The sequence below is a fragment of the Enterococcus sp. AZ194 genome (assembly GCF_051713825.1).
GTDB lineage: Bacteria > Bacillota > Bacilli > Lactobacillales > Enterococcaceae > Enterococcus_K.
Genome location: NZ_JBIOQR010000001.1, coordinates 1,642,231 through 1,757,573, shown reverse-complemented (window position 1 = coordinate 1,757,573; position 115,343 = coordinate 1,642,231). Strand labels below are relative to the sequence as shown.

The window sequence follows — 115,343 nt, the reverse complement described above, 5'->3', positions numbered from 1 at the left end:
CGGCACCTAAAACGATTGGTACCTCAGAAGTTGTTGTTGCTAATGACTGAGCTGCAGGTGTTGCAATTCCAATCAAAACATCCGCCTTTTTTTGTACCAATTGTTGACTCATAGTTGTTAATTTACTTTGGTCTGCTTGCCCATTTTGAAAGACGATTTCGATGCGGTCTTTGGTATACCCTTCATCTTCCAATCCTTGCTGAATGCCTTTATAAATCTCATCTAGTGCTGGGTGACTGACAAATTGTAAAACTCCAACAATTTTTTTGTCTACTTTGGCTGTTTCTGTTTGTTTATTTTGTAAAAAGAAAGAACCTACCAAGACTAAAACTACCGCGCTAACTGCAAAAATCAATCGTTTGTTTTTCATTATAATTCCTCCAAATGTTTGTTATTTTTATGGTTGATATTTTTTGATAAAAAAAGACAACTACCTCAAGTTGTGGTAGTTGTCGCAAAACAAAAGACCACATAGATAATTTATCTATGCGGTCGAATAAGCATTTCCTTAGCATAGATACAATTTTTAGAACATACTCTAAAAGCTGTATCCATGAATGACTTCATCAATACAACTACCTACGCCAGCTTTGCCATACGTTATTCACTTGTACAAATTTGATAGATAGATTCATGATGGCCACTCCCTTTTTCTTATAATTGAGATTAGTTTACATGATGGATTTCCATTCGTCAATATAAAAATGAAAAAAAGATGAGAATTTTTTTAGAGAGCTAGCCATTAAACAGGAAACCGGAGAGAATTAGAGAAACTCTCCGGTTAATAAACGGTGGGTACAGAAGCAACTCCATCTGCACGTTGTTCCGCTCTCAACAACTTCTACGCATGGGACATGCTAGAGTTGAAGGTCTTCACTCCGTAAAACCACTTCGATCTCATCAATCTCTAAAGGTGAAACACCTTAAGAATTGAAGGACGTTGTTCCGCTCTCAACAACTTCTACGCATGAGATATGCTAGAGTTGAAGGTTCTTATTGCTGTAAAACACAACGAAGCATGAGTTGATGTTGCACAGTACCTAATCGGTGCTGTAAAACACAACGAAGCATGAGTTGATGTTGCACAGTACCTACCCGGTTCTCGGAGCTAAACACTTCTTATCCCAGCCTCTTTTAAACGCGGTCTCCTCTATCTTCAAAAAGATGAAGGGCTTGCGTGATATATTTTTTCATTAGATTTGAAACTTCACAACGTTTTTAATCATTTAGAAGAATCAGTGATTGAGTTAGATGTCGATGAATTTGTGGCAGATGAATCAGTCGTTGGTTGATTATCAGTGATGTTCCACATTGGCAAACGATTGAGCTTTGGAATAAATTCATTAGAAAAGTCTTTTAAGTTTTCAACAGCAAATCGGTTTTTCTCCACCCCGTTTTCGTAAAAAACAAAGGTGACTTGATTGCTATCAATTGAATACGTTTCTTCTAATTGATGAGATTTATAGACAATCGGATAAAAATAGACTGTGCGATTTAAGTCTTGAATGGCTTTAGAATCATTTAAAACTTTTAATACTTTGTCATAAGTCAATCCATCAGGCTTACTATACATGACAGAAATTGCTTTACTTTCTTTAATAACTTTATCAGGATCCTTATCTTCAAATAATTTCACTTTGCTAGATTGAATATCAGGATACACCAAACTTTCAATCTCTTGTTTGCGAATTCCTGGTTGAAGAAGAATCATAACAATCGTAGCAAGTGTGACAAATACCAAAATAGAGCCTGCATAGATTAAACTACGTTTTTGATTGGCACTAGCTAGGTCAACAAAATCGTACCAACCGTCTACCAACTTGTTTTTTAGTTTATTAAACCATTTTTCCATGCAACAGCCTCCTAATTTTTCTCTGTCTATTATACCTTTTTCAGATAAAAATAACTATCTTTTCAAAAAAATAAATTCCCAATAGCGTAAAATTCGTTACTATTCACAGTCATTTGAATAGTTTTATAGGTATTATAACCTACTGAGCAAAAATAGCGCACAGTATCATTCTTTGTTTCTCATCGTAGAATTTACGAATAAAAAAGAAGATGGCATCCATAACTTTTTGGTGGAAGGAATTTTGGATGCGATTCTTCATTTTTGTTAAGGGAAAATCTAATAGACGCGTGTCGTTTCCTTAATTCAGCCGTGAATAGTAACGAAATTTCAAAAAAGTTCTGGAGAAATCGTCTGTAAGAGCCAATATTTCTCCTTGTTTATTGGAGTTATTCCTTTTTTTCGTTATAATGGAAGTATTCTAAAAAAGAAATGAGGGATATTTATGTCCTTTGATGGTGTGTTTACACATGCAATAGTCCAAGAGTTGCAAATGGAATTAGTATCAGGTCGTATTTCTAAAATTCACCAACCTTACGAAAATGAGGTTGTTTTAGTCATTCGTGCACGAGGAAAAAATCATCGGCTTTTATTATCTGCCCACCCAAGCTATTCGCGGGTTCAATTAACGGAGATTGCCTATGGAAATCCAGAAACACCGCCCAATTTTGTGATGATGTTGAGAAAGTATTTGGAAGGCGCGATTCTTGAGTCAATTCATCAAATAGACAACGATCGAGTGATTCATTTCTCATTTAGCAAACGAAATGAGTTAGGTGATTTACAGAATATTGTCTTAATCGTTGAGCTAATGGGGCGTCACAGTACCATTGTTTTATTAAATAATGAAACAGGAAAAATACTTGATACGATTAAACATATCGGAAGTTCGCAGAACACCTATCGGTCATTGCTTCCAGGGGCCGAGTATATCGCTCCCCCACTACAAACGCAAAAAAATCCGTTCAAAGCGACAAAAGAAACCGTCTTTCACCTACTCTCGCAAACAGATGAGCTTTCTGGAACGTATTTGCAACAACAGTTTCAAGGGTTTGGTCGAGATACGGCGGATGAGCTTTCTTATCGTTTGAAGATGCGCCCCAATGAAAAAATGGCTGTCTGGGCAGAGTTTATGGCGTCAATAAACCAAGTTACTCCAACACTAACAACAGTTGGACAAAAAGAATTTTTTACCCCCTTTGAGTACCAAAGCTTGAGCCAAAAAGAAGGTGCTACAGTTGCGCATTTTGACTCACTCAGCCAACTATTAGATGCTTATTATGGCGATAAAGCTGAAAAAGACCGTGTGAAACAACAGGGTGGCGAATTATTGAGGAAAATGGAAAATGAGCTAAAAAGAAATCAATCCAAACTGAAAAAGCGTGAAAAAACATTAACAGATTCTGAAAATGCAGAAGAGTATCGCCGAGATGGGGAGTTATTGACGACGTTTATGGTACAGGTTCCTAGAGGAGCTTCTCAGGTTGAATTAGAAAATTATTATGAAGAGAACCAGTTGATTACCATCAAACTGAACCCAGCGCTCTCCCCCAATCAAAATGCACAAAAATATTTTCAAAAATATCAAAAACTGAAAAATGCAGTGAAGTTGATTGGGAAACAAATCAAAGAAACAAAAGATGAGATTGCCTATTTGGAGTCTGTTCTTGCACAACTAGAGATTGCGGGCCCCATGGACTTAACGGTAATTAAAGAAGAGTTAACCGAACAAGGTTATATTCGTAAACGGGCTAGTAAAAAACAGAAGAAAGAAAAAAAATCACGACCAGAACATTTTGTATCTGCGGATGGCACACAACTATTGGTTGGCAAAAATAACCTACAAAACGACCAACTAACCTTAAAAACTGCTAGAAAAACGGATTATTGGCTTCACGCCAAAGATATTCCAGGGTCACATGTGATTATTAAAAGTGAGAATCCTTCTGAAGACACAATTATGGCTGCCGCTGAGTTAGCTGCCTTTTATTCAAAATATCGACATTCCGCGCAGGTTCCTGTAGATGTTGTTCAAGTCAAACATATCCGCAAACCGAACGGGGCTAAACCAGGTTACGTGATTTATGAAAATCAAAAAACAGTTTTTGTAACACCGGAAGAAGCCGTGGTCGAGTCGTTACGAGAAAAAGACTAAACAATCGAAGTTGGGACAACCCCCCTTGAGGATGATCATCCTCAGGGGGGGTGTCCCAACTTCTTATTTACAGCAGATTCTTGACTTCTTTTATAAAGGCTTCAACAATTGGGGTTGGTTTTCTTCGTTTTGGATAGATAATACAGAATTTATTGTTGGGTCCATCAATTAATGGAATCAAACAAATTTGGCTACGACTACCACCAACGACAATTCCTGAGCCGGATGCATATGCTTGCGTTTCAAGAAGTAAATTCATTAAGGTTCCTCGATCACTTGTATAAAAGACCGTTTCTTGTTCTGGCATTTCAATCAAATCCTCGTAAAAATAAGCAAAATTTTGCCCATCTTGTGTAAATCGAACTTGCGGAAATTGCGCTAGCTCATTGAGATAAATGCCCTCTTTTTTTGCTAAAGGATGTTGAGGTCCTAAAAAGATATGGGTTTGGAACGTCCCTAGCAGTTCATAATCCAAATTCGCCTGTTCGAGATAACGATAGATACTTGTTTGGTTGTGTTCGTTTAAATAGAGGAGCCCAACTTCACTTCCTAGCTGTTGCACATCCTCTATCACCTTAGCAGTCGTAGTTTCAAAAATCCGAAATTGTTTGTATTGTGGCTGAAACTGTTTCATTAATTTAGCGACAATCGGTCCTAGAAAATCATAGTGTTGAGAAGCGACAGAAAAACGCTCCTGCTGCTCGGATTTTTGATAGCGCGTTTCTAAATAATCCATTTGTGCAAGAATTTTTTCTGCGTGCTCTAAAAAGTCTTTACCCTCATCAGTTAGATAAGCCCCTTTGTTAGTTCTGGTAAATAAGGTCAGACCAATCTCATTTTCCAATTCTTTGATGCCATTAGAAAGACTTGGTTGAGTAATAAACATCTTTTTGGCTGCTTCACGAAAACTCCCGTTATTCGCCACAGCAACGACATATTTCAGCTGTTGAACATTCATTCTTTTTTCACTCCAGTAAAGTAGGTAATGGTTCGATCTTTTGTTGGTTGAAGCGGTCGATTATTATTTTCAGCGACTTCTTCTCTAAACTGATGGATAAAACGGCGATTCATTGGTCGAATAGTATCAAAAACAAACCAATTAATCGGGCCTTTTGTAGGAGGTGTCGTTAATGAGCCTACATAATAAAAATGACTTTTGTTCTGTGGTAAAAAGATTTTTGGATTGAACCACTCTGCATGGTTGTCATAATCCCAAACAACTTCTTCTTGATCCTGCAAAATCAATCCACCTTCATCAGAAAGCGTGAATAGGATACCCAACACCAAGTTTTCCCCCTGCTCATTCATATGAACTAAATGAAACTCGAGTTCCTCTTGTTGCTCGTCAATTATATGCTCACTGGGCATATGGAAATGAATATCCGTCAGTACATACTTCTCTTCATGGAATAACACATAACTTTTTGTATCATAGGGGACAAAATGTAAGGTGTTTTTAAATTCCTTTTCAGTAAAGTGTTCTTGTACGTAATAAAAGGCAAGTTCATTCAGAGATAAATTAGTTGAGGCAGTCTTTGTAACAGTTGATCCATCTGTTTGATGATGTAAAGCAATTGGTGATTGATAAGGATAGGACGCCCCCTCCTTATACCAATCACACAATTCATGCCAATGCTCAGGACCACGTTCCCCCGAGTAGCCCCATTCAACGTCCATATTTTTAATTTTTTTCATCTATAGTTCCTCCATTTTCAGAAATTCTATCCATAAGGTAAGGTCATGTCCGTATATAGAAATAAAAACACGCTGGAGTCAGCGAATAGGTTTATTTTGACGGAAGTATAGAGAATTGTCATTTACATTGCTCATAAAGTTTACACAATATATTGTCAAAAAGAAAGAGACTGAAGAATAAAGAAAGACAAGTTTCGCTGAGATACAGCCATCTTGATTCCACTTTATTTTCAGTCTTTTAAAAATTTTCTTGTTCGTAAGTTTCAAAAGACTAGTTTAACCAATTTTCGGGATCTGTTTTCCAGTCTTTTAAAAGTTTTAATTCATTTTCGTTAATATAGTTTGATTCCAAGGCGACTTCAATCAGTGTCGAATAATTGGTTAAGGTAATAAGAGGTGTTTTGTGTGCTTCGAAGTTTGTGATACCTTTTGCCAGTTCATAGGTGAAAATTGCGGCAACTCCTAAGACATCAGCACCTTCTCGTTTGGCAGCTTCAACGGCTTCTAGAACACTGCCGCCTGTTGAGATTAAATCTTCAATCACAACCATCTTTTGTCCTTCCGAAATTCGTCCTTCGATTTGATTGCCTTTCCCATGATCTTTTGCTTTACTTCTGATGTAGACCATAGGCAAATCCAAGATTTCAGCAACCCAAGCTGCATGAGGAATTCCAGCAGTTGCCGTTCCAGCGATAACTTCTACTTCGGGAAAAGTCTCTTTGATTTTTTCAGCAAGTCCGTTAGCGATATCTTTTCGGACCTTAGGATAGCTCATCGTGATTCGGTTGTCACAATAAATGGGACTTTTAATCCCACTAGCCCAAGTAAAAGGATTTTTTGGATTTAAAAATACTGCCTTTATCTCTAATAAATCTTTCGCAATTGTCTTCACTAGGTTATTAGTCATTCCCCTCACCGTTCCATTCTTTTTTTATTTGTAGATAACTTTCATAGGGTGTTTCTGATTTGGTGATAGGCCGTCCGACCACGATAAAGTTAGCTCCCATTTCACGTGCTTTTCCTGGAGTAACGACTCGTTTTTGATCACCTATCTCACTTCCTGTGGGACGAATCCCTGGAGTTAAGGAAACAAACTCTGGATGTGTAGACTCTTTTATTTGAGAAGCTTCCCAAGCAGATGAAACGACGCCATCTAGACCGGCTTTTGCCGCACATTTGGCATAATGAATAACACTTTCCTCCAATGTGACAGGAATCAATTGATCGACCTGCATTTGTTTTTCACTCGTTGATGTTAGTTGGGTAATGGCTAACAGGAGAGGGCGTTTTTTGCCTTTTGATGTCCCCTCTTTTAGGCCATTCAATGCAGCCTCCATCATTTGAACACCACCTGCTGCATGAACACAGGTTAAATCAACGCCTAGAGCTGCTAAGCGGCGCATCGCCATTTCAACTGTATTCGGAATATCGTATAATTTCAAATCGAGGAAGACATCGTGTCCAAGGCCTTTTAACCAGCGAACGATTGCGGGACCTTCTTCATAAAATAGTTCCATTCCAACTTTTACAAATAAAGATTCTTCAGATGGAAAATGAGTTAAAAAACCTTCAAGTTGACGTTTATTCGGGAAATCTAGCGCGATGATTGGTCGAGTATTCATTTTTTTCTGGCCTCTCTTACCTCTTTAATTAGTTGTTCCAATGAATCAATTCCTAGCTCAGTCATGCGCTGAGGCAAGGCGTCAATTAACTTCGGACAAATGTAAGGATCAGTGAAATTCGCCGTTCCGATTGCAACAGCACTAGCACCAGCCATATACATTTCTAAGACATCATCAACTGTCTGTACACCGCCCATGCCGATGATTGGTAAGCTAGAGACATTAGCGACTTGATTGATTAGACGAATCGCGACGGGCTTAATGGCCGGGCCTGATAAGCCCCCTGTTTGATTAGCCAAAATAGGTCTGCGTGTTTTTAAATCAATTCTCATACCCAATAAAGTATTAATCATTGTAAACCCATCTGCGCCGCCTGCTTCAATAGCTTTGGCAATTGGCACAATATCGGTCACATTAGGAGAAAGTTTGACGTAAATCGGCACCTCTGAAACTTTTTTTACAGCTTTGGTTAATTCGAAGGCTACGTCTGGATCCGTTCCAAAAGCAATTCCCCCATGTTTGACATTTGGGCATGAAATGTTTAACTCAATCGCATGGACATTTTTAGCCTGACTGATTTTTTCGCAAACGAGAACATAATCTTCTTCGCAAGCTCCTGCAACATTCGCGATGATTGGTAAGTCCTTATAAGCTTCTAAGCTAGGTAAAATTTCATTTAAAACAACATCTAAACCAGGATTTTGCAATCCAATCGCATTGAGCATGCCACATGGTGTTTCTGCGACACGAGGTGTTTCATTACCAAAGCGTTCTTCAGGAGTGGTCGCCTTAATCATTATTGAACCTAATTGATTCAAATCGTAATATTTGCCGTATTCTTTACCAAATCCAAAACACCCACTGGCTGGCATAATTGGATTTTTTAAATTTAAGCCAGGTAATTGAACTGCTAATCGATTTTTCATATGATAACCTCCCCAGCTTTAAAGATTGGCCCCTCATCACAGACCTTACGACTTTTGTTCCCTGTTTCATCGCCTTTCACATGACAGACGCAAGCGTAACAAGCGCCTATTCCACAAGCCATTCTTGATTCTAGTGATAATTGAACATTCGGGTGTTCCTCAAACTGCGCTTCCACCGCTTTTAGTAAGCCGTTTGCACCACAAGCAAAAACAGCGTCTGGTGTGATAGTTTGAACGGCTTCTTTTAATAAATGACCAACATGGCCTTTTTGGGCAAAACTCCCATCATCTGTAGCAAATCGCGTTTCAGAAAGAGCTTCGAATTCTTTTGTGTAATACATGACTTCTTTTGAGGCAAAGCCAAGAAAATGAATAGGTGTAACCCCTTTTTGTTTCAACTGCTTTGACAGTTCATATAAAGGTGGAATACCAATCCCTCCGCCAACAATAAAGGCCGTTTCACCTGCTTTTAGTTCACTAATATCAAAGCCATTTCCTAACGGACCCAACACATCTAATAAGTCACCAGGTTGGCACAAGGAGAATTCTTTGGTACCATCCCCCTCTACCCGATAAATGATGGTGCAGGTTTTCTTTTCAGAATTGATTTGATTGATACTGATAGGACGGCGTAACAATAAATCTGCTCGGGGAACACGAATATGAATAAATTGACCAGCTGTCACCATTTCTTTGACTAACTCACCTGTTAGCGTTAGTTCGAAAATTCTTGGGGCTAGTTGTCTTTGACTAACAATTCTCATCATTTCTTGTTTCATTCTCTTGCTCCTTTTCAACGTGATTGTCGGCTTACAAAAAGTGTTTCATTCTTTAGAAAAACGAGAAGTCAGTTGAGTGTGTCATGAATGAACACTCAAAAAGGTCTCTGAATGTCAGGTTTTAACCTAGGTTTTCACGACTTCTCGAATGAATTTATTGATTGGATCTATAAAGCTTGTGTAGAAAAGGCTCGTGATTCGAGCACTCGTAAAATTGCATCGGCGGTATCTAGTGAAGTGAACAGCGGAACACCATGTTCCACCGCTTCTCGGCGAATGGTGTAGCCGTCTTTTGATGCGTGAGTTCGATCTTTATCCATCGTATTGACGACAACTTGTGCTGCTCCTTTTCTGATAAGATCTACGACGTTTCGTTTATCCGTCTCTTCAGAAATTTTAGCGACCGTTAACACATCTAGACCTTGTTCTCTAAAATACGTAGCTGTTCCTTTCGTTGCGAGTAAGCTATAACCAACTTCATAAAAACGTTTGGCAAGATTTAAAGCTTCTTCTTTTGTTTCATCTGCGATGGTGAATAAGACCGCCCCATAACTTGGTAAATGTAAACCAGAAGCCTCAAATGCTTTATAGAGAGCTTTTTCTAAGCTGATATCAGAACCCATTACCTCACCTGTTGACTTCATCTCAGGGCCTAAATAAGTGTCCACTTTTTGCAACTTTGTGAATGAAAAGACTGGCGCTTTAATATGGACCAGCTGGCTTTCTGGATAGAGACCATTTTCATAACCCATCTCTTTTAAGGAGTTGCCAAGAATGGCTTTTGTTGCTACTTGAGCCATTGGGATACCAGTAATCTTACTTAAAAACGGCACTGTTCGACTTGCTCGTGGGTTGACCTCTATCACATAGACTTTTTCTTCATGAATGACAAACTGGATATTCATCATGCCGATACAATTTAATCCAAGTGCTAATTTTTCTGTATAGGTCGCAATTGTTTCTTGAATCTCTTTTGATAAAGTTTGTGGCGGGTAAACTGCCATTGAGTCACCTGAATGGACACCAGCACGTTCAATATGTTCCATGATCCCTGGGATAAGGACCGTTTCACCGTCACAAATGGCATCTACCTCACACTCACGCCCTAACAAGTAACTATCCACTAAGACAGGATGTTCAGGTGAGGCTTTCACTGCGTTGACCATATAATCCTCTAAATCTTGTTGGTTCTCAACAATTTCCATCGCCCGTCCACCTAAGACATAACTTGGACGAACAAGTACCGGATAACCAATTCGGTTGGCAATCACGACCGCTTCTTCCTTGCTAGTTGCGGTGTCTCCTGGCGGCTGTGGAATCTCTAACTCTTTTAAGGCTTGTTCAAACAAATCGCGGTTTTCCGCGCGGTCTAAATCCTCGATACTTGTGCCTAAGATTTTTACGCCTTTTTTGACTAACGGCTCTGCCAGATTAATGGCTGTTTGCCCACCGAATTGAACGATGACGCCTTTAGGTTGTTCCAAATCAATCACGTTCATGACATCTTCTAGCGTCAGTGGTTCGAAATATAATTTATCTGAGATGGAAAAGTCAGTCGAGACCGTTTCAGGGTTACTGTTCATAATGATGGCTTCGTAACCAGCCGCTTGAATGGCTTTCACCGAATGAACGGTTGCATAATCAAATTCAACCCCCTGCCCGATTCGGATAGGCCCGGAACCAAGCACTAGAACAGAAGGTTTTTCTGAAACATGACTTTCGTTTTCGACTTCATACGTACTATAAAAATAGGGCGTTTGTGATTCAAATTCCGCAGCACAGGTATCCACCATCTTATAGACGGGTGTGAGTGAATGAGCTTTTCTAAAAGCGGTCACTTCCACTTCTGTTGTTTGCCATAAATCAGCAATTTTACGGTCAGTAAAGCCGTTTTGTTTGGCTTCTTTCAGAATTTCTAAGTCATTTGGCGCTTCTTCTAAAGCCGTTTCTAACTCAATGATATGGAGGAGCTTGTCCAAAAAGAACAAGTCGATTTTTGTTAAATCACTTAATTCTTGGATGGTGAAGCCTCGCCGAATAGCCTCTGCTAAATAGAAGAGACGGTCATCTTGTGCTTTTACAATTTTTTCAATTAAATCATCGTCTTCCACTTGTTGGAACTCGTTGATTTCTACGTGATACGTACCAATTTCTAGTGAGCGAACGGCTTTTAACAAGGACTCTTCAATGTTTCGTCCAATTGCCATGACTTCACCAGTGGCTTTCATTTGCGTGCCTAAACGACGTTCTCCTTTTTCAAATTTATCAAAAGGCCAACGAGGAATTTTTGCAACCACATAATCTAAAGCTGGCTCAAATTCCGCATAAGTTGTTTGCGTCACAGGATTTTTCATCTCATCCAAGGTTAAACCAACCGCAATTTTTGCTGCAAGCTTGGCAATTGGATATCCAGTTGCTTTACTTGCCAATGCTGAAGAGCGAGATACACGAGGGTTCACTTCAATGACATAATAGTTAAAGCTATGGGGATCTAGTGCTAGCTGAACATTACAGCCCCCCTCTATTTTGAGTGCCCGGATAATAGAAAGTGAAGCATCTCTAAGTAATTGATACTCATGATCTGCGAGCGTTTGACTAGGGGCAAAAACAATCGAATCACCTGTGTGAACACCAACAGGGTCAAAATTTTCCATGTTACAGACAACAATTGCATTGTCTGCTGAATCGCGCATTACTTCATACTCAATTTCTTTGAAACCCGCGATACTACGTTCAATCAGACATTGTGTTGCCGGCGAAAGCTTCAAGCCGTTTTCGGCGATTTGACGGAGCTCCTCTTCATTATCACACATGCCACCACCTGTTCCTCCTAAAGTGAAGGCTGGACGAACGATGACTGGATAACCAATTGTTTCTGCAAAAGCTAGTGCTTCGTCGACTGTATTGACAATCTCAGATTCCGGAATCGGTTGTTCTAAGTCTTCCATCAATTGTTTGAATAAATCACGGTCCTCCGCTTGGTCAATCGCTGAAAGCTTAGTCCCTAATAATTCGACTTGTAGTTCATCTAAAATTCCAGAAGAAGCGAGTTCCATAGCCATGTTTAACCCTGTTTGCCCACCTAAAGTTGGGAGTAAAGCATCAGGTTTTTCTTTTCTCAAAATCCGAGAAACAAATTCCAACGTGATGGGTTCGATATAAACTTTATCTGCAATTTCTTTATCTGTCATAATTGTTGCTGGATTTGAGTTGACTAAAACAACCTCATAACCTTCTTCTCTCAATGCCAGACAAGCTTGTGTTCCTGCATAATCAAATTCAGCTGCTTGACCGATAATAATTGGCCCTGAGCCAATCACCATAATTTTCTTGATATCCGTACGTTTTGGCATCTTAGTCTTGCTCCTTTCCGGCATCCATCATTTCCATAAATTCGTCAAACAAGTGAAGCGCATCATGCGGTCCAGGTGCGGCATCTGGGTGAAACTGAACACTAAAGGCTGGATAACGACGATGACGAATCCCTTCAATAGTTCCGTCATTGACTTCTGTGTGTGTCACCATCAGTGTTTCTGGATCGATCGTTTTTTCATCAACCGCAAACCCATGATTTTGTGAAGTGAAATCAATTCTTCCTGTCGCAATCTCTCTTACTGGGTGGTTCAGGCCACGATGACCAAATTTCATTTTGTAGGTATCAGCACCATTAGCTAATGCGAACAGCTGATGACCTAAGCAGATGCCAAAAATAGGAACTTTTCCTTGAATTTCTTTAATCATTTGAATAGCTTCTGGGACATCTTTGGGATCTCCCGGACCGTTTGTTAACATGACTCCATCTGGACATAAGTCAAGAATGGCTTGTGCAGAGGTGTTGTGAGGCATTACTGTTAAGTTGCATTGACGTTTCGATAATTCGCGTAAAATACTGTGTTTTAAACCAAAGTCAATCACCACAACATTGCGTCCAATGCCTGGGCTAGGGTAAGGTTTAGTTGTTGATACTTGAGCGACTTGATTGGTAGGCAGAACAGTCGCTTTTAGTTGATCGAAGATATGGTTAAATTCATCTCCAGCATCTACCATGCTAGCTTTCATTGTTCCTACCTCACGAATTTTTCGTGTCAGTGCTCTAGTATCTATTCCTGAGATACCAGGAATTCCTTTGTGTTTTAAGAATTCATCTAATGTCATTTGTTTTCGCCAATTACTTGCTAGACGAGCGTGTTCTTTAACGACAACGCCCTTACAGGTTGGCGCGATTGATTCGTAATCATCCCGATTGACGCCATAATTTCCTACCATTGGATAAGTAAATGTGATTATTTGACCATTGAAGCTTTGGTCTGTAATGGTTTCTTGATACCCAGTCATACTTGTTGTAAAGACGATTTCTCCAAAAACGTTGGCTTGTCCACCAAAAGCTTTACCAGAAAAGACAGTCCCATCTTCTAAAATCAATAGTCGTTTCATTTACTTTTCCTCCTTCTTCCAGACAATCTTTCCATTAACGAGGGTGCAGATGGTTTCTCCATGAATTTCCCACCCAACAAATGGGGTATTCACTCCCAATGACTCAAATTCTGTTTCATCAATGGTCGTCTTTGTTTGTAGATCAAATAGTGCAATGTCTGCGGCTTGGCCAACGCGTAGTGTGCCAGCTTTTAGGCCAAAGATTTCAGCTGGTTTTGTGGCCATCCAGTCAATGACTTGTTCTAAAGTAAAGACGCCTGTTTTGACAAAGTATGTGTAGATTAATTGGAAGGCCGTCTCGCTGCCAACAATGCCAAACGGTGCTTTCAAGAAACTCTGCCTTTTTTCCTCTAAGCCGTGTGGTGCATGGTCCGTAGCGATGCAATCAATGGTTCCATCTAGTAAGCCTTCAATCAAAGCTGCGCGATCTTCTTCTCCTCGTAAAGGAGGATTCATTTTCCAAAAACCATTGTCCTCAGGAATATCTTCATCAATCAGAATTAAATGATGAGGTGAAACCTCTGCTGTTACATGAACGCCAGCCTTTTTTGCATCACGAATGACTCGAACACTTTCTTTGGTGGAAACATGGCAAACATGATAGTGAGCGCCAGTTTCTCCTGCTAAGACAACATCTCGTGCAATTTGTGACGCTTCTGTTGAGCTAAGAATTCCTGGTAAGCCTAACTTTTTAGAGATTTGACCTTCATGCATGACACCGCCAAACAAGAGCGATTCATCTTCTGTGTGAGCCACTAAAGCCATTCCTTGTTTCTTCGCTTCCTTCATTGCAAGATACATGGTTCCAGCTGTTTGAACTCCAACGCCATCATTGGTGAAAGCAAAGGCGCCAGCTTCTTTTAGAGCTGCTTGATCAGTTAAAACTTCACTTCTTAACTCTTCGGTAATGGGTGCATATTGGAGAACGTTTATGACAGCATCTTTTTTGATGGTTTCATAGATTGCTGAAAGCTTCTCAGCGGTATCTGGCACAGGATTTAAGTTAGGCATCGCACAAACTGTGGTAAAGCCTCCATGAGCGGCTGCCAAACTTCCTGCTTTGATCGTTTCTTTATAAGTAAAGCCTGGTTCACGTAAATGAACATGAACATCGACCAATCCAGGAGAGATTAATTGTCCTTTTGCATCGATGACTTGATCAAACTCAAGGTCAGAAAAATCTGTTCCAATCGCTTTGATAAGCCCCTCTTCTATCCAAATTTCTACAGGCTCTAGTTGGTTATTCTTTACTACAATCTGACCATTTCTAATTACTGTCTTCATCTTTTTTCCTCCTACGCCTTTCCATTTAATATTGCTTCTAAAATTGCCATTCGTGTAAATACACCGTTACTCATCTGTTGAACAATTCGAGATTGGAGTCCTTCAACTAACGAATCCGCTAATTCAACATCTCGGTTGACGGGAGCTGGATGCATGATAATTGTGTGTGCTTGTAATCTTTTCGCGCGCTCTACCGTCAAACCATATTCTTGGTGATAGCCTTCTTTTGAAAAGCTTTCTTTGCCGTCATGTCGTTCATGCTGCACGCGGAGCATCATCATTACGTCGACTTGGTCAAGCAGTTCATCCAAAGGGAGATAGTGTCCGTAAACTTCAAACTCCTTGTCGTACCACTCTTTAGGCCCAGAGAAGAACACCTTTGCTCCTAAACGCTTGAGCATTTGCATATTTGATTTGGCGACACGAGAATGCGTAATGTCGCCGACAATTGCAACCTTTAGATTTTCAAAATAACCAAATTCCTCATAGATAGTCATCAAGTCAAGTAAGCACTGACTTGGATGCTGTCCACTCCCATCCCCACCATTTATGATGGAGCATTGAATGGTCTTGCTTTGGATCAGTTCTTCATAATAATGTTCTGCTCCATGGCGAATGACGGCGATGTCAACACCAAGTGCGGACATCGTTAATACCGTATCGTACAAGGTCTCGCCCTTTTGAACAGAACTCGTTGTGGCTTCAAATTCAATGACATCCAATCCTAATTTTTTTTCAGCTACTTCAAAACTTTTGTGCGTTCGCGTACTATTTTCAAAAAATAAATTTGTTGCAAAGTATTGTCTTCTTTGCGGCGTCCACTGGGCACCATTTTTGAACTCCTGCGCTCGCCGAATTAAGCCCATTACTTCTTGATCGGTCAACGCTTCAATGGTTAAAAGATGTTTTAAGCTGATTCTTTCTGATTGGATAATCATGAATATTTCCTCCTCTTAGTCTTCTTCGCTACGTGAAGTTTCAGGTAAGATTAAATTTAAGACGATGCCCATTACTGTTGCTAAAGCCATTGCTGATAAGGTAAAGGTACCTACTTGGAAAATCAACCCGCCAATGCCGACTACTAAGATGACTGAGACAATTAGAAGGTTTTTCTTCTTATCAAAGTTGACTTGGTTTTCAATCAAGATTTTTAACCCACTTGTAGCAATTACTCCGAATAAGACAAAGCTAATTCCTGAAATAACCGGACTTGGAATGCTTAAGATTAAAGCACTCAACTTTCCAACAAAACCTAGGCAGATAGCTAAGACCCCTGCACCGCCGATAACGAAGACACTGTGCACACGAGTAATGGCTAGAACGCCAATATTTTCACCGTAACTTGTTACAGGAGGCCCCCCAACAAAACCGGCAACAATTTGTGCGAGTCCATCACCCATTAAGGTTTTGTGTAAACCAGGATCTTCAAAGTAGTTGCGTTTTGTTAGTTTGTTTAAGACCATTAAGTGACCAAAATGCTCAGTCATTGTGACAAAAGCGATGGGTGCCATGGTTGTGATAGCCCCAAGATAAAGTTTCGGTTCATAGTGAACAAAAGGAACTTCAAAATTTGGTAAGGCAAACCAAGGGGCGTTTTTAATTAAATCGACATCAACAATACCAAACAATAGAGCAACCAAGTAGCCACTTACAATTCCCAACAAGATAGGTAGCAATCCTAAGAAACCTTTTAAGTACATGTTGAAGAAAATCGTCAATGCTAGGGTAATCAAGGCAACAGCAACGTATTTGAAGTCATAAACTTGATTAGCGACATCGCTGTACATGGCATTGTTTGCCGCATTAGCAGCTAGTCCTAAGCCGATAACCATAATGACAGGTCCGACTACAATCGGTGGCAAAATTTTATCTAACCAAGCGGAGCCAATTTTTTTGATAATAAGTGCAACAATTAGGTAAACAAGTCCCGTTGTCATGGCTCCTTGTGCGATGGCTGGATAACCATCTGTTTGCATGAGCATCTTCATGGCCGCGATAAAAGCGAAGCTACTTCCTAAGTAAGCTGGAATCTTTCCTTTTGTAACGGTTAAGTAAACTAATGTTCCCAGCCCTGAACTGACTAAGGCAATCCCTGGATCAATTCCGACCATAATAGGAACAAGAACAGTGGCTCCAAACATGGTGAATAAGTGTTGTAAACTAAGTCCTAACCACTGAGCGGGCTTTGGGACATCGTGAATATCTAATACAGCATCTGAGTTTTTGAATGGTTTTTTATCTGACATGGGTACACTCCTATTTGTTTTATTTCGCAATCAAGACTCTATCTTGACCATCTAATTCTTCCATTTCAACAATAATTTCTTCACTTAATGATGTAGGGACATTTTTTCCAACATAGTCTGCTCGGATAGGTAATTCGCGATGCCCTCTATCCACTAAAACAGCCAGTGAAATTTTGTTTGGTCGGCCAAAATCCATGATGGCATCCATTGCTGCTCGAATTGTTCGACCTGTAAAAAGCACATCATCCACTAAAATGACTTCTTTTCCTTCAAGCGAAAAAGGAATATCTGATGAGTGAAGTTCAGGCTCGGCTTGTGGTTCCTCTTTTTTATCGTCTCGATATAAGGTGATATCAAGTTCTCCCACCGGTACGTCGACTTGCTCTAACTGTTTCAGACGTTCAGCAATTCGTTGGGCGATGTAGATGCCTCTTGTCTTTATGCCGATTAAGACAATATCTTGTACGCCACGATTCCTTTCAATAATTTCGTAAGTGATTCGTGTTAGTGCTCGTTTCATTGTGATTGTATCGACAACTTCTTTTCCTTGCATACTGTTTCCCTCCAATAATTAATTGTGGCGAAGACTCGCATAATGAGGACAAGCTATCTCATTATATTTGAGTGCCTCACGCCTAGCATCCCTGCTAATAGTCCCTAAAATAAGTAGGACTACACAAAAAAACTCCTACCTGTGAAGGTAGGAGGATGGTTTCAGACTTTTTGTGTGTACACGTCTATAGAATAAGTCATCGTCTTGGCGCACCAAGGTTTGTACTTACTCGCTTCCTTCTTAGCCTCACGGGACTACTCTTAAAGGATTACTTATTTAATTTTTCTCTAGAAGTACTATAACGTTGTTAAGAAAAAAAATCAATGATTTTCTCTTAATTTTTCTAAAGTTTTTTCAAATAGTTCGGGAAGTGGTGCTTCAAAGACCAAATTCTCACCTGTTGTTGGATGCGTAAAGCCTAAAAGTTTTGCATGTAAAAACTGGCCATTTCCCTCTAATGTTTTTTTGGGCCCGTATAAAGGATCTCCTGCCACAGGAAAGCCGATATATTGCATGTGCACACGAATTTGGTGTGTACGCCCCGTTTCTAATTTCAGTTCAATAAGGGTGAAACCTTCAAAACGCTCAAGGACTTGAAAATGTGTGGTAGCAGGCTTGCCGTCTTCTATCACTGCTTGTTTCTTGCGATTGATCTTTGAACGGCCGATAGGAGCTTCAATCGTTCCTTTTTCATGCGAAATTTCTCCATGTACTAAAGCCACGTATTTGCGTAAAGAAGTTTTGTCTTTTAGTTGTTTTGCTAAAGATTCATGTGCTTGATCATTTTTAGCAACCATCAATAGGCCGGATGTATCCTTGTCGATTCGATGGACAATGCCTGGACGTACCACATCATTAATCGTTGAAAGATCTTTGATGTGAAACAGTAAAGCATTGACCAAGGTACCGTTTTTATGTCCGGCAGAAGGATGAACAACCATTCCTTGTGGTTTATTGATTACGGCTAAATCTGTATCCTGGTAGACGATTTCTAAAGGAATATCCTCAGCAATTAAGTCTAATACTTCTGGCTCAGGTATTGTAATGATGATTTTATCCTGTGCTTTAACCTTATAGTTTGCTTTAGCTGTATCTCCATTAACCGTGACGCCGTTTTCTTTAAGCCATTGTTGAATTTGTGAACGAGTATAGTTTTTTAAGGTTTCTGATAAAACCTTATCAATTCGCCCTGTTTGTTGCTGAATAATTACTTCAATTTGTTGTTTCATTAGCTCCCCTTTTCTCTTTCATCTAAAATAATATAAATGAAGATACATACTACCCCAATTACTAAAGACATATCTGCCACGTTAAAAATCGGGAAATTAATAAAGTCTGTCTGGAACATATCCACGACATAACCCAAACGAATACGGTCAATAAAGTTTCCAAGAGCACCAGCTAAAACAAGACTTAGCCCAATCGTAAACCATTTGTTTCCATGCAAATTTTTCACCAAGAAATAAAGGACTGCTATTACAGCAATTGTTGTAACAACTGTGAAAAACCACATCTTTCCTTCCAATAAACTCCAAGCGGCTCCGGTATTACGAATATAGGTCAAAGAAAGAATATTTTCAATGACTGATTGGCTCTCGCCTAACTTAAAATTTGAGACAGTCCAGAGCTTCACCCATTGGTCAATGCCAATCACGGCAGCACTCAATAACAAATAAATAAAAATCACAGGCGTCAATCCTTTTCTGTAGAATATATATCTCGCGGACGAATAATCCCCATTAAATTGCCATTGGGATTACCATCCTTGGTTATTAAAACGGCTTCGAGTGTTGCTTTGTCACGAAACAAAGCTTCTACTTCAAAGACATGTGTATCTTCCGAAATAAATTGATAGTTTGTTTCTTTTCCATCTGAAACAATCAGATCCTTGGCTTGTAGCTTTTCTAAATGTAAGTCACCCTGTTGACTTCGTTTGGCAAACCAAAAACCTAATGCACGAAGCGTAATCAACCCTTCAAACACGCCATTACGATAAAGCGGAAACTGAGAATAGCGCTTTTCAGCAACGATTTTCAAAATTTCTAGTAGTGGTAGCTCCCAATCAAACCCAGTGACTTTTTTTGAAAATCTGGGACAAACCATTTCTGGTTGAGTCAAATCAAGTTCAATTTGTTTGATGCGTTGTAGAATCCATTCATTAGGTTCAGCAATCACAAAGTCCTCAGAAATTCGGTCATGAACAATAGCGTTTCTCAGCTGAGCAATCTGTAATAAATCATCCGCATGAGCTCCGACTTGCAGATCTTTTCTTCGCGCCAAGCGTCGGACCATTTCACTAAACCCCATACTACTCGGGTTATTCATTTCTTCACGTAGCCATTTTTCAATACGATTAAAACTTATTAAAAACTCCTCAGACGGTTTCGGCATGTGTGTTCTCCTTTAGAAGATAGGCCTTTGAAGCCATGTTTTTTAAGAAAAAAACAAATAGAACAAGAAGGATCAGCATTAGCCATAAGCTCCTTAGAAATAGCGGAATACAAAGCATACTAACAAACAAAATCAAATAAATTTGAATGAGTTTTGGATTCATCACAACAGTATAACTTTTTATCGGGCTAGGCTGAATGGTATAGATTGGACTTCGTAACAAAAAAGAAAATTTTATTTGGAGCGTCAGTGGTTTATTAGGTAAGTCTAGCTCTTTGGTTTGTTGGTGTTGCAAGACAGTTTTTTTCTCGCCGTTTACCAATAAATCAATGGGACTCCCCATACCATAAAAACCCGTTTGTCGTGTTACAAAAAGTTTCATCTAAAAGCACTCCTTATTATGCTTTAGTATAACGTAAAAAACAAGTCGAGTGAAGCCGATTGTTCGATTAAATCTGAGCACAGTGAAGATTTGTAATCAATCCTTCCTTTCGACTCTAATGGTGTGAAGAGAGGAAAAAACTCAAGCATCTATCTAAATAGGCTTGAGTTTTTGTCTACTATTCTTTTTTAGAATAAACCAATCGCTGTTCCATCTGCTAAAACATCCATTTTTAGCGCAGCAGGTTCTTTTGGCAATCCGGGCATTGTCATAACATCTCCAGTTAAGGCAACGATAAAACCGGCACCGATTTTTGGAACGAGTTCGCGAATGGTTACAGTAAAGTCTAAAGGTGCACCCAAAGCTTTTGGATTGTCAGATAGCGAATATTGCGTTTTTGCCATACAAACAGGCAGACGATCCCAGCCATAATTCTCAAAAATCTTCATTTGATTGAGGGCTTTTTGACTAAAGGTAACCCCTGAGCCACCATAAATTTTGGTGACAATGGTTTGGATTTTTTCTTCAAGAGAGGCGCCTATTGGATAAATTGAATGATAATTAGCCGTTTCTTTTTCGATGACAGAGACCACCGTCTTAGCCAAAGCTAGACCTCCTTGTGCGCCATGTTCCCAAACGCTAGCTGTCTCGACAATCACCCCTTGTTCTTGGCAAAGCGCAACAAGTTCAGCGAGTTCCTGTTTTGTATCAGTAACAAATTCATTGATAGCGACAACAACAGGTATACCATAACTTTTCATATTCTCAATATGTTTTCTTAAATTACTGTAGCCACTTCTAACTGCTTCAACATTTTCTTCATTAAGCTGAGCTTTTTCAACGCCACCATGCATCTTTAAGGCCCGAATAGTTGCGACAATCACAATCACATCTGGCGCTTTTTTCAAATTAGGCACTTTGATATCTAAGAACTTCTCTGCACCTAGATCTGCACCAAAGCCGGCTTCAGTCACGACATAATCACCGAGTCTTAAGGCTGTTTTGGTGGCAAGTACGCTATTACAGCCGTGTGCAATATTGGCAAAAGGGCCACCATGAACAAACGCGGGCGTTCCATAGATTGTTTGGACAAGATTCGGTTTAATCGCCTCTTTTAAAATCAAAGCAAGAGCGCCTTCAATTTGTAAATCGCCCACAGTAACAGGTGTTTTTTCATACGTATAAGCCACAACAATATTTGAAAGTCGGCTTTTCAGATTTTCGATATCTGTAGCCAAACAAAGAATGGCCATAATTTCACTTGCAACAGTAATATCAAAGCCATCTTCTCTAGGAACGCCTTGAAGAGGTCCACCCAAACCAACGATCACTTGGCGAAGAGCTCGGTCATTTAAATCAACCACGCGTTTCCAAATGATACGGCGTGTATCAATGTTTAGTTGATTGCCTTGTTGAATATGGTTATCTAATAACGCAGAAAGAGCATTATTAGCTGTTGTAATCGCATGCATGTCCCCTGTGAAATGCAAATTAATATCTTCCATGGGTAAAACCTGCGCGTAGCCTCCGCCTGTAGCCCCTCCTTTGATCCCCATAACTGGGCCAAGAGATGGTTCACGAAGTGCGATGACTGTCTTTTTGCCAATAGAATTTAAGGCATCGCCCAAGCCAATAGTCACTGTAGATTTCCCTTCTCCAGCAGGTGTTGGATTAATGGAAGTCACTAAAATCAGTTGCCCTTCTTGATTCTTTTGTGCATCTTGAATCGCTGAAATGTTGAGTTTTGCCTTATAATTTCCATATAACTCAATATCGTCTTCTGTTAACCCAAGATTTTCAGCAATCTCTTTAATCGGTTTCAATGTTATTGATTGAGAGATTTCTATATCTGTTTTCATAAGACCCTCCAAAAAATTACGAACTTTTTTATTAAATATATATGATTTCGTTAAGAATATTCTTATTATACTTGTTTTTAATATGGAAATCACTAAAAAATTCGGGAAATTCAAATAAATTTGACGTGTTTCAAATTCATGATTATAATTAGGCTAGTTTCATAAGTAATCAGAAAGGTCGTGAGTGATTTGGCCAAAGGAATCGTGAAATGGTTTGATAGTAAAAAGGGATATGGTTTTATCCTATATAATGAGGTGGAGGAAATTTTTGTTCACTTTACTGCTATTGAAGAAGAAGGTTTCAAGAACTTGGAAGATAATCAACCTGTCGAATTTGACATTGTTGAGGGAAACAGAGGAACCCAAGCTGCTCATGTCCGAAAATTAATTGAAGAAGTAGAAGAATTATAGTTCAACAATTTTCGAGTTATCTTATAATTACGTAAAGATAGATACCAGTTAGGGCTAAGCTTTGGCTGGTTTTTTATTTGAAAGAAATTATTGTATCTATCCTGTTAGGAGCAACATCGGTAATTTTTTGATAAGAAAGTTTCTTATCAAAAAATTAGCTTAATCTGGTTCAAAGTATATCGGAATAAACGTTTCTGTTTCATAAATACTGAGAGTTAAAAAATCGTAAAAGAGCCTTGGATATAACTTCCCAAAAGTTAGGTCCAAGGCTCTTAGTATCTTCTACACAGATCACAGGCTAGAGTTGAAGGTGCTGAACTCAGAAGTTACCACCTCTGTCTCTGTCCCAATCTCTTTTGCTGATTGTGGTTTTTTGTAATAAATACTCAAGTACAAAATTGACTTAGTCTTTGGACATCTTTAAGGAGTCATCATAAAAGAATTTTGCGTCAATTTGTTGATTTGTTAAGTTTTTTATAAATTTCTTTTTCGTTTTCTTTCTCATATTAAATAGGTGTGGTTCGGTGGCTCTTTTTGTTTTGACTTCTATTCCTTTTGGCCCTTCTTTTACCCACTCTATCTCGTCATACAAAAGTTTAGTTACTCGCCAAAAAGTAGCGTACCTAATTTCTAAACGAGTATCACAAAGAGTAATAGAGCGACGTAATCCAAGATAAACAAAGAAGAAAAAAATAACGAGAACAGTATTGCTAAGCCAGTATGGCCGAGTATATTCTAATGAAAGAATTAAGCTAAAAAAGAAAATCATCATGGTGCCAGACCAATAAATCATAGTCGTGGACAGCTCTGGTTGCCAATGATAATAGGTACGTTTCATAGATGTATCCTTTCTAGTTAATAAAACTACTTGTTAATGTTATACTTATCTTACCATATTTTTTTATTTAGAAAAGGAGAAATGGATGATCAAAGTATTTATTGATGCCTCGACAAAAGGAAATCCTGGACCCAGTGGTGGCGGATTAATGATAACAAGTGAAATAATATACAAACAAAAATCATATGCATTTTCTGAGATGACCAATCATCAAGCAGAGTTTGAAATATTGTTAACTGCATTAGAATTTTTGTTAGAGGAAAAGTGGCAACATGAAACGATCACTATTTATTCTGATAGTAAAGTTGTTGTTCAAACTATTGACAAAGACTTTACTAATAATCCCCTTTTTCTCCCCTATTTAGAAAAATTCAGACTGTTGCAAGAAGAGTTCTCTTTGTTAATTTTACAATGGATTCCAGAGAGTAAAAATAAAGGTGCGGACAATCTCGCACGCCAAGGACTACAAAAGGCGTTAAAGCAGACTCAAAAAAAAGGCAAAACGTAACTAAAAAACTACGAACCTTCCACTTTGGAAAATGGTTCGTAGTTTTTGGTTTATTCAAGCTCACAATAAATAATTATGATCAAAAGTAATATCTAAGGTATACTCTCCTGCTTGTTGACTCAAATTCGATTGAATTAGCTGAGTCAGCTCTTCATCGCTATAGGTTGGTTTAGTAGGAATTGCCAAATCAAACTGAAGGATTTTTTTCCCCTCTTGTGTTTCAATTCGAAAATCATGCATTCGAATGCCGTCATCTAATTTCCCGAGAATTTCTTTGAGAATTAAGGACAGACGTGTATAGTTTCTATCATGAAGCGCAACTGGATCCAAATGACAGACTAAATCAACGCCTAAAGTTGTTTTAAACTCTTTTTCTATAGTATCAATAATTGCATGAGCTTCATTTAAATCCCACGACTCATCCACCTCAATATGAACAGAAGCAAAGCGTTTATTGGGTCCGTAGCTATGAATTAGTAAGTCATGGTAACCTAAAATTGAATGATTAGAAGAAAGGTGCTGTTTCATCGCTTCGATTTCTTCTATAGTCGGCCGACTCCCCAATAAGTCGTCAACAAAGCCTTTCACCATCAGAAAGCCACTATAGAGGATATATAAGGCAATCAGAAAACCGACATACCCATCAATTCGCCAGCCTGTTACCCATTCGATGAGCGCTGAAGCTAGGACTGCAATCGTAGTATAGACATCGTTTAAGCTATCTTGAGCTGTCGCTTTTAGTGTATTTGATTGAATCGATTGGCCAATCGTTTTATACATGCTCCCTTGCCAAATTTTAATCACAATAGATAAGACTAAAACGATAAAAACGATTGGCGACAAAGTGATACTCTCAGGATGCAGAATCTTTTGAAAAGAAGTATCTAAAAACTGAAAGCCTACATAAATCACAATAATAGAGACAAATAGTCCGCTGATATATTCAAAACGTTCATGCCCGTATGGATGTTCTCTATCGGCAGGTTTCGCTGAGATATGAAAGCCCACCAATGTCAAAATTGAGGACGCTGTATCTGACAAGCTGTTGATGGCATCAGCCATAATAGAGACACTCCCAGATACTAATCCGATTGTTATTTTACTAGTAAATAATAGTCCGTTAGAAATCAAGCCTAGTATACCAGCTAAAATCCCTGCTTTTGTTCTTTTTTTGGAAGAACTTAACGTAGATTGTTGAGTAAATTTTTGTAATAGGTAATGAACCATGATAAAAACACCTTTCAATTGTCAATTCATCCATTATAATAGCTAAAAATCAAACAGACAAGCTTTAAGGGAAGCCAAAATTCTAAACTTATAGTCGTTTAAATTAATGAATAGTCGAACAAAAAAGATTAGCTATGGGAAAAATAAAAATAGGCAATGGCGCGTTTTAAATAAAAAAGTGGTTGTGACAGATGGGAGTGTTTCTGTGTTGACTATTTATTCGGATGCTGTGAGCCCAGAACATAACTTCAAAAAGTTACGTCCCAGGCTCATCGCTAGAAACTATTTTACGCGGATCTAAAAGGATTGGCACTCATTTTAATCAGCAGGTTGTTATTTTATTAAGACTATATCTATTTTGGTGTAAGAGGTGTTGCATGAAACAGAGCTTTAGCTAGAAGTGGTGTAATGATTGCTGCACCAATTGCTTCTGGAATACCATTTGCGATGGCTACTCCAACTAGCGTTTTAAATAATAGTGAAGAATCAACTCCGTAAGCCCCTGCAGTTGCATTTGTATAAAATAAGCCCATAAATCCTAGGACAAGGACAGTGTTTGTTAATGAACCTAAAATTCCAGCAGTAATTGCCCCGCCAGTAATGGACTGCGTTCGTTTGTAGATAAGATGAAAGATGTACCCTGCAACTGCCCCGACTAAGACACGGGGAATGACCGAAATCACAGGATTTGTAAATACTAATGTATCAAAAGGTGTGGTAGGCATCGCAAATGCTCGAATCATCGTCGCTAGTCCCCAAAATAGGCCAATAATCATACCATCTTTAGGACCCAATACGACAGCTGCAATGATGACTGTTACATGAATAATCGTTAAGCTGACAAAACCTAATGGAATAAACCCTAACCAAGGGACCATTGCTTGAACAATAATAATCGCTAATAAGATCGCTCGTAAAACTAATCGAAATGTTTTATTTGTGCTTTTCATTTTCTTCCTCCTACTTTTAGTAAGTATGAGCTTTATCATAAAAATAAATTCTGTTTTCGTCAACTTATATTACTTTTTTCTAATCAAAAACGAATAAATCTGCTATTTTCTTTTATTCGGTTTATGATTTGTATAGAAAAACTAGGGAGAAGTGTGCCAGTCAAGAGTTCTGAATAGTGCACCTTTTCCCTAGTATAAAAACAAGAAAGTGTTATTTACTTAGCCAAACGCTAACTTCTGCTAGTGCATCCGGAATTCCTGCTGGGTTTTTCCCACCAGCTTGAGCCATATCTGGACGTCCACCACCGCCACCGCCTACAAGAGGAGCGATTGCTTTAATTAAGTCACCAGCCTTCAAACCTTTTTCATTAGCTGTCTTATTCATGGCAGCTAATAAACTTACTTTGCCATCTTGGCCGTTTGCTAAAACTAAAACATCTGATAACTCTTTTTGTTTCCATTGATCGGCCAATTGACGTAATTGATTCATGTCTTTGACTTGCACTTCTGCTGCAATCACACGAACACCGTTAATTTCTTGGCTATTTTGGAAAACATCAGCAGCTTGTTGGTTTGCTAATTTCCCAGCCAGTTTTTCATTTTCTTTTAAGGCTTCTTTTAGCTGTTGTTGCAATTGTTCTGTCTTACTTACGACTTCTTTTAATTGAGGTGATTTAACAATAGCCGCCACTTCTTTTAGTTGCTGCTCTTCATTATAAAGTAACTCGTATGCTTCTTTACTTGTTACTGCTTCAATCCGTCGTACGCCTGCCCCAATTCCTGATTCAGCGACGATTTTGAAAATACCAATATCTTCAGTATTTTGGACATGAATTCCTCCACACAGCTCAATTGACCAATCTCCAACATTTACCACACGAACGTCATGTCCGTATTTTTCACCGAATAGAGCCATAGCGCCCATATTTTTAGCGGTATCGATATCTGTTTCAACTGTTACGACAGGAATAGCTTCCCAAATTTTTTCGTTGACGATTCGTTCCATCTGACTTAATTCCTCAGCGGTTACTTGACCAAAATGAGTAAAGTCGAAACGTAAATGTCCCGGAGCTACGAGTGAACCTGCTTGATTTGCATGGCTGCCGAGCACTTCTTTTAGCGCTTTGTGTAATAAATGAGTTGCTGTATGATTTTTAGTGATACGATTGCGTTTTGATTTATCAACAAGTAATTTGTAAATCGTACCTTCTTTTAATGGAAGAAGTACTTCAACCGTATGCATAAATTGGCCGTTTGGTGCTTTTTTCACATCAAGAACATTGGCTACAACTTCTTCAGCCTCATTCATAATGATTCCTTGGTCGGCTACCTGCCCACCCATTTCTGCATAGAAAGGTGTTTCAGAAAAGATGACTTGCGCGCGTCCTTCAGAGACTGTATCCAAAATAGCTTCTTCTTGAATGATGACTAAAAGTGAGCTATCGTGTTCTGTTTTAGAGTAACCTACAAAGGTACTTTCCACTTTAATATCCGTTAATAAGGCAGATTGAACACCCATTGATAATTCAGTGTTTCGAGCGGCACGTGCCCGTTCTCTTTGGGCTTGCATTTCTTTTTCAAAGCCTTCATGGTCGACTTTTAATCCTTCATCTTCAGCAACCTCTTCAGTTAACTCTACTGGAAAACCATACGTGTCATATAATTTGAAAATATCTTTCCCGTTCAATGTTGATTCATTCGCAGCTTTCACTTTTGTGATAACTTCATTTAAAATAGCTAAACCTTCATTGATGGTTTCATGGAAACGTTCTTCTTCTGTACGAACCACTTTTTCAATAAATTCTCGTTGTCCTAAAACTTCTGGATAATAGCTTTCCATAATTTTGCCAACAACAGGAACTAATTTGTAAAGGAAAGCTTCGTCAACCCCTAATTTTTTCCCATGCATAACTGCACGACGTAATAAACGACGTAAAACGTACCCGCGACCTTCATTTGATGGCAATGCCCCATCGCCAATAGCGAATGATAATGCACGAATATGGTCAGCAATAACTTTAAAAGAACTATTTGTTAAAGGTGATTGTCCATAGGTTACTTTCCCACTAAGCTGTTCTACTTCATGGATAATTGGCATAAATAAATCTGTTTCAAAATTGGTTGGTGCATTTTGAATGATAGAGACCATCCGTTCTAGCCCCATACCTGTATCAATGTTTTTATGTGGTAAGGGTTCGTATGAGCCGTCAGCTTGGTGGTTAAACTCTGAAAAGACAAGATTCCAAATTTCTAGGTAACGTTCATTTTCGCCACCAGGATAGTTTTCTGGATCATCTTCTGCTACATCATTAAATTCTTCCCCACGGTCGTAAAAAATTTCAGAATCGGGTCCACAAGGTCCAGCACCAATATCCCAGAAGTTGTCTTCAATATCAATAATATGTTCCATTGTCAGACCAATTTCTTCATGCCAAATTCGTTTTGCTTCTGTATCTTTTGGATAAACGGTAACATAAAGCTTTTCAGGGTCAAAGGCTATCCATTCAGGTGAGGTTAAAAACTCCCATGCCCAATGAATCGCTTCTTTCTTGAAGTAGTCTCCAATTGAGAAATTCCCTAACATCTCAAACATTGTGTGGTGACGAGCTGTTTTTCCAACGTTTTCAATATCGTTTGTCCGAATAGATTTTTGCGCATTCGTAATCCGAGGATTTTCTGGAACCACTGAACCATCAAAATATTTCTTTAATGTGGCAACCCCAGAGTTAATCCATAATAAAGTTGGATCATTGACTGGTACGAGCGATGCGCTTGGTTCGACACTGTGTCCTTTTGACTTAAAAAAATCAAGATACATTTGACGAACTTGACTACTTGTTAATTCTTTCATTTTCTTTTCCTACTTTCTTCTAACAATTGGGTGCGACTAAAAAAATCGCAAAAAAACACCATCACAGTCAAGGACGATTGATTCGCGGTACCACCTTGATTGCAATGATGTTTGTCATTACCTCTTAAACTCGTTAACGCTGAGTTGCGTTGATATTTCTATCAAATTCAAAAAGGAGCAGTTTTAATGAAGCAGTGTCTCTTTCTCAGCTACAAGAAACTTTCTGTTAATGCTGTCTAATTAAAACTATGGCTTTTTGTTTACTTTCAAAGTATAAAGAATTCTTGCATAAATGTCAATTTTTACTGAACCATTTCAATAGGGATGACTTTTCGATAGAGAAATTCTTCTGGAGCAAGCTTGTAATCCCCTTGAATCATGACACCTGACTGATAGTAAGTGGATAAAGGTAGACTGTCAATAATTGGTGAGCCAGAGTTCTCAATAATATCAAACTTAAGAACAGTCGGATTTTGAGTCATTTCAAAACGTGTCTTAGAGGTGTCGAGAAACAACCCAAACATGTTTTGGCCTTCGTGTTGCGCTCTGATTGATCTTTCCTGTGGTGTTGTCTCAGTATCTAATTCGTTACCCCAGCGAAACAGCTGTCGACTTCCGACACCAACTACATATTCCCATTGATCTTCTGTCAACAAATCGAATCCTTTTGAATGAACCTCTTTTAACAGCTGTCGGTGCGTTTGGCCAGTGTGCTGATAAATAGAATACGTATCTTCTTGTGTTGATTGTTCCAAGTAGTAGGCATCCTCTTTTCCAAAAGAACGAGGAAATTCCCACGTTAAACTTTCAGTAAAACTAAGTTGGGGACTTAATTGTTGTTTGATTTCAGACAAGAAAGGAGCTACTGCCTGTTCATCACCCACAAACTGGCCAGTCATGGTCTGATAATTCCCTAGAAAGTGAGTGCCAATCGGACAAGGCTGTTTTTGGACCAGCATGGGAGCTACCGCAACCGTTCTTACAGGTGTGGTAAAATCATTCACGTAATCATTAAAATCCTCCAAAGTTTCGAAACCATAGATTTGTTTAAATTGAAAATAGACAGCCGAATGTTCAGCTGACCGATGTCTATAAAGAACGTCTTGTTCAGATAATTCCTGAATCCCTAATTCCCAACCTAACACAGCTTTTTTATTTCCTGGAATAAAGACAAAGGCCTCTTCATCTAGTTTGCATTCAAAACTTGTGCAGGTGATACCTTCAAATTCATAGGTCACGAGCTGAACATCAGAGACTTTTACAAGTGGGCTGACATAGTACATGAGTATTTGACGAAATAAGAGTTGTTTATCTTCTTGGGTTAATTTTCCCCATTGATGCCATTGCAACTGTTCAAAAAAATTCACTAGTTTTCCCCATCCTAACTAATTTTTGGTATGCTTGAAGTATAGCACGGAATTTAAATAAAGCGGGTGAAAATAATGAATTTATTCATTGGAAATGAAGAATGGCTAAAAGCAGCTGCCTTTTATATCAGGTATCAAGTATTTGTTCTTGAACAGAAGATCTCTCCTGAAGAAGAGTTTGATGCGCTCGACTATTCTGGAGATGTCCTCTATCTTGTATGTTTTGAAGAAGATAAACCGATTGCGACGCTTCGTTATCAAAAACTAGAACCTCATGTACTCAATCCAGATCGTTTCTGCGTTAGCCTGCAATATAGAGGACAAGGCATCGGCAGAAAATTATTACTAAAAGCAGAAGCACAGGCAAAGAAAGAAGGCTGTAACACATCAGTTTTATCTGCTGAAGAGCATGCCTACGCTTTTTATCAAAAACTAGGTTATCAAGTATGTTTAGCGCCCTACATTGAAGATGGGGTATCCTGTGTTAAAATGGTAAAACAATTATTGTAAACAATCATGTTCTTGCAAATGTCCTTGATGAAAATCGACAACGGCAACTTCTGTTCAACTGCAACTTCTGTTAATGAAGAGCCAAAAAAACCGTAAAATTTAAGCGAATTACTTTACAAAAGCCAACTTAAAAGTTAGCTTTTGTAAGGTTCAGCATAAATTCTGACGGGTTTTTTTATGAAAAATTATTGATTGGAATTCTTTTTATTTTTACGGACAGAACGAGTTTGTTGACGGCGTTCGACTTTTCTTTTCTGTTTGTTACTATCAGAAATGGCCCATTCAATCCGTTTTTTATAGCCTGGTTTAATCTTTTTCTTCTTTTTCTTGACCAAACCAATTAAGGTTGGATCCAAGACATCTTTTGAGCGCTCGCGTTTTTTCCGACGGTTTCGATCGTACGTATCGACAATTTCGCCCTCTTTAATTTCTTTTGGTTTAAAGGTGACACCCAGTTTTTCAATTGCCATAATTGCCTCATCATCACTTGGCTCATAGAGGGTAATCGCGGTTCCAGAAAGTTTATTTCGACCCGTTCGCCCTACTCGGTGAATGAAGAAGTCAAGCTCTTCAGGCACTTCTGCGTTAATTACATGAGAGACTCCTTCAATATCGATTCCACGAGCGGCTAAATCGGTCGCAACTACATATTGAAATTCTAAGTTTTGAACTTGCCGCATCACTCGTTTTCGTTCACGAGGTGTAATATCTCCATGGATTTTCGCTACTTTTAGTCCTTGATTTTTCAGATATTCAGTAATCTCATCCACCCGTTGTTTCGTATTCGCAAATACAATGGCTAAATACGGATGTCCGACAGTTAATAGCTGATAAATCAGCCGATTCTTGTCTTTCCCCTTTGTTGAAATCAACCAGTTATCAATGGTTTCTGAAATCACCGCTTTAGGGCGAATTTCTTCAATAATAGGATTTTCCATATATTTTTTTAAGAAAGGACGTAATTTTTCTGGAATTGTTGCAGAGAAGACCAGCATCTGTAGCTTCTCGGGTAAACGGCTGGCAATTTGGTCAACTTCTTCTAAGAAGCCCATATCAAGTGTCATATCTGCTTCATCCACGATAAACGCAGAAGCCGTATGAACTTTTAAGGCTTGTTCATTCATCAAGTCTAAGATTCGACCAGGTGTACCAATAACTACATGTGGGTGTTGATGTTTTAGACGATTTAGTTGTCGTTGTTTGTCTGTTCCTCCAACAAAATTCGTCACTCGAATCTCAGGAGTTGAAAATTTAGCAATTTGACTAGCGGCCTGAAAAATTTGTGTAGCTAGCTCACGGCTTGGCGCAGTAATGACAATCTGTGTTTCATCTTTTTCAGCGTCAATTTTATCCATTAAAGGTAATAAGAAGGTATGAGTTTTGCCTGAACCAGTCTGTGATTGCCCTACCACACTTTTCCCTTTTTGAATTAAAGGAATTAATTTTTCTTGCACTTCTGTGGGTGTCTCAAAGCTTTTATCTTTTAGCGCTTCATTTATAAATGGGTTAAAGTGAAATTGTTTAAATGTATTCACTTGACCACCTCTTTTCATTTTATACTTAGTCCTTGCGCATTATACCATAAAAAAACAGTGAAAAGCACGGATATTCGGAAATCTTCTTATTTCATCATGATTCATAGTATGACACACTTAGCTGGAATTAATTTTTCAAAACAAAGAAATTTGCTTCTATTTATTTATAGATATCAGTCAATTATTTATTCATCCAATCGTTTAAAAAAATTTTTTTGCATTTTTTTGGATTGATAGTCCAACGCTTCATAAAATTGGTGAGCACCTACGCGCTTCTCACCAGAGTTAACGCGAATGCCACTTGCTTTTTGTTCTTTTGCCCATTGTTCGGCTGCCTGTATGAGTGTTGTTCCAATTTTTTTCCCTTGATACTGACTCAAAACAGCTAGTCCCATCACATTTTTTAAAGAAGAAAAATAGAGGGTTTGATAATCACTCAAATGAACATAACCTAGCACATGTCCAAAATTTTCAGCCACCAAAATAAGCTGTGTTTGATCGGCGAGAATTTTTCCCAATTGTTGTTTTAGTTGATTTTCAGAAACGGGATAACCTAGCTCTTTGGTACATAAATAATGGAGCGCTTGCCAATCTGTTATTCTAGCTTTTCTAACCTCTAACGTCATAAGAATCACCTCGGCATCAGTATAGAACTTTTTTTGAAAAAGTGCGATATGGACAACTATTCTTAGTAGATTTATAACAAATAGAGGGGGGAGTCCGTAAAAAAAATCAAGTGGTCGTAGTTTCCAAAACATGAAATATGAAGTATCATTAACAAAAAAGGAGGGGCCATTATGTTAAATCCTTATTTTTCTTTTGGGGTGCCATTATTTCTTTTCATCTTATATATCGTTTTTTCTATTTTAAGAAAAAAATCAACAGTCAATTTTTTAGGGTTTATTCTTTTGATTATCGCTGTTTTCCTAACGGTTTTTAGTCTGCAGGTATGGCAACAAGCAGCAAGTGACTTAACTCGTGAAAGTAGTCAACAACTTAGTCAAAAAGTTGGATACCCTATCTATTTACTTTGGGTACCTATAATTATTGGGTGCCTACTTGTCTTTAGTAATTTTATTCGAGCAGTTAACAAGTTACGTAAAATTCAACACAAAAATTAAGAAAAAGCACAACCTAACCGTCTTCTCTAGCTAGTCATGTTACAAGTTAGAGCGCGTTTAAGTTGTGCTTTTTTATTCTTGAGACCATTCGTCAACAGAATCTTCTGTAGAAAAACGTTCGCGGTCATCGCTGTCAAGTGAACCAATTAAATACTCCCAATCCGCACGAGAAAGAACCATCACATCTAAGTCATTTTGCTCATCAATTAATTCCAACGTGCTAACTTCTCCATCAACCTGTTTTAATAAAGATAGTAGCTGAGTTTCTTTGAGTGCAACATAAGCAGTCTTTTTCATAAACATCTCCTCCTACAAATCAACGAACTCAAAATAGTTAATCTTGGTCTGGGCTTGCTCCCCCATTTTGTCAATCGTTCTAAGGTCAAGTAATAGGCACTTTTCTTCAGTCATTAAATAATGATTGGCATCTAAAGCCTCTTCAATTGCTGCTAAAATTTCTGCCTCATCGCCACGTGGACGGAATGATAAACGATTGATTGTTTCAAGGAGTAGTTCATCACGTAAAATAAAGTATTCATTTTCATATTTGTAGACGGCCACTTGATAATTTTTTTCTTGAAAATGGCTTTGAATAAGTAAGAAACATTCAGAAATATGAGGAAGTGTCCGTAATAAAGCTTTTGGCGTTAACGCCTGTTGAAAAAACATGTGCTTCCCTCCTTGGCTCTATTATAGGAAAGATATTTGGAAAAAGAAACTAATTAGATTTGTTTTTCGGAGTCTTCTGGTAAATTCCACTCGTTATAAAATTCCTCTAGAAAGTTTTCCATAAATTTCTTTCGTCTCTCTGCTTCTTTCTTTCCGAAATCTGTGTTCATTCGTTCTGGTAAAAGAAAGAGCTTCTCATAAAAGTGGTTAATGACTGTGCTTCCTCGACGATATTCCGTTTTCGAATTATAATCAATTGGTGTTATTTTATGATCGTAAATTGGATGTCCCTTGCCACCACCATAATAAGCTGTTCGAAGAATACCAATTGCTCCGAGCGCATCAATTCGATCTGCATCTTGGACAATTTTTCCTGCTAAAGATAACGCGCCTTTTCCTGAAACGATTTCCTTTGAGAAGGAAAGATGTTGAATGATGTACAATATTTCTTGGCAAGACTTAGGCTGGATAGCTAAAGAATTTAGAAAGGAAGACAATTCTTCGGTAGCTTGTTGTTCATCGGCTACCAATTTATCGTCTATCGTATCATGTAAATAAGCGGCTGCTAGAACAACAAACTCATCAGCAGTTGGTTCAGTTTCTAGAATTTGTTGACTAATGGTTACCACACGCTCAATATGATCCATGCTGTGACCGGTTGTATCGTTTTCTAATATTTTATAGGCATACTGCTTAATCTGTTCAAGTTCTTTTTCCATGTGCTTCTCCTGTTTAAATGAATTAGGTTTCAATCAGAGGTCGTTACTTACTAGAGAATGAGTGTAAGCAGTCTCTCAATACGATATATTTTACTACAGATGAGATCTATTCGTCTTCTGGCCGAAAAACTGAGGTTGGGACATAACTTTTTGAGTTATGGTCCCAACCTCTAAACTGCTTATTTTACTTTGTATACATCAAAGTAGATTTGTTTCATATAATCAATCAGATATTGAGGATTTAAACCTTCACCTGTTGCTTCTAGGATGAGCTCATTTGGTTTTTTAGATGCACCATATTGATGAATATGCTCAGTCAACCAGGCTTTGATTGGTTCATAGTTATCAGAAGCTAGAACCGCATCAAAATTTAGCTCTTTTTTCATTGCATCTAACAATTGTGCCGCATACATATAACCAAGGGCATAAGATGGGAAATAACCAAAGCTTCCACCTGACCAGTGAACATCCTGTAAGATGCCTTCTAAGTCATTTTCTGGACGAATGCCTAAATATTCTTCATATTTATCATTCCAAATTTGTGGTAAGTCATCCACCTTTGCTTCTCCATTAAAGATCATTTTTTCGATTTCATAACGAATGATGATGTGTAATGGATAAGTTAAGCTATCAGATTCAATTCGAATTAAACTCGCTTGTGTTTTCTTTAAGGAATCGTAAAATTGATCAAAAGAAATATCATCGAAGGTTCCTTCAGCACACTCTTTTAGGAATGGGAATTGTTTTTTCCAGAACTGTTTATTGCTCCCAATAATAATTTCGTTAAATAATGATTGAGACTCATGAATCCCCATAGACGTACCATTCGCAACCGGTGTGTAAGCATATTTCGGGTCAATATTTTGTTCATACATACCGTGGCCAGCTTCATGAATGACGCCAAATGTTGCCATAGTGAAATCATGTTCATCCCAACGAGTAGTGATTCGAATATCATTGTGATTAATTCCAATCATAAATGGATGAATCGTATCATCAAGACGTCCGCGACTAAAATCATATCCTAGTTGAGTAACGATACCCATCACAAATTTTCTTTGTTGCGCAACGGTCATTTTACGCGTTAGAAATTCAGTATTAGGCTCGGTCCCTTTTTCTTCTAAGACTTTGCGAATCTCCATAATTCCTTCTCGTAATTGAGCAAAGACTTTATCCAAGATTTCAACAGTCATATTGGGTTCGTATTGATTCAATAGAACATCATAGTCCGTCGCTTCGTCTTTCTTCCAATAAGGAATGAGCTCTTTGATTAGGCGAATATTTTTCTCTAAAGCGTCACGAAAATCAGCATAGTTTTTGGTCGCACGAGATTTTTGCCAGCTTCCATGAGCTTTTGAAAGTGCACCACTCAACTCTTCCATCTTTTCTTTAGGAATCGCGTGATTTAGTTCATAGTTTTCTTTAACCACTTTGTAGGCAGCTTGACCAACTTCAGAAAGCTCTTCTTGGCGAGTCTCAAAGTAGGTTAGCGCCTCTTTAATTTTTGGACCTACTTCTTTTTCAAAAGTGAGGCCGGACAGATAACTCTCCACTTCACCACGTTCTTCACTCGCTTTTTCAGGCATACCTGTTTGGGTATCCCAGCCTAACATAGCAAGCGTTTGTTTAAACAGACTGATTTCTTTTAACTCTTGTAAAAATTCTTGTTCCTTCATCTTCATTCCTCCAAATAAAAATCCTAAGTGATCCATTTCTTAGTTTATCCGATTCCTTTTTATCCTTGTGTTTCTTCGCGAGGTTGACGAGGTGGTCTTGTTCCCCAATATTGGAATAAGTCCGTTCGAATGGCCCCATTATAAAGTTTTCGTTTTTTTGTCGCTCTTGCTTTATAGTATTCCTCAAAAGTTAAATCACTAGTTAAAATATATTTGCTCCATGTTTTTAACGGACGGAAGACTTCCCCCATCTCTGTATAGAGACGACGAACGCTTTCTTCCTCACCCAAACGCTCTCCATAAGGTGGGTTAGCGACAATCACACCATACTCTTTATCTGTCGTAAAGTCCTTGACCGCTTGTTGCTTAAAGGTAATCGAATCTCCTAGACCGATTTCTTCTGCATTGGCTTGAGCAATCTCAATCATTCGCCCGTTTATATCAGAGCCTGCGATATCAAGTTGAATGTCATAATCAGCCTGTTCATCTGCCTCTTTTCGAACCTTTTCAAAAATCTCTGCATCAAACCATTCCCAAGTTTCACAAACAAACTCACGGTTAAATCCTGGTGCAATATTGTGCCCAATCAAGGCCGCTTCAATACAAAGGGTTCCTGAACCACAAACGGGGTCATAAAAAGGACGATCTTTTCGCCAATTGGTCAACATAACTAAGGCTGCTGCCATGTTTTCTTTTAACGGCGCGCCCCCTTTTTCCATACGATAACCACGTTTAAATAAACTTGGTCCAGTCGTATCAAGAGAGACAATGACATGATCTTTTAACAAGGCAACTTCTAATTTGAAGAAATCACCAGTTTCAGTTAAAGGCACGCTTGCTGGGCGATGATAGACCTCACGAAGGCGGTTAACAATCGCTTTTTTTGTGATTGCTTGACAATCGGGAACACTGAATAACTTGGATTTAATTGATTTTCCAGCAACCGGAAATTCAGCATCCAAGGGTAAATAATCTTCCCAAGGTAAAGCTTTAACCTTTTCAAATAATTCATCAAATGTAAAGGCATCAAACTCACCCACAATAATTTTTATCCGATCAGCTGTTCGCAACCAAAGATTTGCTGTAGCGATCGTTTCCATCGTTCCTTCAAAACGAGCACGCCCGTTTTCCACCTGACAATCAATTCCTAAATCGCGTAATTCTTTTCCGACTAACGCTTCTAATCCACTGGCAGCTGTTGCAACGAGTTGAAATTTTCTAGTTTTATCCATTATTCTCTCCTTACTTATAAAAAAAACCTTCACAACACTGTTGGAAGGACTCCCTGATTACCTGTAATCTTCTGTAAGCCATGTTTTGTACGCCTTTACTCTCAGGGAGAAAGAAAGGCGTGGTCATCATCTATCTGCAATCATTGATTGCCTCTTTGCTACGTTCATTTTCGTTCAAAAAGCGCCCCTACCATAGTTTGGGTTGCTCGCTCGAGGGGTTTACCGCGTTCCACCGTTTTCGTTTCCAAAACCGTTTCGTCACTGTGGCACTTTCAAGGATACTTGGGCATAGCTTACACCTTAGCCGGTTTTCCTGCCGTTACTCCTATATAGAAGTACCTTAGCTTATTTTTTCGCTAAGCACGAACACTACAGACGTCGCAGTCTGTGCGAGCATGGACTTTCCTCAGCTTAGCACAAGGCCAAACCGCGATCACCCGAAAATTACAGGAATTTTTTAATTAAAATAATCTTGTTTTATCCAAATCATCACTGTTGTCAGTGTTTGAATAGTTTGAACTAAAAGTTGAGGCACGTGTTGGTGTTGGTGTATCAAAACCATCTTGGTCAAGTTTTTTACCAAAGACTTCACGTTCTAAGTTTGACAAACGTTTTAAGATATCAAAGTTTGTCACAGCCGCACTTTTTGGTGCTTCTGGTTGAACACGAGAAGCAACTGCTTGGCTTTTTGATAGTTGGTCAATCTTCGCTAATAAACGATCGTTCTCTTCTTGTAACGCTAAAATTTGTTTGTTGTATGTTTCATAATCTTTGATGATGTTATCTAAGAATTCGTCTACTTCCACTGGATCGTAGCCGCGCATCTTCGTCTTAAAATCTTGTTGTAAAATGTCTTTTGGATTATACATTAAGTTAGCCATATTTTGCACCTCATTATTTATTTACGTGATAGTAAATTTCTACCCTTACCATTGTATCTAAAAAAAGGCCAGAAATCAAACACTATCTCCTTTTTTAAAGACTTTCTATCGAGTTTTGTAAATCATCCATCGTAATCATATGAATTACGTAAGGAAATTTTTCAGAAAATTGTTCGGCGGCTTTTACAAAAAATTCTGTTTTGCCAGGAAATTCTTTGTCATAAACCATCAGTGTTCCACCAGAATGTTCAAGTAAAAATTGGGTATGGTTTCTTAATTGATCAGGTGCTTTGTATGGTTGGTGACTCGTTGCATCAACATAGTCTGCTAGTTGTTTTGCCGTTTGCAGCTTTAATTGATTGGTTTCATTCCATTGACTACCAAATTCTTCAAACGGGAAAATGATTCCTAGATTCAGCTCAGGAAAATCCTCCTTTAATTCACTAACAACTTCAGCTCCCCATAATTCAATCCCTAAGTTGCCACTTGTCAAAACCCACTCGAGCCCATTTTCGGCATATTGTTGAATTTCGGCTTTTAAGACTTTTTTAATAACTTGAATTTTAGGGTCTTTTTCTGTAAAGACGCCGATTTCAAAACTACGATACCCCGTTAAATAAAGTGTTTTTAGGTTATTCATATCACTGCCCTTTTCTTTCTGAAGTCTTTTTTGCTATAATGTGCACTAGGAGTGTGATTTTATGGTTTTCCGATATCCTAATGGACGTGCTTATATTCATAATGAGCCATCGAAAGAAAAAACTCAAGGCAGTGAGTCAAAAGTTTCAAAAAAGAAACCAATCGAGTTTGGCAAACGTGGGATGCGTCTTGAAGAAGCGATTAACTTAAGTAATGAATACTATTTGAATCGTGGACAAGCGGTTATTCATAAGAAGCCTACCCCTATACAAATCGTTAAGGTAGATTATCCAAAAAGAAGTGCGGCAGTTATCAAGGAAGCCTACTTTTCACAAGCTTCTACTACCGATTATAATGGTGTCTATAAAGGAAGGTACTTAGACTTTGAAGCCAAAGAAACACAAAATAAAACGTCCTTCCCGTTTAGAAATATCCATGAACATCAAATTCGACATATGGAGGTCTGTTTAAAACAAGAAGGAATTTGTTTTATTTTACTGAGCTTTTCGACCTTAAACCGTTGTTTCTTTTTAGCGGCGGAAGAATTAATCCTATTATGGGATGAACAAGAGCGTACTGGGAAAAAATCAATCCCTTTAAAGACTATTGAGGAGTTAGGCATCGAGATTGAACCAGCGATTGCCCCTAGAATCCCCTATTTAAAAGCGGTTGACCAGTATCTAAATGAACAAAAAGGAGCTAACTAGTATGTCAGATAATTCACAGTCAAGATATTCTCGGCGTGAACAGCCCAAAAAAAATAATTCTAATGGTAAGTCACCAAAGATAAAGAAAAAACGGACAGTTGGCTCAGTTATTTTGAAAATTTTCTTAGGTCTTGTAGCACTGGGTGTTATCGGAGTTCTCGCAGGCGCAGGTCTTTTCTGGTCTTATGCAAAAGATGCCCCAAAAATATCTGATACAGAATTAGACGCAACGGTTTCTTCTAAGTTTTATACCATGAAGGATGAACTTTTTGAAGATATTGGTGCTGAAAATCGAGTGAAGGTTGAACCGAATCAAGTGCCTCAACTTTTAACAGATGCGATTGTGTCTGTAGAAGATCGTCGCTTCTATCAACATAAAGGAGTCGATCCTATCCGTATCATTGGTTCTGCTGTCTCCAATGTGAAAACGGGCGGTCTCCAAGGAGGAAGTACACTTACGCAACAATTAATTAAACTATCTTATTTCTCAACAAAAACAGAAGATCAAACAATTAAACGAAAAGCACAAGAAGCTTGGATGGCTTTGGAGCTTGAAAAAGAAAAATCAAAACAAGAGATTATTACCTACTATATAAATAAAGTGTATATGGCTAATGGCTTTTATGGCATGGAAACAGCCGCTGAGAACTATTTCGATAAAACACTTGATCAGCTTTCTTTGGCTCAAACGGCCCTTCTTGCTGGGATGCCTCAAGCACCAAATGATTATGATCCGTATACGCAACCTGAATATGCCAAACAGCGTCGAGACATTGTTTTAGGAACGATGCTAGATAACAAAAAGATTTCTAAAGCCGAACATGATGAAGCTGTTGCCACACCAATTGATGATGGCCTTCAAAAACTGGGAAAAGAAAACTCCAATCGTAAAATTGTCGACAATTACTTATTTGAAGCAATCAAAGAAGTGAAAGAAAAAACCGGGAAAGATGTTTACACTGACGGACTTAAGATTTATACCAATATTGATCTTGACGCCCAAAAGAAATTATACGACATCGTCAATACAGAAGATTATGTCGATTATCCTGATGATAAATTCCAAGTGGCTTCCACTCTTATTGATGTCAAAACAGGGGAAGTTCGTGCGCAAATCGGAGCTAGGAAAGTTGCAGACGGAACAGTTTTTGGCTTTAATGCAGCAGTCGAAACAGGTCGAGATTTTGGCTCAACGATGAAACCTATCACCGATTACGGTCCAGCTTTTGAATATTTAGATAAGTCAACAGGCGATATGATTTCAGATCAGCCGTATAATTATGAAGGAACAAATACCCCTGTTAAAAACTGGGACAATCAATATTTTGGTAATATCACCCTTCGTTCAGCACTGTATAACTCACGAAATGTGCCAGCAATCAAACTATTTAACGAAGTTGGTGAAAAAAATGTTACGACCTTCTTAAATAAATTAGGCATTAACTATAAAACGATTCACCAATCTAATGCGATTTCAAGTAATACAGAAGAGCAAGATGGCACAAAGTATGGTGCTTCTACTCTGAAAATGGCGGCAGCTTATGCGGCGATTGCCAATGGTGGAACGTATTATAAACCACAATACGTCAATAAAGTTGTTTATCAAAACGGCACAGAAGATGAATTTCCAGCTGATGGCGAACGTGCGATGAAAGAGACAACTGCCTATATGCTAACTGATATTCTAAAAGATACGATTGCTATCGGTTCAGGTACAAATGCCCAGATTGAAGGTCTTTATCAAGCCGGTAAAACGGGAACCTCTAACTATACCGATGATGAATTAGCCAAGTTAAATACTAGTTCTGGTGTGTATCCAGACATATTATTTGCCGGATATACGAGAAACTACGCCCTTTCTGTTTGGACGGGTTACAATCACCGAATGACACCTGTAACAGATGAGACGAATATGATTGCCTCTGATGTCTATAGAGAATTTATGCGTTATGTTTCAGCTTCCGTAACAAATACGGACTGGGAGATGCCTAAAGGACTCACTCGAATTGGTAATGAGTTATATCTCGAAGGAAAATATACGGCTCCAAGTTCAAGCTATACGCCACCTGTGACGAGTGAAACGACAGAAACCTTCTCTAGTGAATCCGAGAGCTCAACTTCAGAAGAACCAGCTTCTAGCACAAGTGAGGTGCCAAGCTCAAGTTCAACTGAAAGTACCCCACCACCAGAAACAACTGAGACTGGGACAATTGATCAAGGTGGCGGAAATAATCCGCCTGCCGAATCAGGTACAGAACCAAACACAGAACCAAGTACCACAGATCAAGGAAATAATAATAAAAATGGGTAACAATTGAAATAGACAAAAGGATCAAGAGCCAGAATGTGGGCCTTGATCCTTTTGTCTTCAATTCTTTTGGTGATTTGTCTTTTGACACGAGTCCTTCTCTTCAATTCGAGTAGGTAGATGTCCCAACCTCTAGGCAGCCGAATAAATAGTCAGTACAGAAACAATCGTCAGAAAATAAAATTAGTTTGAAAGCTTCATTCGGTCTTTTCCATCTTGACACATAGATAATAAGGGGCAGATGTCGCATTTAGGCGCGCGGGCTAGACAATGATAACGGCCAAAGAAAATCATGGTGTGGTGCGTCTTGACCCAAAGCTCTTTTGGAATCTTTCGCATTAAGGTATCTTCTACTTCTAGCACATTGGCGTTTAGTTTACAGATACGCAAACGTTTTGAAACTCGCTCAACATGAGTATCTACAGCGATTGCTGGAATCCCGTAAGCATCACCAAGCACAACATTCGCCGTTTTTTTTCCGACTCCTGACAGGCTGATTAGCTCTTCTCTTGTTTTGGGAACTTGACCGCCAAAGTTAGTCAATAATTGATTGGCACAAGCTTTGATGTTTTTCGCTTTATTACGATAGAGGCCAATAGTTTTGATTTTCTGCATGATATCATCCACAGGGGCATTGGCTAAACGTTCAGGCGTGGGATAGGCAGCAAATAATGCTGGTGCTGCCTTGTTGACAGAGACATCTGTTGCCTGGGCACTCAAAATTACCGCAATTAGTAACTCAAATGGTGATTGATGAACGAGTTCACCATGTGCTTCAGGAAACATATCATACATTGTTTCTATTGCTACCATCGTTTTTTCCTTATTTAACACGTTATTTCCCCCTATTCATCTAACCAATTTTCTATAGAGACTTTTGGTAATGTTTTATTCTGAGTCGGTTGATCTATTTCTTTTTGCATAATCAATTGTTTTCGTTTCTTTTGTTCGTCAGCAACCTGTTGTTTGGTTTTAATATTTTTCCGTTCCCAAGAAAGAAGAATCCGATCAATGTAGTTGAGATTATAAGCTTGACTTAACACAGCTTCGCGTAAAGCCAAATGAATTAATTCTGCCGAATAGTGATCAGATTCTAACCAGTCACCAATTCTTTGAAACTCAATCGCAGACAGTGGTCGGCCAAATTCTTGTTCAATTGAACGATACAGCTCCTTGACAGAGGCTTCTTCACTTTGTTGTTGCGTTTTGAATTTTTCTTGTTCTTGTAAAACAGCCAGCCGCTCAAATATATAAGATAAATTGTAACGATCTCTTTTTTTGTTGTCGTCATCTGTGAAGGTTTCAATTTTTAAAAAGCCCTTCTTTTCTAATTTATCCAAAACTTGAAAAGCTTGCTCGGTAGTGTTACCCATATCTTGTGCCAACAGGGTAATGTCGGGGAACAAATCTCCTTGATTTTGTAGACTATATAATTGTAACCACAACAAAAATTCATCGTTTGTCATACCCAAACGATGGTAATTCTTTAACAATAAATTTGAAATAACCGTTTGACCGGCTTCTAAATATTCATTTAATGTTGTCACAGGCGCTCCCTACTTTCTCCACTTTTAAGTATACTAAAAAAAGCAACCAACCGAAAGGGAGAGATTGCTTTAATTCTAGTGAAGTCTTATTTTGATGTGCTTTTTGTAATCAACGGCTGACTGACTTTCGCATCCCAAAAGGTAATTAATGGGCCTGTAAAAAAAGCATTGATAATAGTGGCAACCCCCACTGGCCCGCCAAATAAAAAGGCTAATAACAAGAACAAAACATCTTGGATAATTCGAACCACTCGATACGAAAAATTAAAATGATCGACAATGATAGGCGCAATCGCATCATATGGTGCATTCCCTAATTTAGCTGACATATATAAGGAGGCGCCAAACGTGAAGATTAATACACCAAAAGCTAATAAAAAGATTTGTGTAGTCAATGTAAGGGTTATTTGAAGATAGTTTGTTAAAAGCCAAGTAAAAAAATCAATAAAAAAGCCAGTCAGGACCATATTAATGACAGTTCCAATCCCAATATATTTTCGACCAAATAAAAAAACTAAAACTAAAATAATGGCATTAAGTGTGAGTTGGTAAACACCTAATGACAGCCCCAATTTGTCGCCAACACCGATATTGGCAGCAGTAAAGGGATCCATCCCCACTTGACTAATTCTTAAAAGAGCAGCTCCAAATCCTAAGATAAAGACACCTAATAATGCATAAAAACTTCTAATTCCGATTGATTTAAAATTCAAAAAAGACACCCCTTCTATAAATATAAATTGAGATTGAGACAGTCATCAAAACGATAACTACTCAATCTCAAAGCTCGGTATAATAAACTCTATCTACTAGAAGTTAATTGAATCTTCTCTTATGATGTAGGTTTACACACAAAAGATTTTTAGAAGAGATGGAGTTGACTACTTATCGTATCAGCTTGATTTCATTATAAGCTATTAAAATGAAATTTTCTTAGTTTTCGCTTTTTTTCTTGATATCTGTTAAAGCAGCTTGTGCCAATAAGTTTAAGTAGTTCCATGGACGGTCAAAGTGAGGTTGGAAGAAGAAGTCAGAAATTGCTAAATCTTCAACAGTCATTTTATTTTGAACCGCTAATGACAGTGTATTCGCAGATTGCGTAATGTCATATTTGGACATAAATTGTGCACCCACAATACGGTTGGTGCCCTTTTCATAGACAAGAGCCATCTTAACATTTTCAGTAGTTGGCATAAACTCTGGACGATAGTTATCTTCAAATAAAGTTGAGTCAACCTCTAAGTTATTTAGTTGTGCACTTTCTTTAGTCACACCTGTTGAACCAATGTTCCAACCAAATAGGTAAAGTCCTGAAGTTCCTTGGGTCCCACGATAAGCCAATTTGTTTTCAGTCAAGTTGTGGCCAACAAGTAGTCCTTGACGAACAGCATTTGTTGCTAGAGGGATATAGTTTTGTGTTCCACTTGGATTATAGTGAACAACTGCTGAATCTCCTGCTGCATACACATCTGGATGACTCGTTTGCATATATTCATTTACCTTGATAGCGCCATTTGGTAATGTCTCGATTTGCCCATCGATTAACGTTGTGTTTGGTTTGAAGCCGACACACAAGATGACCATATCTGCATCAAATGACTGACTAGGTGTTACAACTGCTTTCACTCGACCTTTTTCATCAGGAATAAATTGTTGCACGTTTTCTCCTAAGGCCAATTTTACACCTTGTTTTTGTAACTCGTCTTCCAAAACATCTGTAAATGGTTTGTCTAAATATTTATTTAAAATACGGTCTAAGCCATCAATTAAGGTTACATCTTTACCTGATTCAGCAAAGGCCTCAACTAACTCAATCCCGATATATCCGCCACCGACAATAACAATTTTGTTTGCAGTTTTGGCTTTTTCAATAATCTCATTTGCTTGATTATAGTTTTTGCAAAGTAGAATATTTTCTGACTGAATTCCATCAATTGGTGGAATAATCGGCCATGAGCCTGTAGTCATTACCAATTTATCGTAAGAAGCAGATTCAACTTCACCTGTTTTTAAATTCTTAGCTGTGATTGTTTTCGCATTCACATCAATCGATTCAACATCGTGCTCCATTTTTACAGTTGCACCAAGAGAAGCTAATTCTTCAGGGCTTGAATAGAATAAACCAGCAGGGTCTTTTACTACTCCACCTACATATAATGCAATCCCACAAGATAGGAAGGATACGTTGTCATTGCGTTCATAAACGGTAATTTCTGCCTCTGGGTGATTTGATAAAATACTCTTTACTGCAGAAGTTCCAGCATGGGTACATCCTACTACGACTACTTTCATTGTTACGCCTTCTTTCGTTTTTTAGTGTTTGTCAACTTGTTGACTTATTCACTATAACAAAAGAAAAAAAGAAGAAACATATTTATGCTTGTGAATTCACAATTGAAGACGATAATAATAATTATCATGTAAAAAGCTTTCTTAATAGACCTGGTGGCAATTTTTTTAAGGAGGATAATCGAATTGTTACGCAATTTCACAAAATAAAAAACCCAACCTCTGAGAATAGAAGCTGGATTTTCTCAATTATTCAGTTACTGTAGCGATGATTTCTATCTCAACTAGGACATCTTTTGGTAAGCGAGCGACCTCTACTGCTGATCGTGCAGGAAGCTCTTCTTTAAACAGCGTTGAATAGACGGAATTGAACGCTTGGAAATTATTCATATCACTTAAAAAACAAGTCGTTTTAACAATTTCATTCGCTGTACAATTTGCAGCTGCCAAAATTGCTTGGATGTTCTTAATTACTTGTGTTGTTTGAGCTTCAATCGTCTCACCAACAATCTCCCCTGTTGTAGGATCTAGTGGGATTTGACCAGAAGCAAACAAAAAGCCGTTTGCGATCTTTGCTTGAACATAAGGACCAATCGCTTGTGGTGCGTTTTCTGTATGGATGGTTTTCATTAGACAGTCTCACTCTCTTTTTTTTGACAATCGGGACAAATCCCGTAAAGCTCTAACCGATGTTCGTTAATTTCAAAGCCAGTTAACTTACTAGCAGCCATCTCAACATCTTCTAATCCAGGATAATGGAAATCGACAATTTTTCCGCAATTTTGACAAATCGCATGATAATGACGATTTGATGTGAAATCAAAGCGACTTGAAGCATCTCCGTAACTCATCTCTTTGACAAAACCAATCTTTGTAAAAAGACGTAGATTATTATAAACGGTTGCAACACTCATATTAGGAAATTGGTGCTCTAATGATTTGTATATTTCATCTGCCGTGGGATGTGTTCGATTTTCGATTAAATATTCTAAAATGGCATAACGTTGAGGGGTGATTCGAATATTTGCTTTTTTTAATTTGGAAATAGCATCTTGAACCATTGTATGACTCATCAAAGTGCCTCCTATATTTATTCTTTCTTGATAATACTATTTTTCAGCTTAAATTACCACTACATTTAGCGATTATTATTGGAATTTGTCAACTTTTTTGCTTGGAATCGATTTTTTTTATCCTACTTTATTTAAAAGAGTCGAAAAAGGAAAAACTAGCTACTTACTCGTCAACCAGAATAAGTAGCTAGTTCCTATTTTTGCGAAATAGTTATCTATTATGAAGTTCATTTTGACGAAATTTCTATTAGATTGTTATCTAAGGCAATCTATCCTAATAAAAATTTATGACCTATTTATTCACTTTGCCCATATAGAGCAGTAGATAAATAACGTTCCCCATTATCTGGAACAATGGCTAAGACTTTTTTGCCTTTACCAAGTTTTTTTGCTACTTCCAGTGCAGCATAGATGGCAGCACCAGACGAAATCCCTACTAAAATTCCTTCTTTTATGGCAACTTGTCGAGCAGTTTCTAACGCGTCGTCACTTGAGACACCTAACACTTCATCATAGACATCAGTATCTAACACTTTAGGAATAAAGCCTGCACCGATTCCTTGAATTTTGTGTGGGCCAGGTTGTCCCCCTTCTAAAACAGGTGATTCAGTTGGCTCAACGGCATACACTTTGATGTTTGGATAAACACGTTTTAATTCTTTTCCAGCCCCAGTAATCGTTCCGCCAGTACCAATTCCTGAAACAAAAGCATCTAATCCTTGAGTCCCAAAGACTTCTTGAATTTCTTTTCCAGTTGTCTTTTCATGAATCTCAGGGTTGGCAGGATTATCAAATTGTAGCGGCATAAAGGCGCCTTCTTTTTCAGATAATTCTGTCGCTTTAGTAATTGCCCCTTTCATTCCTTCAGAACCGGGCGTTAAGACAAGTTCCGCACCATACGCAAGCATTAATTTGCGACGTTCAACACTCATCGTATCAGGCATAACAATAACCACTTTGTAGCCTTTAGCCGCGCCGACCATCGCTAAACCAATCCCTGTGTTCCCAGAGGTTGGTTCAATAATCGTATCTCCAGGTTGAAGAACGCCTTCTTTTTCGGCTTTTTCAATCATACTTAGTGCAATTCGATCTTTTACACTACTCCCTGGGTTAAAAAACTCCAGTTTCACAAAAACATCTGCTGACTCTTCGGGTACCATCCGATTTAGTTTCACAACAGGTGTCTTTCCGATTAGTTCTGTTACTGAATTATAAATTTGTGTCATATTTTTCCCTCCTAAATTTGAAAAAATACACAACTCTCTATTTCTATGATACATCAGTCAAGCCGAATTGGCGAATAATAGTTCTTTCTAATAGAGATTTTATTGCTTAAAGGAAGGAACAATTTGTTTAAAAAAATAGTTTATAAAAAAACATTGATTTGCATCTTCGCCTAAGTCTATTTGGAAAGTCCTTCAGCAATTTTCTCAAGATTCCATTTCATCATCGCATAGTAGCTATCTCCATCCTTTCCTTTTTTGGCAATTGAGTCAGTAAAAATTGTTGAGTAGATTGGAATATTTGTATCTGTTGAGACAGTTTTCATCGGTCGATCGTCTACACTACTTTCAATAAATAAGGAAGGAGCTTTGGTTGTTCGTAGTTTTTCAACTAACTTTTTTATTTGATGAGGTGTTCCTTCCTCCTCCGTGTTGATTTCTCAGATATAGGCGGAGGAAACATCATATGTTCTTGAAAAAATATTTAAAGCCCCCTTCACTGGCTACAATCATTTTTTTATCAACAGAGAGGGTAGCCTGTCAACCGAAATTATTAAAAGAGGTGATTTTCGATAGCGTTTCTAGAACCTAAAAGAACTTTATTGATACTTTTGTATACTCTTAGTAAATTAAAAAAATGGCCTCAAAAAAACTATCCAGAAACTTTTTTCGTGGATAGTCTGAATTTTTTTCTCTTATATTTAGCATATGAGCCAATCAACTAAGCTTAAATGGTTAGTTGTTGCCCAATCATAATTGTATAATCAGATAAACTATTTGTTGCGACAAGTGTATCAACAGTTGTACCAAATGCAGTTGCAATATCCCACAGTGTATCTCCTGATTTAACGGTATAGATTTGACTTTGGTAATTGATTGAAGTGGTGCCTCCTGTCTGATTAGTGACATCATTAGAGTCAGCTGTTTGTGTGTTGAATCCTGATGCACTATCAAAACGAGTTAAATTATAAGTCGCAATCAACCAGTTTAATTTTTCGGCGTAACTAGGATCTGTCGCATAGCGTCCAGTCAAATAAGCCGTTGCATCCAAATAACTAGAGGTTTGACTGAGCCAAGCTCCCGCATAATGATAAGTTCCTGTGGAAAAGCTGACTGAACGTAAAACGTTGGCATGATCTTGTAGAGATTCATAGTAAGAATTATATTGTCTGAAGGGTTCGTTCATGGTCACCCATTGCCCATTGATATATTCTTGTGTCGGCATATAAACACCGGTGTCATAACTGCCTTTGACGCCAAATAAATTATAGTATGGAGCGCTTGATAAGCCAGATGTTCCATAACCACTTTCTAATAAAGCTTGAGCAATCATTACAGACGCATACAAATCATTATTTGCAGCCACCTCTGATGCAGTCCAGCCGATTTGTTCAATAAACGAATCAATGGTACTTGCTGAGGGCGCTTGATAGGTTGTATTAGCTGATGCTTGTTTAACAAAATGCGGCGATGCAAATGAGGCAATCATTAATCCTGTTCCAACTAACGGAACCATTTTTTTTACAGTTAACGGGTGACTGTTCCCTTTGATTTTTTGATGTCTAGCACTGCGCGTTGCGTATTTTTCCACAAAAAACTCCTCCTAATAATTAGAATAAAAATAGTTGAATAATAACAAGTCTATGGGTTTATGCATTACTTATTATAGGCCGGAGAATTTCGAAGTACAAATCTTATGAACGAGAAAAGTCAAATTGTAAAGGGCTTGTAATAAAACTTCTATGAAAATGAAATGAAGTCCTCAAAAAAAAATTAAAAATAAATAACAACAGATTTTATATAAGGCTTCAAATTGGAGTGGTATAACCCCTTCTCTTATGAGAGGGTTTTGCTAATAAAAAGAGGTTAGGACTATAACTTATAACTTGTAAAAGTTATATCCCAACCTCTGTCTTTATCAATTATAGAGTCTTGAATGTAGCTACAACATTATCTACAGTGAAGCCAAATTCAGAAAGAATCTTATCTCCAGGAGCTGATGCACCAAAGTGATCAATCCCAATCATTTTGCCTTCAGTTCCTGTATAACGTTCCCAGCCAAATGAAGAAGCAACTTCAATTCCGACACGTTTTGTTACAGCTTTTGGTAAAACAGATTCTTTGTAAGCCGCATCTTGTGCTTCAAACAAATCAAAACTTGGTAATGAAACAACAGAAACATCTTTTCCTTGAGCGGCTAATTCTTTTTGAGCTGCTACAGCAAGAGCCACTTCAGAACCTGTCGCGATAAGAATTCCCTCAGGTGTTTCTCCTTTTTGTGGAGATAATACATAACCACCTTTAGCGACATGTGTATCAGATAACTCATCTGTTCCTTCTAAAACAGGTAAATTTTGACGACTTAAGACTAAGACAGTCGGTGTATCCGTTGATTCCATTGCAATTTTCCAAGCAGCACGCGTTTCGTTTCCATCAGCTGGGCGAATCACGTGAACACCTGGCATACAACGAACACTAGCCAATTGTTCGATTGGTTCATGTGTTGGACCATCTTCACCAACTGCAACTGAATCATGCGTTAAGACATACGTAACTGGCATGTTTTGAATAGAAGCTAAACGAATTGCTGGGCGTAGGTAGTCAGTAAAGACAAAGAAAGTTCCGCCGTAGACTTTGGTTCCGCCATGTAATTGAATGCCATTCATAGCAGCAGCCATTGCAAATTCACGCACACCAAACCAAATATTTCTTCCTTCATATTGACCAGGCTCGAAATCTTTTTCAGCAGCCACCATTGTATTGTTTGATCCAGATAAATCGGCAGAGCCTCCCCAGAAACTAGGTACAGCTTTTGAAATTGCTTGAATCATATCTTTACTAGACACACGACTTGCTTGACTAGAGCCGATTTCATAGTGCGGTAACTCGTTATCCCAGCCCTCTGGTAATTTTCCAGCAAAGGCTGCTTCAAATTGAGCGGCTAATTCTGGATACGCATGTTTGTAGTTTGCAAACAACTCAGTCCAAGCTTGTTCTGCTTTCTGGCCTTCTTCTTGCATCGTTTCTTTAAAACGTGTTGCCACTTCTTCTGGAACTGTAAAGTCTGGATATTCCCAACCATAAACAGCTTTTGCTACAGAGATTCCTTCATCCCCTAGAGGAGCGCCATGAACCGCAGAAGTGCCTTCTTTTGGTGCGCCATAACCAATGACCGTTTTGACTTCGATTAAAGTTGGTTTATCTGTTTCAGCTTTTGCTGCTTCAATCGCTTTTGAGATAGCCTCTAAATCATTGCCATCTTTCACAAGGATATGTTGCCAGCCATAAGCTTCAAAACGAGCGCCGACATTTTCTGTAAAGGCTTTTGAAGTAGGACCATCTAATGAAATATCATTTGAATCATATAAAACTACTAATTTCCCTAGTTTCATATGTCCAGCCATAGAAGCTGCTTCTTGGGAAACACCTTCCATTAAATCGCCATCTCCACAAAGAGCATAGGTATAGTGATCCATCACGTTAAAATGTTCGCGATTATATGTCGCAGCTAAATGTGCTTCTGACATCGCCATTCCTACAGCCATAGCAATTCCTTGGCCTAGAGGACCAGTTGTTGCTTCAACACCATCTGTATGATGAACTTCAGGATGTCCAGGTGTGCGACTTTCCCACTGACGGAAGTTTTTTAAATCATCAATTGTTACATCGTAGCCAGCTAAATGAAGCATACTATATAACATAGCTGATCCATGTCCAGCAGAAAGAACGAAACGGTCACGGTCTACCCAGTTAGTTGAAGTCGCTGGATTGACTTTCAAATGTTTTGTCCATAATGTATAAGCCATTGGAGCTGCCCCCATTGGTAAACCTGGATGACCTGAATTAGCTTTTTGAATCGCTTCAATACTTAATGTACGAATGGTATTAACACCTAGTTGATCTGTTTTGTCGAACAAAAGAATCCCTCCTGAATTTAGGTTTATTTTACTTTTATCTCCTTCATTGTAAAAGAAAACAAAAGGAAATGCAATCATTATTCGTCTTATTCGCTTTAGTTAGAGCGGTTATGAAGACCTTTTTCTTTTTGAATTTGTTTCAGTTTTTCTGGTGTTACATCTGTTCCATCTGGGTCAACAACTTTCATTCCTTCGATATGATGTTTCATTCCTGAACGAAAGGCACTTAAATATTCTTCTCTTAAGAGCTGTTGTTCTTTTTGTTCAGTTTCTGTTAGCCCTGATTCTTTTTTCTTTTTTGCTAACTCGTTAATACGAGCGAGTTTTTCTTTTGATAACACGTGATACGCCCCCTCTTTTTGCTCCCTCTTTATCTTATTAAAAATTCACAAAAAACACAACAAGAAATAAACGAAAAAAGCGAACGCGTGTTTGATTTTATGCGTTTAATATGATAAACTGAAATCATTAAATGAAAGAAGGTGTGAATCGTGGCCAAGCGAACTGAAACAAGACAAGTTGATATCTTAAAATATATATACGAACAAGTGAACGAAAAAGGTTATCCACCTACTGTGAGAGAGATTGGAGAAGCCGTAAATCTTTCTTCTACATCAACTGTCCATGGACATCTTGCACGATTAGAAAAAAAAGGGTTGATTCAACGAGACCCCACTAAACCTAGAGCAATTGAATTAACTGCGATGGGACTTGAAAAAATCGACATTCGACCAATGACTATTCCCGTTTTAGGAACGGTGACTGCAGGAGAACCTATCCTTGCTGTTGAGGATGCTTCAGATTTTTTCCCTATTCCACCCAACCTTTCTTCTGAGGAAGGTAGCTTATTCATGCTAACCATTCGTGGGGAAAGTATGATCAATGCTGGGATTTTAGATGGTGATGATGTTATTGTCAGAAAACAATCCACCGCTAAAAATGGTGATATTGTGATTGCAATGACTGATGAAGATGAAGCAACTTGCAAACGATTCTATAAAGAAAAGAATTATTTCCGCCTTCAACCTGAAAATGATGAGCTTGAACCAATCATCCTAGATAATGTGTCTGTTCTAGGTTTAGTGGTTGGACTCTATCGAAGCCGTATCTATTAAGCGAATAACGAACGACTGATAATCAGAGATCTTTTGATTATCAGTTTTTTTATAGTCAAAAATACAGACACATTCCTATCCCATGCCTATAAAAAGAGCCGTTTGTTGTTTCATACCTCTCTACTCATCGAACAAATAACTCAGCAATTTATTTAATGGATGAGCTCATAAAAGCAAGTTTATATAGGGGTAAAAAAATATTTTTATCAATTTCGTATTTCTCTCTTTACAAACCGAACAAACATTCGTATAATATAAATACAAACATTTGTTCGTATAAAAAAATAGAGGTGAATATCATGAGAGCAATGCGTCGTTTTGGATTTATTTTATTTGTATTAGTGGTAGGTATTTTATTGGGAAACATCGGCATCCGTTCAGCACTTTTGATCTTGACGCCTTTGTCTATATTATGGTTTATGTTATGGGATGAAAAAAAATATCGTCAATCAGAACGCGAGAAACATTATTACGAAGAACAATATTATGATAGTGAGTATGAAGAAGATAGATATGAGTTTGATTATGAATACCACTATGAGTATAAACATTGATTGTGTTTCTTCTTCACTATTAGGAAAAGATATAAACGAACAAAAAATCCTTTGAGTAAATACGATTTTTTAATCGCCAATTTACCCGAAGGATTTTTTTGAGCTCTATTCTTGTTCAGGTGCATAGAAGATTAATTGCTATTTTCGAGTGTAGGTACCTACTACATTTTCTTTATCTTTATTTATAATTTTGATCGTATCTTTGTCTATCAATTGGATAAAATAGTCCATATCATGCTGAGTTTCATAAGTAATCAGATTGTCTGATGCAACAATATTTTTATACATCTCAGGTTTCTTGCTTAATTGTTGCTGTCTTTTTTTAGTGAGCTCTGCTAATTGGCTTTTAGTATAATTTTTTTCATCAATTATTTCTTTTAGTTCCTCTATGTTCATTTGTTTTTTTAAGTCAGGTCCAGTACCATATTGGGCTAACCCTTGAAATATAGTTTCTAAATATTCGTTAAACAAAGGAGATTCTTCTATTTTTGTTTCTTTTGCTTCCAAGGGGTACCTATCTTGCTTACTTGCTCTTTTTTTTGGTAATTGAAAGTAATCTTCATTTTTCATTATATCTAACCATTCAGAATGTAATGACAGATTTCCTTTTGAATCAATCCTTAATGTCTGCAATTCGAAATCTCCTAGTTGTTCCTCTATCTCATAAAAAACTTTGTCTAACTCATCTTCTGTAGAGGCATAGGAAACTTCTTTCCATTCTCCCGCAATATCTGCGTACGGTCCTCTATTTTTTAGAAAAACAAAATAACCCACAATACTTATAGTTACTAAAACGCTTACTATAGAAATAGTTAAAAAATTTCTTTTTTTCATTTATATCATCCTTTTTATGTAACCAATCAGTTAGATACTATTTTTTGATTGTTGGAAAATGTTTTGTTATGTTATCATTCTTAATTTTTAAAATATCAATTGGTAATCTGTTTAAGAAAAGCTTGAAAGGGACAAAATCATCGTTTTCAGTGACGCTCATTTTATCTTATGGTCTGATCTGTTTCTTGCAAAGACCAAAAGAGGCTGAGACATATGTCCCAGTCTCTTTTTATCCGAATAAACGATGGGTACAGAAGCAACTCCATCTTCACTCCGCCCCATCAATTTCTAAAGGTGGAACACCTTTAGAATTGATGGACTGCGTTCCGCTCTCAACAACTTCTACGCATGGGACATGCTAGAGTTGAAGGTCTTCACTACGTAAAAACCATACTCCGATCTCATCAATCTCTAAAGGTGAAACACCTTAAGAATTGAAGGACGTTGTTCCGCTCTCAACAACTTCTATGCATGGGACATGCTAGAGTTGATGTTGCACAGTACCTACCCGGTTCTCGGAGTGAAACACTTCTGTCCCGACCTCATAAAGTCGTATATCTTAGTATTCCATTAAAGTGATAATATCATGTCCTTCTATTTTGTCGCGGCCATGTAAGTCCATTAGCTCAATTAGAAATGCACAGCCGACAACCACACCACCTAATTTTTCAATTAAATCAATCGTTGCTTTAATCGTTCCACCTGTTGCTAGTAAGTCATCACAAATTAAGACACGTTGTCCAGGTGTGATTGCATCTTTGTGTAACGTTAAGGTATCTGTGCCATACTCTAAGTCATAAGTTACTTCGATTGTTTCACGAGGAAGTTTGCCTTTTTTACGGACGGGTGCAAAGCCTACTCCTAATTCATAAGCAACTGGACAGCCGACGATAAACCCGCGTGCTTCAGGTCCAACAACCATATCAATTTGTTTTTCCTTTGCGTAGTCCACGATTTGTTTCGTTGCTTCACGGTATGCATCACCATTTGCCATAAGTGGTGAAATATCACGAAAGACGATTCCCTCTGAAGGATAGTTTGGAATACTTGCAATATAATCTTTTAAATTCATTTGTTACTCCTCCTACGATTGTAACCAATTTTTGATAGTGGGAATATCACTTAATAGTAAAAATTCCTCTGATTTGATTTGCTTCAACCTTTTTTGATAAAGATGACTCTCGCTAAGTGGCTGATTTTTAGGATCTTCCACTTTGTTTAAAACACCATTTTCTATTGTAACAAATCCTAACTCAAAAAACACTTGAATCATAAAAATTAATAAATTTTGAGGGATTTTTAGAAATTGGGCAATAGAACCAACTTTGTACCGCACATCGACTTGTTTGTGTTGATGGATAAACTTGAACAAGCGTGCGTACTGTTCGCGACTTCCCACCCCATTTAGATAGACTTCTTCAGGTGAAGCGAACAACAAATAGATACGAGAAAAGTCAGCTAGCTGAACAATTTCTTTTATTGTTTGTTGTGTTTCAGGACAGTCAACGAATAACAGCTCTTTTGGTTGTTTATCAGAAATAACCTGCTGCATTTGCTCAATTGATTCAAATACAACAACCGTTTCAGCAACTGAGGTTTGAAGAATTTTTTTATTTTTTTCGGCAAATGTAACATATAAAGCTGAGTCAGCTATCAGTGGTTGTTGCCAGAAGCGTTTGGCCCGCCAATCAAATAGTTGGAGTCCTTCAATCGCGAAATCTTTAACCATTAGTTGAGGTTTTTTTCGACCATTCCATTCATTAATCGAAAGCTCCCCAACCACCTTAAGTCCCTCATTCTCCAGTTCTTGGGATTGCTCGCCAAAACCGAAAGCAATCGCATCTAAATTAGCTGAGTCGTTTGTTAATGTAAATTTTAGATGTTGCTGCTCAGAACCAATTCGTTTAATTTGGCTAGTTGAGATTGTCTGAAATAAAAATTTAGGTAATGGATTATCTGTACCAAAAGGCGCTAATATACGAAGCTGGTGAATGAATTCCACTGAAACCTCTTTAACCGCGAGAATTTCATCAATCGTCAAAGGCACACCCTTCGTTAAATCAATTGATTTTTCCGTGACATATTGATTCATTTGCGCTTGAAGAGAAGCAATATTTTCTGCAGGCATAGTTAATCCAACAGCTGCGTGGTGCCCGCCAAAATGAGTAAATAAATCCTTCATAGAAGAAAGCATCTCATACAGATTGAGTGAATCTGTACTTCTTCCAGAGCCCTTAGCAGAGCCGTCATCTTTAAGTGTCAAAACAATCGTAGGTTTACCTGTTTCATTCATGATTCTACCAGCAACGATTCCTAGAACTCCTTCATGCCATCCCTTTTGCGCAATCAGATGGACTTGGTTTTCAGGCTGGATCATAGCTAAGGCTTCTGTCGTAATTTTTTCAACGATATCTTTTCGCTCATTATTTTTTTGATTTAACAAGGCAGCTAATTTTGCCGCCACTTCCTCATCAAAGGTTGAGAATAGCTCAACTGCAGGATTTGGATCATCAAGTCGTCCAATAGCATTCAATCGAGGTCCTATAGAAAAACCGATCGTTGTTTCTGTCAATTCTTCAGGGTTTACTGAACTTTCTTTGAATAACGCTTCTAAGCCCAATCGTTCAGTATGTTTCATTGCTTCTAGGCCAACTGTTACTAAGGCTCGATTTTCACCGGTTAATGAGACCAAATCAGCAATCGTTCCAATCGCAACAAGGTCTAAAAACTCAGCGGGTGCTTCTTCTAATAAAGCCGTCGCAACTTTATATGCAACACCAACCCCAGCCAAATCACCAAATGGATAATTTCCTTCTGGATGACGTGGATGGACAATTGCGTAAGCTTCTGGAAGCACATCTGGTAGTTCATGGTGGTCTGTGACGATAACGTCAACCCCTTGGTCTTTTGCATAGGCTAAGGCTTCATGCCCAGCAACCCCATTATCCACAGTAATAATTAATTGAATGCCTTCTTCAATCTTTTGTTGATAGAAGTCTTTATTAGGACCATACCCTTGGATAAAACGATTGGGTAAAAAGTACTCTACCTCAGCACCAAGCAGTTCAAGTGTCTCTTTCATAATGGTTGTGCTGGTAATTCCATCTGCATCATAATCACCGTAGACAAGAATTCGCTCGTTTCCAATCACTGCTTGTTGGATTCTGGAAACAGCACGCTCCATATCGTGCATTAAATAGGGATCATGGAGTTGCTCCATTGAAGGAGATAAAAAAACTTCCAATTCTTCTGCTGTTTGAATAGATCGTTGCCAAAGAAGCTTACCTATTAATGGAGATAATCCTCTTTTCTCAATTTCTTGGAGAAAGTCTTTACTCAGTTGTATTTCTTCTGGCAGCTGCCAGTTATAATTTGATTGTTTCACATGCTCACTCCTAACCTAGTAATTATAGCAAAGCCTAGCACGAAAAAAAAGAAAATAAATAAGGTATCAGTAATTCAGTCAATAGTTTAACGGATCTTTGATTTAAACTCTTCACGCCAAAAGCAAGAAACTCGTGATAATTATGAAAAAAATGAGCAAGTTCGTCATGAACCTGCCCACTTTTAGTAGAAGTCTTTCTTTTTTTACTTATCAAATAGCATAAAGTCCAACCTCGTAATTTTAGTTCTTCTATCACTCAATCTAGCAAAAAGGCAATAAAATCTTCATTTAAGATGTTTATTCCATAAAACTGGTTATTATTTTTTGCGATAAGATGACTAGAAGAAAACGAATTTTTCGTTCCTTTAATAAATTTAACTTTTGATTTTATTGGGATATATATAATTGCCTTTTCCTTATTCAATTCGTCTGGTAGTGTATCTAATAGTTCTAAGAATATTTTTGAACCATAGATGAATTCTTCCTCAAATGTTCTCATTTTTGTCGCATCATTGTTCTTAAATAATTCTTCCGTTTCTCTCCCAGTAAGTTGGGAGAAGATTCCTCTAGTCTCATTAGTTAGTTGACTCAGTGAACGATACAAACCGAAGTCACGGGCCTTTTTTGCAATCTTATACAATTCAGTCGACTCTTTTTTATTCTTTTTATACCATTGTATAAATTCTTTACTAGAAGAATTTATGTCTAACCTTTTTTTGATTTGATTATTGTAATGAAAAAGAATGTAGATAAAAGGGAAAACAAAAACAGTGTAAGGATTATTTGTACGAACAATTTGAATCGGTACTAAAAAAACAGAAATTAGAAAAACCCAAACCAAGGCAGTTGAAATTTTATCGAAAATTGCCCAATTTATTTTCTTAGTCTGTGTAGGTTGTTTGGGTTCTATAGAAGACAGAAACTCATTTAATAATTTATTGAGAGTAGGAACGCTAGATTTTAGATACTTTTTTTGGTTAAGTAATTTTTTTTCAAAAGAAATTACTTTTCACTCCATTCTTCGAGAAATATTTTATCTATCCTGAGTTAATAGGTTGCGCTTATTTGTGGGCTAGTTATTGCTGAACAACGCGATTTTCTGCAAGAAATGTTGAACTTTAATTTTGTATGCAATGATGTTTTAGGTAGTAGATATAGTCCCTTTGAAAATGACCAATCCCCTTGTTAAGTACAACATAAATAGTCGTTGCTTTCAATAACTTTCGAAAAAAATAAATAGCAATTGGGATAAGCTAATTTATCCCAATTGCTATATCTTCAGTACTTAATCAAAATAATCTAGGTTCTTCTCTTCTCTGGTGTGTTTTTCCCCATTCAAACTAGCAATCAAAAGTTCTTGTTCTTTGATTTGCGTTTGATAAGAGGCTTCAAGTTTGGCTGTTTGGTTTGTAAAGTCTCGTTGAAGTTTTTCTTTCTCCTCAGCGACTTTTTTATTCATCTCATCTTTATAGATAGCTAATTCTTTTTCTTGTTGTTCGATGGTTTTCCTTTGTTGCCACATGGTTGTTGTAGAGGTTAAAAGTACAATTAAGGCACCAATAATTGCTGAACAAATAAGAATCAAAATTAGTGGTGCTGAAAGCGTCGTAAAACCAAAACTAATACGGACATCAGTGTTATTTAAGACCGCAAAAATAACAATAATCAAGACTAATAAGAAGCCTATAAAGACCCGCCACTGCTTTTTCATTTTTGTTACCCTCCCTTATTTTTTATTAAAAATTCCACCGGCTAGATAGTCGCCAAGCTGTGGGAATAAGGTATAAAAACGCGCGGCAATCTCCATAACTGCTGGCTGGTTAATCTCGCGTCTTGGCCGTTGCATCGCACGAACGATAGATTGGGCTAGTTTTTGTGGCTCCAAAACAATCAACCCCAATTTATCAAGATAATCTCCACTAGGATCCGCCTTATCAAAGAACTCTGTTCGGATAGGACCCGGATTAACAGTTGTAACGGATACGTTAAATGGTTTCATCTCTAAACGTAACGCATTGGAAAAACCAAGCACAGCAAATTTTGTCGCCGAATAAACGGTTGATTTAGCTGTTGCCATTTTGCCTGCCATTGAAGCAACATTAATGATATGACCTTGTCTGTTTTCTGCCATTTGAATTGCGACTTGTTGAGTCAAGGTCATCATGCCTAAGATGTTAACCTCAAACATGTTTCGTGCTTTTTCTAAATCAAAGGTCAAAAAGTCTTCGAAAATACCGAAGCCAGCGTTATTAACTAAGACATCGATTGGTCCTACCTCAGCTTGAACTTTTTCTAAGAGTGAAAAGACGCTGGTCGGATCACTGACATCTAATTGAAAGGCATGCGCTTCTCGTCCACTCAACTGTGTACACTGTTCTTTGACTTTGCCTAATAATTGAATTCGTCTCGCGCAAGTCACGACGATAGCCCCTTTTTTGGCAGCCTCGTAACAAATTTGTTCACCTAGACCAGCTGAACCTCCCGTGACTAACACCACTTTATTTTCTAAATCCATTCCTTACCCCTCCTAGCTTATAAATGGAATATCTATAATGTCAAAATCTTTAGCCATTCTTGTATTAGGGAAAATTTCTTTTGCTTCATCTTCAAGCGCTTGTGCTTCTTTTCCTAGATAGCGTGCACTGATATGCGTAATCACTAACAGGTGAACCCTTGCTTCAATAGCTGTCTGAGCTGCCTGATGAGTCGTTGAATGGAAATAATTCTTAGCCATACGTGCCTCATGTTTGTTAAATGTGCTCTCGTGAACTAAGACTTGACTATCCTTGGCTAATTCAACAGCCGCTTCCGTTTGTCGAGTATCGCCTAAAATAGTTACGATTCGCCCTTTTTTGGCTACTCCTTGAAAGTCTTTTCCATCAATGACACGGCCATCCTCAAGTGTAACCGTTTCTCCCCTCTTTAATTTACCATAAATCGGTCCAGCAGGGATTTCTAATGCTCGCAGTTTTTCAACTTGAAGCTCGCCATCGTGGTCATGCTCCACCACTCGATAACCAAAACTTTCAATTCCATGATCTAATCGTTTACAAACCACCGAAAACTGTTGGTCAGAAAAGAGAACGCCCTCTTCTTCTATCTCGATAAATTTTAGCGGATAGCCGAGTCTCGTCTGAGAAATAGCCAGTGAGGTCCGTATATATTTTTCAATTCCTTTAGGGCCGTAAATCTCTAAAGGACTTCCTCCTCCTTGAAAAGAGCGGCTACTTAATAAGCCTGGTAAGCCAAAAATATGGTCTCCATGAAGATGTGTAATAAATATTTTTTCGATTTTTCTTGGTCGAATCGTGGTGCGTAAAATTTGCATTTGTGTTCCTTCACCACAATCAAAGAGCCAAACCGCATTTCGTTCATCTAAAAGTTTCAAAGCGATGCTACTCACATTGCGATGTTTTGCAGGAACGCCTGCACCTGTACCTAAAAATTGTAATTCCATAATTAAACCCGACTTTCTTTTGACTTCTCTCTAATTTTAGGTGAAAACGCCACGTTTAGCAATTGAAAGTCTGATTTATTTTTCAGGAAAATGGATTTCAAAGGAAACACCTTTGGGAAGATAATCCTTCACCAAGATTCTCCCTGAATGGGCACGAACAATCCATTGAGCAATCGAAAGGCCAATGCCATACCCACCCGTTTGCCTATTGCGTGATTCATCTTCACGATAGAAACGTTCAAAAATCCGTTTTTTCTCTTTATCAGGGATTCCTTTTCCAGTATCCGCCACGATTAATTGCCACTCTTTGTTTTCCAGTTTGGCAGTGACAGCAATCTGTTCGCCACTTTGGGTATACTTTAGAGCGTTATCTAAAAGAATGATCAATAGCTGTTGAACTTTTTCTGGATCAAGTAAAACTCGTTGATGTCCATTGATAGTTAAAGTAAACTGTTTTCCTTCTGCTTCTGCCAATTCTTTATAAGGACTAATTGCTTTTTCGACAAATTCATCAAAATAAACGGCCTCTTTTTTTAAGACTAATTCGTTGCTATCAGAACGCGCAAGTAACAATAAATCTGTGGTTAGTTGACTCAATCGTTGGACTTCGGTTAGAGAAAGCGCGATACTTTCTGATTCATCCAAAATTGTTCGATTTGGTTTGGTGAATAAGTTCTCTAGTTTGGCCTGGATAATGGTCAAAGGAGTTCGGAGTTCATGAGAAGCATTTTCAACGAACTGTTGCTGCTTTTTCCAAGAAGCAATGATGGGCTCTGTAAATTTCTTAGATAAAAAGTAGCTTAATAAGACAGAGAGAGCAAAAAAGACTAACATACAAATAATCAAGATGTTTTTAAACTGATCCATTGTTGAAACAATTGGGTCGGTATTAACCATCAATTGAATCGTATAACCATCGACTGCATAATTAGGGCTTTTGACTGTGATACTGCGAAATTGTAAAAGTCGATCGTTTTGATCTGTTAGTTGGAGAGACGTGATTTTGCCATAGTTGGTTGTCTCAGGTGCTAAATTTATAAAATCATTGACTCGAGAACCGAGCTGTTCTTCATTCACAATTTGACCGGATTTGTTCCAGATGATGATTTGCTGTTGAAAACTATTTGGCTTAGGTCCCTTCAACTCTTTAGAAAGCGGAGGCTCTTTTTCAATAGGCGATTGCAGATGATCAATCTGCTCCTTCAAAAAATTATTATTTTCAGAGATTCGCGTAAGATCAGTATCTGTAGACTCATAAAGAGATGATTTGGCTAGCTGAAAAACTATCAAACCTAATAATAGGAAAATGATACTAAACGAAAGAAAAGTGAAAATAAAAGTCTTCTTTTGTTGTGTTCCTAACTGTAATTGTGTATCAATCATAAGCTGTCCTCAGGTACTTGAAACAGATAACCAACATTGCGAATAGTCTTGATCCAGCCATCAATTTGATACGGCTTTAAATGTTTTCTTAAATTACTCATATACACCTCAACAACCGATAATGTCGTATCTGACTGAAAGCCCCAAATTCGATCGAATAGCTGATCTTTGGTGATGATTCGTTTGCTATTTTGCATAAAATACGCAAGCAAATCAAATTCTTTTCCTTGTAACTGAATTTCTTGTTGATCGTAATAAACAAGATGACCATCTAAGTCCAAGACTAATTTTCCTTGAACCAATTCATTTCGATTATGTAGACCTAAAGAACGACGAAGTAAAGCCTGGCTACGAACAAGCAATTCTTCGCGATGAAAAGGTTTGGTTAAATAATCATCAGCACCATTTCGAAAGCCGTTCATCTTATCTTCAAAGCTATCCTTGGCGGTCAAAATCAAGACAGGACAATAAATCATCTTTTCTCTTAACCTCATTAAAACCTGCTCGCCACTGATTTCCGGTAACATCAAATCAAGAACAATTAAATCATAAATCCCTCGTTCTCCTTCATAGATGGCCTCTTCTCCATCATAAACAGGTGTCACTTCACCAATCTCAGTCAAAATATCCTTAATACTATCTGAAATAATACGGTCATCTTCAACCAGTAATAATTTCATATGGGTTCCCTCTTTTCGTAAAAAAGCTGTGAGTGTATTCTTTCGAATGCATCACAGCTCATTAATTATTTGTTATTTATCTTCATGAGTTTCAGTTGAATTCGTATCAGAATCATCGGTGCTTTCAGGAGCTGAAGTGTCATTTGCTTGTGTCTGTGCAGCTGCCCACGTCTTTTTCGCAGTATGTTTTGCTTGGGACTCAACTTCTTGAGCACGTTTGATTTCTTCTTCTACCTCTTGATAGTCTAATCGGGTAATCCGTCCACCTAATTCGTTCATAATCAATTGATTTAATGGACGATTATCGTTCTCTTCTGCGATTAGAATGACCGCAGTTGTCCCTTCACCAATCTGGCTGATCACTGATTCAAAAACAGATTGCGCCTCTTTGATTTCTTTGGCATCTTTGGTAGCACCAATCATACCTCCTGCAAACCAGCCCAATAAAATAGCTAAAGGACTTACTAAGACCCCGAGGAGCATCCCAATCATACCACCCGTTGATGCATTGTTACTTCCTGTAAAATCGATGAAATCTTCAATTTTAAATTTATGGTTCCCATCATTTACGTGGGTAACAACTGCCATCTGATCCCCTTTTATTGCTCGGGTGGCCTGTAGTTTTTTAATTTCAGAAAATGCTTGATAAGATTGACTTTCAATATCAAATGTTAATAGAAGGACTCGTTTACTCATCTTACTCACTCCTGTTCTTAATACCTCTAGTTTACAGGTTATTTAGCAATTGGTAAAGCGCGACCACTTGTTCTACGTCTAGTTTTTATTTAGACTCCTTTGACTAAAAACCACCAGGTCGACCGCCCATTTGACCTGCTTGCCTTTCGCTACCGTCTTGCCCCAGTGAAGTAACCGTCTCAGTTGCTGACAAAGGATACGTACCGATTGCTGTGCCTCCAGTATAGGTGCCTCCAACAGTTAGATTATTTATTGTAGTTTGGCTGTTTTTCCCACCAGTTGAGAGTGTGACTTGACTGCCTTTTTTCATCTCTGGTGTGCTGATGACGAGATTTGCAAATTCTTTGGTTGGTTGATAGCTTAAAATTTGTTTATCATCAACAACTATGTTAATTAAAGTATTGGCTTCCTGCGTTTGATCAAAAGTTAAAGAGAGACTTGGTTGTGTAGACGTATCACTGGTTGCTTGAGCCATACCATCACTTCCAGCTGCTAGTAAGATGCCCCCCTCTTGAACAAATTCACCATTGTAATCTAGTGCGCCATTGCCGCCGTTTGTTGGTCCATCAACAAGTAACGTGCCATTGGTCATTTTAATATTTCCATTACTGTCCACGCCATCTCCTTGGGCTCGAACAATAGTTGTCCCACCAGAAATCGTAATGGTTTTACTTTCATCCGCTTGGTCTCCACCTCCAGGACCTCCGCCAGGGCCACCAAAGGAATCTGCCCCAAATTGACCTTCTGTTTCGTTCGTATCACTACCACCGCCCGCATTAAGGCCATCATCTTCTGCTGTAATTTGATGTTCTCCACCAGAGATTGTGATTGTTGATGCTTCTAACCCTTCATACGAGTTCGTGACAGTGACTTTGCCCTCTGTAATCGTTAAGTCTTGATCTGCATGAATGCCATCATCTCCTGAAGCTAAAGTAAAGGTTCCGTTTGAAATAGTGAGTGAATTATTTGAGTGAATACTATCATCAGCACTATCAATTTGATAGGTTCCATCATCAATCACAATTTTGTTTCCAGCCTTTATTCCTTTATAACTAGCTTCGGCATCCGTCACAGTCATTTCGGCGCCTTCTCCTGTTTTTATTGAAAGGTCAGCTGTAGCAATCCGAATATCAGTTTCCGCTTGAATACCATCATTGCCTGCTTGAATCGTCAATTGCCCACCATCAATAGCCAGCCAACCTTTTGTTGTATCCTCGGTATTATTAACCTGCAGACAATCGCCTGCGGTTGTCTGTAAATCATAGGTTCCACCAGCAATAGATAAAGAATCTTTTGCTTTAATCGCATTATTGACAGCTTCAACCTGAATCTTTCCCGAAATTAGGATGAGGTCATCTTTACCTCGGATACCATTATTATAATTTCCTTTAACAGTCAAGGTGCCTGTTCCGTTAATTGTTAAGTCATCTTTACTAAAAAAAACGGCATCTGGCTCATCTTCATTTTCGGTCAGAGTATAATCCGTCCCATCTTCTAATAAATTTTTAGTTCCTTCAGCTAATGTCGTGATGACTTTTTCTGCTTGTTGAACATAAATCGCTGAAGAATCAGTGTTTTTGATAGTCACTCCGTTGAGTACAAGATGGACTGTTGCCGTGCCCACATCAACTAAAACTTGGCCTTCAAACGAGCCGTCTAAAATATAAGTTCCACCAGCCGAAATAGTGACAAGGCCGTCAGTCAGTTCGGCCCCGTCCCCTTCAATTGTTGCGTTGGTTTTGTCGAGGCTTATGGTGGTCGCTGAGTCTTTATCATAAGAGGCGTCGAAGTCCTCGTTTTTGTAGCTTCCATACTTTGTTTCAGTTGTTTGTGTTGCGTCTGACTGAGTTGCTGTTTGCTCGATAGCTGCTGATTCACTGGTAGTTGTTAAACTTTCTTGACTTGTCTGACTCGTATTGTTTGTCCGACAACCTACTAATAAAGTGAGTGTTGTTAATGAAGCAAAAATTATTTTGGGTAGTTTTCTCATAAAATGAACCTCCTAAAGTTCGTCTCTGTTACTTGAAACTTTTCCTGAAATAACAGGTAGATTACCGTTTCTAACACGGATTTCATCAATTAATTGTTTTTCCATTTGGACATTTTTTAATTTGACATGATAGCGTAGTTCATATAATGAGCCCATATTGGTCGTTCGAACAGAATCAGTGACCACTTGATAAGCATATTTCTCAAACAAATCATCAAATAATCCTGGATAGTCTAAATCTTCTGGAATCGTTACTTTCAAATCGCGCTCAGCCACCTTATTTGTTTCGCCAAATTTTACCGCATTTAATAGAAGTAAAAAGGCTCCTGTAATGACTGAAAATAACACCACATAACCGACATAACCCATACCAGTGGCAAGACCGATGCCCATTGACCAAAAAACACTCGTAATTTCTCTAGAACCGCCAGCCACCGATCGGAAACGAATTAAGCTAAAAGCGCCTAGAATAGCCACCCCTGTGCCCAGATTACCATTCACTAACATGATGACTAACTGAACGAGAATCGGTAAAACCGCTAAAGTAATCACAAAGTTTTTGGTATAAACATTTCGATACATATGGACATAAGCCACTACGATTCCTAAAATTAAGGAAACCATGGTACAGATAAGAATTTCTTTTACCCCGGCTGTAATTGTGCTGTTTGATTCGACTAATAAACTAGATAACATGTGAAAATTCCTCCTTGATTAAGTAACGCTGATAGACTTGAGCATATTTTGAAAATGAACATTTATAAATGGAAAGTTCAGCTAATATTTCGCTAAACCATAAAGGATAGGCGCCCAATGCTTTCACTTCCATTAAAACATCGATTTCTGGTGCGACGCGTTCTCCAAAATCACCATCTAACAAGTTAAAGTGAGTGGTTCGATAGCGGATATTAAAATCGAAAGTGATTCGAAAATCTGACAGATCCTCTTCTCTTGCTGCCAATGCGCGTCGATCATAAGCGATGACGGTTTTTGGTGAAAGATTTTTTTTGGCATAGAGCCAGTCAACTTCTTGTTTAATTTGGCGATCTTGAAAGGTCTGTGGGGAAAAGCTATTTGGATTTTGAAGATAGCCAATTGCTTGTCCATAGTCCATTGAAAGACGTCGCTTGTAAACAATTCCTTTGACCTTTTTTTTGAGCTCCAAAAACACGGGCTGTTGGATGGTCGGAACCCCATAACTTCGTAAACGAAACTTCTCTTTATAGACAGGCTTTTGAATCGATTGTCTAATCAAGGCATAATCGGCTGTATCAAAGTAGATAGATACAATGGTATGTAACCCATAGTCATCTTCTGCCATATAAGGTTCCAAATAATTTCGTAATAACGTATAGGTATCCATGGATAATGTATACTTGTTTTCCTTCCGCTGAAAAATATTTTTTAATTTCATCGATTGTTTCCTCCTTATCAATCATTCATTATCTGTCACCTATCATAAAATCCGTAACATAAACGAACCTTAAATTTCGACTGTTTTTTTATTTTTGTTGAAAATTTTTGATTTAGTTGTTCCTATTCACGGCTGAATTAAGAAAGCGACACTCTTCTATCAGATTCTTCCTTAATAAAAAGCGCATCCAAGTCCCTTCCACTAAAAAGTTTATCGTGGTAGAAATTTTGGAGGTCCTCTTCTTTTTTTATTCGTAAATCCTACGGCGAGAAGCAAAGAATGATAGTATGCGTTTTTTTAGCCGCTCATTCGATTATAAAATCTGTCAAACTATTTAAAGAAACTGTGAATAGTAATAGTTAGTTATCGGCAAATAGAAAAGAGATAAAGAAGATTTCTGTTTCAGAAGGAAGCTGTGCGAGAAGAAAAAATTAATTTCTAACCACTCAAACAAAATGTAAGCAACAAAAATATAGATCTCCAATCGTTTAGGACGCACAAAAAAGAGGTTGGGACATAACTCTGCAAGTTATATCCCAACCTCTTAAATGAATCGTTATTTTCATTGAGTTGTTAAATGAAGTAGATGGATGATTTTCTAGTCAACAAACTCAAATTCGAATTCGCCGATGCGAACCAAGTCACCATCTTTTGCTCCTCTTGCACGAAGGGCTTCATCGACACCCATTCCACGCAATTGTCGAGCAAAACGCATAACTGTCTCATCGTGGTCGAAGTTGGTCATTTCAAATAGTTTCTCAATCTTCTCGCCTGTTAATACCCATGTAGCATCTGGATCACGATCAATAGCGAAGGCTGGTTCATCAGATGTAAAGCCATAGTGAACAGTCTCATCTTCGACTTCCTCATCATACAACAAGAATTCAGGGGTAACTTCCAATAAATCAGCGGTTGCGTTTAACAAAGGTTCAATCCCTTGTCTTGTCACACCAGAAATTGGGAAAATTAGTAGATCATCAGCAAATTCATCTTCTTTTTCAGCAGCTAGCTTCTCTTTGAAGGTTTTTAAGTTTTCCTCCGCATCAGGCATATCCATCTTGTTGGCAACGATGATTTGCGGACGTTCCAATAATCGTAAATTATGGGTCGCAAGCTCGTGATTAATCGCTAGGTAATCATCGTAAGGATCGCGCCCTTCCATCCCACTCATATCAATCACATGTAAAATGACACGTGTTCGTTCAATATGACGGAGAAACTGTGTTCCAAGACCGACACCTTGAGAGGCGCCTTCAATCAGCCCAGGTAAATCCGCTGCGGCAAAACTACGGCCGTCGCTGGTTGCCACCATCCCCAAATTAGGAACAAGTGTCGTAAAGTGATAGGCACCAATTTTTGGACGAGCCGATGAAATAACAGAAAGTAGAGTTGATTTTCCAACAGATGGGAAACCGACCAAACCAACATCAGCTAAAACTTTCAATTCTAATTCAATCTTACGTTCTTGTCCTGGCTCACCATTTTCAGCAATTTCAGGTGCAGGGTTTCTAGGAGAGGCAAAACGAGTATTTCCTCGACCCCCACGGCCACCTTTTGCTACAACTAAGGTTTGACCATGTTCAATAAGGTCTCCTAATAAAGCATCTGTATCCGCATCACGTACGGTTGTACCCGGTGGCACTTTGACATACGTATCCTCGGAACCTCGCCCATGCATTCCTTTACTCATCCCATTTTCACCAGGCTGTGCACGAAAATGACGGTTAAACCGGAAATCCATTAACGTTCGTAATCCTTCATCTACCACTAAAACAACTGCGCCACCGTGGCCACCATCGCCACCTGCTGGCCCACCATCTGGGACATATTTTTCTCTTCTAAAGGCAACCATTCCGTCTCCGCCTTTACCGGCTTTCACGTCGATTGTTACTTGATCTAAAAACATGGACATATTTTCGTCCTCCTATTATTGTTACTTGACTACATGAATCTCCACAATAAACAAAAGCCTCTTTTATTTTAGCTGTGAAATCGTCTTTTGTCTATGTTTTTGCGGATTTAATTGTTTGCGGCATTCGACGCAGCGATGACTGTTGTGGCAGCAATTGCGGCAGAAATCTCTTCTTGAATGAGTAAGAAATTCATATTTAGAGAAAGAGAGTCAATTTCTTCTTTACTAAATTCTTTTAATTCCTCGCCAATATATTGACTAACAGCTAGAATCATTCGTAAATTTTTGTAAAAGCTTAACTGATAAGTTTCTGTGAATTCAATAAAAAATTGAACGATTTTATCAAAATCAACACCACTTTTGGTGGATAAAAAGGTCAAATAAATGATACTTGAATAAGTTTCCGTTTGAAAGGTAGTTTATATTGGTTAAATTGTTGAATGATTTCTGCCATCTCGTCAATAATCGAATTATTATATCCTTGGAATAGTAATGTTGCTGTGCCAGCCGCAAACTGCAATTCATCCCCCTTGGCAAATCCGATACGATGCATCTCAATATAAAATTTTTCCATAATATCAGAAACCATTTGGGCAGTAAAACTAGCTAATTGGCTACTCTGCGCGAGTGAAATTGCAGCAGGCGCGTCTTCTTCTCCAGTTAAAATTGGATGGTTTATTCGAGTTGTTTTATAAATTTCTTTCGCGCGTTGAATCACGTACCCTTTCTCCTTGGCTTCAGAAAATTGTAGAAGATAAGAGGCGAAATAGGTATAAGCTGAACGTCGGAAACCACCAACAACAATCTGTTCATAGTCTTCCAATAACTCATCCAAGTTTTGATCACCTGTTTGATTATGAGCCATCAACAAATAGATAATTGATTCACGAACAGGGCTTGAAAATTGGTTGAACAGACTGAGTTTTTCTTTCAACTTTTCTCTGGTTTGTTGATAAAGTATCGATGAAAATGGTTATTTGCTTTCTACAAAACTTCTTGCAAGTACATAACGTTGGTGCTTACTCATCCATTTCTCTTTTTTTAGTTCTTCATAATTTGCTTGAAGTTTTTGTACGGATGATTGTGTCATTCTAATCACCACTTTCTCTTTTTATGGTCACTATCTTCCATCTTCTTTAATTATTCGATCAACTTAACTCCCATTGTTTAGTAGATACCAAGGGAAAAAATTTTTTCCCTTTTTACGTTGAATAGGTAAGCTTCTTCTCGTTTATCTGTCATTTGACCCCTTAGAAAATTCTAGGTTTTTTCTTCCGTAGCTTTTCTTATTAAAATTTGCTAAGAGCTATCTTTTGACAAACGTATCAAACGAGCGCACACTACTAGTGTAGCGAAAATCCTTTGAAAATAAAAGGTTTCCTATAAATCATAGCATTCTATCTATAAAGGAGGAAGTATTTGTATGACAGTAAAAGTAGGTATCAATGGGTTTGGACGAATTGGTCGGTTGGCATTTCGGCGCATCAAAGAAGTTTCGGATGATATTGAAGTAGTTGCAATCAATGATTTAACTAGCCCTACCATGTTAGCTCATTTATTACAATTTGACTCCACTCATGGCACTTATCCTGGGACGGTCACTGCGACAGATGATTCTATTGTTGTTGATGGTGAAACAACGCGCGTTTATGCAGAACCAGATGCAAGTAAAATCCCGTGGGTAACAGAAAACGGTGTCGATATCGTGTTAGAATGTACAGGTTTTTATACCTCAGAAGAAAAAGCACAAGCACATTTGGCAGCTGGTGTAAAACGAGTGGTCATCTCTGCCCCAGCTGGCGCAATGAAAACAATTGTTTACAATGTCAATGATGATACTTTAGATAAAGATGACAAAATTATTTCAGCAGGTTCATGTACAACGAACTGTTTAGCTCCCATGGCCTATTTTTTAAATAATGAATTTGGGATTGAAGTGGGAACCATGACAACCGTCCATGCCTACACATCAACACAAATGCTTTTGGATGGTCCCGTTAAAGGTGGCAACCTACGCGCAGCTCGTTCTGCAGCAGATAACACCATCCCTCACTCAACCGGTGCGGCAAAAGCAATTGGCCTTGTGATTCCAGAGCTTCAAGGGAAACTTCAAGGACATGCGCAGCGTGTACCAGTTGTGGATGGCTCATTAACAGAGCTTGTTTCTATCTTAAAGAAAAAAGTCACAGCTGACGAAGTTAATGAAGCAATCAAAAAACAAACCATCGATAACCCATCATTTGGTTATGATGATCGTGAAATCGTTTCAGGCGATGTGATTGGTACAACTACAGGCTCAATTTTTGATCCCACACAAACAGAAGTCACAACAGCTGGTGATTTCCAACTGGTAAAAACAGTTGCTTGGTATGATAATGAATATGGCTTTACTTGCCAAATGATTCGTCTGTTAGAAAAATTTGCTAATTTATAATGAAATCTATGCATTATTAGAGTAGAAAATAGGGTAGGAGAATCCGCTGATTCTCCTACCCTATTTGGTTATTTTGGATAGTTACTTAATCTATTACTTCACATACTCGTCTAAGAATCCTTTGACAACTTCTTTATACTTCTCTGGATCAGTTTCAAAGGCTTTGGCATGCTCTGCACCTTTCACCACATACTTCTCCTTCTTCGCATCCGTTGCATTATAGACCTCGTCAAGCATGCTGTAGGGTACAAAGGTATCGGCATCTCCATGGATGAATAACATTGGTGTCGTATTTTTCTTTAATTGTTTGAGCGCATCTGCTTCTCCAAAGAAGTAACCCGCTCTGATTTTTGTAACAGCACTTGTCACAGGAATTAACGGGAAGCTTGGTAAACCAAATAATTCCTTCAATTGATAGCTCAGCTCACCAGTAACAGAAGAATAGCCACAATCTTCCACAATAGCCTTCACATTTTTGGGTAAATCCTCTCCACTAGTCATCATAACGGTCGCACCGCCCATACTTATGCCAAATAAGGTGATGATTTGGTCTTCCCCATTCTCACTCAGAACTCGATCAATCCATTGAAGATAATCTTTTCTTTCAGGCCAACCAAAGCCAATATAATCTCCTTGACTTTTTCCATGGCCTCTAGCATCCGGAACCAAAACGTTATAGCCTAAATCATGATACATTTTAGCATAAGTTGCCATCGTTTCTGCTGTGCCCATATAACCATGAGCAAGTAAGGCCGTTTTATTCGTGCCGCTCTCTCCTGGTAGATAAATAGCTGAGAGCTTTAGGCCGTCCATTGATTCCAGTTCCCAACGTGTCCGGTTATTCTCATCAGTGAACCATTTTGATTCTTCTGATTCTGTTTTTTTCTTATTTGTTCCAGGCGTATCTCCAGATAAGAAATCTTTTTCTGAAGGAACAACTGCATAATTGTAAAAATAATTTCCAGCAAATACTAAGCAAATTGCCACCAATGCGATGACGCCTATTAAAATTTTAACCCAACGTTTCATTTACTTGCCACCTTTTCACTTCTTGTTTCTCCATAGTATAGACAAAATTTCTACTTTTCGCAAACAGCCTACTTATAATTGGAAGAAATATCCAAGAATGTTTAGAGGCTTCGCTCAAAAAAGTGCAGCAAGTCATGAAGTATAGTTACTCATTGACTTGCTGCAGCAGAAATAGAAAATTAGTTATCTGTCTTTTTATTTTGTTTCAATAAATTTGAAGCTTGACCAAGGTTTTAAGAAGTCTAACAAGAATAATTCATCGTCAGAGATACGTCCAACAACATTCACTCGACCGTCATTCTTCATTTCTTTAAGAGCTACTTGTGTTTCCCCTTTATATTGACCATAACCAACATTATCAATCAAAACGTCCCCTTTACGCATATCACGAGTAGTGTGTGCTGGGAATTCTTTATCCTTGTAATAAATACGAGTCATTGTTGAGCGCATGATGTATTCAGAACGGTCTCCACGATAGCTGTGTAGATTGTCAAATAAACAAAGGCGCTCATTGTCAGTAATCTCATCTTCAACTGTTACCTTTAGTGTTGGATATGGGGCATTGAAGGCTTCTGACATAGCTTTAAGCTCTTCTTCTGAGGCATACGCATTCCCAACAGAAATATCATCAATTAAACCTGTTAACATTAAATGTTTGACTTGTGTGCCAATCTCTAATTCGCGGTGGTCTTCTAAGGAACAAAGACCATCTTGAGTTGGCCATGGACCAAATGTTGCCGCATGAGAGTTAACAAACGCCATTGTATTTAGATTATATTTACGGAATTTTTCTGAACAGAAGACAAAATGGTCATAACCTAATCCAGAATAACGATGAGGATAAAAATTATGCGAACCCAATAAGTTATCCGTGTTTGGTGAATAACTCATGATATTGTCTACGTAGTTTGTACCTGAACTCATATTGATTTCAATCTTGATACCATAAGGATTACGTGTCATTTTCGCTTCTTCTGCTCCAGTGAAACCGACATCTAAACGTACGCCATAAGCGCCCATTTTATCAAAGAATGATAGGTCATCGTAAGTGATATCAAGCTGCTCAAATAAGGCAGGATTAATATCGACCATGACTTCCATATCTAAGCTATTCGCGTAATCAACGACTGCTTTGAACTCACTTAAGACTTTATCTTTATCCTCAGTAATTTGTAACAAGCTAGTAAAGACGCGTTTAAACCCATATTTGTGTGCTAAATCTAAATACGCTTTGTCTTTTTCAAATGTCGAACGTTCTGGATAAACTGAAATACCTAATTTTCCCATATCTATTGCCTCCTGAGTAATTGTTTCTTAATTTGAATCCACTTCCATTATAACAAATCTTCAAAAAATGGTCTACACCTTTGCGATTTTGATAAAATTTTATAGTTATTTTTAGGCGAGTTTGTTATGATGATAAAGAAGTTTAAAAAAGAAAGGAAAATTATTTATGAAATTGAAAAAAGTTATCGTTCCTTTAAGTCTTTTAGGAATGGGCTTGTTGTTAGCCGCTTGTTCAACTAAAGATAACTCAACAAAAAGTTCTAGCTCAGCAACAAAAGCTTCTACAGAAAAGGTTACTTCGTCTCCAGATTCTGCATCTAAAGAGTCAACTGCTTCTTCTGATTCTGTAGACTTAAATGCGTTAGAATTACCTCAATTAGAGGCTAAGTTACAGGAAAATGAATCAGCTGTTGAGATTCAAACAACTGCTGGAAACATCAAATTAAAACTATTTCCTGAGATTGCACCAAAAGCCGTCGAAAACTTTATGACGCATGCTAAAGACGGCTATTATGATGGGATTATCTTCCACCGTGTCATAAATGAATTCATGATCCAAGGTGGCGACCCTGAAGGAACAGGTTTAGGTGGCGAAAGTATTTGGGGAAAACCATTTAAAAACGAGCCTTCTAATCAGCTTTATCATATTCGTGGTGCTCTTTCAATGGCGAATTCGGGTGTTGATACAAATGGTAGCCAATTCTTCATTGTACAAAATACAGAGGATCAATCAGATGGTTTATTGTATGATTACTATCCAAAAGCAATCATTGATGCCTATAAAAAAGGCGGTTCTCCAACCTTAGATGGTGGTTATACAGTCTTTGGTCAAGTGTATGAAGGAATGGACACAGTCGATAAAATTGCAACACAAAAAGTGAAAGATGATGGCCAAAGCCCTGTCGAACCAGTAAAAATTAAAACTATTAAAATCTTACAAGAAGCAAAATAAAGAGTAAATAAAGAGAAGACATGACAAGAATTTCTTGTTGTGTCTTCTCTCTTTTACAGTCAACATGACTGTGTTTTCATATTTGCTCAGATACTTATTGTTGACCTACGATAAATGTGAATTCACATTCCGCTGCCTTTTTGCCGTCAACGGTTGCTACCGCATTAGCCGTCCCTACTGACCCTTTAATTTTGACAATTTCGAATGATAATTTAACGACATCACCTGGAACAACCTTTTGACGGAATTTTGCTTTGTTAATTCCACCAATATAGGCCGTTCTGCCAAGGAATTCTTCTGATTTTAAGATTAAAATAGATCCTGCTTGTGCTAGTGATTCTAAAATAAGCACACCAGGCATTACAGGATTTCCCGGGAAATGACCCTGAAAAAACTCTTCATTGATAGTGACGTTTTTTGTTGCAACAATCTTTTTACCAGGCTCTAATTCATCGACATAATCAATATAGTAAATCGGATAACGATTCGGAATAAGCTCCATTACTTCAACGGCTGTTAAAACTTTTGTCATATAATAAACCAACTTTCTCATTTTATTAGATTTTTTTCATTTGTTTGATTATCAAAGTATCATACTCTGTACAAATTGACAATCATTTTTTGCTCAAAGAAAAAATAGTTTGACAATCAAACAATTATCGATAATAATAATAAATCATAGAGATAAGAAAGGCAAGTAGCAATTATTCGATTTTTAAGTTCTTTTCTCTATTCATTTATAACTAACAGAAAAATCAAGGAGTGTAAATATGTCATATTTAGCTGGAAAAAAAGTAGTAGTAATGGGCGTTGCCAATAAAAAAAGTATTGCATGGGGCTGTGCGGAAGCAATGCAAAAACAAGGAGCAGAAATTCTTTATACATACCAAAACGAACGTATGAAGAAATCTCTTCAACGAATTGTAGCAGATGATGCATTTTTAGTTGAATGTGACGTTGCAAGCGATGATAGTATTGAAGAAGCGTTCACTCAAATTAAAAACTATGCTGGCAAGATTGATGGAATTGTTCATGCAGTTGCTTATGCAAAAAAAGAAGAATTATCAGGAAATGTGACAGATATCTCGCGTGATGGGTATGCACTTGCTCAAGATATCAGCAGCTATTCATTAATTGCTGTTGCCAAGTATGGTCAAGAAATCTTATCTGAAAACAGCGGAATTGTCAGCTTAAGCTACATCGGTGCAGAACGTGCGATTCCAAACTACAACATGATGGGAATTGCTAAAGCTGCATTAGAATCAAGTATTCGTTATTTAGCTGCTGAATTATCTCCTAAAAAAATCCGTGTAAACGGAATTTCAGCGGGAGCTATCAAAACCTTGGCTGTTACGGGCGTCCAAGATTATCAAAAACTTATTCAACTTTCTGAAGACCGTACACCTGATCATGTAGGTGTAACGATTGAAGAGGTTGGAAACACATGTGCCTTCTTAATCAGTCCTCTTTCAAGTGGGATTATTGGCGATGTCATCTTCGTAGATAAAGGTGTCCACCTTTCTTAATTTTTTAGAACAAAATAATCCCCCTTCTTAGGTACTGATTTGTATCTATGAGGGGGGATTTTTAGGTGTGAGAACTTGGGCTAAATGAAAACTAAATTTATTGAAATACTGATCTTATGACATTTAATACATTTGCCAGCTCTTTAGAGCAAAAAAAAGAGCGTCGTTTTTCAACGACACGCTCCCCTCTTTATGTTCAGATAAGTTTGGAACACCAGTAGGCTCAGTCTTAACTTACTTTAATGATCCAACCTTCTGGAGCTTCCACGTCACCAAATTGTATTCCTGTTAATTCTTTATACAATTTTTGCGTGACTGGCCCAACTTCGGTCTCACTGTAAAAGACATGGAAGTCCTCTTTGTTTTGGATTCCGCCAATTGGTGAAATCACGGCGGCTGTTCCACATGCCCCTGCTTCAGCAAATTTGTCTAACTCATCTAAGCGTACATCACTCTCTTCAGCTTCTAAGCCCAAACGTTCCTTTGCAAGATAAAGTAATGAATATTTTGTAATACTTGGTAGAATTGATGGCGAATACGGGGTCACAAATTTGCCGTCTTTTGTAATTCCAAAGAAGTTTGCTGAACCAACCTCTTCAATTTTTGTGTGCGTAGCTGGATCTAGATAGATACAATCTGAGAAATTTTTCTCATGTGCTTCATGTCCTGGCTGCAAACTTGCTGCATAGTTTCCCCCAACCTTAACGGCCCCTGTTCCAAATGGCGCTGCTCGATCATAATCAGAAACGACAAAGTTTGTTGGTGTTAAGCCACCTTTAAAATAAGCGCCAACCGGCATACAAAAGACAGTGAAAATATATTCTGGTGCGGGCTTCACACCAATTCCCTCTCCAACACCAATTAAGAGTGGGCGTAAGTATAAGGTACCACCACTTTCGTAGGGTGGAACAAATTCTTCATTAGCTAAAACAACCTGTTTTACTGCATCAATGAATTTTTCTTGAGGAATTGCTGGCATCATTAAACGTTCCGCACTTCGATTCATTCGTTGACTATTTTGATCCGTTCTGAAAAGATTGATTCCGCCATCTTTTCTTCGATAGGCTTTTAACCCTTCAAAACATTGTTGCCCATAATGTAACGCGGAAGAACCTTCATGAAGTGTAATAGTATTCTCTTCGGTTAAAGCTCCCTCATCCCATTTTCCATCTTTCCAACGTGATACATAACGAAAGGGTGTCTTCATATATGAGAATCCCAAATTATCCCAATCAATTTTCATAAACATTCCTCCTGTTTCTAATATTTTTGATAAGTTTATCACTTAATGAGAAGAATGTCATTATTTTTTCATAAATTTCTTTTAATTTTTTTCAGAAAATTTGATGAAGGTTTATCACGCATTTTCAAAGAGTTCTCTTTAATGATTCATGAGTGCCTGGTGACCAAATTTCCTTTTTTTATTCCAAACTGGTAAAATATATTCAATTACTTTAGGAAGGTGTCGATTTATGTTTTATTTAACAGTAACACAAGCAACAACTGATTCAGCAGAAACAATTGTTGAGCAAACGACAAAGAAGTTAAACGCCTTTCAGCGATTTTGGGCAGGAATTGATTGGGATAGTGTTGTTTCGATTGTGATAGAAAAGATGATCTATCTTGTATTAATCCTCTTTTTGTTTGGTATTTTAAATCGAGTGGGGAAATATTTTATTAACAAACTATATACTCGTTATCAAAAGAAAGCCCATTTAAGCGAAAATAGATTAGGTACATTACACACTTTATTAAATAACGTATACGCCTATATGTTAATCTTCTTTTTCATTTATTCAGTACTCTCTATTGTTGGGGTTCCAGTTGGCTCCTTGTTAGCGGGGGCTGGGATTGCTGGGGTTGCCATTGGTTTAGGGGCACAAGGTTTTATGAATGATATCATTACCGGATTTTTCCTTATCATGGAGCAACAAATTGATGTTGGTGACTACATTCGACTAGTGAATCTTTCAATCGAAGGAAAAGTGGTTTCTGTGGGTATCAGGACCATCCAGCTTCAGTCTGTTGATGGGACGCTTCATTTTATTCCAAATCGCAACATCACCACGATTAGTAACTTATCCAGAGCGAACATGCAGGTTGTTGTTGATGTCCGTATTTTGCCTGATGAAGGATATGAAAAGATTCGGACAGTTATAGAAAGTGTCAATCTACGCTTGGCAAAAGAGTATCAAGAAGAAATTCAAACAGGCCCCACCCTTTTTGGGATGGTCGATTTAGGCAATGCCAATTTTGCCGTACGTACCACAATGTATGTCTTAAACGGTCAACAGGCGAAGATTAAAGAAGAGTTTCTCACGACTTATGTAAAAGAACTAGCAGAAGCAGGCTTCTCTATTCCAAATACGCCGATAATTACTCAATAAAATCACCAAAAAGCAACAGGAAAAGGCGTGTTGATTGCTCAGAATGAAGAGGTTGGGACAGAAGTGTTTAACTCCGAGAACCGGGTAGGTACTGTGCTACATCAACTCATGCTTCGTTGTGTTTTACAGCACCGATTAGGTACTGTGCAACATCAACTCATGCTTCGTTGTGTTTTACAGCAATAAGAACCTTCAACTCTAGCATGTCCCATGCATAGAAGTTGTTGAGAGCGGAACAACGTCCTTCAATTCTTAAGGTGTTTCACCTTTAGAGATTGATGAGATCGAAGTGGTTTTACGGAGTGAAGACCTTCAACTCTAGCATGTCCCATGCGTAGAAGTTGTTGAGAGCGGAACGCAGTCCGTCAATTCTAAAGGTGTTCCACCTTTAGAAATTGATGGGGCGGAGTGAAGATGGAGTTGCTTCTGTACCCACCGTTTATTCGGATAAAGAGAGGCAGAGACATAACTGATAAAGTTGTGTCCCAGCCTCGTTTTATACGAATATGGGCATAGTACCTACCTGCTTCTCAGAGTTAAACACTTTTGTTCCAGCTACCCTTCATATCTTTGTTGCTTGTAGACTATTAATCGTAATCGAGTTCTTTGAGAAAAGCACTAATTACTTGGACAGCAGGTTTTAAGGCTTCTTCTTTTGGTTCGAACGAAGGATGATGTAACCCATTCGGACTGTCGACCCCTAACCAAAACATGGTCCCAGGTACTTTATTAAGTAAGAAACCAAAGTCTTCTCCGGTCATCGCAGGTTGTGCTTCTTTAAAGGCGATAGTTGGCTGTGCTTCCATGAAACGAATAAATTTTTGTGTAGTAACCGCATGATTCTCAACTGGTAGATAGCCTTTTTGTTCCATCGTAAGTTCCGCTTCACATTGAAACGAGACTTCGACTCCTTTCACAATCTCTTTCATTCTTTTTTGAGTCAACAAATTCATTTCTTGCGTCAACGTTCGAATGGTCCCATATAACTCCGCTTCTCCTGCGATAACATTGTTTGTTTGCCCCGCATGAAAGCTACCAAAAGTGATTACGCCACCTTGAATCGGGTCGACACTTCGACTGATAATGGTCTGTGCTTGTTGAATAAGTTGAGTCGCCGCGACAATCATATCATTTCCTAGATGAGGAAAGGCAGCGTGGCCACTTTTCCCTCTTAAAGTGATCCTCACTTCACAGGTCCCTGCAAATAACGTTCCTTCACGTGTACTAATCGTTCCAACAGGTAGCTCAGGTGCCACATGTAATCCGTAGAATTCATCAGGAAACCATTCGCCAAAAGCACCATCGTTATACATCAGCATCCCGCCTGCATCATTTTCTTCAGCTGGCTGAAAGAGAAATAAAAAGTTATTTTTTGGTTGGGACGCACTTAAGTTTTCTAAAAGACCTAAAGCGATGGTCATATGAAAATCATGACCGCATGCGTGCATGAACCCTTCATGCTCAGAAACAAAAGAACTTTTAACCGCTTCTTTCACAGGTAGTCCATCAATATCTGTTCGCCAACCGATTGTTTTGATAGGCTGGGTTCCTTTGACATAAACAAGAATGCCCGTCTGCCAAGTTTTAATCTCTATATAGTCTTTTTTTAATTGGCGGATTTGTGTCAGTAAAAACTCAGAAGTTTTTACTTCTTTAAGCCCAATCTCAGGTATTTTATGTAAGGCTCTTCGTATCTCAATTAATCGTTCTTGAATCATCATAGAATCTGCTCCCTTTCTTTTCTTTCTCATTGTCGTAAAAAAATCACTATCTGTCAATTCTTGAAGAAGGGTAAAATCGACTACTCAGCAGATTCCTAATTTATTAAACAAAAATTAATAGACTTTATCACAAATAAAAGTGATAGAGTTCCTTAATTCGGCTCTATCACTTTACAAAACAGTGGGTCAATTTTAACAAAAAGAATCTACAGTTTTCTCAATTCATCTAAAATAGTGGTCTTTTCTTTTGTTTTTTCATCTATGTCTTTTATTTTTTTTGCTGGCACACCTGCGACAACGGTATAAGGCGCAACATTTGAAACAACAACCGCTCCTGCTGCTACAACCGCACCTTTTCCAATTCGAACCCCTTCTAAAACGACTGCATTCGCCCCAATTAAGACATCATCCTCGACTATGACTGGTTGCGCACTAGGTGGCTCAATCACACCAGCTAAAACAGTTCCTGCCCCGATATGACAGTTTTTTCCTGTGATAGCACGCCCACCTAAAATCGCCCCCATGTCAATCATGGTTCCTTCACCAATCACCGCACCGATATTAATAATCGCGCCCATCATAATCACGGCATGATCGCCAATTTCTACTTGGTCTCGTATAATCGCCCCAGGTTCAATTCGAGCATTAATTTCTTTTTTATCAAGTAAAGGAATCGCTGAATTTCTAGTATCATTTTCGACAATATAATCGACAATTGATTCGCGATTTTTTTCTAAAAAAGCCCGAATGACTGCCCATTCACCAAACAGGGTGCCTGTTTTACAATTGGTAAACGCGCGCACGGTTTCAGGAAAGGTCAAATTTTTCAAATTCCCTTTCAAAGTGACTTTTACTGGTGTCTGCTTTTTAGCATTTCCAATATATTGAATAATCTCCTGTGCGTCCATTCCTACCCACTCCCTCTTATATTAAACGCTCGTTCAAAGGTTCAGTTAAAGTTTTCCTCTGTTTAATTATTTGAAAAAATTTCAGAGATTGAGACTCGCCGAAAGGACAAAAATCTCAATCTCTAGAAGTACAAATAACAAGTCTAAAACAAATTGAGTTTTTCACTCGCTAAACAATTTTTTGTTTTTCTAATTTGGTTGACGCTTTAGGGAGCAGTAAGTTTCTACGCTCCAATTCATGGGACATGTGGTTGACGGCTTTTAGGACTTCTTTTCGGGTGATAATCCCTTTAAAGACTTGGTTTTCGTCAACGACTGGAAGAAAAGCTAAGTCGACTAATAAATGTAGTACTTCTTCCAAATCCCAATCTTCTGAAACAACAGGTACCGATGTTTCCATAACATCTGCAACAGTCAATCCGTTTAAACGTGCCATATCAATTTCTTTTAAATCAATCATTTTCTCAACCACTTCAGTCAGACTAACCAATCCAACTAATCGGTCTCCTTTATCCAATACAGGAATTTTGCTGTAACCAACTTTGGATAAAACAAGTAAACAGTGATCTAAGGGATTTTGATACATAACATTCGCAACATTTTCTGCTGGAATTAAAAAGGTTTCTTGATTTTCTAGTAATAATTCTTTTATCGTGGGTCCAATCATTCTGGTATTCCCTCCATTTATTTTTCAGTTAACAAGTTTATTTTACTGAAAATGTATGAATATTTTGTGGTGAAGTTAGAAATTCTTTTTACTTTTTCTTACAAGATTGGTCTATTTGAAGAGTAGTAGCATAATTGATTCTATATCCCAAACTGATTCAAAAATCTCATTTTTTTGACGTACATCACGCTTCTTTATTTAGAAAAAGTAAAATGAAGTTCTTCAACTGGATGATGTGCACGATTGTAATACTGGATATCAAAGGCATCAGGTGCGCTATCAATAATCGCATAAGATGGAATTTGTATTGGTCCACGTGGTTGTGAGATACTTCCTGGATTTAGATACAGAGTACCATCAACCATTTCGCAGCCAATCTGATGGGTATGCCCAAATAAACTGATTGTTGCACGAGCTTCTTGTGCTTCAAGTGCTAATTGAGTTAAACCAAAACGAACATGAGAAAGATGTCCGTGTGTGATGTAGACAATATCTTCTTGTGTACTAATCACTTGGCGTTCAAGAAACTCCCCACCATAATCGCAGTTTCCGCGAACAACAATGAATGTATCCCAAAGCTTGTCATTACTTTCAAGTTCTGAGTCACCACAGTGGAAAAAATAGTCCATTTTTTCTTTATAACGTTCTGCTAATTCAACTAGAATTTGACGATCTCCATGATTATCACTTACTACTAAATATTTCATAAAATTTAGGCCTCCAACCATTTCTGCCATTCTGTTTTTAATTTTTCCATAGCTTGTCCACGATGGCTTCGTTTATTTTTTTCGGAAGGGTCAAGCTCTGCCGAAGTTTTGTTTAGACCAGCGACAATAAATAATGGGTCATATCCAAAACCATTTTCACCTCGAGGAATGCGCCCAATCGATCCTTCCCACTCGGCACAAACAACTAGGCTTTCTTTCTCTGGTGCTGCAAAAACGAGCGTACAATGAAATTGTGCTTGTCGTTTTGCATCTACAACATCCGTTAATTCATGTAATAGTTTGGCATTATTTGCCGCATCACTGGTTGGTTCTCCAGCAAAACGAGCAGAATAGATACCTGGCATTCCACCTAATGCATCGACTTTTAGCCCTGAGTCATCCGCTAATACAGGTTGTTGAATAATCTGCGCGATGGTTTCTGCTTTCAGGCGAGCATTTTCTTCAAAGGTTTTACCTGTTTCTTCAATATCTGGCAGTTCTGGATAATCCAAAAGTGTTTTGACTGAATAACCAGATGCTGCAAACAACGCTTCAAATTCTTTGGCCTTGCCTTTGTTTCTTGTAGCAATCACAATCGTATTCTCTGAAGATTCATAAGAAATATGTTCGGCGGCTAATAAGGCTTCCTTTTGATAAGCAATCAAATCTTCAATTGTTCGTTTTCCATAATACAACATCGTATTTAATTCATCACCATCAAAGGTGGCCTCTTCACCGGTTCCTTGAATCTCGACAAACTTGCCAGATTCCGTCATAACAAGATTCATATCTACAAGTGCTGAAGAATCTTCCACATAATCTAAATCAGCCACACAGGAACCATCTGGTAAAATACCAACACTAACTGCTGCTAGATGTTCTTTTATCGGGTCTTCTGTTAGTTCTTTCATCTGAAGAAGATGGTTCACAGCTAATCTTAGTGCCACAAAACCACCTGTAATACTAGCTGTTCGTGTGCCTCCGTCTGCTTGAATCACATCACAGTCAACGATTATGCTTCGTTCACCCAATTTTTCTAAATCAATCACCGCACGAAGCGCACGCCCAATCAGACGTTGAATTTCCATTGTACGACCAGTAATCTTGCCTTTTGCACTTTCACGACGGTTTCTAGTATTGGTTGCACGAGGCAACATACTATATTCAGCTGTGATCCAGCCTTTTCCTTCCCCTCTTAAAAAAGGCGGAACTGAATCTTCAACGGTTGCCGAACAAATAACTTGTGTGTCGCCAAATGAAATCAAAACAGAACCTTCTGGGTGTTTGAAGACATTGGTTTGAATGGTTATCTTTCTTAATTCTCGTTCATTTCTTCTATCATGACGCATGTTTAGCACGCTCCTAAGTCTATATGAGTGACTGAAATTTTTGTTAAATTTAACCAACTGTTGGCAATTTCTTCGAACATATTTGCTGATCCTGTTGTGTAGAATTCACATGTTTTTTGATTCGATGCTTGTGGGGCATTCGCGATAGCAAAATAATCGAGTAACATACTGACTTCTCCGACCGTTTCCGCACCAGAATCAATTAAGGTAACACTGTGTCCCATAACATTCTGAATAATCGGTCGCAAAAGTGGATAATGCGTACAGCCTAATATCAAAGTATCTAATTGTTTTAGTTTTAAGGGCTGTAACGTTTCAGCAACGATTTTTTTTGCCACAGAGGAATGGTACTCATTACTTTCAACAATCGGTACAAATCTTGGGCAAGCCAAGCTAGAAAGAGTCGTATTCGGGGCTTTCTGTGTTAAAGCCTCTTCATAAGAACCGCTTTTAATCGTTCCAATCGTCCCAATGATGCCAATTCGATTATTTTTTGTTGCTTTTAAAGCAGCACGAGTACCAGGGAGAATCACACCCACAACAGGAATTGGTAAGGCAGCTTTGATCTCCTCTAAAGCAACCGCTGTCGCTGTGTTACAAGCAATCACTAACATTTTAATATCTTTTTTCATTAAATAACGAGTCATCTGCCAAGTATACTCAATCACTTGGGCAGCTGGTCGAGGGCCGTATGGGCAACGCGCTGTATCACCAACATACAGAATATTTTCATTAGGTAGCTGCTTTAACGCTTCTTTAACGACCGTTAAGCCTCCTACACCAGAGTCTATAAATCCAATGGGTTGTTTATTATGCAAATTTATCCATCCTTTATTAGGAAATGAAATACATCTGTTTCACACTCTCCATTGTCCCCTTTTTATAAAGAATTTTCAAGTTTTCTTTTCTTTAGAAAAACTTAAGAAAGCGTTTTATTTTATCCTTTTTCCCAAGCGTGTTATTCTAGAGTCAAATGAGAGGAGGAATTTGTTATGCCTGATAAAGACTTTGATAAAAAACTCGCTGATATTGCAAAAGAAACCAAACATGGGAAAAAATTTGAAGAATTAGATGAAGTGGAAAGAGAACTAAATTTAGACAATGACGAAAATGAGCAAACTCCTGAGGAAACGAAAGATAAGGATCATTTAGGTGAATTATTACCACCTATTCCCCCTCAAAATGGTGGCACGAATTTTCCTCCTAGTTAAATAAAATGACGGTTCATTTAAGAAATTCTTGTCACGTTAGGTATGTTCTAACGAAAAGAATGACTTAGTGAACCGTCATTTATATTCAATTGGTGACAAAACTATCAGAATCGTTTAATAGTTGTACTGTCTAGATTCCAAATACTTAGACAATAATGAAAGAGCATAACAAACCACAAAATAGAAAAAGGTCATAGCAATAAACATGGGAATGACATAGTTTGAATTTTGTCCATAAATAATTTTTGCATTATGTGTCAGCTCTGGCAGTGAGATAATCACCGCTAGTGAAGTATCTTTAATCAAAGAAATTAATTGACTGAGAATTGCAGGTGTCATTGATTTGAGTGCTTGGGGAAAAACAATCATAGCCATTGTTTGGACATAATTCAGCCCAGTAGACAAACCAGCTTCCATCTGCCCTTTAGGAACAGCATTTAATCCTGCACGAAAGATTTCCGATAACATCGCTGACTCAAAGATAGTCAAAGCAGCTACTGCTGACCAGAAAATACTTAAACGAATACCAACTTGTGGTAAGGCAAAATAAGCAAAGAAAATGATAAGTAAAAGAGGCACATTTCTGATAACATCAGTAATAACGCCGATGATTTTTGAAAAATACGGGATTTTTGTAAAGCGGATGATTCCGACCAATCCACCGATAATAAAGCTAAAAATAATAGAAACCAGAGAGACTTCAATGGTCACTAACAGGCCTTCTAATAAAAAGCGGATATTAATCCACGAAAATGCTTGACTGAAATCCATAGAGAACTCTCCTTTCTATGAGCGGATGGCCCATCGTTTTTCTAAATAAACCATTAAATAAGATAACGGTAAAGTAATTACTAAATAGAACAAACCAACGATAATATATGTATCAAAGGTATTGAAGGTGGTACTTGCAATCAAGTCCCCTTGGTACATCAAATCAACCCCAGCGACCATCGCTAAGATAGAGGAATTTTTTACCAAGTTAATAAATTGGTTGCCTAATGGGGGAACAACAATTTTAAACGCTTGAGGTAAGATAATATAACGCATAGTTTCTGAGTAGGTAAATCCTGAAGACAAACCAGCTTCGGTCTGCCCTTTAGGAACGGTTTGAATTCCTGAACGTACGGTCTCAGCGATAAATGCGGATGTGTAGATAGTTAATCCAATAGTTCCTGCTTGAAACCCGTCAAAGCTCATCCAATAAAGAGGAACCACTACATAGAAAAACATTACGATAATTAATAAAGGAATATTTCTGAAAAATTCTACATAAGCTTTTGCTATGCCACGGATAAATTTATTACCAGATAGCTGAAAAATAGCCATAAGCGTCCCGATAATCAAACTAAAAAATAGTGCTAATAAGCTTGATAATATCGTTATTTTAAAGCCTTCAAGAAACATTCCAGAATAGGTCTGAAATAATTGACTCATGGTCTCTCCTCCTTACTGAACTTTTCCATCTGTCGAATTAGGGAACCATTTTTGATAGACTTTGTCATAAGTTCCATTTTTATGCATTTCTTCAAGTGCTTGATTGACAGCTTTTAAAAAGGCAGTTTGGCCTTTATCTATTGCGATGCCATAAGGTTCCTGTGTAAAGTTTCCACCTACTAATGTGTAGTTAGGATTTTCAGAAGCCATCCCAAGCAAAATAGCATTATCCGTTGTCATTGCGACTCCCTGCCCTGATTGTAGAGCGGTAAAGGCTTCTGCATAGTTTTCCAATTCAAGAATTTTTGCATCAGGTGCATGTTCACGAATATTGATAGCAGAGGTAGATCCTTTAACTGCAAGAACAGTTGTTTCACTGTTCAAATCTTTAACATTCGTAATTTCGCTGCCCTTTTTTACAAGTAGAGATTGCCCTGCATCAAAATAAACATCAGAGAAGTCGACTTGTTTTTTTCTCTCATCAGTAATCGTCATCGTTGCGATAATTGCATCGATATTGCCATTTCTAAGCAGTGGAATCCGGGTTTTTGAGGTCACTTCAACAAAGGTTGCTTTCGCCTCATCCCCCAGCATTTCCTTCGTAATTTCTTTGGCTATATCAATGTCAAAGCCCTCTACTTGACTTGTCTCGACATTCATCATACCAAACAAACGAGTATCATATTTGACTCCCCAGACAATTTCGGGTGTTTTTTCTGTTCGTGCCATGACATCTTCATTTGCGACACTGTTTATTTTACAAGCCGAAAGCATAAATAAAAGGAGCCCCAGTGCAAAGACTGAAAGAGATGATTTTAAAAATTTCATAAAGATCCTCCTTTTAGTGATCAATAATTTTGCTCAAAAATTGTTTCGCGCGTTCTTCTTTGGGATTATCAAAAAAGCCGAACACATCACGACTGTCTTCTAAGACTTCTCCATCCGCCATAAAGATAACTCGGTCTGCTACTTCTTTGGCAAAGCCCATTTCATGTGTCACAACAATCATCGACATACCATCACGTGCGAGTTTTTTCATGACGTTCAGCACATCACCAATCATCTCTGGATCTAATGCAGAAGTTGGCTCATCAAAAAGCAGCATCGCAGGATTCATGGCTAAGCCACGTGCGATTGCGACACGTTGTTGTTGTCCTCCTGATAACATAGATGGATACGAATCTTTTCGGTCGTACATATCCACTTTTTTTAGAAATTTTTCGGCGTTTTTGATTGCCGTTGCTTCGTCTTGTTTTAAGACTTTTATTGGGGCCAACGTGATGTTTTCTAACACCGTTTTATTTGGGTACAAATTAAAATGTTGGAAGACCATACCAATATTTTTACGAATTTCTGTCAATTTGACATCTTTTCCTAAGATATTCTGGTCGTTAATTAATAACTCACCTGAAGTAATCGTTTCTAACCCATTGATACAACGAAGCATGGTGCTTTTCCCTGAACCAGAGGGCCCAATCACAACCACGACTTCACCTTTTTCAAAGGATAAATCGATTGTTTTTAATGCATGAAATTTACCGTAGTATTTTTCAACATTTTTAAACTCGATCATAGCCATAACGTCACGCTCCTAATTAAAATTTAGATTAAAAAATCCTCATGATTTATTAACCATTTCACATTATAACGGATAAAATACTCAGATGTAAAGGTAAATTTATCAAATTTTTGAGAATAACATAATCTATTGTGCGAATTTCTAACATGGTGATGTTACTATGATTAAAATACGATGACAAATGATTATGTTTTCCATCTATACTTTTCGCTAAGTTTATAGGTTGTTTCTCGCTTAAAAAAAAGGTAAGATGATAAGTGCATGGGTTTTCCCAAATGGAATTTGAATAAAGGTGGATATGTATATGACAGATATTATTTTGACAGGTGATCGTCCAACTGGGCGCTTACATTTAGGACACTATGTAGGGTCATTAAGAAAACGTGTAGAAATGCAAGAGAATCCGGACAATAAATTATTTGTAATGGTTGCAGACATGCAAGCTTTAACAGATAATGCAAAAAATCCGCAAAAAGTCTCTGATAATCTACTAGAAGTCGTTTTGGATTACCTTTCAATTGGTTTGGATCCTGAAAAGACAACAATTTTTATTCAATCACAGATTCCTCAACTTGCAGAGTTAACGATGTATTTCTTAAACTTGGTTAGTGTCGGACGTGTGAAAAGAAATCCAACTGTAAAAGCTGAAATTGAACAAAAGAAGTTTGGAGAAAGTATTCCGACTGGCTTTTTTGTCTACCCAGTCTCACAAGCAGCGGATATTACGGCATTTAAGGCAACCCTTGTTCCTGTTGGGGATGATCAAAAACCAATGCTTGAACAAACACAAGAAATCGTTCAGACCTTTAACAATACGTATGGTGAAGTCTTAGTTGAACCAAAAGCGGTCCTTCCTCCAAAAGGAATGGGTCGTTTACCAGGAATTGACGGCAATGGAAAAATGAGTAAATCACTCGGAAATGGAATTTATTTAGCTGATTCTGCTGAAACTGTACAAAAGAAGGTCATGAGCATGTATACCGATCCAAATCATATTCATGTAGAAGATCCTGGTCAAGTAGAAGGAAATATGGTTTTCACTTATCTTGATGTGTTTGGTAAAGACAAAGAAAAGATTGAAGAGTTAAAAGCTCACTATCGCCGTGGTGGTTTAGGTGATGTGAAAATTAAACGCTACTTAATTGAAGTGCTTGAAGAAGAATTGGCCCCTATTCGTGCGCGACGTGAAGAGTTAAGCAAAAATCCAGAAGCAATCATGGCCATGCTGGAAAAAGGCAGTAAAGAAGCAGCAAAAGTAGCTGCCCAAACATTAAAAGAAGTAAAAACAGCAATGGGGATCAACTATTTTTAACTAACAGAAAAAAAGCTTGAGCCAGTCAGTCAATTGATACACGACTGCTTGCTCAAGTTTTTTTTGTTTAGTGCAAAGACGTGATACAGACACGTGAGAAGAAAAGTATTTACGGCCAAATTTCTTCAGCCATAAATACTTTTTTTGTCTATCGAATCACTGCACCATGTGTATCTGTCAAAGCAGTCGTTACTTTATCCATCGTTTTATTGATTTCTTCATCAGTTAATGTCGCTTCAGGGTTTGAGAAGGTTAAGCTATAAGCCATTGACTTGTAGCCTGCTTCAATCGAATCACCTTGGTAGACATCAAATAGCTGAATGCTTGTCAAATATTTTCCAGCTGACTGAGTGATTGTTTCGGATAATTCATGGTTGTTTACTTTTTCAGAAACTAACAGCGCAATGTCACGGCTGACTGCTGGGAATTTTGAGACAGATTTATAAACAAACCCATTTTTCTCTGTAGTCAATAAACCATGTAGATTAAGTTCTGCAACGTAAGTCTCAGGAATATCATAGGCTTTTGCTACTGCTGGATGGACTTGTCCAACAAAGCCAATTTTCTCTTCCCCTAGATATATTTCAGCACTTCTTCCAGGATGTAAATCTGCCATATTGCTGACAGGTTGATAGGCGATCATATCCACTACAGAAAGCTGTTCAAAAAGGGTTTCAAGCATTCCTTTAAGCGTATAAAAATCAACTTTTTGGTTTTGTTGATGCCAATTTTTAACTTCTTTAAGACCAGTTAAAGCCAAGCCTAAATGTTTTTCTTCTAATGGGAGATTCTTTTTACCATCCTTATCTTGATAGAAAACATTCCCAATTTCATAGAAAGAGATATTCGAATTTTTGCGTGCCACGTTATAAGCCACATCATCTAACAATCCACTAATTAAGTTCATTCGTAACACAGAGCGGTCTTCACTCATTGGCCAATCTAGACGTGTTAACTGGCTTTCTCTCATTTGGAATTGAGTTGATTTTTCTTCAGTTGTTAAAGCATAACTAATCGCTTCACTTGCCCCACTACCTTCAAGGATTGAACGAACGGTTCTAGTTAATGATTGTTCAGCTGTTAAACTACCTGCCACTGTTTCTCCATTTGGTAAAGTGGATGGTAAACGATCATAACCATAAATACGAGCAACCTCTTCGATGATATCTGCTTCAATTTGAATATCCCAGCGGCGTGGTGGAATAGAAATGACGTAACTTTCCCCTTCTACTGTATAGTCAAATTGAAGTGCTTCAAATAACTCATTTACTTGATCAATTGACAAAGTCGTTCCTAAATAACCATTGATTCGACCTAATTCAATCGAAACTTCAACATTTTTAGGGACAATAGAGGCTCCCTCAACAGCTCCTGATAAAACAATCCCACCTGAAAGCTTAGCAATTAATGCAGCTGCAGCCTCATTTGCTTGGCTGATTGTAGCTTGATTAATCCCTTTTTCAAAACGTGAAGAAGACTCGCTTCTAAGGTTAAAGTGTTTTGAGGTGCGGCGAATAGAGACATTATCAAACATCGCAGCTTCCAAAGCAACCGTTGTCGTTTCAGAAGAAATTTCAGAGTTTGCGCCCCCCATAACTCCTGCCAAAGCAACTGGTTCTTTGCCATTTGTGATAACAATATTATCAGTGGTTAATTCTCTTGTTTCACCGTCTAAAGTGATCAGTGTTTCGCCAGCATTTGCTCGACGAACTAAGATTTCTTTACTCTCTAATTTATCGTAGTCAAACGCATGCAGAGGTTGGCCAAATAATAGTAAGATGTAATTGGTCACATCAACAACATTGTTAATTGGACGAATTCCTTCATTCATCAAACGATTTTGTAACCACTGTGGGCTAGGCTCAATTTTTACATTTTCGATGATACGAATTTGGTAAGCGGGTGAATCAACCGTATCAGTAACTGATACAGCAATCTTGTCACTTGCCTTTTCAGCAGACTCTACTAAAACTTCATCATTAAAAGTCGGTGTTTGACGATAGATAGCTCCTACTTCATGAGCCACTCCTCGGATGGATAACGCATCTGCACGGTTTGGTGTAATAGATAACTCAATAATTGAATCGTCCATTTCAAGATAGGAGAAAACAGCCGAACCATTCACCGCATCTTCTGGTAAATAATAAATTCCTTCTGAGTACTCTTTTGGAACAACGCTATCTGAAAAGCCTAATTCTTCTAACGAACAAATCATTCCATTAGAGACTTGACCACGCATTTTCCCTTTTTTAATTTTTACGTTTCCTGTAATTCTTGAACCAGGTAAGGCTACGATGACTTTGATTCCGGCCTTTACGTTAGGTGCGCCGCAAACAATCTGAGACAGCTCCTCTTCACCAATATCAACTTGGCAAATAGACAAGTGATCTGAGTCAGGATGTGGGATACATTCTTTGACTTCTCCGACAACGATTTTTTTCAAACCCTCCTCAGGAACATCAATTCCCTCCACTTCAATCCCAGTTACAGACATTGTATCTGCTAGCTCTTTTGGAGAGACCTTTGATAAATCTAAATATTCATTTAACCATTTATAAGATACTAACATGTTTATTCCCCCTTGAATTGACTTAAGAAACGTAAATCATTTTGATAAAAATTACGAATATCATTTACGCCGTAACGAAGCATTGCTACACGGTCTGGGCCTAATCCAAAGGCAAAACCAGAGTATACTTCTGGGTCAATTCCTGACATTTTTAAGACATTTGGATGCACCATTCCAGCACCCAATATTTCAATCCAACCAGTATGTTTGCAGACATTACAGCCTTCACCGCCACATTTGAAGCAGCTCACATCAACTTCAACTGAAGGTTCAGTAAAAGGGAAATAGCTAGGACGTAAGCGGATTTTACGGTCTTCACCGAACATTTTTTTCATCATCACTTCTAAGGTTCCTTTTAAGTCACCCATTGTAATGTGTTTATCGATAACCAACCCTTCAATTTGGTGGAATTGGTGGCTGTGTGTCGCATCATCTGTATCTCGACGGAAAACTTTCCCTGGAGAAATCATCCGTAAAGCTCCTTTAGAAAAATCATGTTTTTCCATAGTCCGTGCTTGAACGGGTGAAGTATGCGTACGAATAAGAATCTCATCAGAAATATAAAATGTATCTTGCATATCACGTGCAGGATGATCTTTAGGTAAATTCATTCGTTCGAAGTTGTAGTGATCGGATTCAACCTCATACCCTTCAACTATTTTGTACCCCATACCCACAAAAATATCTTCAATTTCTTCCATGATTTGTGTCAACACATGACGCGTTCCATGATTGATTTTTGTACCTGGCAAAGTGACATCAATCGTTTCTTTTGCTAAGGCTTGGTTAAGAGCCGCCGCTTCTAAAACAGTTTTTCTATTTTCAAGCGCCACTGTTAGTAAGTCGCGAATCTCATTGGCAAAACCGCCGACCACTGGACGTTCTTCAGGTGTTAAATCCTTCATTCCTCTAAGGACCTCAGTAATAGGGCCTTTTTTCCCTAATGTTTCGACACGAATTTGGTTTAATTTTGCCAAGTCGTCAGTAGCTGAAATCTTTTCGAGTGTTTCTTTTTTTAATGACTCTAATTGTGCTTGTAAAGACATAGTTTCTTCCTCCTTAAAAATTGCTTTTGGAAAAATGAACGAAAAAAAGCCTTCGTATCCAATAAGGAACGAAGGCTCGTGTTACCATCCTAATTCGTAATAAATTTCATTACGCACTTAATTTATTAACGACTTGCGCCGGTCTATACTTTTATAGACAAACTCCGGAAGTGAACTTCATTTTTCGAGTACTTGATTTGCTTTCAGTCTATGACAAATCTCCCTAGTAAGTCTCAGCCAAATTACTCTTTTCCATCGACATTTTTTCTTATCCAATTGACTCTAGTGTACAAGATTTCATCTGGTAAATCAACTACATTCTTCTTTTGTCACCCAACGTTCACTCCAACTTTGCAATTGCCGCATCGTTTCTTCTAAATCGGCCCCTTTATCTGTCAGCATATATTCTGAACGACTAGACTCTTGACAAGAAATATTTCGTGTGACGATATTTTCTTTTTCCAACTCTTTTAAACGCTCTACTAAGACGCGGTCGCTAACCATGGGGATTTTGTTGGCTAACTCAACAAAGCGTTGTGGACCGTTTTCCAACAGGACATCAATGATCAGTCCATTCCATTTCTTTCCTAAAATAGAAAAAGTTTTTTCGAATTTGGGACAGAGTGTAAACTCATCATATTTTACTTGTTCCATTCTTCCTCACCTCGTATGACTAAGTATATCACAATGCTTACCTTTTGTAAGCTTGTTTGCTTACAAAGTAATTGACGTATCAGATTTTATCTGTCACATCGATGACCTCTTGAATCGTTAAGAGGACCAGGCAAACTTTTGTTACTGGTTTGTTTAGTGCATCACTCAGAGATTTTTTGTAGAGACGTAATTGCCCCAAATAGCGTTGAGTAATTTGTTCCACTGATTCTTGACGATTCTCTTTTGCGATAGTATCTGTTTTGAAATCATAAAGAACAATTTCATCCTCTTTCTCCAAATAGCCATCAATAATCCCGTGAATCAGTAAATCATCTTCACCTGTTGGATAATCGAAAAATATCTCATCAGCAGGTACTAAGGTTGAAAAGGGTTGTTCGCGTTTGACTGCTAAGTGATTCGCTAATAGATCCGCTGCTAGAGGTGTCTGATAAAACCATAAGATGGTTTCTCGATTGATTCTTTTGGCAATCTCTTTAGCGATTAAGCGTTTTTGAACAAGCTCTTGGATTAATTGCTCCACTTCATCAGCCGTTGGAATACGGTCAATTGGTAAAAGTTGTAGAAGATAGTGAGTAGCGGTCCCAATAGCAGCTCCAGAAATCACTTGTTGCTGATTCAAAAATTTAGGTGTTGCCAAATTTTCCTGAGTATAGCGGAACTTTTGATTTAAAGCTTTTGTTTCCTGACTTTCCCAAGTTAGTTTGGCAGCTTGACTATCATCTGGATCCTCAAACAGTCGTTTGATTTCTGAAACAGATTGGTAGCTAGTTGTTTGTGTTGCAGCATCATATTCGTACATATAGTCTAAACGTTGTGCGACCTTCTGCAAGTCCCCTCTAGCTAGTTCGACCTGATTTTCAGCGCCTGCTTCAAAGGTTTCCTGAGTATAGTTTTTCAGTCTATCTGCAATCTGGTCTTCGGTAATCCAGTGAATTTGGAAATCGCCTGGGTGCTCTTGTAAAGGAAGATAAGGCTCATAGTTTTCGTCATAGTTCTTCATAGAAGGATGTCGCATGAGCGTCATGCCAATCCAATTCAATAAACTTCCCTGACTTTTCATTCTTGATGCTGGATCTAAGACCAGTGATTTTTGGCTGTAAGCATCTGACCAAGCTTTTAACGTCTCTTCCTTATTCTTATAAGAACCGACTAAAAATAATTTTTGTTCAGCACGGGTTAAACCAACATAGAGCTTTCGCATCTCTTCTGATAAAAGCTTGATTGTTTTTACTTGCTTGATTGCTTGATAGGCAAGCGTATCATAAAGAACACGTGTATCGGGTGTAAGATAACGAATCCCAGCACCTAGATTTTCCTCAAACATATACCGTGCTTTGACATCCTGTAGATTAAACTGTTTGCTCATATCTAATAAAAAGACAACCGGAAATTCTAAACCTTTACTTGCATGGATGGTCATAACTCGAACCGCATTTTCTTCTGTAATGGTTAGAGGTTCAGCCAAATCTTTGTCTTTCTCTTGCATCTTTTCAATAAAACGAACAAATTGATATAAGCCACGGAAACTACTTTGCTCATAAGCTTTTGCTCGGTCCACCAAGGCAATTAAGTTGGCTTGGCGTTGACTTCCAGCAGGCAAACCGGTCACATAATCCAAGTAGGCTGTTTCATCGTAGATCGTCCAAAGTAACGTTGCTAAAGGTTCGCGTCTAGAAAGCTCGCGCCACGATGCTAATCGAGTGAGAAAGGTCGTCAGTTTGCCAGCCAGCTCATCGGATTCTTGTTCTTCATAAAGACACATTGCTACATAAAAGCTACTTTTTCGATCCGCAATTCTTATTTTTGCTAACTCGTCTTCAAGTAATCCAACAATCGGTGAACGTAAAACAGCCGCAAGAGGAATATCTTGTAAAGGGTTATCAATAATCTGTAATAAGGAAATTATAATCCGAATTTCCGTTGCTTGGAAATAGTTTTGAGCATCATTCACTTCAACAGGAATATCTAACGTCTTAAAGACATCTAAAATAGCCAAGTTATTCTTTTTTGTTGGCGTAAGGAGCACAATATCTTTATAGGACAGTCTACGGTCTTCTTTTGCTTTTTTATCATAAATCATAAAACCAGAATCTACCAACTCACGAATCTTCAAGGCGGTCACATATAATTCGCCTTCTGTTTTATCCTCAATAAATTCAGTTGGGACAAGGGCTTCTTCTGAGGATTCTTGTTCTTTTTCATAAATCAATAGCTCGGGCGTAAAGGTCTTACTTTCAGGGAATACAGGAAAGCCGTAAACTAACTTGGCTGCTTCGTCATATTCAATTTGACCAACCGATTCATCCATCAATTGCTCAAAAACAAGATTGGTAAAATCCAACACTTCAGAGCGAGAACGGAAATTTTCGGCCAGAATGATTCTCCGACCACCAGATTCATCTTTGAAGGCGGTATATTTTTCAATAAATAAAGTTGGGTCTGCTAGTCTAAAGGAATAAATTGATTGTTTGACATCCCCTACCATGAACATATTTCCGTTCGTATCATCCGGCTCTCTTAACCAATACAACAGATTTTCTTGTAGTCGATTCACATCTTGATACTCATCAACCATGACTTCTTTAAACTTACTTCTATAGTAATGAGAAGCTTCTGTTGCTTGCCATTCGCCATTAGAGAAGTGTGCTAGTATTTGAAGCGTAAAATGCTCCAAGTCATTAAAGTCCAAGACACCTTTCTCAAGTTTTCTACGGTGATAGCTTTCCATGAATGTAGCAGTTACCTCGCCCATTAACTCTACTAAAGGAAGGGACTGATTCATCAATTCCATCATCTTATCTGGGGAAACATTAAAGAAAGCTTTAATCAAATTCTCAATGCTCTTTTTTGTTTTGTCCCGATATGCTTTAACCTCCACAGAATAAGGCTTCAACTCTTCTTTTCGTATTGAAGGATAGCGTTCAAAAACAATCGATTCAACGTAACGATAAGCCTCTTGTAATTGATCGTTTTGAACGGCCTTTAAAAAGCCTTCAAACATCTCTTTTTCATCAGAGACTAATGTATGAACCTTCTCTAGCCCAGGAACTTGGGCAATATCGACCATTGTCTCGTAGTTTTTTACAGCATGGGCTAATTGATTCACTAATTGAGGGCGAATATATTTTTGATACAAGCTAGACTGTTCAATGCCTTTATCGACTCTGTAATTTTCAGCAAGTGAACGTAACCATTCTTTTGGTGCTGGGTTGGCACGGGCGAATTCATAGAGCGAAAACACCATCTCAGTTAAGCCGTTATCATTTCGATCATTTGAAAAGTTAGCCGTCAATTGATAGAATAATTCTTCTTTTTCAGCGTAAAGCTGTTCACGCAATTCTTCCCAAACATCTTCTTTTAGTAGTAACGTTTCTGTCTCATCTGTCAGCATTCGAAAGACTGGATCTAAGTCGATGAGATAATAAAAACGTCTGATAACTGTTAAACAGAATGCATGTAAAGTCGAAATTGAGGCAGTTGGTAACAATAAAAGTTGCTGGGTAAAATGCTGTTTGTCTGCGTCACTAGTAGCTGTATTGATTGATTCTTGAAGCGAGTGTTGAATTCGTTCTTTCATCTCTCTAGCGGCGGCTTCAGTATAGGTAACAATTAATAATTCATCAATATTGGTACCACTTTTCAATTTTTCAATGACTCGTTGAACTAAGACAGTCGTTTTCCCTGAACCAGCAGATGCTGAAACAAGTAAGTTGTCTTCACCATCATAAATAGCTTGCCATTGCTGAGGAGTATAAGTTTCTTCAGGACCTTTTGGTGGAATCTTAACCATTTGTTTTCTCTCCTCCCTCAGTTGATTTGCCTTGTTGCTCTTCTTGAATTTTCTGTAAGGCACTTTCTTTTGTTAATTTTTCTAATCGATGGTAGTTATTTTCTTTTAGCATTACATCAAAGGTACAAATACTTCTAAATGGACAATACTGACAAGCAATACGTTGTTTGTCCTTATACGCAGGATTGAGTTTTATTTCACCAGACTTAATGGATTCCCCAGCTTCTTGCATGTTTTTTCTGTTATGCGTCATAAACTGAGACAGCTCCTCTTCTGTGAAGAACTTGTCTTTACTCAACGCATTTTTTTGATAAAGATCCTTAGCATTTTTTTTGATTGGAAATAGTACAGAAGATTCTTTTGCTTCCAAGCTTGTATCTAAAGTGGCATAGAGCTCTGGCTCATCCACAAATAGGCCATCATAGCTATATTTTTTCAGAGTATCTTTTTCAATGGTTTCCTCAGAAGTCAATACAGGATTATGCACATGTAAATAAAAGGCCCCTGCTGGATGGACTGTTTCTTTTTTTTGCCCCGTTAAACGAGTGGCATCCATCAAGGCTACATCCAAGTAAGTTAACAGCTGCATAGCCATACCATAATAGGCTTCAGTTACATCAAATGAGCGACCACTTGATTTGTAGTCCACCACACTAAGCCAAGTTTGGCCGTCTGTTGTTGCTACATCTAAACGGTCAATTTTCCCTCTGAGATGCAGATTTCCACCAGTTTTTAGAGGAATCTCCATTCCAGGAATCCCTTTTTCACCCGCAATTTGCCCAAATAAAATCTCTGTCTGTAGTGGTGACATCCCTGTTCTCAGACTTTGTTTTTGTAAGGCCCAAGCCACTTTTTGGATAGTTTGTTCTAGTTGATAACGGATATAATTCATCCGCGCAGAGCTTGATAATATATCAAATCGAATCTCACCAAAGACACTTTTTAAGACTTCTTCAGTAAATTCTTTGCGAGACTCTTCATTCAATTCAGTCAGCAACAAGTTCTTTGAAAAAAGGAGCTTAAAGAATTGATCCAGTGCTTCATGATAAAAATCTCCTGTAGCAGCTGGCGTCAGTCCATAAGTTTCTCTTTCTTTTAATTTCAAACCAAAGTTCGCAAAGTATTTATACTGACAGTTATAAAAGTTTTCCATTCGAGAAATAGAGGCATATAAGTCTTCCCCATAAATTTCCTCAGCGAGTTTGCTTGAAAGAGAGACTGGAATATTCTGATAATAACGACTAGAAAAGACCTTCTCGGCTAATTCTCGATAGTCCGAGTTTTTCAATTTTTTCTCAATAGTCTGCCAATTGATGGGCAAATGAGCCTTTGCTTCATCTGATAAACGATAAAGCGTATTTAAGCTACTGATTAAATTACGATACGTTCCAACAAAATGTGACAGTTCACTGGTCAATTGCAAGGAGTTTCTTTCCTTTACAGGAATCCCTAGATAGTCACTGACCCTTGCAAGATAAGGCGAGATACGTAGATTCTTTTTCGTGTCATAGTTGGCTGCATAACTAAGATAAAGTTTCTCACTAGCAGAAAGAAAGACCAAATACGCTTGGAATGGTTTTTGAGCCATTGATTGACTGGAAGCATCCACTAAGTATTGATTTTCCTCTAAACGTTCATTTAGTAATTGCCGCTCCTCGCTGGTTAATAAGCCTTTTGTCTCTGCTTGGCTGGGAAATACTTGTTCGCTTAAGCCCAGCGCAAAGGTGACTTTTCCCTGATCAATTCTTGCCAAATCAAGTTTATTGACTTGAACTTGATCAATGGCTGTCGGGATTTTCCCATAACTTAGATTTTCTAGACCACTCGCTAAAATCTCTTGGAAAATTCGCCAATCAAATGATTCTGCGCCATAGATAACTACATATTCATCCAATAAATCAATCAGAGCGCTCCATGTTTGTTCATGATTTCGAGCTGCTTCTAAATTCCCTCTTGTTACTTCTTGGTCACGCCATGCAATTAATTGGGTCTCTACACCAGACTCAATCAAAAACTGATAAAGTATGGTTGCCGCTTCACTACCTGTTGTCGTTTGTTTGATTGCTGCAAAAAAATCGGGCAGTCTCGTTTGAAGTAATCTTCGAATCTGGTTTGAAACGGTCTCCAATGACTCAGATTCGTTCAGTGTTTCAGATTCAAAATCATAGGAAATAAAATTCCAATCACGTTCTCTCGTCCAAAAGCTGCCTTGAAAGTTATAGGCTAAGGAGACGTTTTCTGTGATATCCACATTTCGGCGAAAAGCATCTCTACTAGCTTGCCAATGTTGCGCATCACTTTCTGGTAAAAATAATTCTGTTCGTAGAAAACGGAAAATATCAGCTTGACGATAATGATAACGATCAATTGCAAACAGAGCATTCAGAAACTCAACTAATGGATGCTGTTCCATCAATTGATCCTCATCGATGTAACAAGGAATAGCCATCTGAGAAAAAATCGGTTCAATTAGATGTTTGTATAGTTCAACATCCCCCGTCAATAGTTGGATATCTCGATAACGATAGTGTTCCTCCACTACCAATCGCCGAATCTCTACAGCCATGTGCTGAATCTCAACAGTTGGTGTATCAGCTTTCCATAACGCAATGGTCTTTGTTTCGCCGATCTTTTTCTTTTCAAAAGGCTCTTGATTCTGTGTCGCTACCCACATATCATCTAACACATCAAACTCCGCCACTCTTTGTTTGATTGGTGCCATCTTATCATGAAAGGTTGGCACTTTTTGTTGATTTGCGACTTGTTTTAGTCGGTAATACAGCTCTCCCGTTTCTCTAAACAAGTTGAGTGGATGTGGTTTTTCAATTGGATAACTTTTATCAAGAATTAAGGCGATTGACAGATGTCCATAAGTCATTAGATTTGAGACTAATTGATGCTCTTGACCATTAAAATGAGAGAATCCAGATACGATAAATTTTGTATGAGTCAAATCAATGGTTGGTAAATAATTCATCAATAAATCCAAAACATCTGGTGAATGGATGTCTCGTTTTAGGAGCTCCTCTTCGAATTTTGCAAAAAGAAAGTGTAAATCGGCAAGCTTGAGCTGTTGATCGATAGCTTTCCCTAGTGTTTGAGTTTCCTTTATTTGAAGATCTTCCGGAGCTATATTGCCGTTTTTCAGTTCCATATAAAGTGCATAAAGCTGTTGAATAAAACCAGTTTTGTTAACTTCACCACGAAAGACGGTTAGGTTTTCTTGCTCTTTTTCCAAAATTTGTCGGAAAATCATCGCAGCGCCCGCTTCACTTAGCTCATTTCCAGACAGTAAAGTCGTTTGTTGAAGGAAAAACCAGGCAAGACGATAGAAACTAAACACTTGGACTCTTGTTGTACTGATTGTTTTTCGATTATTTGAGTGGCGTAGTTGAGATAAAATTTCTTGTTCTTGCTCAAATTTATTATAGTTAGGGACTAAAAAATAGACCTCGTTTTGGGGATTTTTTGAGAGCCATTCGTTGGCTTCTTGGATTAAAGAAACTTGATGGTCATGTTTTGCTGAACCGAGAATAAATTGTAGACTCACGTGATCACATCCTTCTTTTATGTTTGTCTAACATGTTTACATGCATGTCTATTATAACAAACTACGGAACGCTTGTTCTGATTTTCGACTAATTTTTTTATTTTCTATTTTTTAAAATTCTAATAGAGATAACCATTAATAACCTCTTCATTAAACAGATACGAAAAAAAGATAGTATATTTTGTTTGAAAATGCTTCTTTTGTTTGACAGCAAAAAAAGAAGCAGAGCTCAGACTCTACTTCTTTTTAAGAAAATTAATGAACAGCACCCATTAATTTTTTTATTGGATTTTTTATTAGGAATAGAATAATTCCGGCAATGACGGCAACACCGCCAACAATTCCGAAATAACCAGATTCAGTTGCTGGCGTATAAAATCTAGCAATTTGGGCATTGATTGCTTGAGAAGCTGCATCAGCCAGTAACCAGATAGCAACCGTTTGAGCTTCAAAAGCACGTGGCGCTAGTTTGGTTGTGATGGATAAACCTACAGGAGATAAGCACATCTCTCCGACAATCATAATAAAGAAGCTGAAAATCAGCCATAATGGACTGACTTTTCCTTCTGTACCAAACAATAGTCCTGGAAACATAAGTAGGACAAAAGATAAACCCGCAAAAATTAATCCAATCGAAAATTTTGTGACAGTTGAAGGTTGTTTTTTCCCTAGTTTGGTCCACAATGTCACAAAAACTGGCGTCAAAATGAAGACAAAGATTGGGTTGAGCGATTGGAACCAGCTAGCAGCCACCGAAAAACCGAAAAGTGAATCTTTTGTTCGTTCACTAGCAAATAAAGCAAGGATAGATGAACCTTGTTCTTCTAGTGACCAAAAGACGATTGCTGATAAGAATAATGGAATGTATGCTAAGACTTTAGGTTTTTCTTCAGGTGTTACATCCTTTGAAGTTAACATTTTCGTAAAATAATAGACAGGTAATAAGATTCCTAAGAGACTAATCATATTGACCACAAAATCAATTGTTAAATGATTGGTTACATAAGCAATTCCGAAAATCAGTAGAACGATAAGAAGAGCCGTGAGAAAAGCAAAACCAAATTTTTTCTTTTCCGCCTGATTCATTGGATTGGTCGGTTCCATTCCAATAGTAACTAAACTATTTTTTCCTTGAATATAATATTGCAATAAACCAAAGAACATACCAAATGCGGCAACAGAAAATCCTAAGTGATAGTTATAATCTTGTCCTAATGTTCCCACGATAAACGGCGCAAGTAAAGCCCCCATATTAATTCCCATATAAAAGATTGAGAATCCAGCGTCGCGTCGCAAATCGGTTTTTGAATAAAGATGTCCGACCATTCCTGAAACGTTTGGTTTTAACATCCCTGTCCCGATAATAATCAAGAGCATTGAAAGAAATAATGCGCCAATTCCTAAAGGGGTTGCCAATACAATATGGCCAATCATGATGAACAAGCCGCCGTAAAAGACGGTTTTTCTTGAACCAAAGACCCTATCGGATAACCAACCACCAATGATACTGGACATAAATACAAGTGAACCGTAGATAGACATGATAGCCAATGCCGATGCTCTAGGTAATCCTAAGCCCCCATTAGCTACCGTATCATAAATATAATAAATGAGTAACGCACGCATACCATAGTAGCTGAATCTTTCCCACATTTCTGTGAAGAACAATGTCGATAAGCCTTTGGGTTGCCCAAAGAATGACCGATCCTGATCATTTTCCATTGTAAAACCCCAATTCTTTTTATTCAGAATAAATCATTCAAACTGCATGAATATCCTAAAAAAATTAATAACTGTAAGTTTATACCTCCAACATGTTAAATAGATGATTAAACAGTTGCAATGCAATTAGAAAACATTCGTCTTTTTTTCAGAAAATAAAAAGAGGCTTGCATAGGTGCCCTCAGAACTTTTCACTCGGGTGCTAAAAGTTCGAACAGGCTGCAAGACTCTTTTGTTGATGATTATTCGATAACAATTTCAAGATCTGCTTCTTCGCCTAATTTTGTTGAAAGAAAAAGAACTAATTCTTCAACAGGAAGCGAAAACTTTAGAAGTGGCCCTCTTAAGCCATTTCTAAAAAAATTCATTTTAATCTCGCTTGAATCGTTGGTTTGATACAAAACAACTCGATCAATCTCTGAATAGATGACCCCTCGACGATCAAAAACATTTAGAATAATTCTCTCGTCACTAAGCCCTTTTCTGTCTAATAAAAAGCTCAAAAATATCAGCGCAGAGAGAATGCCACGTAAACGATCATCAACCGTTGTATAGGTGGTAACCGTTAGCCAAAGAGTCAAAATAGTAATACAAACTATAAAGACAGTCGTATTTCTTCTCCTGACTGCTTTAATACGAATCTCTTTTCTTACCATCATTAAATATAAAAACATGATAATTACAAATAAGAAGAGTAACACCGTAAATAGACTCATGAATTTCTCCCATCCTTTTTTGTTAAATACTTTCTTAATCATAACAGACTATACGCAAAATGAATAAGAATTTTTTTCTGTAAAGAAAAAGAGATTGTACTATTAGTCGAGGTGACTGATACCACAATCTCTAAATTGAAGATAAACGATAGTGTCTATCTGTTAACGTGCATGGGTGAATGTATCATATCTTGCAACAACCATATTTGATTTTGCTTCTAGCTGTTGTGCATCAGTCGTTTCACATGAATTGACACGAATCACCGCGCAATTTGCCATTTTTGAAACAACCTCACCCACAACAATATTTTCAAACCCAACTGGTTGACATTGATAATTTTGACCTAATTCAACTTGTTCTTCTTGCATCCAAAGAAACCTCCTACCACATCCTAATTTTTTGCCAGTTTTTCCAACAGGAGTTGAGCATCCACTTCCAATTGAGGATTTGTTTTAAATAACTCAATTAGGTGACCTTCTTGTTTGCCCCAAGTTGTAATCAACCATTGCTCTGCGTCGTCTAAGTAATCATACTCAATCCCGCAAACCATATCCCTATAAACAGAAGTAAAATGACGGTCCATTTCAGCATATTTTGTGTCTATTATTTCCACAAAGCATCCCCCCACTTTTATCCTTACATGCATTATAGCGGATTGTTTTCGTTTTCACAATCAAAATGGTTCTTTTGACAGCAGATGATTCGTCATTTCGTTCGTTTATTTGGTACAATGAAAGCAGAAAGGGTGAATAGACATGGAAGCTTTTTTTAAACAATTTCAAAAATATGCAATTTTAAGAGGAATTGCCTATACATTAGTGGGAATTTTTGCTTGTGTAAATCCAGCTTTTTTCTTTAAAGCAATCATTTATTTTATCGCTGGTTACTTTATTTTGATGGGCGTCATCAACTGTTTGGCAGCTGTCAGACTTCAAAAAGAAACGGGGAGTTATGGCTTTAGTATGGCAACGAGCTTATTTTTCTTTTTACTTGCGTTCGTCGTCTTGTTCTTTTCAAAGGGAATTCTTAGTATCATACCGTTTTTCTTAGGTTTATTAATCGTAGTAAACGGCGCTTCACAACTTTTGCAGGCTTTAAATGCAAAAAAAGGCAAGGGACTTTGGTTACTTTTTAGTGGCGTGATGATAGTCGCTGGATTAGTATTGATGTTTAATCCGTTCAAAACATTATTAGTCGTTTGCCAAGTCTTTGGGATTTTACTTATTTTTAACGGTATCTCAGAGTTGGTTAACTATTTCCAATTAAGAAAGCTTTATCGTTAAGCTTTTAAGTTACCTATCAACTAAACTGTGGGGTTTTGTGCAAATGCAAATAGGGCAGAACATGGCAATTAATCCGTGTTCTACCCTATTTTTTTGAGTGTGGAGTCATGATTTTCCGCTCTCCTCAGATTTCTTTTCTAATTCCTCAAGTTGTTTATTTATTGAAAATATTTCTTGGCGATTATTTAATATTTCTTTAATTATTTGATCTCGTTTTTCCCCAACCTCAACAGAGTCAATTTGTTGATAATAGGCAGCAAGGCGCTGAACATATTTCATTTTATCTTTTTTTAGTTGGTCAATTTGTCGATTTTCTTGCACAATATCGCCTCCCTATCTATCAATTATACCTTATTTCTTAGATTAAAGCTGTTTTTTTCTTTTTTTTTGAAATTTTATAACAGCGCTTTATTTCCTTTGTGGTCGCTTTTTACGTTACACTTTTAATATACGCAACTTATTTGAGCTTCACGAAAAGTAGCAGTTAAATTTTTATTTGGAGTCATTTTCATGCTATACTCAAAATACCTTGGCAGGGGCAAATCGCCTAAATTGAAGAGATTGGGACAGGAGTTACTTCTGCACCCACGCTCTTCAATTTTTTTTTCTAATCATATGAATTATTAGCTGAAAGAAGTGCGTAGTCGAAAGTATGGGAGGAAAGCGGCCCCTTTTCCTTTCACACGTTTGATTGACCTTCTTCTATCTACTCTAGCAGATTTCACAAACAAAATCCTTTAGATTAGTTGTCTTAATTTGTTATAATGGGCGTAATGCTTTTTAGAACTTATAGTAAATTTATTGTAAAGGAAGAAAATTATGTCATTCAAACGCTTTTTTCAATTATTTATTTGTTACTTCCTCTCTGTTTTGGCAGGTTATGGAGCGATTCTTCTTTTTTCTAGGGGAATTTTCTGGATGAAAGCAATCTTATTTACAGTCGTGGGGTATATAGTTCTGTGTCTCCCACTAACAGTTTTAACGATTCTAAAATCTAAGAATAAGGAGAATTAAGCATATGAAAAAACAGCACAGACTGGTGAGTTTATTCTTATTGCTGTTCCTTTTAGGCGCCTGCACCTCGGTTCCTAAGAAAACAGCATCAACAGTCAATACTGCAGAGACAGAAGCAAGCACATCTGTTTCTACTAGTTCAACCGTTTTAGAGGAATCTAATTCTGTGGCGGTAACAGAAAGTCGTTCGGCTATAGCTGAGGCCCCAGCCGATGTTACTAAAATAATTGAGGCAATCAGCGCAGTTTCAGATACTACTATACAATCGATAGAGATTTATACACCTGAAGCCAATTCAGTTAAGTCCAATCAGGACAAAATCTATATAATAGAAGCAACGGGATCAGATGACGCGATGACCCACTATCTCTATCTATCAAATCCTAAAAAACTGATTGAAATTAACGAGCATGAGTATAACGGCAAACGACAAGGAATTGTTCATCAGAACGATTCTGAAACACCTTACTATGAACAGATTTATCCAGAGAACTGAGAACTATCTTATGAATAGCTAGCGTCAAAAAGGGAGTCTCTAAATCGAAAACACGCAAGAATTTTCCTAATGTTGGAAGGAATTCTTGCGTGTTTTATAAAAAAGAGCCGTTCTTTGAAGCAAATTTTTTTATCCAGCCCTTTTAATTTAGTTGCATTCGTTTGCGATATTCCAATGGCGCTATCGCCATTGAATTCTTAAATAGGCGATAGAATGTTTTGTCACTTTCAAAACCAGTTTGAGTAATAATCTCAGAAACCAGATAATCTGTAGTAATCAACAACCACTTCGCTTTATCAATCCGATAATCATTTAAAAAGGTTAGGAATGTTTTACCAGTATTTTTTTTAAAAAACTTCGTGAAATAAAATGTGCTGTACCCGGAAACTTCAGCGATTTCCTCTAAAGTAAGTGCAGTTTGATAATTGTCTTCCACATAACGAAAAACCTTGTCTAATTTTTCCAAAACATCTGTCGTGGAAATTTTTATCTCACGGGGATTTTTTACACGCATCGGGATATCTCGAATTAAGATTGTAATCAACTGAAAGATAGTAGCCTTCAATGCAAACTGATAGCCTGTTTTTTGATTCTGCAGCTCAGCCGTCACATCATCTAACAACTTGCGAACTTTATTTTCTTGTTCATTGTTCCAGTTGGAGCTGAGAGGTTCTAATTCTAAAAGTAGACTATGCAAATCAATATTTTCTGTGTTTAAATCACCAAAAAATGAAAGATCAAATTGATAGACAAAACGTTCGCTTTCAGGAGAAGCTAATACATAATGAATTAAGCCACCACTAACAAAAGCAATTTCGCCAGCGGATAATTGATAAGGAACATCGTCAATTCCCAAAGAGATCGTTCCTTTGGTGACATAAATTAATTCAATTTCTCGATGCCAATGGGGAGTTGTTAAAATATTCCCATCATTAATCAACATCCGAAAAGGAAAATCAGGATCAAGCCGTGGAATCTCCAAATAAATTGCCATTGTTGTCGCCTCCTCTTTTCCTATCATGCAAAATAAATGAAAAAAAGTAAATAGCACTTTCGAATATACAACCAAAAGTCTGTCTCAAAGTATCTTAGTTGCTCTCCTATTTCTCCTGAAAACGTTATTTTGGAAGATGGTTTAAAATGTAATCATTCAATATACAGTTTAACAGTCCCCTTTTTTGATTGGATTTTCCAAAAGTTACAGGGAATCTAATTTAAAGCATTAGAAGAGCTTCCCCCTATTGTCTGGTTACGAAGTTCATTTAAGAAAATTCACGATGTTACCTTTTGTATCGTATGACTTTTGTGATTTACTTCAACTCGATAGCATTCATTTTTAAATTGAGTCGTAAAAGCAATCGATTGAATTTCAGCAGGTAAATGGGGATCTAACGTCAAGGCGTTATCTTTAATTTGTAAGTTACAAAAGCCGTATAAAATAGCCATAAAGGTCCCTCCCATTGCAGCTGTGTGAATCCCATCTTTTGTATTTTTGTGTAAATTATCCAAATCTGTACGAGCATTTTTCAAGAAATATTCATAGCCTTTTTCCATGTCTCCTAAACGGCTATATACCGCTGAAAAGATCGAATACGATAAAGAAGAATCGTGAGTTGTTATTTGGTCATAATAGGTTACGCTTCTTTGGATCGTTTCTGTTGTAAACTGATTTTGGAAAAGCATTAATGCGAATACAGCATCTGCTTGCTTAGAAATTTGATAGCGATAAATGGTTAATGGGTGGTAGTTTAACAGTAGAGGGTGCTTTGTTGTTTCAGGATTATAAGGCCATCCGCTTTTATTGAGAAACTCACGGTCTTGGGCAATAATCCCTTGTTCCTTATCAAAAGGCAAAGCCATATTCCTGCTGTAACGTTGAATCTGCTCCAACTCTTTTGATGTCACATTAAGTTTGGCCACTAATTGTTCCCAACATTTAGGATCATCTTTAGCAATTATCTGTGCCAATATTCCAATCCATTCGAATTGATAAGCGACCATCTTGTTTGTATAATAATTATCATTAACTAAAACGGTATATTCGTCTGGTCCAGTGACCTTATCAAGGTGGAAAGAGCCTGCTTTTTCATAGCCAATTTCAGTGAACACCCGAGCTGTTTCTAACAAGACTTCAAAACCAGCTTCCTTCATAAAGTCCAAGTCATCTGTATAGCGATAGTAGTTTATGAAAGCATATGCGATATCTGAGTTAATATGATGTTGTGCTGATCCCCCTTCAAAAAATGGTGAGGATTCGCTACCTGATATCGTGCGCCACGGATATAATGCGCCTTGTGAATAACCAAATAGTTGTCGGTTTGCTCGTGCTTTTTCCAATGTTTGGTATCGAAAATTTAGATGAGATTTTGCCAATTGTGGCTGTAAATGCAGGAAGACAGGAAAGACATACATCTCCGCGTCCCAAAAAACATGACCTTCATAACCACTGCCACTTAATCCTTTAGCAGCAATGCTGGTCGTACCGTTTGTCCCTAAGGATTGCAATAATGCGTAGGTACCATAATTGACACTTTCTTCTAAGTTCTCTTCACTAGCAATTTCAACTTTAGCAGTTCGCCAAAAATCAACTAAATATGTTGTTTGTAGAGCTAGTAATTCATCAAAGTTTTTTTCAATTCCGGTATGATTTTCATCAGCAAAAGCATAACTTAATTTTTTCTCATAGCTGTCTGTTGTTAGGATAGAATTTAAGACAATCCGTTTTTCTTGAATAGTTTGCTCTAGTTGACTATTAATTTGCCATTGCAATTGCGCTTTTAATTGGGAGGTTAACGTTGTAAAAGTACAGGTTTTATTAGGTAAATCAATCTCCTCTACCTGTATAGATTGGGTCTCGTGACTCATACGGGGGTCGTTTTTATCAATGGTGCGAATTGGATGAAAGTTTAAGTGCGTGCTTAAAGTGATCTCCGCATTGTGGTTTAAACGTTCAAACTCAATTTTCATAGCAAAAATATTTTTATAGACAAATGAAGTCAAGCGGGAAATTTTTATTTTTGTTTTTAGCCCAGCAGGAGAAGTCCAAACCAATTTTCGTACGGTGATTCCTTTAGTCATGTCTAAATAACGACTAGACTGACTAATCGTTCCCGTCATAATCGAAAAGCGCTCGCCACCAATGGTGATTAGAGTTGTTTGCCCGTCAATTACGCTAATCATTGTTTCTCCGCTAGGTGTAAAACCAAACATTTTTTCAGGATAATTAATAGTTTTACTTTCATAAAAACCGTTGAGATAAGTTTCTCGATTAGTCGCAAAGTGATTATAGTAATCTTCTTCTAAATTGCCTCGCAAGCCGACAAAACCATTGCCATTAAACAAGATACTTTCGGCCTTTTCTATCGTTTCTTGATTGTAATCATTTAAAAATATTTTCATCGTCCTTCTCCTCAAAAATTTGCGTCTTCAAAAAATTGTAGCGTAGAAAAAGAAACTTCTACCCTACAATTATGATTAATGATTATGCTACTTGTTTTTGCACTTCTTTAGTGGATGTAACAGCCTTGTTCTCATCTTTTTGTAAGATTAAGGTTAAGATAAATGAGCCAATCACTGAGAGTAACATCATAATTAACCCAGCGATAACATTTGCGGTACCTTTATCTCCAGAAAAACCTAAGATTGCCATCAAGCTATTTTGTGGTACATAAAGTGTAACATGTAAGAAGCCTGCAAAACATCCCGCAGCTCCAGCACTGATGCATGCAGCGATTAGTGGTTTCTTATATTTTAAATTAACTCCATATAAGGCCGGTTCAGTAATCCCCATGATTGCTGAAATCCCAGCTGCTGTGGCGATTGATTTTACACTTTTATCTTTTGATTTTAAAGCAACCGCAAGTGAAGCACCACCTTGAGCTAAATTGGCACAAATTTGTGCCACTAAAATTAACGATTCTGTTCCAGTTGCGGAAAAAGATGCGACAAAAATCGGTGTTAACGCGTGATGCATCCCAGTCATAATGATAAAGGGCATTGCTGCAGCTAAAAGTGCCACCATAATAAAGCCTAATTGCCCCTGCAATAAGTTAATTACCCAAGCTAATCCTTGTCCGGCATAATTTCCTAGAGGACCCACAACGATTAAAGCTAGAGGTGCCGAGATTAATAAGACCAGAGTAGGATTTAAAATGATTTTCAAAGCCTGTGGGGTAATTTTATCTACACCCTTTTCAATATAAGACATCATCCAGATTGTTAATAGAGCTGGAATGACAGACGCTGCGTAAATCACTGGTTGAATAGGCAGACCGATAAAGGAAATCGGCTCTCCAGATGATATCCAGCTTGTGAAATTTGGATGTAAAAAGACTCCAACAACAATTACGGCAATCGAAGTGTTCACTTTGAATTTAGTAGCTGCAAAAATTGCTAATAAAATCGGCATAAAGTAAAAAGCACCATCTCCAATGAAATCTAAAACGCGGTACGTACTGGATTCATTAGACAACCAATTAAACGTTGTACAAAGGGATAGTATAACCTTAATCATTCCTGCTGCTGTTAACGCTGGAATCATAGGAGTCATACAACCCGTAATCGTGTCAATCACTTTATTGAAAAGATTTGTGTCTTTGTCGATTACTTGACTAACCTCTTTTATATCACTGCTATCAGTGGCAATCCCTTGATTCACAACTTCTTCAAAAACGTCCCCAACATGACTGCCAATAATGATTTGCAATTGTGTTGGGGTCGGGTTAACACCCACGACCCCATCAATTTTAGCTAATTTTTCCGTATTAGCTAAAGAATAATCTGTTAAATTAAAGCGTAATCGGGTGGCACAATGAACGACAAAGTTAATGTTATTTTTGCCACCAACTTGTTGGATGATTGATTTTGCTAACTGTTCATACTGTCTCATTTTTATTCCCCTTCCTTTTTGAAAACATATTGACCATTACTGGCAATAACTTTTTGATAAAAGTAAAAACTATCCTTTTTATAACGTTTTTGAGTCCCCTTGTTTTCATCGTCTTGATCAACATAAACCACGCCATAACGTTTGCTTATTCGACCTTCACTGACACTTGGTAAATCAATAATGCCCCAGATTAAATACCCCATTAAATCAATCCCGTCTTCATCCACGGCCAATAGTAAATTTTTAACATGTTCTTGAATATAAACTATCCGATAATCATCATGCACCTGCTCATCACTAAAAGTATCTTGCGTTCCAATCCCGTTTTCAACGATAAATAGTGGTTTTTTGTAACGATCATACAATTGGTTTAATGTAATACGTAAGCCTAAGGGGTCATTTTGCCATACGCTTTTGCTTTTTGGTAAGTAGGGATTTCGAATTGTGGTGTAGCCATTGGTAGCAACACGCTCCTTCCCACTTTCTTCAGCTGCCGTACAAGCGCTAGAATAGTAACTGAAAGAAACAAAATCGACAGTATTCTTACGTAGAATTTCTAAGTCAGTCTCAGAGATTCTTAGTTGTAACCGTTTCTTTTTCATATACGCTTGAAAGAAAGTTGGATATTCACCAAAGACTTGAACATCGGAGAATAAAAGGTTTTCCTTTTCTTGTTGTAAAGCAGCAAAGACATCATTTGGATTACACGTGTAAGCATACGTTTTTCCAGCTGCCAACATAGCCCCAAACTGCATCTCAGAATTGATTTTCCTGCCAGCTTCAATCACACGAGCGTTGGCTAATAGTTGATGATGTCCCGCTTGAAATTGAACGGATAAATTATCTTTATCAGTATCAAATAGCACACCACCACCAATGAAAGGAATGTGTAGAACCATATTCATTTCATTAAAAGGAATCCATAACTTCACTCGATGACCAAATGCTGTCATGACCGTTTTAGCATAATGAACAAATAAATCAACAACTTCCAAATTTTCCCAACCATTATATTTTTCCACTAAATGAATTGGAATTTCGAAATGAGACAGTGTGACTACTGGTTCCATGTCGTATTTTTCTAACTCGGTTAAGACCCTGTCATAAAAATCCAACCCAGCTGAATTTGGTTCACTTTCTTCTCCAGTTGGGAAAATTCTCGACCATGAGATGGAAAAGCGAAAGCTATTTACGCCTAATTCGTGTAATAGCTGTATGTCTTGTTGATACTGTTCATAAAAATTATTCCCAAAACGGCCAGGATAAATTCTCTCCGGTTCTTCTTGTAAAATCGAATCCGCTTGATTCTTATATACTGCCTTTAAGCGACGGTCATCTAGTGGTAAAAAATCAAAATTGGAGGGCAAGCGTCCCTCGGTCACATAATGGCCCTCTGCTTGGGCTGCGGAGATAGCACCACCCCATAAAAAACGCCTTTCCTGTTGCATAGTATCTGTCATCCCCATTTCTAAAAATAGCTGTTTACACCTTTGTGTATACTTTTATTATAGTCATGAAAGCGCAATTTAATTCCCCAAAAATTGTTCAATCATTCTCAAATATTGTCTAGTTTAAAATACATGTCGAATCTTCCTAATACGTAAAACTTTGACTTTTAAAGCAGATTTTCGTTTATTAGATGAAATGAAACTTAGATGAATAGCAGTCTCAAATTCAAAGTGGAGGTTGGGACAACAATGAAAAGGAGACACACTCAATTTCCGAATAGATCGGATGAGCGTGTCTCCTTTTCATTAAATTCTGTTAGAAGTAGGACTTTTTATTACAGCCACTCTTCCCTTTTATAAGACATTTGGATTATATCGGTAAGTAATAGCTCCGTTTAAATGAGCTTCTCCAACAAAATATTTGCGGTCTTCTCTATTTAACCAAGCTTCCCTAAATAAGAAAAAGTTCTCTCTTGAGACTTCAATTTCTTGAAGTGTGCCCGATTTTAAGTCTTCTAGTTGTTTTTCGTAGGATTCCATCGTATCACAGCCCCTTCTTTTGTATTGTACAATTTTCAGAAGTAATTGCAAGTCTCTTGAAGTCGAAAAATCATTCTCATAGTTCAGATAATAAAAAAGGTTCTTTTATATGATAAAATGATTTGCGTAAAACAATTAAAAAAATCTCCGTAAGTATCTTTTTTTGATTAGGTGAATTAATTAAATTTGCAACTTTTCTTCAGAAAATATTTACTTTTTTTAAAATTTTGATTTGTTTACTAAGTTTGTTCAATTTAAAGTCAGATTCCTTGACGTGACAAGTAAAACCTCCTATTATTAACACAAATAGGAAAGGAGCGGATGTCTATGTTTGCTGTAAAAGTTCTTCATGGGTACATTACCAAAAATGGTCAACGAACACGAATCAAAAATCCACAAATTTTACTGACTTTTTCATGTAAAGAGCATGCAGAAAAATTTGCAAATCAAATAGGCGGGAGAGTCAAACAAATTGGATAAGTTCATGTAAAAAGAGTAGACAACGGCTAATTGTTGGCTACTCTTTTAATTTTGCTCTTGTTTGCTTCATGTTTGGCGTTGAATGCGGACTATCCTACCTTTTTATGATTCGATAATTTTCGAAATACATTGGATTTTTACGACTATTGACCCATGCAAAAATCCCCATTACTAAGGCTCCAATTGTGTTAGTGATTAGATCCCCCATCGTATCCATCAAAGCTGCTCGACCAATCAAATCGGTCTCACCACTGGTCATATAGCGTTGTAAGTTCATATCAAAGAATTGATCACAGCCAAACTCCCAAAACTCCCAGAAAACACCGCAAAGTCCAGCAAAAGCAAACCCAAATAACAAGAATAACCAAGGACTTGCATCAGCAATTTTCGCTTGTTTCATGAAGAAACCAATTAATCCGTATCCTAACGCTGTTAAAAGCATTGGGCTTACCGCGTGAAGAATCTTATCCCAGAACGAAATATAACTAATCACATGTAAACCTGTACCAATGAAAGCTGAGATTAATAAGAAAAACCAGTAGAAATAAATAATGGAACTAGGCATTTCAACTTTAAATAGCTTTCGAACGATTTGTGGTAAATAAATTAAGGCGATACTGGCGATTGCTTCGATGATTAGAATCAAGGATTGGCGTTGAGAAAACTTGCCGATCACTAATTCGTAAATGCTATACCCAAGAACAAATAGCCCAAAGAGTAACATGAACAACTGAACTTTTTTTTCATTGTTTTGCATGATTGTACACTCCCTTTTTTGTTACTTCTTGATAAACTCTTTCACTTTTTTCATTAATTCTTCTTCAGTTGA

The 115,343-nt window shown here is 37.8% G+C and carries 108 protein-coding genes, 1 other RNA gene, 1 pseudogene and 1 other annotated feature (2 of these 111 only partly in view); of the genes and pseudogenes, 18 read left to right on the top strand and 92 right to left on the bottom strand.

From position 1 onward, the window contains the following. Together trpX and IGI37_RS08190 are read right to left on the bottom strand one after the other, a co-directional pair. Nucleotides 1-370: the 5' end (the start) of a tryptophan ABC transporter substrate-binding protein gene (gene trpX, locus IGI37_RS08195; protein WP_438761111.1), read on the bottom strand. The gene continues 629 nt to the left of window position 1, outside the view; the window shows 370 of its 999 coding nt (coding positions 1-370); the start codon lies at nucleotides 368-370; its stop codon lies beyond the left edge, outside the window. 852 nt (nucleotides 371-1,222) lie between these two features. Further along, entirely contained in the window at nucleotides 1,223-1,852 is a 630-nt protein-coding gene (locus IGI37_RS08190) for a hypothetical protein (RefSeq protein ID WP_438761110.1), read from the bottom strand. A 442-nt stretch (nucleotides 1,853-2,294) separates the two neighbouring features. Between IGI37_RS08190 and efbA the strand changes: the two genes are divergently transcribed. Then, nucleotides 2,295-4,004 (top strand): fibronectin-binding protein EfbA, encoded by a 1,710-nt coding sequence (efbA, locus tag IGI37_RS08185; protein WP_438761109.1) that lies wholly within the window; start codon nucleotides 2,295-2,297, stop codon nucleotides 4,002-4,004. Between the two features lie 67 nt (nucleotides 4,005-4,071). On the opposite strand, the gene IGI37_RS08180 is transcribed toward efbA, so the two are convergent. From IGI37_RS08180 to IGI37_RS08100, 17 genes are all read right to left on the bottom strand, one after another. Then, nucleotides 4,072-4,962, bottom strand: a complete 891-nt coding sequence (locus tag IGI37_RS08180; protein WP_438761108.1) for a LysR family transcriptional regulator — start codon at nucleotides 4,960-4,962, stop codon at nucleotides 4,072-4,074. Next, nucleotides 4,959-5,699: a carbonic anhydrase family protein gene (locus tag IGI37_RS08175; protein WP_438761107.1), complete on the bottom strand. Its 741-nt coding sequence runs from the start codon at nucleotides 5,697-5,699 to the stop codon at nucleotides 4,959-4,961. The genes IGI37_RS08180 and IGI37_RS08175 overlap by 4 nt, the downstream gene beginning before the upstream one ends. 271 nt (nucleotides 5,700-5,970) lie before the next feature. Beyond that, nucleotides 5,971-6,606 (bottom strand): orotate phosphoribosyltransferase, encoded by a 636-nt coding sequence (gene pyrE / locus IGI37_RS08170; RefSeq protein WP_438761106.1) that lies wholly within the window; start codon nucleotides 6,604-6,606, stop codon nucleotides 5,971-5,973. Next, nucleotides 6,599-7,321, bottom strand: coding sequence for an orotidine-5'-phosphate decarboxylase (gene pyrF, locus IGI37_RS08165; RefSeq protein ID WP_438761105.1), 723 nt, complete (start codon nucleotides 7,319-7,321; stop codon nucleotides 6,599-6,601). The genes pyrE and pyrF overlap by 8 nt, the downstream gene beginning before the upstream one ends. Beyond that, nucleotides 7,318-8,247: a dihydroorotate dehydrogenase gene (locus IGI37_RS08160; RefSeq protein ID WP_438761104.1), complete on the bottom strand. Its 930-nt coding sequence runs from the start codon at nucleotides 8,245-8,247 to the stop codon at nucleotides 7,318-7,320. The genes pyrF and IGI37_RS08160 overlap by 4 nt, the downstream gene beginning before the upstream one ends. Further along, nucleotides 8,244-9,026 carry a dihydroorotate dehydrogenase electron transfer subunit gene (locus IGI37_RS08155; protein ID WP_438761103.1) on the bottom strand — a complete coding sequence of 261 codons (783 nt, stop codon included), beginning with the start codon at nucleotides 9,024-9,026 and terminating at the stop codon, nucleotides 8,244-8,246. The genes IGI37_RS08160 and IGI37_RS08155 overlap by 4 nt, the downstream gene beginning before the upstream one ends. Nucleotides 9,027-9,193: 167 nt before the next feature. Beyond that, a complete protein-coding gene (gene carB, locus IGI37_RS08150) occupies nucleotides 9,194-12,379 on the bottom strand; it encodes a carbamoyl-phosphate synthase large subunit (protein WP_438761102.1) in 3,186 nt (1,061 codons plus the stop codon). Between the two features lies 1 nt (nucleotide 12,380). After that, nucleotides 12,381-13,460, bottom strand: coding sequence for a carbamoyl phosphate synthase small subunit (locus IGI37_RS08145; protein WP_438761101.1), 1,080 nt, complete (start codon nucleotides 13,458-13,460; stop codon nucleotides 12,381-12,383). Beyond that, a complete protein-coding gene (locus IGI37_RS08140; RefSeq protein WP_438761100.1) occupies nucleotides 13,461-14,744 on the bottom strand; it encodes a dihydroorotase in 1,284 nt (427 codons plus the stop codon). A gap of 11 nt (nucleotides 14,745-14,755) precedes the next feature. Beyond that, a complete protein-coding gene (locus IGI37_RS08135; protein ID WP_438761099.1) occupies nucleotides 14,756-15,682 on the bottom strand; it encodes an aspartate carbamoyltransferase catalytic subunit in 927 nt (308 codons plus the stop codon). Between the two features lie 15 nt (nucleotides 15,683-15,697). Then, entirely contained in the window at nucleotides 15,698-16,990 is a 1,293-nt protein-coding gene (locus tag IGI37_RS08130) for a uracil-xanthine permease family protein (protein WP_438761098.1), read from the bottom strand. Nucleotides 16,991-17,009: 19 nt separating this feature from the next. Next, nucleotides 17,010-17,543 carry a bifunctional pyr operon transcriptional regulator/uracil phosphoribosyltransferase PyrR gene (gene pyrR, locus IGI37_RS08125; protein ID WP_438761097.1) on the bottom strand — a complete coding sequence of 178 codons (534 nt, stop codon included), beginning with the start codon at nucleotides 17,541-17,543 and terminating at the stop codon, nucleotides 17,010-17,012. A 320-nt stretch (nucleotides 17,544-17,863) separates the two neighbouring features. Beyond that, complete coding sequence (locus tag IGI37_RS08120) at nucleotides 17,864-18,772, bottom strand: RluA family pseudouridine synthase (protein WP_438761096.1); 909 nt, start codon at nucleotides 18,770-18,772, stop codon at nucleotides 17,864-17,866. Next, the gene (lspA, locus tag IGI37_RS08115; protein WP_438761095.1) at nucleotides 18,772-19,230 is read right to left on the bottom strand and encodes a signal peptidase II; all 459 of its coding nucleotides are present in this window, start codon (nucleotides 19,228-19,230) and stop codon (nucleotides 18,772-18,774) included. The genes IGI37_RS08120 and lspA overlap by 1 nt, the downstream gene beginning before the upstream one ends. Nucleotides 19,231-19,235: 5 nt before the next feature. Next, a complete protein-coding gene (locus IGI37_RS08110; protein ID WP_438761094.1) occupies nucleotides 19,236-19,934 on the bottom strand; it encodes a CBS domain-containing protein in 699 nt (232 codons plus the stop codon). Beyond that, complete coding sequence (locus IGI37_RS08105) at nucleotides 19,918-20,316, bottom strand: hypothetical protein (RefSeq protein ID WP_438761093.1); 399 nt, start codon at nucleotides 20,314-20,316, stop codon at nucleotides 19,918-19,920. Before IGI37_RS08105 ends, IGI37_RS08110 begins: the two co-directional genes overlap by 17 nt. Nucleotides 20,317-20,504: 188 nt before the next feature. Further along, on the bottom strand, nucleotides 20,505-22,175 hold the full coding sequence (locus IGI37_RS08100; RefSeq protein ID WP_438761092.1) for a formate--tetrahydrofolate ligase: 1,671 nt from the start codon (nucleotides 22,173-22,175) through the stop codon (nucleotides 20,505-20,507). Nucleotides 22,176-22,364: 189 nt separating this feature from the next. On the opposite strand from IGI37_RS08100, the gene IGI37_RS08095 reads away from it, so the two are divergent. Then, the gene (locus tag IGI37_RS08095) at nucleotides 22,365-22,586 is read left to right on the top strand and encodes a cold-shock protein (RefSeq protein WP_438761091.1); all 222 of its coding nucleotides are present in this window, start codon (nucleotides 22,365-22,367) and stop codon (nucleotides 22,584-22,586) included. 403 nt (nucleotides 22,587-22,989) lie between these two features. On the opposite strand, the gene IGI37_RS08090 is transcribed toward IGI37_RS08095, so the two are convergent. Then, nucleotides 22,990-23,424, bottom strand: coding sequence for an EbsA family protein (locus IGI37_RS08090; protein ID WP_438761090.1), 435 nt, complete (start codon nucleotides 23,422-23,424; stop codon nucleotides 22,990-22,992). Between the two features lie 85 nt (nucleotides 23,425-23,509). On the opposite strand from IGI37_RS08090, the gene IGI37_RS08085 reads away from it, so the two are divergent. Continuing rightward, nucleotides 23,510-23,932, top strand: a complete 423-nt coding sequence (locus tag IGI37_RS08085; protein WP_438761089.1) for a ribonuclease HI family protein — start codon at nucleotides 23,510-23,512, stop codon at nucleotides 23,930-23,932. Between the two features lie 60 nt (nucleotides 23,933-23,992). Here the strand turns inward: IGI37_RS08085 and IGI37_RS08080 are convergent, their stop codons facing one another. The 4 genes from IGI37_RS08080 to IGI37_RS08065 all read right to left on the bottom strand — a co-directional run bounded on the left by IGI37_RS08080 (nucleotide 23,993) and on the right by IGI37_RS08065 (nucleotide 30,327). Beyond that, nucleotides 23,993-25,159: a cation diffusion facilitator family transporter gene (locus IGI37_RS08080; protein ID WP_438763617.1), complete on the bottom strand. Its 1,167-nt coding sequence runs from the start codon at nucleotides 25,157-25,159 to the stop codon at nucleotides 23,993-23,995. A gap of 353 nt (nucleotides 25,160-25,512) precedes the next feature. Beyond that, nucleotides 25,513-26,109 carry an ECF transporter S component gene (locus IGI37_RS08075; RefSeq protein ID WP_438761088.1) on the bottom strand — a complete coding sequence of 199 codons (597 nt, stop codon included), beginning with the start codon at nucleotides 26,107-26,109 and terminating at the stop codon, nucleotides 25,513-25,515. A 211-nt stretch (nucleotides 26,110-26,320) separates the two neighbouring features. Beyond that, nucleotides 26,321-28,960, bottom strand: a complete 2,640-nt coding sequence (alaS, locus tag IGI37_RS08070; RefSeq protein ID WP_438761087.1) for an alanine--tRNA ligase — start codon at nucleotides 28,958-28,960, stop codon at nucleotides 26,321-26,323. A gap of 302 nt (nucleotides 28,961-29,262) precedes the next feature. Further along, nucleotides 29,263-30,327: a DUF7278 family profilin-like fold-containing protein gene (locus IGI37_RS08065; RefSeq protein WP_438761086.1), complete on the bottom strand. Its 1,065-nt coding sequence runs from the start codon at nucleotides 30,325-30,327 to the stop codon at nucleotides 29,263-29,265. Nucleotides 30,328-30,402: 75 nt separating this feature from the next. On the opposite strand from IGI37_RS08065, the gene IGI37_RS08060 reads away from it, so the two are divergent. Next, entirely contained in the window at nucleotides 30,403-30,837 is a 435-nt protein-coding gene (locus IGI37_RS08060) for a GNAT family N-acetyltransferase (RefSeq protein ID WP_438761085.1), read from the top strand. A 185-nt stretch (nucleotides 30,838-31,022) separates the two neighbouring features. On the opposite strand, the gene IGI37_RS08055 is transcribed toward IGI37_RS08060, so the two are convergent. After that, nucleotides 31,023-32,372, bottom strand: a complete 1,350-nt coding sequence (locus IGI37_RS08055) for a DEAD/DEAH box helicase (RefSeq protein WP_438761084.1) — start codon at nucleotides 32,370-32,372, stop codon at nucleotides 31,023-31,025. Between the two features lie 185 nt (nucleotides 32,373-32,557). Continuing rightward, entirely contained in the window at nucleotides 32,558-32,998 is a 441-nt protein-coding gene (locus IGI37_RS08050) for a GNAT family N-acetyltransferase (RefSeq protein WP_438761083.1), read from the bottom strand. A 171-nt stretch (nucleotides 32,999-33,169) separates the two neighbouring features. On the opposite strand from IGI37_RS08050, the gene IGI37_RS08045 reads away from it, so the two are divergent. Beyond that, the gene (locus IGI37_RS08045) at nucleotides 33,170-33,493 is read left to right on the top strand and encodes a hypothetical protein (protein WP_438761082.1); all 324 of its coding nucleotides are present in this window, start codon (nucleotides 33,170-33,172) and stop codon (nucleotides 33,491-33,493) included. Nucleotides 33,494-33,565: 72 nt separating this feature from the next. On the opposite strand, the gene IGI37_RS08040 is transcribed toward IGI37_RS08045, so the two are convergent. From IGI37_RS08040 to IGI37_RS08005, 8 genes are all read right to left on the bottom strand, one after another. Then, complete coding sequence (locus IGI37_RS08040) at nucleotides 33,566-33,790, bottom strand: hypothetical protein (protein WP_438761081.1); 225 nt, start codon at nucleotides 33,788-33,790, stop codon at nucleotides 33,566-33,568. A gap of 12 nt (nucleotides 33,791-33,802) precedes the next feature. Further along, nucleotides 33,803-34,162 carry a hypothetical protein gene (locus IGI37_RS08035; protein ID WP_438761080.1) on the bottom strand — a complete coding sequence of 120 codons (360 nt, stop codon included), beginning with the start codon at nucleotides 34,160-34,162 and terminating at the stop codon, nucleotides 33,803-33,805. Nucleotides 34,163-34,215: 53 nt separating this feature from the next. Continuing rightward, nucleotides 34,216-34,881 carry an HD domain-containing protein gene (locus IGI37_RS08030; RefSeq protein ID WP_438761079.1) on the bottom strand — a complete coding sequence of 222 codons (666 nt, stop codon included), beginning with the start codon at nucleotides 34,879-34,881 and terminating at the stop codon, nucleotides 34,216-34,218. 179 nt (nucleotides 34,882-35,060) lie between these two features. Then, complete coding sequence (locus IGI37_RS08025) at nucleotides 35,061-36,557, bottom strand: carboxypeptidase M32 (protein WP_438761078.1); 1,497 nt, start codon at nucleotides 36,555-36,557, stop codon at nucleotides 35,061-35,063. Nucleotides 36,558-36,616: 59 nt separating this feature from the next. After that, a complete protein-coding gene (locus tag IGI37_RS08020; protein WP_438761077.1) occupies nucleotides 36,617-37,789 on the bottom strand; it encodes a THUMP domain-containing class I SAM-dependent RNA methyltransferase in 1,173 nt (390 codons plus the stop codon). 69 nt (nucleotides 37,790-37,858) lie between these two features. Then, nucleotides 37,859-38,234: RNase P RNA component class B (gene rnpB / locus IGI37_RS08015), an RNA gene on the bottom strand. Nucleotides 38,235-38,250: 16 nt separating this feature from the next. After that, nucleotides 38,251-38,670: a cell division regulator GpsB gene (gene gpsB / locus IGI37_RS08010; protein ID WP_438761076.1), complete on the bottom strand. Its 420-nt coding sequence runs from the start codon at nucleotides 38,668-38,670 to the stop codon at nucleotides 38,251-38,253. 94 nt (nucleotides 38,671-38,764) lie between these two features. Beyond that, a complete protein-coding gene (locus IGI37_RS08005) occupies nucleotides 38,765-39,310 on the bottom strand; it encodes a DUF1273 domain-containing protein (protein WP_438761075.1) in 546 nt (181 codons plus the stop codon). 61 nt (nucleotides 39,311-39,371) lie between these two features. Here IGI37_RS08005 and recU point away from each other — a divergent pair, with 61 nt between their 5' ends. Further along, entirely contained in the window at nucleotides 39,372-40,016 is a 645-nt protein-coding gene (gene recU, locus IGI37_RS08000) for a Holliday junction resolvase RecU (protein WP_438761074.1), read from the top strand. A 1-nt stretch (nucleotide 40,017) separates the two neighbouring features. Further along, complete coding sequence (locus IGI37_RS07995; RefSeq protein WP_438761073.1) at nucleotides 40,018-42,327, top strand: PBP1A family penicillin-binding protein; 2,310 nt, start codon at nucleotides 40,018-40,020, stop codon at nucleotides 42,325-42,327. Nucleotides 42,328-42,507: 180 nt separating this feature from the next. Here the strand turns inward: IGI37_RS07995 and nth are convergent, their stop codons facing one another. From nth to IGI37_RS07940, 11 genes and pseudogenes are all read right to left on the bottom strand, one after another. Beyond that, nucleotides 42,508-43,158 carry an endonuclease III gene (gene nth / locus IGI37_RS07990; RefSeq protein ID WP_438761072.1) on the bottom strand — a complete coding sequence of 217 codons (651 nt, stop codon included), beginning with the start codon at nucleotides 43,156-43,158 and terminating at the stop codon, nucleotides 42,508-42,510. A gap of 11 nt (nucleotides 43,159-43,169) precedes the next feature. Next, a complete protein-coding gene (locus IGI37_RS07985; protein ID WP_438761071.1) occupies nucleotides 43,170-43,871 on the bottom strand; it encodes a DnaD domain-containing protein in 702 nt (233 codons plus the stop codon). A gap of 86 nt (nucleotides 43,872-43,957) precedes the next feature. After that, nucleotides 43,958-44,584, bottom strand: coding sequence for a YczE/YyaS/YitT family protein (locus tag IGI37_RS07980; protein ID WP_438761070.1), 627 nt, complete (start codon nucleotides 44,582-44,584; stop codon nucleotides 43,958-43,960). Between the two features lie 220 nt (nucleotides 44,585-44,804). Further along, a complete protein-coding gene (locus tag IGI37_RS07975) occupies nucleotides 44,805-46,163 on the bottom strand; it encodes an NADH oxidase (RefSeq protein ID WP_438761069.1) in 1,359 nt (452 codons plus the stop codon). A 246-nt stretch (nucleotides 46,164-46,409) separates the two neighbouring features. Then, nucleotides 46,410-46,790 (bottom strand): RidA family protein, encoded by a 381-nt coding sequence (locus tag IGI37_RS07970; RefSeq protein WP_438761068.1) that lies wholly within the window; start codon nucleotides 46,788-46,790, stop codon nucleotides 46,410-46,412. Next, nucleotides 46,790-47,233, bottom strand: a complete 444-nt coding sequence (locus tag IGI37_RS07965; protein ID WP_438761067.1) for a Fur family transcriptional regulator — start codon at nucleotides 47,231-47,233, stop codon at nucleotides 46,790-46,792. Before IGI37_RS07965 ends, IGI37_RS07970 begins: the two co-directional genes overlap by 1 nt. Before the next feature lie 296 nt (nucleotides 47,234-47,529). Then, complete coding sequence (gene cysK, locus IGI37_RS07960) at nucleotides 47,530-48,459, bottom strand: cysteine synthase A (protein ID WP_438761066.1); 930 nt, start codon at nucleotides 48,457-48,459, stop codon at nucleotides 47,530-47,532. A gap of 176 nt (nucleotides 48,460-48,635) precedes the next feature. Beyond that, nucleotides 48,636-48,975, bottom strand: a pseudogene (locus IGI37_RS07955) (metal ABC transporter solute-binding protein, Zn/Mn family); the annotation flags it as partial. A gap of 208 nt (nucleotides 48,976-49,183) precedes the next feature. Further along, on the bottom strand, nucleotides 49,184-50,047 hold the full coding sequence (locus IGI37_RS07950) for a glucosaminidase domain-containing protein (protein ID WP_438761065.1): 864 nt from the start codon (nucleotides 50,045-50,047) through the stop codon (nucleotides 49,184-49,186). 331 nt (nucleotides 50,048-50,378) lie between these two features. Next, nucleotides 50,379-52,373, bottom strand: a complete 1,995-nt coding sequence (tkt, locus tag IGI37_RS07945) for a transketolase (RefSeq protein WP_438761064.1) — start codon at nucleotides 52,371-52,373, stop codon at nucleotides 50,379-50,381. Nucleotides 52,374-52,468: 95 nt separating this feature from the next. Then, nucleotides 52,469-52,714, bottom strand: coding sequence for a DUF896 family protein (locus IGI37_RS07940; protein WP_438761063.1), 246 nt, complete (start codon nucleotides 52,712-52,714; stop codon nucleotides 52,469-52,471). A gap of 150 nt (nucleotides 52,715-52,864) precedes the next feature. Between IGI37_RS07940 and lexA the strand changes: the two genes are divergently transcribed. Both lexA and IGI37_RS07930 read left to right on the top strand, forming a co-directional pair. Beyond that, nucleotides 52,865-53,488 carry a transcriptional repressor LexA gene (lexA, locus tag IGI37_RS07935; protein WP_438761062.1) on the top strand — a complete coding sequence of 208 codons (624 nt, stop codon included), beginning with the start codon at nucleotides 52,865-52,867 and terminating at the stop codon, nucleotides 53,486-53,488. 299 nt (nucleotides 53,489-53,787) lie between these two features. Then, nucleotides 53,788-54,042, top strand: coding sequence for a hypothetical protein (locus tag IGI37_RS07930; protein ID WP_438761061.1), 255 nt, complete (start codon nucleotides 53,788-53,790; stop codon nucleotides 54,040-54,042). 138 nt (nucleotides 54,043-54,180) lie between these two features. Here the strand turns inward: IGI37_RS07930 and IGI37_RS07925 are convergent, their stop codons facing one another. The 16 genes from IGI37_RS07925 to IGI37_RS07850 all read right to left on the bottom strand — a co-directional run bounded on the left by IGI37_RS07925 (nucleotide 54,181) and on the right by IGI37_RS07850 (nucleotide 70,754). Then, entirely contained in the window at nucleotides 54,181-54,876 is a 696-nt protein-coding gene (locus IGI37_RS07925; RefSeq protein ID WP_438761060.1) for a hypothetical protein, read from the bottom strand. A gap of 559 nt (nucleotides 54,877-55,435) precedes the next feature. Further along, nucleotides 55,436-55,948, bottom strand: a complete 513-nt coding sequence (locus IGI37_RS07920; RefSeq protein ID WP_438761059.1) for an adenine phosphoribosyltransferase — start codon at nucleotides 55,946-55,948, stop codon at nucleotides 55,436-55,438. Nucleotides 55,949-55,960: 12 nt separating this feature from the next. Further along, complete coding sequence (gene recJ / locus IGI37_RS07915) at nucleotides 55,961-58,261, bottom strand: single-stranded-DNA-specific exonuclease RecJ (RefSeq protein ID WP_438761058.1); 2,301 nt, start codon at nucleotides 58,259-58,261, stop codon at nucleotides 55,961-55,963. A 256-nt stretch (nucleotides 58,262-58,517) separates the two neighbouring features. Then, nucleotides 58,518-58,901 (bottom strand): hypothetical protein, encoded by a 384-nt coding sequence (locus tag IGI37_RS07910; RefSeq protein WP_438761057.1) that lies wholly within the window; start codon nucleotides 58,899-58,901, stop codon nucleotides 58,518-58,520. A gap of 645 nt (nucleotides 58,902-59,546) precedes the next feature. Continuing rightward, entirely contained in the window at nucleotides 59,547-59,972 is a 426-nt protein-coding gene (locus tag IGI37_RS07905; RefSeq protein WP_438761056.1) for a lipopolysaccharide assembly protein LapA domain-containing protein, read from the bottom strand. 15 nt (nucleotides 59,973-59,987) lie between these two features. After that, nucleotides 59,988-60,776, bottom strand: coding sequence for an SDR family NAD(P)-dependent oxidoreductase (locus IGI37_RS07900; protein WP_438761055.1), 789 nt, complete (start codon nucleotides 60,774-60,776; stop codon nucleotides 59,988-59,990). A gap of 12 nt (nucleotides 60,777-60,788) precedes the next feature. Then, the gene (gene rnz / locus IGI37_RS07895) at nucleotides 60,789-61,718 is read right to left on the bottom strand and encodes a ribonuclease Z (protein ID WP_438761054.1); all 930 of its coding nucleotides are present in this window, start codon (nucleotides 61,716-61,718) and stop codon (nucleotides 60,789-60,791) included. Nucleotides 61,719-61,793: 75 nt separating this feature from the next. Next, nucleotides 61,794-63,101, bottom strand: a complete 1,308-nt coding sequence (locus IGI37_RS07890) for a sensor histidine kinase (protein ID WP_438761053.1) — start codon at nucleotides 63,099-63,101, stop codon at nucleotides 61,794-61,796. Next, nucleotides 63,098-63,781, bottom strand: coding sequence for a response regulator transcription factor (locus IGI37_RS07885; RefSeq protein WP_438761052.1), 684 nt, complete (start codon nucleotides 63,779-63,781; stop codon nucleotides 63,098-63,100). Before IGI37_RS07885 ends, IGI37_RS07890 begins: the two co-directional genes overlap by 4 nt. Nucleotides 63,782-63,853: 72 nt before the next feature. Further along, nucleotides 63,854-64,477: a DUF1269 domain-containing protein gene (locus IGI37_RS07880; protein WP_438761051.1), complete on the bottom strand. Its 624-nt coding sequence runs from the start codon at nucleotides 64,475-64,477 to the stop codon at nucleotides 63,854-63,856. A 103-nt stretch (nucleotides 64,478-64,580) separates the two neighbouring features. Continuing rightward, on the bottom strand, nucleotides 64,581-66,467 hold the full coding sequence (locus tag IGI37_RS07875; protein ID WP_438761050.1) for a carbohydrate-binding domain-containing protein: 1,887 nt from the start codon (nucleotides 66,465-66,467) through the stop codon (nucleotides 64,581-64,583). A 12-nt stretch (nucleotides 66,468-66,479) separates the two neighbouring features. Further along, nucleotides 66,480-67,163 carry a DUF4956 domain-containing protein gene (locus IGI37_RS07870; RefSeq protein WP_438761049.1) on the bottom strand — a complete coding sequence of 228 codons (684 nt, stop codon included), beginning with the start codon at nucleotides 67,161-67,163 and terminating at the stop codon, nucleotides 66,480-66,482. Further along, the gene (locus IGI37_RS07865) at nucleotides 67,153-67,881 is read right to left on the bottom strand and encodes a polyphosphate polymerase domain-containing protein (RefSeq protein WP_438761048.1); all 729 of its coding nucleotides are present in this window, start codon (nucleotides 67,879-67,881) and stop codon (nucleotides 67,153-67,155) included. Before IGI37_RS07865 ends, IGI37_RS07870 begins: the two co-directional genes overlap by 11 nt. 598 nt (nucleotides 67,882-68,479) lie before the next feature. Beyond that, nucleotides 68,480-69,793, bottom strand: coding sequence for a GTPase ObgE (gene obgE, locus IGI37_RS07860; protein WP_438761047.1), 1,314 nt, complete (start codon nucleotides 69,791-69,793; stop codon nucleotides 68,480-68,482). Nucleotides 69,794-69,900: 107 nt separating this feature from the next. Further along, nucleotides 69,901-70,173, bottom strand: a complete 273-nt coding sequence (locus tag IGI37_RS07855; RefSeq protein ID WP_438761046.1) for a hypothetical protein — start codon at nucleotides 70,171-70,173, stop codon at nucleotides 69,901-69,903. Then, the gene (locus tag IGI37_RS07850) at nucleotides 70,170-70,754 is read right to left on the bottom strand and encodes a DUF4003 family protein (protein ID WP_438763616.1); all 585 of its coding nucleotides are present in this window, start codon (nucleotides 70,752-70,754) and stop codon (nucleotides 70,170-70,172) included. Before IGI37_RS07850 ends, IGI37_RS07855 begins: the two co-directional genes overlap by 4 nt. A gap of 462 nt (nucleotides 70,755-71,216) precedes the next feature. Here IGI37_RS07850 and gap point away from each other — a divergent pair, with 462 nt between their 5' ends. Further along, nucleotides 71,217-72,227, top strand: coding sequence for a type I glyceraldehyde-3-phosphate dehydrogenase (gap, locus tag IGI37_RS07845; protein WP_438761045.1), 1,011 nt, complete (start codon nucleotides 71,217-71,219; stop codon nucleotides 72,225-72,227). Nucleotides 72,228-72,320: 93 nt separating this feature from the next. On the opposite strand, the gene IGI37_RS07840 is transcribed toward gap, so the two are convergent. Then, complete coding sequence (locus IGI37_RS07840) at nucleotides 72,321-73,256, bottom strand: alpha/beta hydrolase (protein WP_438761044.1); 936 nt, start codon at nucleotides 73,254-73,256, stop codon at nucleotides 72,321-72,323. Between the two features lie 195 nt (nucleotides 73,257-73,451). Next, complete coding sequence (locus tag IGI37_RS07835) at nucleotides 73,452-74,543, bottom strand: DUF871 domain-containing protein (RefSeq protein WP_438761043.1); 1,092 nt, start codon at nucleotides 74,541-74,543, stop codon at nucleotides 73,452-73,454. Nucleotides 74,544-74,709: 166 nt separating this feature from the next. Here IGI37_RS07835 and IGI37_RS07830 point away from each other — a divergent pair, with 166 nt between their 5' ends. Next, complete coding sequence (locus IGI37_RS07830; protein ID WP_438761042.1) at nucleotides 74,710-75,495, top strand: peptidylprolyl isomerase; 786 nt, start codon at nucleotides 74,710-74,712, stop codon at nucleotides 75,493-75,495. A gap of 94 nt (nucleotides 75,496-75,589) precedes the next feature. Here the strand turns inward: IGI37_RS07830 and fabZ are convergent, their stop codons facing one another. Then, entirely contained in the window at nucleotides 75,590-76,027 is a 438-nt protein-coding gene (fabZ, locus tag IGI37_RS07825) for a 3-hydroxyacyl-ACP dehydratase FabZ (RefSeq protein WP_438761041.1), read from the bottom strand. A 238-nt stretch (nucleotides 76,028-76,265) separates the two neighbouring features. Here fabZ and fabI point away from each other — a divergent pair, with 238 nt between their 5' ends. Further along, a complete protein-coding gene (gene fabI, locus IGI37_RS07820) occupies nucleotides 76,266-77,021 on the top strand; it encodes an enoyl-ACP reductase FabI (RefSeq protein WP_438761040.1) in 756 nt (251 codons plus the stop codon). Between the two features lie 229 nt (nucleotides 77,022-77,250). Here the strand turns inward: fabI and IGI37_RS07815 are convergent, their stop codons facing one another. Continuing rightward, nucleotides 77,251-78,264, bottom strand: a complete 1,014-nt coding sequence (locus tag IGI37_RS07815; protein WP_438761039.1) for a branched-chain amino acid aminotransferase — start codon at nucleotides 78,262-78,264, stop codon at nucleotides 77,251-77,253. 229 nt (nucleotides 78,265-78,493) lie between these two features. On the opposite strand from IGI37_RS07815, the gene IGI37_RS07810 reads away from it, so the two are divergent. Beyond that, nucleotides 78,494-79,408, top strand: coding sequence for a mechanosensitive ion channel family protein (locus tag IGI37_RS07810; RefSeq protein WP_438761038.1), 915 nt, complete (start codon nucleotides 78,494-78,496; stop codon nucleotides 79,406-79,408). 587 nt (nucleotides 79,409-79,995) lie between these two features. On the opposite strand, the gene IGI37_RS07805 is transcribed toward IGI37_RS07810, so the two are convergent. The 6 genes from IGI37_RS07805 to racE form a co-directional block, all read right to left on the bottom strand. Then, nucleotides 79,996-81,126, bottom strand: coding sequence for an N-acetyldiaminopimelate deacetylase (locus IGI37_RS07805; protein ID WP_438763615.1), 1,131 nt, complete (start codon nucleotides 81,124-81,126; stop codon nucleotides 79,996-79,998). Between the two features lie 209 nt (nucleotides 81,127-81,335). Continuing rightward, nucleotides 81,336-82,037, bottom strand: coding sequence for a 2,3,4,5-tetrahydropyridine-2,6-dicarboxylate N-acetyltransferase (gene dapD / locus IGI37_RS07800; RefSeq protein WP_438761037.1), 702 nt, complete (start codon nucleotides 82,035-82,037; stop codon nucleotides 81,336-81,338). A gap of 169 nt (nucleotides 82,038-82,206) precedes the next feature. Continuing rightward, nucleotides 82,207-82,704: a cyclic-di-AMP-binding protein CbpB gene (gene cbpB, locus IGI37_RS07795; RefSeq protein ID WP_438761036.1), complete on the bottom strand. Its 498-nt coding sequence runs from the start codon at nucleotides 82,702-82,704 to the stop codon at nucleotides 82,207-82,209. A 194-nt stretch (nucleotides 82,705-82,898) separates the two neighbouring features. Beyond that, nucleotides 82,899-83,411 carry a metallophosphoesterase gene (locus IGI37_RS07790; protein ID WP_438761035.1) on the bottom strand — a complete coding sequence of 171 codons (513 nt, stop codon included), beginning with the start codon at nucleotides 83,409-83,411 and terminating at the stop codon, nucleotides 82,899-82,901. 5 nt (nucleotides 83,412-83,416) lie between these two features. After that, nucleotides 83,417-84,760: a ribonuclease PH gene (gene rph / locus IGI37_RS07785; RefSeq protein WP_438761034.1), complete on the bottom strand. Its 1,344-nt coding sequence runs from the start codon at nucleotides 84,758-84,760 to the stop codon at nucleotides 83,417-83,419. Between the two features lie 2 nt (nucleotides 84,761-84,762). Next, nucleotides 84,763-85,578 (bottom strand): glutamate racemase, encoded by an 816-nt coding sequence (racE, locus tag IGI37_RS07780; protein ID WP_438761033.1) that lies wholly within the window; start codon nucleotides 85,576-85,578, stop codon nucleotides 84,763-84,765. A gap of 174 nt (nucleotides 85,579-85,752) precedes the next feature. Between racE and IGI37_RS07775 the strand changes: the two genes are divergently transcribed. Then, nucleotides 85,753-85,971, top strand: coding sequence for a hypothetical protein (locus IGI37_RS07775; protein ID WP_438761032.1), 219 nt, complete (start codon nucleotides 85,753-85,755; stop codon nucleotides 85,969-85,971). A 114-nt stretch (nucleotides 85,972-86,085) separates the two neighbouring features. On the opposite strand, the gene IGI37_RS07770 is transcribed toward IGI37_RS07775, so the two are convergent. Genes IGI37_RS07770 through IGI37_RS07755 form a run of 4 tightly spaced genes read right to left on the bottom strand, consistent with a single transcriptional unit; the run spans nucleotide 86,086 to nucleotide 88,984 of the window. Beyond that, on the bottom strand, nucleotides 86,086-86,742 hold the full coding sequence (locus tag IGI37_RS07770) for an amino acid ABC transporter permease (RefSeq protein ID WP_438761031.1): 657 nt from the start codon (nucleotides 86,740-86,742) through the stop codon (nucleotides 86,086-86,088). A 15-nt stretch (nucleotides 86,743-86,757) separates the two neighbouring features. Continuing rightward, nucleotides 86,758-87,405: an amino acid ABC transporter permease gene (locus tag IGI37_RS07765; RefSeq protein ID WP_438761030.1), complete on the bottom strand. Its 648-nt coding sequence runs from the start codon at nucleotides 87,403-87,405 to the stop codon at nucleotides 86,758-86,760. A gap of 12 nt (nucleotides 87,406-87,417) precedes the next feature. Continuing rightward, nucleotides 87,418-88,233 (bottom strand): transporter substrate-binding domain-containing protein, encoded by an 816-nt coding sequence (locus IGI37_RS07760; protein ID WP_438761029.1) that lies wholly within the window; start codon nucleotides 88,231-88,233, stop codon nucleotides 87,418-87,420. Between the two features lie 13 nt (nucleotides 88,234-88,246). Beyond that, a complete protein-coding gene (locus IGI37_RS07755; RefSeq protein ID WP_438761028.1) occupies nucleotides 88,247-88,984 on the bottom strand; it encodes an amino acid ABC transporter ATP-binding protein in 738 nt (245 codons plus the stop codon). A gap of 304 nt (nucleotides 88,985-89,288) precedes the next feature. Here IGI37_RS07755 and trpS point away from each other — a divergent pair, with 304 nt between their 5' ends. Beyond that, on the top strand, nucleotides 89,289-90,296 hold the full coding sequence (trpS, locus tag IGI37_RS07750; protein ID WP_438761027.1) for a tryptophan--tRNA ligase: 1,008 nt from the start codon (nucleotides 89,289-89,291) through the stop codon (nucleotides 90,294-90,296). 148 nt (nucleotides 90,297-90,444) lie between these two features. Here the strand turns inward: trpS and pheT are convergent, their stop codons facing one another. The 9 genes from pheT to IGI37_RS07705 all read right to left on the bottom strand — a co-directional run bounded on the left by pheT (nucleotide 90,445) and on the right by IGI37_RS07705 (nucleotide 104,978). Beyond that, on the bottom strand, nucleotides 90,445-92,865 hold the full coding sequence (pheT, locus tag IGI37_RS07745) for a phenylalanine--tRNA ligase subunit beta (RefSeq protein WP_438761026.1): 2,421 nt from the start codon (nucleotides 92,863-92,865) through the stop codon (nucleotides 90,445-90,447). Nucleotides 92,866-92,867: 2 nt separating this feature from the next. Beyond that, nucleotides 92,868-93,911: a phenylalanine--tRNA ligase subunit alpha gene (pheS, locus tag IGI37_RS07740; RefSeq protein ID WP_438761025.1), complete on the bottom strand. Its 1,044-nt coding sequence runs from the start codon at nucleotides 93,909-93,911 to the stop codon at nucleotides 92,868-92,870. 61 nt (nucleotides 93,912-93,972) lie between these two features. Further along, nucleotides 93,973-94,179, bottom strand: a binding site (T-box leader). Nucleotides 94,180-94,220: 41 nt separating this feature from the next. Continuing rightward, nucleotides 94,221-94,565, bottom strand: a complete 345-nt coding sequence (locus tag IGI37_RS07735; protein ID WP_438761024.1) for a winged helix-turn-helix transcriptional regulator — start codon at nucleotides 94,563-94,565, stop codon at nucleotides 94,221-94,223. Between the two features lie 79 nt (nucleotides 94,566-94,644). Beyond that, a complete protein-coding gene (addA, locus tag IGI37_RS07730) occupies nucleotides 94,645-98,376 on the bottom strand; it encodes a helicase-exonuclease AddAB subunit AddA (protein ID WP_438761023.1) in 3,732 nt (1,243 codons plus the stop codon). Continuing rightward, complete coding sequence (locus IGI37_RS07725) at nucleotides 98,369-101,926, bottom strand: PD-(D/E)XK nuclease family protein (RefSeq protein WP_438761022.1); 3,558 nt, start codon at nucleotides 101,924-101,926, stop codon at nucleotides 98,369-98,371. Before IGI37_RS07725 ends, addA begins: the two co-directional genes overlap by 8 nt. A 255-nt stretch (nucleotides 101,927-102,181) precedes the next feature. Further along, nucleotides 102,182-103,648 carry a peptide MFS transporter gene (locus tag IGI37_RS07720; RefSeq protein ID WP_438761021.1) on the bottom strand — a complete coding sequence of 489 codons (1,467 nt, stop codon included), beginning with the start codon at nucleotides 103,646-103,648 and terminating at the stop codon, nucleotides 102,182-102,184. Between the two features lie 242 nt (nucleotides 103,649-103,890). Further along, nucleotides 103,891-104,364, bottom strand: a complete 474-nt coding sequence (locus tag IGI37_RS07715) for a hypothetical protein (RefSeq protein ID WP_438761020.1) — start codon at nucleotides 104,362-104,364, stop codon at nucleotides 103,891-103,893. A 162-nt stretch (nucleotides 104,365-104,526) separates the two neighbouring features. Continuing rightward, nucleotides 104,527-104,733 (bottom strand): hypothetical protein, encoded by a 207-nt coding sequence (locus tag IGI37_RS07710; protein ID WP_438761019.1) that lies wholly within the window; start codon nucleotides 104,731-104,733, stop codon nucleotides 104,527-104,529. 23 nt (nucleotides 104,734-104,756) lie between these two features. Continuing rightward, nucleotides 104,757-104,978, bottom strand: a complete 222-nt coding sequence (locus IGI37_RS07705; RefSeq protein ID WP_438761018.1) for a hypothetical protein — start codon at nucleotides 104,976-104,978, stop codon at nucleotides 104,757-104,759. A gap of 142 nt (nucleotides 104,979-105,120) precedes the next feature. On the opposite strand from IGI37_RS07705, the gene IGI37_RS07700 reads away from it, so the two are divergent. Further along, nucleotides 105,121-105,648 carry an HdeD family acid-resistance protein gene (locus tag IGI37_RS07700; RefSeq protein ID WP_438761017.1) on the top strand — a complete coding sequence of 176 codons (528 nt, stop codon included), beginning with the start codon at nucleotides 105,121-105,123 and terminating at the stop codon, nucleotides 105,646-105,648. Nucleotides 105,649-105,753: 105 nt separating this feature from the next. Here the strand turns inward: IGI37_RS07700 and IGI37_RS07695 are convergent, their stop codons facing one another. Then, on the bottom strand, nucleotides 105,754-105,969 hold the full coding sequence (locus IGI37_RS07695) for a hypothetical protein (protein ID WP_438761016.1): 216 nt from the start codon (nucleotides 105,967-105,969) through the stop codon (nucleotides 105,754-105,756). Between the two features lie 697 nt (nucleotides 105,970-106,666). Between IGI37_RS07695 and IGI37_RS07690 the strand changes: the two genes are divergently transcribed. After that, complete coding sequence (locus IGI37_RS07690; protein WP_438761015.1) at nucleotides 106,667-107,158, top strand: hypothetical protein; 492 nt, start codon at nucleotides 106,667-106,669, stop codon at nucleotides 107,156-107,158. Nucleotides 107,159-107,300: 142 nt separating this feature from the next. Here IGI37_RS07690 and IGI37_RS07685 read toward each other — a convergent pair whose 3' ends face one another. The 5 genes from IGI37_RS07685 to IGI37_RS07665 form a co-directional block, all read right to left on the bottom strand. Then, a complete protein-coding gene (locus tag IGI37_RS07685) occupies nucleotides 107,301-108,152 on the bottom strand; it encodes an AraC family transcriptional regulator (RefSeq protein WP_438761014.1) in 852 nt (283 codons plus the stop codon). 278 nt (nucleotides 108,153-108,430) lie between these two features. Further along, a complete protein-coding gene (locus tag IGI37_RS07680; RefSeq protein ID WP_438761013.1) occupies nucleotides 108,431-110,557 on the bottom strand; it encodes a glycoside hydrolase family 65 protein in 2,127 nt (708 codons plus the stop codon). 82 nt (nucleotides 110,558-110,639) lie between these two features. Continuing rightward, complete coding sequence (locus IGI37_RS07675; RefSeq protein ID WP_438761012.1) at nucleotides 110,640-112,046, bottom strand: PTS transporter subunit EIIC; 1,407 nt, start codon at nucleotides 112,044-112,046, stop codon at nucleotides 110,640-110,642. Nucleotides 112,047-112,048: 2 nt separating this feature from the next. Then, entirely contained in the window at nucleotides 112,049-113,494 is a 1,446-nt protein-coding gene (locus IGI37_RS07670) for a glycoside hydrolase family 1 protein (RefSeq protein ID WP_438761011.1), read from the bottom strand. A 354-nt stretch (nucleotides 113,495-113,848) separates the two neighbouring features. Further along, on the bottom strand, nucleotides 113,849-114,034 hold the full coding sequence (locus IGI37_RS07665) for a hypothetical protein (RefSeq protein WP_438761010.1): 186 nt from the start codon (nucleotides 114,032-114,034) through the stop codon (nucleotides 113,849-113,851). Between the two features lie 327 nt (nucleotides 114,035-114,361). Between IGI37_RS07665 and IGI37_RS07660 the strand changes: the two genes are divergently transcribed. Then, nucleotides 114,362-114,514, top strand: coding sequence for a hypothetical protein (locus IGI37_RS07660; RefSeq protein ID WP_438761009.1), 153 nt, complete (start codon nucleotides 114,362-114,364; stop codon nucleotides 114,512-114,514). Between the two features lie 94 nt (nucleotides 114,515-114,608). On the opposite strand, the gene IGI37_RS07655 is transcribed toward IGI37_RS07660, so the two are convergent. Continuing rightward, a complete protein-coding gene (locus IGI37_RS07655) occupies nucleotides 114,609-115,271 on the bottom strand; it encodes a hypothetical protein (protein WP_438761008.1) in 663 nt (220 codons plus the stop codon). A 21-nt stretch (nucleotides 115,272-115,292) separates the two neighbouring features. Then, a protein-coding gene (locus IGI37_RS07650) for a nucleoside 2-deoxyribosyltransferase (RefSeq protein WP_438761007.1) crosses the window boundary here: on the bottom strand, nucleotides 115,293-115,343 show its 3' portion. 429 nt of this gene lie beyond the right edge of the window; the window shows 51 of its 480 coding nt (coding positions 430-480); its start codon lies beyond the right edge, outside the window; it ends in the stop codon at nucleotides 115,293-115,295.

Excerpts from the sequence above, each read along its gene's own strand:
- IGI37_RS07655 (WP_438761008.1), bottom strand. The coding sequence starts at position 115,271 with ATGCAAAACAATGAAAAAAAAGTTCAGTTGTTCATGTTACTCTTTGGG.
- IGI37_RS07715 (WP_438761020.1), bottom strand. The coding sequence starts at position 104,364 with ATGAGTCTATTTACGGTGTTACTCTTCTTATTTGTAATTATCATGTTT.
- IGI37_RS08040 (WP_438761081.1), bottom strand. The coding sequence starts at position 33,790 with ATGAAAAAGACTGCTTATGTTGCACTCAAAGAAACTCAGCTACTATCT.
- IGI37_RS08135 (WP_438761099.1), bottom strand. The coding sequence starts at position 15,682 with ATGATTATCCAATCAGAAAGAATCAGCTTAAAACATCTTTTAACCATT.
- IGI37_RS08175 (WP_438761107.1), bottom strand. The coding sequence starts at position 5,699 with ATGAAAAAAATTAAAAATATGGACGTTGAATGGGGCTACTCGGGGGAA.
- IGI37_RS07685 (WP_438761014.1), bottom strand. The coding sequence starts at position 108,152 with ATGGCAATTTATTTGGAGATTCCACGGCTTGATCCTGATTTTCCTTTT.
- IGI37_RS07865 (WP_438761048.1), bottom strand. The coding sequence starts at position 67,881 with ATGAAATTAAAAAATATTTTTCAGCGGAAGGAAAACAAGTATACATTA.
- IGI37_RS08035 (WP_438761080.1), bottom strand. The coding sequence starts at position 34,162 with ATGTTTTTTCAACAGGCGTTAACGCCAAAAGCTTTATTACGGACACTT.
- IGI37_RS08085 (WP_438761089.1), top strand. The coding sequence starts at position 23,510 with ATGATCAAAGTATTTATTGATGCCTCGACAAAAGGAAATCCTGGACCC.
- IGI37_RS08190 (WP_438761110.1), bottom strand. The coding sequence starts at position 1,852 with ATGGAAAAATGGTTTAATAAACTAAAAAACAAGTTGGTAGACGGTTGG.
- pyrE (WP_438761106.1), bottom strand. The coding sequence starts at position 6,606 with ATGACTAATAACCTAGTGAAGACAATTGCGAAAGATTTATTAGAGATA.
- IGI37_RS08060 (WP_438761085.1), top strand. The coding sequence starts at position 30,403 with ATGAATTTATTCATTGGAAATGAAGAATGGCTAAAAGCAGCTGCCTTT.
- rnz (WP_438761054.1), bottom strand. The coding sequence starts at position 61,718 with ATGGAATTACAATTTTTAGGTACAGGTGCAGGCGTTCCTGCAAAACAT.
- IGI37_RS08110 (WP_438761094.1), bottom strand. The coding sequence starts at position 19,934 with ATGCCGAAACCGTCTGAGGAGTTTTTAATAAGTTTTAATCGTATTGAA.
- IGI37_RS07995 (WP_438761073.1), top strand. The coding sequence starts at position 40,018 with ATGTCAGATAATTCACAGTCAAGATATTCTCGGCGTGAACAGCCCAAA.
- IGI37_RS07905 (WP_438761056.1), bottom strand. The coding sequence starts at position 59,972 with ATGAAAAAGCAGTGGCGGGTCTTTATAGGCTTCTTATTAGTCTTGATT.
- IGI37_RS07770 (WP_438761031.1), bottom strand. The coding sequence starts at position 86,742 with ATGGATTTCAGTCAAGCATTTTCGTGGATTAATATCCGCTTTTTATTA.
- carB (WP_438761102.1), bottom strand. The coding sequence starts at position 12,379 with ATGCCAAAACGTACGGATATCAAGAAAATTATGGTGATTGGCTCAGGG.
- IGI37_RS08080 (WP_438763617.1), bottom strand. The coding sequence starts at position 25,159 with ATGGTTCATTACCTATTACAAAAATTTACTCAACAATCTACGTTAAGT.
- IGI37_RS08045 (WP_438761082.1), top strand. The coding sequence starts at position 33,170 with ATGTTAAATCCTTATTTTTCTTTTGGGGTGCCATTATTTCTTTTCATC.
- IGI37_RS08140 (WP_438761100.1), bottom strand. The coding sequence starts at position 14,744 with ATGAAGACAGTAATTAGAAATGGTCAGATTGTAGTAAAGAATAACCAA.
- IGI37_RS08180 (WP_438761108.1), bottom strand. The coding sequence starts at position 4,962 with ATGAATGTTCAACAGCTGAAATATGTCGTTGCTGTGGCGAATAACGGG.
- IGI37_RS07875 (WP_438761050.1), bottom strand. The coding sequence starts at position 66,467 with ATGAGAAAACTACCCAAAATAATTTTTGCTTCATTAACAACACTCACT.
- IGI37_RS07690 (WP_438761015.1), top strand. The coding sequence starts at position 106,667 with ATGAAAAAACAGCACAGACTGGTGAGTTTATTCTTATTGCTGTTCCTT.
- IGI37_RS07920 (WP_438761059.1), bottom strand. The coding sequence starts at position 55,948 with ATGAATTTAAAAGATTATATTGCAAGTATTCCAAACTATCCTTCAGAG.
- pheT (WP_438761026.1), bottom strand. The coding sequence starts at position 92,865 with ATGTTAGTATCTTATAAATGGTTAAATGAATATTTAGATTTATCAAAG.
- efbA (WP_438761109.1), top strand. The coding sequence starts at position 2,295 with ATGTCCTTTGATGGTGTGTTTACACATGCAATAGTCCAAGAGTTGCAA.
- IGI37_RS08155 (WP_438761103.1), bottom strand. The coding sequence starts at position 9,026 with ATGAAACAAGAAATGATGAGAATTGTTAGTCAAAGACAACTAGCCCCA.
- IGI37_RS07680 (WP_438761013.1), bottom strand. The coding sequence starts at position 110,557 with ATGAAAATATTTTTAAATGATTACAATCAAGAAACGATAGAAAAGGCC.
- pyrR (WP_438761097.1), bottom strand. The coding sequence starts at position 17,543 with ATGCAAGGAAAAGAAGTTGTCGATACAATCACAATGAAACGAGCACTA.
- IGI37_RS08090 (WP_438761090.1), bottom strand. The coding sequence starts at position 23,424 with ATGAAACGTACCTATTATCATTGGCAACCAGAGCTGTCCACGACTATG.
- IGI37_RS07760 (WP_438761029.1), bottom strand. The coding sequence starts at position 88,233 with ATGAAATTTTTAAAATCATCTCTTTCAGTCTTTGCACTGGGGCTCCTT.
- IGI37_RS07900 (WP_438761055.1), bottom strand. The coding sequence starts at position 60,776 with ATGGATTTAGAAAATAAAGTGGTGTTAGTCACGGGAGGTTCAGCTGGT.
- IGI37_RS07790 (WP_438761035.1), bottom strand. The coding sequence starts at position 83,411 with ATGAAATATTTAGTAGTAAGTGATAATCATGGAGATCGTCAAATTCTA.
- recU (WP_438761074.1), top strand. The coding sequence starts at position 39,372 with ATGGTTTTCCGATATCCTAATGGACGTGCTTATATTCATAATGAGCCA.
- fabI (WP_438761040.1), top strand. The coding sequence starts at position 76,266 with ATGTCATATTTAGCTGGAAAAAAAGTAGTAGTAATGGGCGTTGCCAAT.
- IGI37_RS07700 (WP_438761017.1), top strand. The coding sequence starts at position 105,121 with ATGGAAGCTTTTTTTAAACAATTTCAAAAATATGCAATTTTAAGAGGA.
- IGI37_RS08075 (WP_438761088.1), bottom strand. The coding sequence starts at position 26,109 with ATGAAAAGCACAAATAAAACATTTCGATTAGTTTTACGAGCGATCTTA.
- trpS (WP_438761027.1), top strand. The coding sequence starts at position 89,289 with ATGACAGATATTATTTTGACAGGTGATCGTCCAACTGGGCGCTTACAT.
- IGI37_RS07765 (WP_438761030.1), bottom strand. The coding sequence starts at position 87,405 with ATGAGTCAATTATTTCAGACCTATTCTGGAATGTTTCTTGAAGGCTTT.
- IGI37_RS07660 (WP_438761009.1), top strand. The coding sequence starts at position 114,362 with ATGTTTGCTGTAAAAGTTCTTCATGGGTACATTACCAAAAATGGTCAA.
- IGI37_RS08005 (WP_438761075.1), bottom strand. The coding sequence starts at position 39,310 with ATGAATAACCTAAAAACACTTTATTTAACGGGGTATCGTAGTTTTGAA.
- IGI37_RS07670 (WP_438761011.1), bottom strand. The coding sequence starts at position 113,494 with ATGCAACAGGAAAGGCGTTTTTTATGGGGTGGTGCTATCTCCGCAGCC.
- IGI37_RS07755 (WP_438761028.1), bottom strand. The coding sequence starts at position 88,984 with ATGGCTATGATCGAGTTTAAAAATGTTGAAAAATACTACGGTAAATTT.
- IGI37_RS07885 (WP_438761052.1), bottom strand. The coding sequence starts at position 63,781 with ATGAAATTATTACTGGTTGAAGATGACCGTATTATTTCAGATAGTATT.
- pheS (WP_438761025.1), bottom strand. The coding sequence starts at position 93,911 with ATGTCTTTACAAGCACAATTAGAGTCATTAAAAAAAGAAACACTCGAA.
- IGI37_RS07870 (WP_438761049.1), bottom strand. The coding sequence starts at position 67,163 with ATGTTATCTAGTTTATTAGTCGAATCAAACAGCACAATTACAGCCGGG.
- IGI37_RS07710 (WP_438761019.1), bottom strand. The coding sequence starts at position 104,733 with ATGCAAGAAGAACAAGTTGAATTAGGTCAAAATTATCAATGTCAACCA.
- gap (WP_438761045.1), top strand. The coding sequence starts at position 71,217 with ATGACAGTAAAAGTAGGTATCAATGGGTTTGGACGAATTGGTCGGTTG.
- IGI37_RS08100 (WP_438761092.1), bottom strand. The coding sequence starts at position 22,175 with ATGAAAACAGATATAGAAATCTCTCAATCAATAACATTGAAACCGATT.
- IGI37_RS07720 (WP_438761021.1), bottom strand. The coding sequence starts at position 103,648 with ATGGAAAATGATCAGGATCGGTCATTCTTTGGGCAACCCAAAGGCTTA.
- addA (WP_438761023.1), bottom strand. The coding sequence starts at position 98,376 with ATGGTTAAGATTCCACCAAAAGGTCCTGAAGAAACTTATACTCCTCAG.
- dapD (WP_438761037.1), bottom strand. The coding sequence starts at position 82,037 with ATGGACGCACAGGAGATTATTCAATATATTGGAAATGCTAAAAAGCAG.
- IGI37_RS07890 (WP_438761053.1), bottom strand. The coding sequence starts at position 63,101 with ATGATTGATACACAATTACAGTTAGGAACACAACAAAAGAAGACTTTT.
- IGI37_RS07735 (WP_438761024.1), bottom strand. The coding sequence starts at position 94,565 with ATGGAACAAGTAAAATATGATGAGTTTACACTCTGTCCCAAATTCGAA.
- IGI37_RS07930 (WP_438761061.1), top strand. The coding sequence starts at position 53,788 with ATGAGAGCAATGCGTCGTTTTGGATTTATTTTATTTGTATTAGTGGTA.
- IGI37_RS07965 (WP_438761067.1), bottom strand. The coding sequence starts at position 47,233 with ATGAGTCATACAATGGTTCAAGATGCTATTTCCAAATTAAAAAAAGCA.
- cbpB (WP_438761036.1), bottom strand. The coding sequence starts at position 82,704 with ATGATTGGACCCACGATAAAAGAATTATTACTAGAAAATCAAGAAACC.
- rph (WP_438761034.1), bottom strand. The coding sequence starts at position 84,760 with ATGCGTCATGATAGAAGAAATGAACGAGAATTAAGAAAGATAACCATT.
- IGI37_RS07840 (WP_438761044.1), bottom strand. The coding sequence starts at position 73,256 with ATGAAACGTTGGGTTAAAATTTTAATAGGCGTCATCGCATTGGTGGCA.
- IGI37_RS08050 (WP_438761083.1), bottom strand. The coding sequence starts at position 32,998 with ATGACGTTAGAGGTTAGAAAAGCTAGAATAACAGATTGGCAAGCGCTC.
- IGI37_RS07805 (WP_438763615.1), bottom strand. The coding sequence starts at position 81,126 with ATGATTCAAGAACGATTAATTGAGATACGAAGAGCCTTACATAAAATA.
- fabZ (WP_438761041.1), bottom strand. The coding sequence starts at position 76,027 with ATGACAAAAGTTTTAACAGCCGTTGAAGTAATGGAGCTTATTCCGAAT.
- IGI37_RS07975 (WP_438761069.1), bottom strand. The coding sequence starts at position 46,163 with ATGAAAGTAGTCGTAGTAGGATGTACCCATGCTGGAACTTCTGCAGTA.
- alaS (WP_438761087.1), bottom strand. The coding sequence starts at position 28,960 with ATGAAAGAATTAACAAGTAGTCAAGTTCGTCAAATGTATCTTGATTTT.
- gpsB (WP_438761076.1), bottom strand. The coding sequence starts at position 38,670 with ATGGCTAACTTAATGTATAATCCAAAAGACATTTTACAACAAGATTTT.
- IGI37_RS08130 (WP_438761098.1), bottom strand. The coding sequence starts at position 16,990 with ATGTCAGATAAAAAACCATTCAAAAACTCAGATGCTGTATTAGATATT.
- IGI37_RS07675 (WP_438761012.1), bottom strand. The coding sequence starts at position 112,046 with ATGAGACAGTATGAACAGTTAGCAAAATCAATCATCCAACAAGTTGGT.
- IGI37_RS07665 (WP_438761010.1), bottom strand. The coding sequence starts at position 114,034 with ATGGAATCCTACGAAAAACAACTAGAAGACTTAAAATCGGGCACACTT.
- IGI37_RS07880 (WP_438761051.1), bottom strand. The coding sequence starts at position 64,477 with ATGAGTAAACGAGTCCTTCTATTAACATTTGATATTGAAAGTCAATCT.
- IGI37_RS08025 (WP_438761078.1), bottom strand. The coding sequence starts at position 36,557 with ATGAAGGAACAAGAATTTTTACAAGAGTTAAAAGAAATCAGTCTGTTT.
- IGI37_RS08030 (WP_438761079.1), bottom strand. The coding sequence starts at position 34,881 with ATGGAAAAAGAACTTGAACAGATTAAGCAGTATGCCTATAAAATATTA.
- IGI37_RS08105 (WP_438761093.1), bottom strand. The coding sequence starts at position 20,316 with ATGAAACTTTTTGTAACACGACAAACGGGTTTTTATGGTATGGGGAGT.
- IGI37_RS08160 (WP_438761104.1), bottom strand. The coding sequence starts at position 8,247 with ATGAAAAATCGATTAGCAGTTCAATTACCTGGCTTAAATTTAAAAAAT.
- IGI37_RS07830 (WP_438761042.1), top strand. The coding sequence starts at position 74,710 with ATGAAATTGAAAAAAGTTATCGTTCCTTTAAGTCTTTTAGGAATGGGC.
- IGI37_RS07815 (WP_438761039.1), bottom strand. The coding sequence starts at position 78,264 with ATGAAAATTGATTGGGATAATTTGGGATTCTCATATATGAAGACACCC.
- IGI37_RS07810 (WP_438761038.1), top strand. The coding sequence starts at position 78,494 with ATGTTTTATTTAACAGTAACACAAGCAACAACTGATTCAGCAGAAACA.
- IGI37_RS07775 (WP_438761032.1), top strand. The coding sequence starts at position 85,753 with ATGCCTGATAAAGACTTTGATAAAAAACTCGCTGATATTGCAAAAGAA.
- IGI37_RS08120 (WP_438761096.1), bottom strand. The coding sequence starts at position 18,772 with ATGAAACAACAAATTGAAGTAATTATTCAGCAACAAACAGGGCGAATT.
- IGI37_RS07970 (WP_438761068.1), bottom strand. The coding sequence starts at position 46,790 with ATGAAAACCATCCATACAGAAAACGCACCACAAGCGATTGGTCCTTAT.
- IGI37_RS07925 (WP_438761060.1), bottom strand. The coding sequence starts at position 54,876 with ATGAAAAAAAGAAATTTTTTAACTATTTCTATAGTAAGCGTTTTAGTA.
- IGI37_RS08020 (WP_438761077.1), bottom strand. The coding sequence starts at position 37,789 with ATGGATAAAACTAGAAAATTTCAACTCGTTGCAACAGCTGCCAGTGGA.
- obgE (WP_438761047.1), bottom strand. The coding sequence starts at position 69,793 with ATGTCCATGTTTTTAGATCAAGTAACAATCGACGTGAAAGCCGGTAAA.
- cysK (WP_438761066.1), bottom strand. The coding sequence starts at position 48,459 with ATGACACAAATTTATAATTCAGTAACAGAACTAATCGGAAAGACACCT.
- IGI37_RS08145 (WP_438761101.1), bottom strand. The coding sequence starts at position 13,460 with ATGAAACGACTATTGATTTTAGAAGATGGGACTGTCTTTTCTGGTAAA.
- IGI37_RS07835 (WP_438761043.1), bottom strand. The coding sequence starts at position 74,543 with ATGGGAAAATTAGGTATTTCAGTTTATCCAGAACGTTCGACATTTGAA.
- pyrF (WP_438761105.1), bottom strand. The coding sequence starts at position 7,321 with ATGAATACTCGACCAATCATCGCGCTAGATTTCCCGAATAAACGTCAA.